Origin of the sequence: Bifidobacterium parmae (assembly GCF_002860365.1) — a bacterium.
Lineage (GTDB): Bacteria > Actinomycetota > Actinomycetes > Actinomycetales > Bifidobacteriaceae > Bifidobacterium > Bifidobacterium parmae.
Window position 1 is genome coordinate 1 of record NZ_NMWT01000013.1, and the last position, 115343, is coordinate 115343.

Genomic DNA, 115343 nt, shown 5'->3' on the forward strand with positions numbered 1-115343 from the left:
CCCCGGTGGCCCCAGCGGCACCCCCGGCGGTCCCGCCGCCATCGCCGCCGACGCCACTCGTGTCGATGGTCACGCCCGCGACGGCGCCACCCACGGCGGTGCCCATGCCGGCGCGGTTCGGCGGAATCGCGGGGTTCATCGGATCCGCGACGCCGTTCGCCGGCACGCCGCCGTTCGCGGGAGGCGCCATGCCGCCGGCGCCGGGCACGCCGGCACCGCCCGCGACATTCACGCCACCGGCGCCACCGCCGTTCGCCGGCGCATCCGCCCCGGGCTGGCCGCGGTTGAGTTTGCTGATCCGCGCGATGCCCTGGCTCAGGTCCGGGCCGACGGCCGACGCGTCGATGACGGGCGAACTGCGGTCGGCGCCGTCCTTCTGCCAACGTTCGACGCGCAGCGTACCGGAGACGATCGCCGGATCGCCTTTGCTGAGCGACCCGAGGATGTTCTTCGCGAGCGACCGGTAGGCGCACACGCCCACCCACGAGGTGCCTCGGTCGCGCCATTGCCCGGCGTTCTGGTCGTAGAACCGCGGCGTGACGCCGAGTCGGAACGAGCATGCGGGGACTCCCGCGCCCGTGGTGAAGGGGACGGGGTCCGCCCCGAGATTGCCGGTGACGGTCACCAGCGCTTGTTGGATGCCCATGTGAGGTCCTTTCCGGCCGGCTTCCTCGCCGGCGCCGTTGCTGTCCGCGGGCGTGCGCCCGCAATGGTCGTGTGATGGCTGTTCGGTTATGGACCGGGGAAACGATCCGACCGGGATTCGCCGTCCCGATCACGCCGATTCCCTCGGCTCCTCCAGCGTGCGTCATCGCGCGCCTGCGCCGCCATCGCGAACGGGTGATGTGGAAAGAGCCCCCGTCTCCGGGCGTGTTGTGGATGACGTGTGGATGGAAGCGGGTTATCCACCGTCATGCCAAGGACGTTGACGATCCCATGCGCCGCCGTTCACGCCACGCGCGGCCCCCAGCACACCCCACGCGCCGCCCCTCACGCGCTCTGCCGCTCGTACATCCTTCCGCTGCCCTCCAGCGGCGTGCGCCGTCCCAGCTCGGTGGATTCGCGCACGACCATCGGGCATTCGACGCTGAACACGCCGTGATGCGGGTGCCCGTTGATCGCGTCGAGCAGGTATTTCGCGGCCATCTTGCCGATCATCGCGATGTTGTTGTCGAACGTGGTGAGCGTCGGATGCACGTTCGCGGCGAACACGAACCAGTTGTCGTGTCCGATGACGGCCACGTCGCGCGGCACGTCCTTGCCGATGGCGGTGAGCCCGCGCACCGCGCCGCGCGCTATCTCGTCGCTCAGGCAGTAGACCGCGTCCAGGTACGGGTGTCGTTCGACGAGCAGCCGCGCCGCGCGTTCGCCCCATTCCTCGCCCCACGTGTCGAACAGCACGTCGACGGGTTGGAAGTCGTAGAGCGTGAACGTGCGTTGCGCGCCTTTCGCGCGGTCGCGCGCCGCTTGGAAATCCTCGGATCCGGCGATGATCGCGATGTAGCGCCGTCCGATGCTCAGCAGGTATTCGATGGCCTGCGCGCCGGCGCCCACGTTGTCGCAGATGATGCTGCAGTCATGCGGGTCGGTCGACGGATCGTATGTGTAGACGACGGGCAGTCCCATCGTGGTGCGCGCGTCGAGCGGGCGGCGCGGGTTGGTCGTGTCGCCGACGACGATCAGCCCGTCGACGCCGTAGGCGGCGAGCCTGTCGATGTGGCTGCGTTCCAGCGACGGCTGTCCGTGCGAGCTCATGAGCAGGGCCGCGTGGTTGGAGGCGCCGAGCGTGGTCTCCGCGCCGGTGAGCAGCGGCAGCGAGAATCGTCCGTTGTAGTCGGAGGTGATGAGGCCGACGAGTCCGGATCGGTCGCGTCTGCCGCGGCGCGTCCCGGCTTTCGCCCGGTCGGTGGGGCTCATGTAGCCGAGCCGCGCGGCCGCCGCGGCCACGGCGCGTTGCGTCGACGCGGAGATGCGGTCGGTGTGCCGCAGCGCCTTCGACGCGGCGGACACCGACACGTTCGCCTCCCGCGCCACGTCGGCGAGCGTCACCTTGCGCCGGTCGTTCCCTCTCATTCGATGACGGCGTCCTCGAGCAGGCGCGTGGAGCCGCGGCGCACGAGGCGGCACGGCACGTAGTCGACGCCGTGGCGCTCCTTGCCGTCGACGGCGTCGAGTAGGTAGCGCGCCGCGCACCTGCCGACCGCCTCGCCGCTGTTGTCGATGCTGGTGATCGTCGGCACGGTGGATTGGGTGACGATCGGACGGTTGTCGTGCCCGATGACGGCCACGTCGTCGGGCACGCGGATGCCGCGACGTTCGAGCTCCTCGATGGCGCCGCGGGCGAGCGGATCGTTCTGGCAGATGACCGCGTCGAACGTCACGTGTTCGTCGTCGATGAGACGGCGCACGGATTCGCGTCCCCACGGCTCCTCCCACGTGCCGTACCGGACTTCGCCGGCCGGTTCCATGCCGAATTCGGCGAGCGCCTCCAACGTGCCTTTGAGACGGTCGCCGGAGGCGATGAAGCGTTTGTCGCCGGCGATCACGGCGATGTGGCGGCGGCCGCAGTCGATGAGATGGTTGACGGCGATGCGTCCCGCTTCGAGGTTGTCGCAGGTGACGGAGCAGTCGGTCACGTCGGTGGACGGTCCGTACGCGTAGACGATGGGGATGCCCCAGTCGCGTCCGAGCGTGGGATGCGGGTTGGTTTCGTTGTGGATGACGATGAGTCCGTCGACGTTCATCGAGATGAGCTGTTCGACGTGTCCGGGTTCCTGCGCGGCGTCGGATTGCGCGTTGGCGAGCAGCACGCTGATGCCGCGTGAGCTCATCTCCTGTTCGATGCCGACGAGCACCGGGCCGGTGCAGTGCGAGGTGAGGTCGTAGGTGAGCACGCCGACGCTGCTGGTGCGGCCGCCGGCGAGCGACTGCGCCTGCTTGTTCGGCGAGTATTCGAGCCGTTGCGCCGCTTCGAACACGCGTTTGCGGGTGGCTTCGCTGATGCGCGGCTTGTTGTGCAACGCCTTGGAGGCGGTGGAGATCGATACGCCTGCCGCTGCGGCCACGTCCTCCAGACGTGCCGCGGTGCGTGCGTCCTTGCCCATGGGTGGCGTCCTTTCTGCGGTGGTCGACGGCGGCGGCCCGGTGATGGTCGCGCGGCTCGTCGTGCATCCATCGTAGCCGATGGATAACGGGCCGTGCCCCGGTGCGTGGATCCGCGGGAATCCGCACGCCGGGGCACGGCCGGAAGGAAGGAGATGGGAAGTAGGGGGCGGACCGGATCAGGCGTTGGCCTGCTCGGCCTTCAGCTGGGCCTCGTGGCGCTCGGCCAGCTCGGCCTTGATCTGCGGCTCCATCTTCTCGAACTTGCGGTAGAAGAGCATGATCACGGCGACGATGATGTAGACGATCACCGGCAGCCAGATGAAGCAGAAGCTGATCGCGTCGAGCGCGGACTGCGGCTGGGTCTTCAGGCTGGCGTCGAAGCCGGCGGCGCCCATGATCTCGAGCGGGAGGAAGGCGCCGAAGCCGGAGCCGACCTGGATGCAGAAGGCGGAGCCGACGGCGGTCAGGAAGCCGGCCGCGTGGATGCCGGTCTTCCACTCGCCGTAGTCGACGGTGTCGGCGAGCATGCCGAACGGCATGCCGCAGGCGATGGCGGCGCCGAAGACGCCGATGGTCCAGAAGATGACGGCGAGGGCGACGGAGTCGCCGGCGAGCGGCATCAGGGCCTGGCCGATCATGCCGGTGACGAGGCCGATGATCATGGTCAGGGTCTTGCTCTTGGTCTTGTTCGCGATGATCGGCATGGCGATGGTCGCGAGGATGCCGAGCACCTGGACGCCGTTGAACAGGGAGGTCAGGTTGCGGTTGTCGAGGATGTACTGCGCGTAATAGGTGGACACGCCGTTACGGGTGGACTGGGCGACCCAGTAGATGACGAAGGCGACGACGAGGATGATCCACGGCCAGTTGCCCTTGGCGGCCTTGAGGGAGTCCTTCATCGGGATCGGCTTGTTGAGTTCCGGATGGTAGTTGCGCTCGTTGAGGTTCTTGAAGGAGAACAGGAGCAGCGCGATGGCGATGAGACCCCAGATCGCGGTGACGATCATGAAGCCGGTCTTGTCGCCGCCGCCCACGAGGGTGCCGAAGAAGCCGACCAGCGGGATGGTGAAGGAGGAGGTGATGAAGGAGCCGATGGAGCCGCCGCACATGCGGAAGCTGTTGGCGTTCATGCGCTCCTCGGGATCGGAGGTGAGGTTCGGCAGGATGGCGGTGATCGGGGTCTGGATGCCGGTGTACACGGCGCCGGCGGCCAGAATGTAGGTGATCAGCGCGTACCAGAACTTCGGGGCGCCGTCCGGCACGGACGGGGCGGTGAAGGCGATCCACACGGTGACGGCGAACGGGATGCACAGCCACAGGAACCACGGGCGGGACTGGCCCCACTTGGTGTTGGTGTGGTCGACGATGGAGCCCCACACGACGGCGGAGATGGCGTCGGCGAAGCGGGCGACCAGGAGGATCGTGCCCGCGCCGAGCGCGCCGGCGGCCGGGATGTGGAACACGTTGGTGTAGAAGTACATGATGTACGAGGAAATCGTCACGTACAGCAGGTTGCCTGCCATATCGGTGAAGGAGTAGGCGATCTTCTCCTTGACCGACAGCTTCACTGCGGAAGCGTCCTGAGTTGCAGCACTCATTGCTTTTCCTTCTTCGTTGATTGTTTGGAAAAATCTCATTGCCGGGCTCCCCCGTGGGGAGCCCGCGTTTTCTCTCGGCCCCCTCGTCAGGGGGCTGGGGCGGGATCAGAAGTCCGAGTCGAACCAGACCTGCATCTGGCCGACCTGGCGGTTCGCCCACGCGTAGTACGGGATGAGCTTCAGGTCGTAGGACTTCTCCCCGACCGGATGCTCCTCGACGTCCGCGTAGAGCGGGAACTCCATGTCGTCGTGCGTGCGCTTGGTGGCGGGCACGGTGATGACCTCCACGCCGTCCAGCTCGCCGAAGTGGTATTCGGCCTTCGCCTTGGCGGCGTCGTGGCTGCCGATGTGGTAGTTCCACAGCGGTGCCGAGTTGTCGGCCTCCTCCGCGCAGTAGACGATCGGACCGCGCATGACGGCGATCTTGCCGATGTCGTGGCGCACGACGGTCTTGGAGCGCATGAACTTGACGGCCATGTCGAGGTCGAGCGTGATCGTCGTGGTGCCCGGGGTCACCTCGACGGTCACGAAGCCGTCTTCGACGGGCAGACGGCGGGCATCCTCGCCGTTGACGGTCATCTCGTGCTTGTACGCGGACCAGGACGGGATGCGCACGAGGAACCTGACCGGGTCGACGCCTTCCGGCACGTCCACGGTGAACTCGATGTGGCCGTCCCACGGGAAGTTGGACTTCTGGGAGACCTTCACGCCGTCGAAGAACTCGGCGTCGTTCGCGATGAACTGGTGGGCGACGATCTCGCGCTTGTCCTCGTGCACCGTGTACAGGTAGCGGTCCACGGAGGCGATGAGGCGGGCGATGTTGGCCGGGCAGCAGGCGCAGCCGAACCATTCGGCGCGGTGCATGAGCACGTGGTAGCGGTCCGGGTTGTGGTCGGTGGCGGTCGGGTCGGCCTCGAGCGCGTTCACGTAGTAGAAATGCTTGCCGTCGAGCGCGATGCCGGCGATGGAGCCGTTGAACAGCTCCTTTTCGAGCACGTCGGCGTATTCGCCCTTCGTCTCGATCTCGAGCATCTGCCTGGCGAGGAAGCTCATGGCCACGGAGGCGCAGGTCTCGCCGTACATGGTGTCGTTCGGCAGGTCGTAGTCGTAGGTGTAGGCCTCGCCGACGTGGGTGGAGCCGACGCCGCCGGTGATGTACATGCGGCGGGTGACGATGTTCTTCCACAGGCGCTTGGCGGTCTCCTCCAGCTCCTTGTCGCCGGTCAGGCGCGCCACGTGGGCGACGCCGGTGAGCATGTAGCCGACGCGCACGGCGTGGCCTTCGGCTGTCTTCTGCTGGCGGATCGGGCGGGCGGTCTGCGTGTACTCGTGCGTCCAGCCGCGCATCTGCGGGAAGATGTCGGTGGAGCCGTCGCCGATCTTCTCGTTCTGCTTGTCGTAGAAGCTCGGATCCTTGCCGCGCACGTCGATGAAGAACTGCGCGAGCTTGAGGTACTTCTCCTCCTTGGTGACCTCGTAGAGGCGGGCGAGCGCGAGCTCGATCTCCGGGTGGCCGTCGGCGCCGGGGATCTTGCCGTCCTCCTCGCCGAAGTTGGCGTCGAGGCAGGCGGCCATCTTCTCGGCGACTTCCAGCGCCTGCCGGTTGCCGGTGACTTCGTAGTACGCGACGGCGGCCTCGATGTAGTGGCCCATCACGTACATCTCGTGGGACTGCTGGATCTGGGTGAAGCGCTCGCGGTTCGCGAAGGCGCCGGACTTGATGATGTACGGGGTGTCGAGGTAGCCGTCCTCGCGCTGGGCGCGGGCGATGAGGTCGACGAGCTTGTCGCACAGCTCCTTGAGCTGCTCGTCCGGCTCGTAGGAGAGCGAGTAGGCGGCCTCCTCAAGCCACTTGTAGACGTCGGAGTCCTGGAAGACGAAGCCCTTGAACTCGCCTTCCTCCTCGCCGGCGGCGATGCGCAGGTTGCGCACGGCGCGGCTGTAGTGGTAGTCGATGTCCTGCTGGGCGCCCGACGGGTCGCGCGGGATGTCGATCTTCTGCTCGTCGTTGATGACCGCCCACTGGTAGGGGATCACCTCCTTGGCGACGTTCTCGCGGTATCGCTTCCAGAATGGCGACGTCACCGTGACTTTCTGGCTCATGCCTCGTCCTTTCCGCATGTGATGGACCCGGTCGCCCGTGCCCGTCGAATGTCGATGTCGTGAAGTTCTTGGCCGTCGTGCTCGCTCCGTCGTCATTGCGCCGGCGGCGTCGCTCGCGGGAGGGACATGCCGCTGCGCAATCGATTTCGTGTTCCTCCGAACGGCTTCGCTATGCAGTGTACGGAGTAGCGAAAAACTTTTTCTCCGGTTTTCGCGGTTGCGAAATTTTTCGCTGCGATGCGCGGCGCGACACCGGTGTAAGCGGTCACCGATTGCGCGGAATCATGCGCGACACGCCCCGTCGCGGGTCGACGTCGTACGAAAAGAAGAACCTACGCGCGTGGCGCGGCGGCGGAGTCGCGGACGACGAGTTCGCCGGGCAGTTCGACGAAACGCGGCGGCAGGTCGGGCGCCCCGACGCGTTCGATGAGCAGCGCGGCGGCGCGGCGGCCGGCGGCGGCGAAGTCCTGACGGCAGGTGGTGATCGCCGGCGACCATACGTCGGCGAGCGGATGGTCGTCGAAGCCGACGACGCTCACATCCTCCGGCACGCGCACGCCTTCGTCCTCAAGTCCGCGGATGACGCCCATCGCGATCTCGTCGTTGCCGGCGAACACGGCGGTCGTGCGGCGCGCGTCACCGCCGTGTTCGCCGCCGCGCGCGGCGTCGTCGTGCGCGAGTTTCCGCCCGATGGCGCGGGCGTCCTTCGGATCCCACGTGCAATGCAGCACGTCGGGGATCGGCCGTCCGGCGGCGCGCAGCGCGTCCTCCCAGCCGGCGGTGCGGCTGTAGCCGCCTCCGCCGCCGGGGATCGTCACGTGCGCGACGGTCGTATGCCCGAGTCCCAGCAGGTATGCGGTGAGCTCGCGGCCGGCGCGGTTCTCGCACAGGTCGATCTGGTCGAGCCGCGCGACGCCCTCCACGCGGTCGCCGGCGATCGCGACCTTCGCGACCGCGTCCGGCAGCATGCCGAGCGCCTCGTGCGCGGCCGCGTCGTAGTTGAGCACGACCACGCCGCCCGGATTGAAGTCCATGACCATGTCGACCGACGCGCGCAGCGCCTCCGTCGAACCGCCGTTCAGTTTGGCGATGGTGACCGGATAGCCGTGGGCGCGGGCCTCGTCCTCGACGCCCTGGATCGTCATCGCGGAACCGTACAGCGTGGTGTTGCTCGACAGCACGGCGATCGACTTCATCGCCGAGGTGACGAGTCCGCGCGCGACGCGGCTGGGACGGTAGCCGAGCAAGGCGATGGCGTGGGCGATGCGCGCGCGGGCGTCGTCGCTGATCTTCGGCGAATCGTTGAGATAGCGCGACACGGTCGACACCGACACTTCGGCGAGCGCGGCGACGTCCTTGATGACGGGCGCGCGTTTTCCCTGCTTACGTTCCATCATCCGCCAGTATACGACCGTCCTTCGCTCACATCACATATGGTACCGATACCATCCCTACAAAATCGCCATATCAAAACACCTGTTTCGATTTTGTGGTATCGATTCCACGCGCTATGATGAGTGCCGTCACACGTCATCGACGATCCATCCCTGACAACGATCCACGACAACGAGGTACCACCATGCAGATGACCACCATCACCATCAGCCAGCCGCCGTCGGCAGGCGACGACCATACGGGGGCGCACGCGGCTCCGGCCACGACGCCGGTGCGCATGACGATCGGATTGGAGGAACGTCGGCTCCCCCACATCGTCGCGATCACGCGCGCCGCGGCGCCGACGGTCTCCGTCTCGGCCGCGGCGACAGGCACCGCGGCCGAGACGCCGCTCGCCGCCGACCCGCAGTTCCCGCAGACGCTCGACGCGGGACTCGCCCTCGGCGAGGCGCCGACCATCCTGCCCACGCAGTCGGAGGGTTGGACCGGCACGCCCGCCATCCAGCTGTCACGCGGCGGCGTGGAGCTGTTCCCCGCGTTCGCCGTCACGCGCACCGCGCATACGGCGGACTCGTTCACGTTCACCGCCGAGGACGCCGAGGCGCGGCTCACGCTGACCGGCACGCTGGCGATCGGCCCGGAGGGTCTCGTCCACGTCGACACCGCGATCACCAACGACGCCGACGCGACCGACGACCGCACCGGCCACACCGCCGACGCGACGCTCGTCGTCAACCGTCTCGCCCCGGTCGTCCCGCTGCCGCCGCAGGTGAGCGAGGTCGAATCCTGCACCGGGCATCATCTGCGCGAACGCGCGCTGCAGCGCCAGAAGCTCACCGAAGGCGTGTTCGCGAAGGAGTCGCGCATGGGCCGCCCGAACTTCAACGCGACGACGCTGCTCACCGCCGGCGAGCGCGGCTTCGGGTTCGAACATGGTCTGGTCGTGTCGGCGCATGTCGCGTTCAGCGGCAACAGCGTGACGTTCGTGGAGCGCACGCCGTACACGCATGGCGTGATCGGCGGCGGCGAACTCACATATGCGGGCGAGATCGCGCTCAAGCCGGGCGAGACGTATCATGCGCCGCGGCTGCTGGTCGCGCTCGGCGACGGTCTCAACGACGTCGCCTCGCGCTTCCACGCGTATCTGCGCGCGCGGCATCCGGAACTCGCGAAGCCGCGTCCGGTGATGCTCAACACGTGGGAGGCGATGTACTTCGCGCAGAGCGAGGGCAAGGTGATCGCGCTGGCCGACCATGCGGCCGAGGTGGGTGTGGAGCGCTTCGTGATCGACGACGGCTGGTTCAAGGGGCGCCGCGACGACACGAAGGCGCTCGGCGACTGGCAGGTGGATGCGACGCTGTGGCCGGAGGGTCTGGGCACGGTGGCGCATCACGTGCATGATCTGGGCATGGAGTTCGGCCTGTGGTTCGAGCCGGAGATGGTCAGCCCGGATTCGGATGTGGCGCGCGCCCACCCGGATTGGATGCTCAGGCCCACGGCGACGCGTCTGCCGATGGCGTCGCGCGCGCAGCAGGTCATCGATCTGACGAATCCGGCGGCCGCACGCTACGTGGAGGCGGCGATCGACACGCTCGTCTCCGAATACCATATCGACTACATCAAGTGGGACCACAACCGGTTCCTCACCGAGCCGCTCTCCCCCACGTCGGGCCGTCCGGCCGTGCATGCGCAGACGGAGGCGTTCTACGGCATCGTGGACCGGCTGCGCGCCCGTCATCCGGGATTGGAGATCGAATCCTGCTCGTCGGGCGGCGGCCGCATCGACGCGGGCGTGCTGGAACGCTGCTCGCGCGTGTGGGCGTCGGATTGCACGGATCCGGTGGAGCGCGCGGACATCCAGCGCGGCACGTCGCTCATCGTGCCGCCGGAGATGATCGGCGAGCACATCTCGGAATCCCCGAACCATGCGACCCGTCGCGCCACGTCGCTCACCACGCGCGCGGCGATGGCGTTCTTCGGCCATCTCGGCATCGAATGGAACATCATGAAGCTCGATGACGCGGGTCTCGCACGACTCAAGCGTTGGGTGGAACTGTACAAGGAGCGTCGCGCGGCCCTGCCGCAGGCGACGCTCGTCCACGCGGACGCGCCGGATCCGGCGGTGCGCGTCGACGGCCTGGTCGCGCCGGACCGTTCGCGCGCGGTGTTCCGGTTCGCCGCGGTCGCCTCCTCCGAGGAGTATCCGTATGGTCTGATCCGTCTTCCCGGACTCGATCCGGCGGCCCGCTACCGGATCCGTCCGCTCGGCGGCGTCGACCTGTATGCGGACGAGTTCAGCCCGAACTGCCGCACCACGCTCGGCTGGTGGACCGACGAGGGCGTGGTCGTGGACGGCGCGACGCTCGTGCAGTGGGGCGTGCGTCCGCCGCAGCTCGCGCCGGAGCATGCGGTGCTCATCGACGTGACGCGCGCCTAGCGCCCCACGTCCGGAACCCCGCTTAGCGCCCCGCGTCCAGCGCCGTCTACCGCCGCGCGGGTCCGGTGGATTCACGTTCGACGAGCTCACCGGCGAGCTCGTCGAACGTGGTCCACGCCTCGCCGCGCGGTCGTTCGTTCACCACGTCGTCGATCTGCTGTTTGAGCAGTTCCACCGCCCGTGCGCCCGCGTCGCCGAACCGTTGGCGCACGGTGGTGAGCGGCGGGTTCCATACTTTCGCGAGCGTGTGGTCGTCGAATCCGGCGACGCTCACGTCGTCCGGCACGCGGCGGCCGGCGAGCGCGAGGCCGCGCATGAGTCCCATCGCCACCTCGTCGTTGCCGGCGAAGATCGCGGTGACATCGTCGTCATCGCCGAGTTCGCGGCCGATCGCGATCGCGTCCTCCGGATTCCATGTGGTGGCGACGGGTGCGGGCGCAGGCACCTGGGCGTCGCTCAACGCCATGCGCCAGCCGTCGGCGCGCGCGTCCACGTCCGCGGGGACGGACACATAGTGGACGGTCTTGTGGCCGAGTTCCAGCAATCGTTGCGTCATCGCGTAGGCGCTGTCGTATTCGCACAGGTGGATCTGCGCGCGGTCCTCGTGGCGCGGGCCGCCGACGATCGTCATCGGCGTGGAGGCGGGGATGTGCGAGACGACGCTGTCGGTCAGCCGGTCGTAGTCGATGAGGACGACGCCGGCGGGACTGCGGTCGAGGCAGTCGCGCACGCTGGACAGCAGTTTTTCGCCGCCGCGCGCGTCGAGCACGCAGATGGAGATCGAATAGCCGATCTCCTGCGCCATGCGTTCGACGCCGGCGATGGTCTGTGTGCGGCCGTACAGCGTGGTGTCGGCGGTCATCACGGCGATGGATTCGCTCATGTCGAGCGCGAGGGCGCGTGCGATCGGGTTGGGCCGGTAGTTGAGCTTCTCGATGGCGGCGGCGATGGCCGTGCGCTTCTTCTCGCTCACACGGTCCGGATCCTTCAGGTACCGTGACATCGTCGGCACGGAGACGCCCGCCACGGCGGCGACGTCGCGGATGGATGGGGCGTTGCCGCGTTTGCCTCTGGGCATGGGGTGTGTGTTCCTTCCTGATCTTCGGTACGGGCGACCATTCTACGCGACCCGCGCTACCGATTTATACCGGTGTAAATCCGCGTGCGGGAGCTGGCGAGGGTGACGTGGGGGCCGACGTGCGGGCGGCTCGTACCGGATTCTGCGAATGGGAAAGGGCGCTCCCCCGCGATTGGGGGAACGCCCTGGATGAAGGGGTGGATGCGGCCGTCACATGGATGCCGCACGGTCGGACGTCACGCTGCCGGACGTCACGCGGTGGCGACGGCGGCCTTGGCGGCGGGCTTCTTGTGGGTCAGCTGCCAGACGGCGACCGCGGCGATCATGATCGCAAAGCCGACGGTGAACCACGGGAACGGGGCGGCCGGGTCGGTGGAGCCGGTGATCGTGGCGATGGCCTTCATGGCGAGCGGCGAGGCGAACACGCCCACGTGGAACGACAGGATGATCATCGTGGACCAGAACGCCTGGGAGCTCTTGGTCGCGTACTTCGGGATGCGGTTGCACAGGAACGGTCCGAGGATCGGGCCGGGGAAGTTGAACAGGAAGAACCCGGCGACGAGCACGGCGTAGTTGTTGCCGGCCACGGAGACGAGCAGGCAGCCGAGGAAGTAGATGCCCATGCCCACGTAGTAGGTGTTGTCGCCGAACTTCTTCTCCAGGAAGCCGTAGACGAAGCCGGCCACGACGGCGAACAGGATGCCGATGGAGATGATCACGGAGGAGTCGTGGTGCGGGTCGTTGAGGATCTTCTGGGCGATCTCGGCGAAGCGCACGTTGATGGAGTTGAAGAACACCATGTACAGGGCGGCGCACACGCAGAACGCGCCGAGCATCGGGCTGGTCTTGTCCGGGTAGGTGTTGACGTTGCCCTCGTCCTCCATGTCGGAGGAGCCGGTCTTGTCGAGGTGCACGTCCGGGACCTGGATCCAGAACCAGATGAGCACCGGGAAGGCGAACAGGTAGACGATGAAGGCGCCCTGCCAGCCGGCGATGAGCACGAACACGGAGACGAGCGCGGTCATGATGGCCTGGCCGAGGTTCTCGGTGGCGCCGCGGATGCCGAGCAGCGTGGCGCGGCGGTTGCCGGAGTACATCATCTGGATGAGCGTGATGACCAGCGAGTTGTAGAGGCCGAGACCCATGCCGAACAGCACGCGGGCGGCCATGACGACGGCGAAGTTGGTGGCGAACATCGGCACGAACGCGGTGATGCCGACGAGGAACAGGCCGGCGCCGATGACCTTCTTCAGTCCGAAGAAGCGGGCGAGCGCCGGGGAGATGAGGAGCGTGGCGAGCGCGGTGAGCGACGGCGTGGTCGAGAGCAGCTCGGCGGACGTGTTGTCGACGTTGAGCGCGCGGCCCAGCTGCGGGATGACGCCGTTGACGACGCTGTAGCTGGTGAGGAACAGGGAGGCGGACAGCATCGGCAGGATGACCGCCAGGCTGTTCACGTCCTTCTTTTTCGTTGACATGGTTGTGGTGTCCTTGTTGTTGGTTGGGTTGGTTGTACTACAGTCTTCGCCCCCGCCGGCGGGGGCTGTCGGCGAAGCCGACTGGGGGTGGTCCGGCGGCCCAGTGCGGGCCGGATCAGTCCGGCAGTCCGGTCGCGGTCGGCGAACACATCGCCGCCCCCGCCGGCGGGGGCTCCCGCGAAGCGGGTGGGGGTGGTCCGGCGGTCCGGTGCGGGCCGGGTCAGTCCGTCGGCCGGATCAGGAACGTGCGTGAGGCGTACCCGTCGCCGGGCACCTGCACGCCCGCCGTGCCGTGGGCCGCGTCCCAGTGGACGGGCCACGTCTCGACGCCGCGGTCGGGGAAGATCGGCGTGATCGTCGCCTCGCGGCCCGCGTAGCGTGCGAGGTCGAGCGCGACGGTGCCGCCGTCGGAGTCGCGGTCCCACACGGTGACGAGCGCGTAGTCGGGCGCGGCGAGGCCGTAGGCGAGCACCGGGTCGTTCCAGCCGGGCAGGCCGAGCGGCCAGAACGGCGTGGCGTGCGCGATGACCGGCTGCACGTACGTCTTGTACCGCGCGATCGATTCCTCGACGAGCGTGCGCTGTTCGTCGCTCATGCGGTTGATGTATCCGGACAGGAAGTAGCGGCCGAGGAACGTCGTGTTGATGTTGACGGCGCTTTCCTCGACGCCCATCGTGGACTGCGGGTAGGCCCAGCTGCCGGCCTGTTCGGGCAGGACCATCATCGGCGCGGTCGCGGCGATCGTCGGGTAGAGGCGGAAGTCCTGCTGGTCGGAGGTGGACTGCACCTGGAAGCGGGAGGTCTGCGCGAAGTCCTCGCGCATGCCGCCGGACGAGCAGTTCTCGAGGATCAGGTCGGGGTGGCGGCGGTGTACGCCGTCCACCCAGTCGAGGTAGGCGCGGTTGTGGCCGAGCAGTCCGTCGCCGAGCGAATCGGAGTCGACGTCGGTGCCCATGCCGGGCTGCACGTTGTAGTCGAATTTGAAGTAGCCGACGCCGTAGTCGTCGACGAGCCGGTCGACGACCGTGTCGAGGTGACGGCGCGCTTCGGGGCTGCGCAGGTCGAGCACGTAGCGTTCCTGCTCGACGACGCGGTGGCCGTTGCGCTGGAAGAACGCGGAGTCGGGGAGTTTCGCCGCCATCGGGCTCTTCACGCCGATGACCTCGGGTTCGAGCCACAGGCCGGGCACCATGCCGGCCTTGCGGATCGCGTCGATGACCTCCTTCATGCCGCCTTTGCCGGGGAAGCGGGTCGTGCTCGGCAGCCATTCGCCGACGGACGGCCACCAGTTGCCGGTGTCGTCGTACCAGCCGCAGTCGATGCAGAAGATCTCGATGCCGACCTTCGCGGCGGCTTCGATGAGCGGCAGCTCCTTGGCGGTGGTCGGGTCGCCGTAGATCGTGTTCATGTAGTCGTTGAAGATGACGCGCGGCTTGTCGTTGTCGATGTGGTTCGGCTGCGTGCGCATCGCGCGGCGGTAGGCGGTCACGGCGCGTACGACGCCGTCGAAGTCGGCGGCGAGCGCGACGGACGCGGGCACGGTGGTGAAGCTTTCGCCGGGACCGAGGTTCTTCGCCCAGCCGTGGTCGACGTTGGTGGGGCCGGTCAGTGCCATGTAGGCGTCTTCGGTGTCTTCGCCGATGTCCCAGCGCCAGGCGCCGTTGTGTTCGATCTGGAACAGCCAGGCGAGGCCGAAGCGCTTGGATTCCATGACGGCGAGGGGTGCGAAGCGGCCTGTGGACCAGGTGCTGGTGGAGACGACGCGGTGTTCGCCGCGCGGGTCGACGTTGGTGAGCTCCTGCGCCATGACGGGGAAGTAGTCGCGCAGCGGCGTGGCGTGCCAGCGGCCTTCGGCGAGCCAGTCGTACTTGCCTTCGATGGACTCCCATGCGGCGAGGTCGGCCTTCTGGCCTTCGGGCGCGCCGAACGCGCTGGCCCAGCTGGTGACCTGTTCGACGCTCAACGGCGCGTCGGCGCGGGTGGTGGTCGGGTCGGCCTGCACGGTGCCGGTCGCGTCGCCGGTGCCGGTCGCGTCGCCGGCGGTGTTGGTGACGGTCGCGTAGGTGCGGAACATCGGCACGCCTTCGGGCAGCTCGTAGGTGACGGTCACGTCGATGCGGGCGGCGGCGTCGGCCACGTCGATGTCGAGGCGCTTGACGCCGCGCTCCTCGCTTTCGTGATGGCCGACGTAGCGCAGGTCGCGGCCGAGCGTGGTGTGGATGAGCTTGTCGCAGGCGATCCAGTGACCGGTGCCGGCGACCTCCAGCTCCACGATCGGGATGCGATGGTCGAGCACGGAGGTCACCGTGCCGGCGCCGTCCTTCGCCGTGACCGACGCGATGGTCACGGGCGCGTCGTCGCCCCATTCGAACCGTAGGGTCAGCGCGTCGTCGCCCCACGAGAAACCGTTCGCCATTGTGTTCCTCCCTGCGCGTGTGCGCCGGCGTCGCCGTCCGCGCGCACGCGCACCTGGTCGGGTTTCGTTCCGCAGCCCCGTCTTCTGACGTGTCGTCGTCAGAGGTGTGGCGCGCGTTGCGGTTCTTCGCCCGATGCCGTGTTCACGTTTGTTGAGGAACACTATATTTTTATACCGGTATAAAGTCAAATTGACAGGGATGTTTTGGCTTATTTTCCGGCGTTTCTTGATATTCGAGCTACATATTCTTTTTACCGTTTTCATCATTGCAAACGAGTGCATGCGCGGCGCTGCCGCACGCGGCGATAAGGTGGTATCATCAGCGATATGAGTGAAAACAGGAAGACCGAATCACGGAAGACCGCCGCACGCGCGGACGGCGCGGCCGCCATCGCGGCGCGCACGGCAACGGCAACGGATGCCGGCAGCGGCACCAGCGTCCCGGACGTCAACCATTACGCATACCGCATCCGCTGGGACGGCAAGTCCGAGCGTTTCGTCGCCTCGTGCGCCGAACTGCCGGACGTGACGTTCGAAAGCGCCTCGCAGCTGGAGGCGTTCGTCGGCATCCGCAACGCCGCCGAGGCGGAGGTCAAACGGCTGGTGAAGGCGGGCGAGGAAGCGCCGGAACCATTGTCGGAGCGTCACTTCTCCGGCCGCATCCTCGTGCGCATCCCCCCGGAGCTGCACCGTGCGCTGACCATCGAGGCCGCCGAACAGCACATCAGCCTCAACCGTCTCATCTCCAACCGTCTCGCCGGCTGACCGCGTTTCTCCCCCCGCCGGCCGCCCCGCCGGCGGTTTTGCGCATGTCGCGGCATGGTGTGAATCGTCTCGCCCCCGCCAGCAGGCCCCCGCGAAGCGAGTGGGGGTGGTCCGGGGCTGGTCCGGAGAACGGTACGATTCCACACGACCGACCGAAACCGCTCACCGCCGTTTCTGCTTGCGCCCCTTCAGGTAGATGTCGATGACGATCCACACGCCGAGCACAAACGCCACCACGTACCCTAGGAATCCGACGATCGGGATGCCGAAGATGATCGGTTTCATGCCCGCGTAGTACACGATCGACGATCCGATGAACAGGCCGACCACGATCAGCGCCATCGTGAGCCTGTTCACCATGTCGCTCAGCAGCTGGAACGGCTCCTGTGAGCCGACGAGCTCGATGTTGGTGCGCAGCTGGCCGCGGGTGAGCATGCGGGCGGCCACGTTGAGCTCGCTCATCGCGCCGAGCGCGCTGTGCAGCGCCTCGTGCCCTTCCACGCCGAGGGATTTCAGCTCGTCCTTGACCATCTGCTTGGGGCTTTTCGACGTGGCGATGTGCTTGGAGATGATCTCGATCATGTTCACGTTGGGGATGAACTCGTCGAGCAGTCCCTCCAACGTGACGAGCGCGCGCCCCACGGTGGTGACGGTGCTCGGCACTTCGATGCCGTGCCGGGCGGCGAGGTTGGTGAGCGCCGTGATGAACGCGGCGATGTCCAGGTCGGCGAGGTCGACGGTGCCGTACTCCTTGACGATCGTGTCGAGGTCGGCGAGCAGCGACGGATAGTCGGCCGGGTCGGCTTCGGCGCCGGCGAAGCGCAGGAGGCCGTCGGCGAGCTGCGGCGAATCCTGTTTGGCGACGGCGAAGATCATCTCCTTCATCACGGTGCGCGTCTTCGCGTCGAGCCTGCCGGTCATGCCGAGGTCGATGAGCACGATCTGCCCGCCGCGGATGATGATGTTGCCCGGGTGCGGGTCGGCGTGGAAGAAGCCGTCGTCGAGGATCTGCGTGGCGTAGTTGTCGACGAGCTTGGTGCCGATGTCGTTGAGGTCGTAGCCGGCGGCGATGAGCCTGCCCGGATGGGAGACGGAGATGCCTTCCACGTATTCCATGACGACCACGTGTTCGGTGCACAGGTCCGGATAGGGCGTCGGGCAGTCCATGTATTTGAAGGGCGCGGCGAACCGTTTGAATTCGGCGAGGTTGCGCGCCTCCACGAGGAAGTCGGTTTCGGACTGGAACGTGTCCCACAGCTCCTCGACCACGCCTTTCAGGTCGACGATCTGCGTGTTGCGGAACACCTTGGTGGCGCCTTTGGCGATGGAGCGCATGATGGACACGTCCTGCGCCATGGTCTCGCGCACGCCGGGGCGTTGCACCTTGACGGCCACGTCCTCGCCGGTGACGAGCGTGGCGCGATGCACCTGGGCGAGCGAGGCGGAGCCGAGGGGCTTGGAGTCGATGTGGCTGAAGATCTCGTCCACGGGCCTGCCGTATTCGGCGGCCAACGTGTCGAGCACGGTCCCGTAGGGCATGGGGTCGGCGTCGGCGCGCAGTTTGGCGAGTTCGTCGCAGAAGCTCTGCGGCAGCATTTCGGAGCGCATCGAGAGGATCTGGCCGACTTTGACGAACGTAGGGCCGAGCGCCTCGAACATGAGACGCATCTTGACGGGCGTGAGGCCTTTGAGCGCGTCGAAATGGTTGACGATGCGCACGATCTGCGCGAGTCGCTTGGCCTTGCCGCGCCGCGTGAGATGGTAGCGTGCGGCGAAGTCGTCGCGACGCGGTCCGAACAGTCCGATGGTCTCGTCCTGTCCGGTCTCCCACACCGGCACGGGCACGGGAATGTCCGGGGAGATGCGCGACTCGGTGGACCGCTCCTGCCGCGGCGGCTGTTCCGCCGGTTCGTCGTCCGTTGTTCGTTTCGACGATGCGTTCGTGTTCGTCACGGTGCGTCTCCTTGACCGGGCTTGAATCGCGGCGACCGCCGGCGGATTCCCCCCACATGGGTGGGGAATCATCCGCCGGCGGTCGTCAGCGCAACTGGATGGGAAGCTGTCGGCGCTCAGGCCTCGTCGCTCGGCTTGTCCGCCGGCTCCTCCGGCTCTTCGGCCGGAGCGGCGGCTTCCGCGGCCTTGGCGGCGCGCTTCTCGTCGTCCTTGGCGGCGTCGTTGACGAGCGACTCGCCCACCTTGCGCTTGAGCTCGGTGTTGAGGCTCTTGCCCTGTTCGACGGTCAGCTCGCCTTTCTTGACGAGGTCGTCGACGAGTTCGCTGCCCTTCTCGTATCCGGTGGCGAGGGCGCCGATGCCCGCCAGCACGACCTTGCGCAGGCCGTCACCCAAATCGAAGTCTGCCATGGTGTTCCCTCCTTCGTGAAGGTCGCGCACGGCTCGCTGCCATGCGCACGTACGCTTCTAGCCTACTACCGCGGCCGCGCCGCGGCCACCGCGCGTGCCTGCTCGGCGATCGTGTCGATGCGTTCGAGCTCCTCGCGCTGCTCGCGGGTCTGGTCGGCGGTGCCGAATTCGCCGTACCGGCGTTCGGCGGCCACGCGGATGAGATAGTCGGCGATGGCGGGGTTCTTCGGCAGGAGCGACCCGTGCATGTACGTGCCGATCACGTTGTTCATGCGCGCGCCTTCCGTATGGTCCTCACCGTTGTTGCCGCGGCCTTCCTCGTCCACGCGGCCGAGCGGGTCGACGCCGGCGCGCAGGAACGTCTGGCCGGAATGGTTCTCGTAGCCGATGATGTCGCCGAATTCGTCGGAGTGTTCGACGAGGTTGCCGATCATGCGCACGTCGCGGCCGACGGTGTGCGCCTGGATCACGCCGATGCCGTCGAGACGCGTGCCGTCCACGGTTTCGAAGTATTCACCGAACAGCTGGTACATGCCGCAGATCATCAGCATGGGCACGCCGTCGGTGGCGAGCGTGCGCAGCAGGTCGGCGCGGCGGAAGAAGTCGTCGATGATCTTCTTCTGGCCGGTGTCCTGGCCGCCGCCGCCGAGGATCATGTCCACGTGTTCGGGCCATTCGTCGCCCTGGTTGTAGGCGGTGACGCGCGGCTCGTAGCCGTAGAGCGCGAGCCGGCGCGTGATGGTGAGCACGTTGCCGGAGTCGCCGTAGATGTTCATGTCCTTCGGGTAGAGGGACATCACGTCGATTACCTTGCCCATGTCTTCATTCCTTCCATCCAAGTCGTCCTCCCGCTGGCGGGAGATGTCCCCGGTCATCGTCTCCCGCCGAGGACCGTTCGGCTTTGTCTGTTCCTCCCGCTGACGGGAGGCATCCCCCGGCTGCCACCTTCCGACCGGAGACCGGGCCGGTTTGCCTGCTCCTCCCGCTGACGGGAGGTGGCGCGAAGCGCCGGAGGGTGGTCACGGTGCCGATCGCGGCCCCGGTCGTTCACTCCCCCACGCCGGCGTCCGCCACGTCGGCGATGCGGCCGAGCGCGGCGCGCACCTTGAGCATCGCCGTGTACGTGCAGTAGATGTGTTTCGGCGTGCCCGGGTTCGCGTGTACGAACAGGTTCAGCGCGGATTCGATGTCGGTGTCGGTCGCCGCGACCGGCACCTGGTCGTAGGCGAGGCGCAGCGCCATGTCCCATGCGCGCACGCCGGACACCTGCGCGACGCCGGTCCCGCGCAGCGAGGTGAAGTCCACGTCCCACAGCCAGCTCATGTCGCGGCCGTCCGCGTATTCGTCGTTGATGACGATCATCGTGTCCGCGCCTTCGGGCGGGAAGCTCGCCAGGGAGAGGCGGAATCCCATCGGATTCTTGACGAGCAGCAGTTCGACCGGGCTGCCGGCGGCTTCGATGACCTCGCCGCGCCCGAATGCGGGCGTGACCCGGGCGACGGCGCGGATGAGCGACGCCGTGTCCGAGGCGGCGACATGCCTGAGCCTCTCGCGGAACGCCTCGCCGCCGGCGGGCGCGGCCGCGGTGCGCGCCCGCGGCGCGTCGGCGACGACCGCGCGCACGACGGCGAGCGCGGCGGCGGCGTTGTACAGGTTGTACACGCCTTCGAGCTTCACGTCGGTCGTGTGTTCGCCGCCGTCCAGGCGGAACGTGGCCCGATGATCGCCGAACGCCGTGAACGTCACGTCCGCCGGCAGCTCCACCGCCTCGGTCACATCCTCCTGCCCCCGCTCAACCGACGGCGATGCCGATTCACGTCCCTGGGAGACGACCTTCTCTTCCCGCCCCCGCCGGCGGGGGCTGTCGGTCGCAGACCGACTGGGGGTGGTCTCGGCGGAGATCTCGCCACCGGTCTCACCGGAGTTCCCTCCGGCGGTCGCGTCCTCCTCCACGCTCACGGTGGTGGCCATGTCGTCGTCGGAGGGGAAGAGCTTCTTCAGTTCGTCGGACAGGCCGAAGTAGCGCACCTGCGTTCCGGCGGGCGTCAACGCGGCGAGCGCGGCGATGCGCGGGTCCTCGCGGTTGAGCACGACGGTGCCGGTGGTGGTCTTGGCGACTTCGCCGAGCAGTCGCGCCGTATTGTCGATTTCGCCGAAGCGGTCGAGCTGGTCGCGCATCACGTTGAGCAGGAGCGCGTAACGGGGTTTGACCTGCTTGACGAAGTGCACGGCGTACGCCTCGTCGAGTTCGAGCACGGCGATGTCGGCGTCGAGGCGGCCGCCCAGCGTGACCTGCTGGAGCAGTGCGGAGACGACGCCGCGCGTGAAGTTCGATCCGGTCGGGTTGGTGAACACCTTCAGGCCGAGGTCGGAGAGCATCGAGGCGACCATGCGCGTGGTCGTGGTCTTGCCGTTCGTGCCGGAGACGAGCACGACGCCGAGCGGGAGCCGTCCGAGCGTACGCGCGAGGAAGCCCGGGTCGATGGTTTCGATGACCTTGCCGGGGAACGCGGATCCGCCGTGGTGCAGCAGGCGGGACGCCCAGCGGACGCCTTTGCCGATGGCGGGTGTGGCGAACGAATTCCATGCCATGTGTCTCATACCCCCTGTCCGCCGGAGTTGTAGTCCTGCGGCATGTCCTTGAATTTCGATGTGGCGCCGAGGAACGCCAGGTGGAAGGTCTCGGTCGGTCCGTTACGGTGCTTCGCCATGATGATGTCGGCCTCGCCCGGACGGTCCTCCTTGTCGTAGAAGTCTGGTCGGTGCACGAGGAACACCACGTCGGCGTCCTGTTCGATCGAGCCGGATTCACGCAGGTCGGAGAGCTGCGGTTTCTTGTCGTTGCGCATCTCGGGGCCTCGGTTCAGCTGGGAGAGCGCCACGACCGGCACCTCCAGCTCCTTGGCGAGGAGCTTCAGCGCACGGGAGAACTCGGAGACCTCCTGCTGGCGGCTTTCGACCTGTTTGCCGGAGGTCATGAGCTGCAGGTAGTCGATGACGACGAGTTTCAGGTCGTTGGTCTGTTTGAGCCGGCGGCATTTCGCGCGGATCTCCATGAGGCTCATGTTCGGCGAATCGTCGATGAACAGCGGGGCGTCGTCGAGTTTCGACCAGAAGCCGTTCAGCGTGTTCCAGCGTTCCGGCGTGATCTCGTCGGCGCGGCGCAGGGCGCCGAGCGGGATGTTCGTCTCGGCGGAGATGATGCGCTGGGCGAGTTCCACCTTGCTCATCTCCAAGCTGAACACGATGGTGGTCATGTGGTGGTGGAGGGCGGCGGCGCGGGCGAAGTCGATGCCGAGCGTCGACTTGCCCATGGCGGGACGGCCGGCGACGACGACCATCTGGCCGGGTTGGAGGCCCTGCGTGAGGTCGTCGATGTCGCGGAAGCCGGTGGGCACGCCCTTGTTGACGAGTCCCTGTTGGAGTTTGTCGAGCTGGTCGAGCGCGTCGTGTACGACCGGGCCGATCGCGGCGTAGTCCTGACGCACCTTGCCGACGCTCATCTCGTACACTTCGGCCTGCGCGAGGTTGACGACGTCCTCCGCCTGCGAGCCTTCGGCGGAGTAGCCGAGCTGCGCGATCTTCGTGCCGGCGGCGATCACGTTCCTGAGGATCGCGCGCTGGTGCACGATTTCGGCGTAGTAGGTGGCGTTCGCCGCGGTGGGCACGGAGGCGACGAGCGAATGGAGGTAGTCGGTGCCGCCGACCTTCTCCAGTTCGCCGCTTTTGAGCAGTTCGTTCGCCACGAGCACCGCGTCGACGGGCTGCGAGGCGGAGAACAGGTTGATGATCGCCTCGTAGATGGTCTGGTGCTTCGGCTGGTAGAAGTCGGTGACCTCGATCATCTGCGAGACCTCGCCGATGGCGTCCTTGCTCATGAGCATGCCGCCGAGCACGGCCATCTCCGCATCGTCGTCGTGCGGGGGCACGCGGTCGAACAACGCGTCCCTCACCGGCGTGCCGGTCGCACCGGGCACATAGCCGCGACCGTTCCCGCGGCCGCCGCGCGCGCGACCGCCACGGTCGCCGCCGCGGTAGGGGCGGTCCGCTGGCGCGTCGGCGCCGTCGTACGCGCGGCCAGCGCCCGCGCCGTCAGCGGGCTCGTCGAAGCCGCCGTCCACACCGCCGAAATCCTCTTCGGGGGGTGCGAAACCGGCGTCGCCGTCGTCATGCGGTTCGTCGTTCCAAGGTTCCTCAGCCATAGGGCACAGTATAGGTATGTTGACATATATGTCGTAACCGATTGAACGGATGCCATATCTTCACTGGCATTCGATAAAGATACAGCATAATCTTCATCGAACATCAGTGAAGAATGAGGTCCGTCATGTCATTGTCATCATTGATCGCCGAATATCTGGACTTCGCCGTCCCCGATTACGTCGAAAGGCCAGGCGCGACGCTCGACGTTCCTGCCCCCCGCGCGCAACAATGTGATACATACCATCACCGGCGTGCGCCGGTGCGGCAAGACCTACGCCATGTACCAGCTGATGAATCGTCTCATCGCAGCCGGGGTGCCACGAAACCGAATACTCCACTTCTCATTCGACGACGACCGCATCATGCCGTTCTCCGACCATACGCTCGCCGACCTGTTGGACGAATACTATCGCATGGTGCCCGAGGCACTCAGCGGATGCTATCTGCTGTTCGATGAGATTCAGGAAGCACCGTATTGGACGAACTTCGTGCGTAGGGTCGCCGGTCAGCATGACGTCACCATCGTGCTGACCGGATCGTCGTCGAAGCTCCTTTCCTCCGACATCCCCACCAATTTCCGCGGCCGTTCGCTATCCCGCGAGATGTGGCCTCTGAGTTTCCGGGAGTACTGTCTCTTCCAGAACATCGACACGACCGACATCGGCGGAGCATATCCATCTTCGGTGCGTCGACCGCTGCAGACGGCGTTCGCCGAATACCTGAACGTCGGAGGATTCCCCGCGGTGCAGCATATGGGCGCATTGGATCGCATGCGCCTGCTGCAGGGATACGCGGATGAAATCGTCACCAAGGACGTGCTGGAACGATTCGAGACCACGTCGCTGCGCGTAGCGATGCGGTTCTCGCGTAGCGCACTGCGTTCCACGGGGTTGAAATTCTCGGTGAACGCCCAGGTCAAAGCGCTGCGCGGCATGCGGGTGCCGATTTCGGGGAACAAGCTCTACGATCTTCTCGATGACTTCGAGGATGCCCTTCTGCTGTTCAAGGTCGGCGATTTCACGCTCTCCATCAAAGAGAATCCGCGATCCTCCAGCAAGGTCTACGCAGTGGATCCGGGATTGTCGTTGGCCGTCGCCCCGGCGAACCACATGGATATAGGACAGCGACTGGAGACGGCCGTGTTCGTGGAACTGAAACGACGATACGGCGGCAACCGCGGCAACACCATCGCCACGTATTCGGCTGCGAATTGTCCCGAAGTGGATTTCGTCGTCGGCGACGAGGCGGCCGGCGAACCGTATCAACTGATTCAGGTGGCCGCACGGACCGGCTTGGACGCCACGACGGTCACCGATTTCGCCGCACAGAATCTGAGCGCCAAATTCCGCAGCGAAATCGGCAACCTCGACGCCGCCATGCGCAACGCCGGACTCGCCAGGGGAACCCTGATCTCATTGGAAGAGGAAGGTCTGGTGACTGTGCCGGCCGGCACCATCGAAGTGGTTCCGGCATGGAAGTGGTGCCTGCGACGATAGAATCGCCAAACGTCTCCCTAGCGCGGACCGACAGTGGCTTGCAGCGATTTCTCGGGGAATCGCATCGGCTTTCCCATGGGTTTCAATCATCGCTTGGAGATTCGCGAGGTTATATGTAGTCACCGGCGAACGACAGGCCGCCACGACGGAACAGACCATCGGACGGACAAGAGCGAACCGGCGAGGCCGAACCCCTTCCGGCCCCATAACCATAACTGAACAACCTTTCTTCTTCCTCTCTCTCCTTCGCGAAGGGCCCGACGGCATTACGCCGTCGGGCCCTTCCGTTTATCCGCGCCCTAGCCGCGTCGCTACCGGCATGGAGTTACATGCCGAACGCACCGTCACGCGCGCAGTGCGCGCTCGGTGGCGCGGGACTTCGCGAACACGGTGCCGGCCGCGCCCGCGAACAGCAGGCCGACCACGGCGAACAGGACGATGCCCGCCGCACCGGTCTTCGGCAGCTCGGTCACGTTGCGCACGTTGATCACCGAGTAATCGGTGATCTCATTGCCGCTCAAATCCGCGTCGCCGGAGTCCTGGGAAAGACCCATGCCCGGTCGATGGAGATTCGCCCTAGCTGCCTTAGTACCCCCTCCCTTTAGGGGCATCAAACCGTGGAATCATGCCCGAATCGCAATGAGGTAAACCGGCATATCGCTGGAAACTAGCGGAAACCATCCCGATATGAGCGAAAACGTTTACACCGATTGTTATCAAATTGTTATCTTTCGCTGCTCACTATGTCGATTCGACACGCCGAACCGGTTTGATTGTTGACACCATGTCAGCGATTGCAAGCGGCATGACATCACGTCATCACCCCGCTGTGAACCGCTCACATCCGCACAAAACCGGACTTTCCACACGCAAGCACATGCCTGACCCCGGGAGTACCATGACCACAGACCAAGGAACGGAACAGAACACACAAGGCGTATCAGGCATGGGTAATCACGCAGACAATCGGACGGCATCGCATCGCGGTCATCGTGAGGCGCCCCGCACGCATACTCGGAAGTCCACAGTGCCGACCGCACGACCCACCATCGCCACGACGACGTCCACGGGCACCACGACCCATACGAAACCCACGTCCTCCATGGAACCCACGGACCCTGCCGAACCATTCACGCCGCAGCCGTTCGCCGCCGCCATCGACGTCACCGACCTCACCGCCGAACGCCGCCGTCTCGCACGCAACCTGCTCGTGATGCGCGTCGTCACCATCCTGCTGCTCGTCGCCGCCGTCTCCGTCGCCGCGTTCCCCTTCGTCCTCCAATTCAAATCCGGCACCGAGCTCGCCGCCGCCACCGCCACCACCGCACGCAACGTAGCGAACTGGCCATACCCGAAAGCGAAGGACGCGCTCGCCGCGGCACGCGCCTACAATGCGAAGCTCGCGCAATCCGGTCAGCCGGTGCTCGGCGAGGCGGTCGACCCGTTCACCGCGGCCACCGGCGGCTCGCGTGCAAGCGGCGACGACTCCGCATCCAGCAAAGACAAGGAATACCAGTCGCTGCTCGACTCCGGCGACGGCGTGATGGGATCCATCAAAGTACCGAAACAGTCCATCGACCTGCCGATCTACCATGGCACGTCCGAGAAGGCCTTGGCCTCCGGGGCCGGACACCTGTACGGCTCGTCGCTGCCCGTCGGCGGCGAATCCACGCATTCGGTGATCACCGGCCACCGCGGACTCGTCAACGCGATGATGTTCACCCGTCTCGACGAAGTCAGGAAAGGCGATTTCTTCTACATCGAAGTGATGGGCGAGACGCTCGGCTACAAGGTGGACCGCATCTCCGTGATCCTGCCGAACGACACATCGAAACTGAAGATCGTGCCCGGCGAGGACCGCGTCACCCTGATGACCTGCACGCCCTACGGCGTGAACACGCACCGACTGCTCATCTCCGGGCATCGCGTCGCCATCCCCCTGCCCGCGCCCGAACCGGGCGACGTACACGACGGGCGCATGATCGGCGTCGGCGTGGGAGTCGCCGTGCTGTTCGCGGGATGGCTGGCGACGATTCCGCTGCGCAGGCGCGACGGGATGCGCATCATGCGGCATGCCGCGTTCTGGCCGTATGACCGGCCGGGCGAACGCGGGAGCGCGAATGATCCGCTGAGTGGTGAGATTGATGGCGGGGGTACCGGCGTGGGCTCTAGCGAGACCACCGCTGGGACCACCCCCACCCGCTCCGCGGGAGCCCCCGCCAGCGGGGGCGAGTAGGTTAACGCCGGTATTCCTCGGCGTCGTCGTTCAAGTGAATCTCCCCGCCGGAGGGGCGAGTAGGTTAACGTTCCGAGGGGACTCTGCCGGCGGGGCGAGTGGTCAGGCTTCGCGGCGGCCGGCCAGGGCGCGGCCGAGCGTGATCTCGTCGGCGTATTCGAGATCGGAACCGACGGGCAGACCGCTGGCGAGACGCGTCACCTTGATGCCGAGCGGCGAGAGCAGACGGCTCAGATACGTGGTGGTCGCCTCGCCCTCGATGTTCGGATCGAGCGCGAGGATGATCTCCTTGACCGTGTCGTCCTTCAACCGTTCCAGCAGTTTCGCGATGTTGAGGTCGCTGGGTCCCACGTTCGCCATCGGGTTGATGGCGCCGCCGAGCACGTGGTAGAGGCCGCGGTATTCACGCGTGCGCTCGATGCTCATCACGTCCTTCGGCTCCTCGACCACGCAGATGACGGTATGGTCGCGCCGCGGGTCCGCGCATACGGGGCACGGGCTCGACTCGCACACGTTGCCGCATACGTCGCAGAACCGCACCTTCGCCTTCACTTCGGTGATCGCGTCCGTCAGGTCGGCCGCCTCCTGCTCGTCGGCGCTGAGCAGATAGAACGCGATGCGCTGCGCGCCTTTCGGCCCGATGCCGGGCAGCTTGTTGAACGCGTCGATGAGACGCTGGATCGCGCCGTCATACGCCAATGCCATGTTGTCGTCTTCCTTCCGTCATCTACTCGTCGTGCTTGGGCGCGACATGCATGTTGCGCGGGTTGCGCGGATCGTCGGCCGCGAACGTCTCGACCTTCTTCACCTCGAACAGCCTGCGTAGTTCGTCGCGGTTCATCGCCACGGCGCTGCCGAGCGACTCGTCGTCCATCGAATACTCGTCATCGTCCGCGTCGACCTGCGGTTGTGCGGGTCGCGCGGATTGCGCCGGCGGCATGTTCCACGGGTCGTTCGCCCGTCCGGCCGGCCCTGTCTGCACACCGGACGGGCCGGATTGCGCCGATGCCGCGAGGCCGTTCCCCGTGCCGCCCGCGTTCCGCGCCCCCATGGGCGCGTTCCACGGATCATCGGGCTCGGCGGGCGGCGGCACGTCCTTCCACGGGTCGTCCGGTTCGACCGGTTCCGCCGGTCCGTTCGACGCGCCAGGATTGCGTACCGCGGACCGCATGTCGCCGTGCGATGCTCCACCGACCGCCGGCCGGTTCCCGTTCGCGGAGCCGCCGCCGTTCGCCGGAAGCGGCGTGTTCCATGGGTCGGCGGCCGTGTTCCACGGATCGGCCGCGTTCGACGTGTTCGGGTCGTTCGACGCGACGGCGGAAGCCGCTCCGTTCGCACCGGCCGTATTCGCCGGAACCGCCGAGGACGCCGGATTCCACGGATCGGCGGAATCCGACACAGCCGCGGACCGCGCTCCCCGGTCGTTCGTCGCGGCGGGCGCGGGTTGCGCCCACGGGTCCGTGTCGTCGCTCAAGTCGGGCACCGCCACCTGCTTGCGGTGATGCTCCGGTTCCCGGACCGACGACGATCCACCCTGATTCGGCAGAGGATGCGCCCATGGGTCGTCATCCTGCGATGTCGTCGCCGGCTGCACCCACGGGTCGTCGTTCACGGATGCGGTTCGCGCCGGGAGGCCGGTCGATGCCGGACCGGATGCCGCGCCTCGGTGACTGTCGTCGTCCTCCGCCTGGTCGGATGCCGCCGAGGGAGCCGCGGACTGCTCACGCGCCCCCTCCTTGGCGCCGCCGGCGTTCGTCTCGCCGGACTGCGCCTTCGCGGCGGCCGCCTGCAGGTTCTCCTGCAGCAGTTGCGCCTTGATCTTCTGCTGCTCGCCCTGCGGCAGTTTGCTGAACGGCGGCGTCTTCTGCCCATCGTCCGTGGTGGGCGTGGGCGCGAGATCGGTCTGCGGGCCGAACAGCTTGCGGACTTCGGCGCGCACAATCGACACCACCTTGTTCGTGCCGTCCACCGGTTCGGAGGCCACGGCGAGTGCGAACGCGTACTTGTTCAACGCGGTGTCGAAGCGCAGCCACACGCGCGGGCGGCCGGTCTTCGCATAGGTGGGGACGAACTTGATGCGTGCCTTGTCGCGAGCCACGTAGCGGCGCACATCCTCGGGCAGTGCGGCGAGCATCGCATCCCACTTCTGATCGGGCGTGCGATTATCGGGCTGCGCGGACGCGGAAGGCTGTACGGCGGGCTGCGCGGTCGTCGCGTCCGCCCCGGCCACGCCGGACGACGACCGGCCGGGCGTTCCCGCGGTCGCGCCTTGCGCGGCGGCACCACCGGTTTCGGGATGCTGGCTGCGGGTCGACCCCGCGAAACCGCCGCCGGCCGCCTGACTCACGGAGACGGCGGCACGGCCCGAATCCTGCGATTGGCCGTCTGCCGCATCGTGATGCTGGTTGCGGGCGGCACCGGCGAAACCACCGCCATGCGAGCCCGTCGTCGCACCGGCGAAACCACCACGCGCACCGGTCGTCCCGGCCGCGGCACCGGAACCGGGAGTCCCCGCACCGGAACCGGACGTGACGCCGGCGCCCGGTGCGCCGGCGATCGCCGTTCCGGCCGCCGGCGCCGCGAAACCGTTCTCACGGCCGGCGAGCAGGCGCGCGGCCAACAGTTCCAAGCGCATGCGCGGCGAAATCGCGCCGGTCATCTGGCCGAGCGTCGCGTTGATGATGTCCGCCATCGCGGTGAGCTGCGACAGTCCAAGCGCCGCCGCCTGACGGTGCAGGTCGTCCATGTCCTCCGCTTCGGCGGTGTCGGAGAGCACGGTCTCCGCACGGTCTCCCGCCAAGGTAAGCACGAGCAGGTCGCGTACGCGGGCGAGCAGGTCCTCGACGAACCGTCGCGGGTCGAATCCGCCGACCACGACCTTCTGGATCACGCCGTACAGGTTCCCGCCGCTCGCGTCAATCACCGCGTCGATGGCCTCGCCGATCAGCGCCTCCGGCGTGAAGCCGAGCAGCGCCACGGACGCGTCGTGCGTGATGACGCCGTCCACCGCGCCGACCATGAGCTGGTCCAACACGGAGAGCGTGTCTCGCACGGAGCCGCCGCCGGCGCGCATCGCCAGTTTGAGCACGCCCGGCTCCGCCGTGATGTGCTCCTTCTCGCAGATCTGTTCCAGATACGGCCCCATGACTTCGGCGGGCACGAGTCGGAACGGGTAGTGGTGGGTGCGCGAGCGAATCGTGCCGATCACCTTGTCCGGCTCGGTCGTCGCGAAGATGAACATGACATGCTCCGGCGGCTCCTCCACGATCTTGAGGAGCGCGTTGAAGCCCTGCGGCGTGACCATGTGGGCCTCGTCGAGGATGAAGATCTTGTAGCGGTCGCGCGCGGGGGCGAATCCGGCGCGTTCGCGCAGTTCGCGGGCGTCGTCCACGCCGTTGTGCGAGGCGGCATCGATCTCCACCACGTCGATGGAGCCGGGGCCGCCGGTGGCGAGATCCTTGCAGGATTCACATTCGCCGCACGGATGCGAGGTGGGGCCCTTCGCGCAGTTCACACATCGGGCGAGGATGCGCGCCGAACTGGTCTTGCCGCAGCCTCGCGGTCCGGAGAACAGGTAGGCGTGCGTGAGCTTGCCCTCGTCGAGGGCGCGCATGAGCGGGACCGTGACCTGGTCCTGGCCGATCACCCCCGCGAAGGTGTCGGGTCGATAACGGCGGTATAGCGCCAAAGCCATCGCTGGTTCCTACTTTCTTCCGATCGGATCGTCCGGACCGCGCCCGCATCGCATGCAGCGGGCCGGCGCACCGACGGACGTCCATTGCACTGTCCTCTAATCTATCCCAACCGGCGCACGCCGCGCACGCCGGACGGTCGCACGCGCGGTCATCGGGCGGCCACGCGCACGGCCAGTACACGGTCAGCGCACGCCCGGCAATCAACGAACCGGTTCGCTACCGCGCGTGTCCGCCGTGACGCCGCGCATACACTGGGATGTATGAGCATTGACACAACGTCAACAACGACGGTCAAAGGAGACGCGAGACGGCTCGCGATCGTGCGCGCCGCAAGGGAGATCTGTCTGGAGAAGGGCTTCTCCAAAATCACCGTGAGCGACATCGCCGGACGGGTCCACATGACCAGATCGCTGTTCTACCATTACTTCCCCGATAAGGACGCGGTGGCGGACGCCGTCCTCGACGACGTGGTCGAAGACATCCTGTCCAAGCTGTCCGCGTGGGACGCGGCCCGCGAGACCGGCAACATCGACAAGGCGCTCGACGACGTCGTGCGTCTCACCCGCGCGCTGATCGCCGACGAGAGCCCGTTCTCCGCGCGCATGATCCACGAGGGCAACGCCGAACTGTACATCCGGTTCATCGACCGCATCGCCGACCGCATCGCCGACATGTTCGAACGGACCACGGTGCGCGACTTCGAGATGCGTCACGGCCTGCCCATCACGAACGTGCACGAGACGTTCTTCACGCTGATCGTGGGTCTCATCTCACTGCTGCGCTCCCACCCGGAGACGCCGGACACGACGGTGAAGAGCGTGATCGCGCAGACCCTGCACCTCACCGGCTACATCGCGGCATGCCCATCCGTCGCCCCGGACGCGCCGACCGCGCCAAGTGCGGCGCCGGCGCCGGACGCGACATCGGCACCGGGCACATCGGCGCCGACGGTCGCACGTTAGACGAACTCCCCGGTGACCGGGTCGCGTCCGTCCCGCCTCAGCATGGCGAGCACGCGGTTCTCGCCATGCTCGCGCTCCTGGAGCCGTGCGACGGCGGGCGGCACGAGCACGCGCAACGCGCGGTCGCACGCCTTCACCGTGACCGGCAGCCGGCCGATGTATTCGCCGTCCGCCATGAGCACGGGCGGTTCGTCGCCTTCCGCGGCGCGCGTGATCTCGATGTCGCGCACGCGCTTCCAGCCGAACACCTTCGAACCGAGCAGTTTGCCGTTGTAGCCTTTCGAGATCGCGTCGGCGATCTCCACCGCGTTCGGCATGTGGTCGATCCAGATCAGGTCGAGCAGACCGTCGTCGAACCGCGAATACGGGGAGACCTCCAATCCGCCGCCGATATGCCGCGAATTCGCCACGGTGAGCATCGGCGAGATGATGTCCAGCTCCTCCACCGTACCGTCCGCCAGCGTGGCCTTCACGTGGTAGCCGTACCGTTTGAGATGCCTGACCTCCACGAGCACGGCCGCGAAGTAACGCAGCGAACCACCCGGCAGTCGCGAATGGTTGGCCCGGTCGTTGATGCTCGCATCCAATCCGCACGACAGCATGCCCGCATAGTAGCGGTCGAATGCGGGAGCCGTCCCGGCACGCACCTCGTGCGATGGTTCCGTCTTCTCGCCGGTGGTCGGGTCGGTGGCGACGGCGCCGGGCAGCGCCGTCACATGACCCATGTCCACGTCAAGGTGCGAACCGCGCACGATCGCGCCGACGATGCCTTCCACCGCCGTGTCGATGCGGTTCACCGGCAGCTTCAGTCCACGCGCGAAATCGTTTCCCGAACCGGTGGCGACGATGCCGAGCGGCTTGCCGCTGGAGCCGACCGCGTTCGCGCCGAGGGCGATCATGCCATCGCCTCCGACCACGACGAGATGATCGTAGTCGTCGATGTGCTCGCGCGCGTTGGCGAGGGAGTCGTCGAAACTGTCGCCGGTCAGATCGATCACGTCGAACCCGTACCGTTCGCCGGCCTCGGTCAGCAGCCCGCGCACGCGCTCGTCGACCGCCGCTCCCCTGCCCTTGTCGGACGTGGGGTTGCCGACCATCGCGACCACGCCGTAATCCATGCTCTCCGTCATACCTTTCACGATAACCGGAAAGAGAGCGGAACCGCCAGTGCGGGCGACGCCGCGACGGGACGCGCACGGTGAACCGCGTCACATGGCACGTGCGAGGCGTCAGCCGTCGCACGGCACCGGTCCGGCTCGCGCCTCGACGGCGATCTCCGGCATGAACGGCACGTCGGTGGCGAGCGCGACGCGCACGGTCACGTCGTCGCCGGCATCGCCGCCGACCTCGCAGGAGGCGAGACGGCCGGCGTGCGCCGTCGCGACGGTCGCGGCGACGACGCACGGTTCACCGCCGCCATGCCGCGCGACCGCAGCGGACAGCGCGGCCAGGTCGGCGGCGGATCGCGCGACGGTTCGACGCACCAGCAGATGACCGGCGGTCGCGGCGGCGGACAACAGCACGGCGACGAGCATGACGAGCGCGACGCCGGCCATCGTGCCGGAACCCTCGTCCGCATGGGCGAGCGCGCTGCCGGACCGCTGTCGCACGGCGCGTCCGTCCGCGTCCCGGCGAGCCGTTCCGCGATTCCGCGCGATGATGCGGCTCATGCGATCACCCCCACGGCACGGCCTTCGACCCTCGTGGGCAGGACGCCCAACGGGTCGGGTACCACCGGGCAACGTGTCGTCACCGTCACGTGGTCGCCGTCGCGGTTCACCTGCACCGCGACGTCTCCACCGCCTACGGCGTGGGCGGCCGCCGCGGGATCGGCGGCGTCGCCGGCCGTGACCGCGGCCCGTGCGGCCGCCGAAGCGGCATCCTGGCATCCGATGGACACCATCACCGTGCGGGAGAGCGCGAGCAACAGCAGGGCGAGTACCACGACGGCGGGCAGCACCGTGGCGAATTCCGCGGTGACCGCGCCGGGATCGGCGGCCTTGTCCGGAGGCGGGCGTCTGGAGCGACGGCGTGAATATCGTGCAGTCATGGCGATCAGCCTCCCATCATCAGCGCCTTCTTGACGATGTCGAGCAGCAGCTTGCGCACGGCATCGGATTTGAGGATGGCGACGAGCAGGGCGGCGAATCCGGTGGCGGCGACCAGCACGACCGCGTATTCGGCGGTGGCGGCGCCTTCCTCGGGTTCCGCGGCGAGCGTGCGCATGCGCGCGTCCATCACGCACAGGCGGGCGCGGCACGTCTCGCGCAGGCGTTCGGCGCGGGCGCGGGCGTACGCGAAGATGCCGGCCTGCCCCTCGCCGTTGACGGGGATGTCAGTGTTCATGGGAGTTCCTTTCTTGGGATGTCGGATGAGATCGGATGAGTGAGTGACGGGTGGAACGGATGGGGAATGGGGATATGGCGGTTGGGGTGGGCCTAGGCCGGGGTGAATCGGGTGAGGTGACTGGAGGTCACGGTGGCAGCTGCCATAGGGGTTGACGTGAAGGTCGGCGCGAACGCCGGAGGAGGCACGATATTGAGTTGTGGACCGATCGGTCGTTCCACTGTGCGTGATGGGCCCCGAAGCATGCAACGTGTTCCGGGCAATGTGGTCAGTACCCCCTGGTTATCCACATCCCGGGCGTGTCGTCCACATCGTTGTGGACGACACGGCAGGTGATATCACCGCATGGATGTACAGCGTTACCGCTGTACTGCGTTACAGCGTCAGCGTGCCGACGCCCGTCTCCTCGTCGAACTCCAGCTTCGTGCCGTACGGTTCGCTCATCGCATTGAGTCGGTCCACGATCGCACGCGCCTCCTCGACATCCGCACGCCGCGGGATGCCGCGCAGGGCGTGACGTTCCTCGTTCATGCGCAGCTGCGTCGGCACCACGGTGACGGACTTCACGCCCGTATCCGGGTCCACGTCGATGGCCGCGAAGCAGCTCGTGTCGAACCGTTCATCGCCGTAGAAGCCCTGCGGTTCGCCGTTCGCGTCGCGGCGGCGCATCTGATGCAGGTCGGACGGGTAGGAGTCGTCCGCCAGCGCGTACTTCTGGAACATCTCCACCGGCACGCGCGCCGACGTCTCGAAATCGGAGACCAGACTGCCCAGCGAGTAGAAGATCACGCCGTCCCGGTACCGGTCGATGCCACGCAGCATGTGCGGACCGTGGCACAGCACCAGATCGGCGCCCGCCTCCACGAACGCGTGGCACGCGTCCACGATGAACGGCGCCGGCTGCGCGTGATACCAGCCGTCCTGTTCGCCCTCATGCGCGTGGATGCTTACGATCACCACGTCCGCCGTGCCCTTCGCGTCACGGATGGCACGACAGTTCGCCTCCACATCACGCGGGTCGGCCTGCCATACGAGCCGCGCCTGCGACCCCTTGCGCACCTTCACCGCATTCGGCACGCCGAAATTGAACCAGTTCGGATCCGTGTTCTCGCGGATCTCCACGCGATCGGTCTCTCGGTGCGTGCGCGCCGTGCCCAACGCCTCGTCGATCGCGCGCAATTGTTCATACTGCGATTCGGGCAGTTCCACGGACACGCTCCAGCGCAGCGGGTTCAGGCCCGGCCGCGCCGCGCCCCACGGCGAGGCGTCAGAGGCGAGGAAGTCGGCGGCGGCCGTGGTGGCCGTGCCCACCAGGCCGATGCGCGCGTCGGCCACGTCGGTGAACACCGGGCGGCGCGCCTCGGCCAGCGTGCGCCCCAGACCGGCCGGCGTGAGCCCGCGCTCCTCGAACGCGCGCAACGTGTCCAGCACGCCCACATGGCCATAGTCGCCCGTGTGGTTGTTCGCGCCGGAGACGAGGTTCACGCCCAGCGACTTGAGCTCGTCCACGGCCCACGGATGTGAGCCGAGCGTGTACCCCTCCGGGTAGGCGGGGGTGTCGTGCGCCGGCGTGGTGAACTCGGCGTTCGTGAACACGGCGTCCGCCTCATCGAGCAACGACACGAGTTCGGGGTCGATGCGGCCACGGAGGTTGCGGCTCGCGAACAGCGCGTCACCGGTGGCGATGATTCTCATATGGTCCTTCACCTGCTTCGTCGTAGGAGGGGATGCGCCTGCTTCAGCGAATCTCCTGAATGAACTGTTTCGTGCGCTCCTCGCGCGGGTGCCCCATCACCTCGTCCGGCGTTCCGGATTCGACGATGTTGCCGTCGGCCATGAAGACCACCGTGTCGGCGACCTCGCGGGCGAAGCCCATCTCATGCGTCACGATGACCATCGTCATGCCGTCGTCGGCCAGGTCGCGGATCACGGACAGCACCTCGCTGACCATCTCCGGATCCAGCGCTGACGTCGGCTCGTCGAACAGGATCAGATCGGGTTGCATGGCGAGCGTGCGCGCGATGGCGACGCGCTGCTGCTGGCCGCCGGACAGCTGCACCGGATACGCGTCCGCACGGTCCCTGAGCCCCACGCGTTCGAGCAGCGTGAGCGCGGTCTCGCGCGCCTGCGACTTCGGCGTGCCCTTCACCTCGACCGGTCCGATCATCACGTTCTCCAGCACCGTCAGGTGCGGAAACAGATTGAACTGCTGGAACACCATGCCGATGCGTTCGCGTTTGACGGCGGTCTCGCGTTCGCTCTCCTCGTAGAGCCGGTCGCCTTTGCGTTTGTAGCCGACGAGGTCGCCGAACACGGTGAGCGAACCGCCGTCGATGTCCTCAAGATGGTTGATGCAGCGCAGGAACGTGCTTTTGCCGGAGCCGGACGGGCCGATGATGCACATCACCTCGCCGGCGTGCACGTCGAGGGAGACGCCCTTGAGCACCTGCGCGTGTCCGAAGTCCTTGGTCACGTCGCGTGCGGACAGGACGATGTCGCCGGTCGTACCGCTCATCGTTCGGTCCCCTTCCTCGTGTAGTGGCGTTCGACGACCCGCTGGACCGCCATGAGCACCGTGGTGACGATGAGATACCAGATGGACGCCACGATGAGCAGCGGGATGGTCTGGAAGTTGCGTGCGTAGATCGCCTGCACCGAGTACAGCAGGTCGGGGAACGCGATGACGCTGACCAGCGAGCTCGCCTTCATCATCGAGATGACCTGGTTGCCGGTCGCGGGGATGATGGAACGGATCGCCTGCGGGAACACGATCTTGAAGAACACCTGCATCGGCTTCATGCCGATGGACTTCGCCGCGTCGATCTGGCCGGCGGGAACGGCGAGGATGCCGCCGCGGATCACCTCCGCCATGTAGGCGCCCTCGTTGATGCCGAGCGCCAGCACGCCCACGGCGAACGGGGTGATCACCGAATTCACGTCGATCGGTCCCGTGCCGATGTCCGTGAACGGGATGCCGAATCCGATCTTCGGGTACAGTGCCGAGATGTTGAACAGGATGATGACCTGCACGAGCAGCGGCGTGCCACGGAACACCCACAGGTAGATGCTACTGATGAACTTCAATACCGGCGCGCCGGACTCGTTCATCAGCTCGACGACCACGCCGAGCACGAAGGCGAGCAGCATCGACAGGACGGTCACCAGAATCGTGTTCCACAATCCGACCAGCACAAGCGGCGACAGGAAGTAGTGGGCCACGACCGGCCATCCGAACCGTTCGTTGGTGGCCGCCGACCAGACGACCGCCGCAAGCAGCAGCACGCACACGACGCTGACCACGTCGCGCGTCACATGGCGGCGTGGCACGACGCGCAACGCGTCGCCGTGACCGCCGTCATTCTTGGAGATCCTGTTGGAAACCATGGGAGCCGTACCGTCCACGGATCAGGAGCGTTGCTTCTTGGCCGCGTCGAGCAGCGACTGGTAGTCGGCCTGCGTGTTCTCGACCACGTCGTCGCTCGGAGCGAGATCGGCCAGGCCGTACTTGTCGAGCAGCTTCTTCCACGTGCCGTCCTGGTTGAGGTGGAGCATCGCCTTGCGCACCACCGGCCCCAGCTCGGAGCCCTTGTTCACCATGAAGCCGTTGAGTTCCACGATGTCGCTGTTCGGCTTGGACAGTTGGATCTGCGGATCCTGCTTCGCGTAATAGCGGGAGGCGCCCATCGACAGGTAGACGGCGTCCACGCGGTTGGACTTGAGGGCGAGCAGCATGTTGGAGATGCCCTTGAAGGAGCTGACCTTCAGTTCCTTCTTGCCTTCCTCCTTGCACTTGGCGGCCTGCGCCTTGGCCTTCTCCTCGTGGGTGGAGCCGGAGTCCACGCCGATGGTGATGCCGCACACGTCGTCCAGCGTCTTGCCGGCCTGGTCGGAACCCTTGTTCACCACCAGGGAGGACGGCTCGCCGTACAGCACGTCGATGAAGTCGACCACCTCGCGGCGTTCCGCGGTGTCCGTGGTGATGTTGGTGACCAGATCGTAGCGGTTCGCCTGCAGACCGGGGATGAGCTGGGAGAAGTCAGCTCCCTGCCCCTTCACCTTGACGCCCAGCACCTCGCCGATCAGGTTCGCCGCGTCCACGTTGAGGCCCTGGTCCTTGCCGTCCTCGCCCACGACGCCGTACGGCAGTCCCGCGGTGTTCTGGTATCCGATGGAGATCTCGCCCTTGTCCTTGATTTCCTGCGGCAGCGCGTCGTGCAGCTCCTTGACCTCGCTGGCGCTGATGGTCTCCTGCTTGATGCCGGAATCAGACGAGGCGGAAGAGCCGTCGCCGGAGGAGGCGGAACCGCAGGCGGCCAGGGAGACGGCCATGACGGCCGCGATCAGACCGGAGCAGACGCTCTTCACCGAATTCGATACCATGATGTGTTCCTCACTGCGTGGGACGCGCGCACGCGCGTCAAACGGTTTTCGCAACAATTGACGGCACACAACCTAGCATCGGAACGACGCGGGGACAACGGGATTTCTCCAAAAGGAGTCGGCACCACCGGGCCGTGCGATGAACGGTCCACGCCATCGGAAGGCATGGCCGCGGAAGGAAACCGCGTCATTGCACCGTTGCACCGGGACAACGGGCTATGCGGCAGCGTCAGATTCTCACTTCAATTGAGAACGCCCTATAAGACCAATCGAATCGAGATATTCCACATGGCAAGACGCATGATCCGCGAATACGGCACGAATGTGCTCCGAGCAAACCAGGTTTGGTCACCGTTCCCGTCCAGACAAACGAAAAGGCCCGCCGGAGCGGGCCTTTCGACAAGTCCAACCTAAGAGCAGAATCTCAACACAACATCATCGTTGCAACGGTAAGTCTTTCCAATGCCCGTCCAACGTATCAGTCCTCGTGACCATTACTCTTTGTGGGCTCTGCTCTGTTCGGTTTTCCTTGTAGCTCATAATTTAGGCGCATCGGCCGGCACGTGCAACTCGGGAGCAGGCCTTGTTCGTTTCTTTGCGCAATTGGTCGTTCGCACACCGGAACCGCACCGGATTGGCACGTCCTGTGCGCTTAGGAACGTTTGCATGTGCCGTCGTGTGCGATTCGGACAGCGTGGCGGCGTGTCGCCTGATTGTGGATAACCATCACCCGCGATTGTGGACAACCTCGCCGTTTTCGCCGGAAATTGTGGACGAGCTTCCCCGACACGCCGCACTCCGGTAGGCTCTGTCCACATTGCCCGTACAGGTTGTGCCCCGATGCCGCGTCCCGGTTCAATCGAACCATGAGCACGCGAACCATGACCATGCACCCGTCGCCGGAGGCGCCTCCTCCTCCGGCGATCGCGCGTGTCGCCACCTCGGCCCACCGCCCGAAGCCGCGACACCACCTGTCCCCCGCGCCGGCCGGCGCGCCACCGGTGCCGGCGCCGGTCCCGTCACGTCGCATGCCGCCGGCATCGCCCCCGTTGCCGGCGCGACTCCCGGCACCCGCACCGTCGCGTTCCCGAACGCAGGTCGTCACCGTGCCCGCACGACCCGTGAACGGCACCGCCGAGCCGCATGACCCACCGCTTGAGCCATCGCATGCGGCCCGGCGGGCGGTTCCATGTGCGGCACGGTCACGGACGATGCCGCGACGGTACGCTCCCACACGTTCGGATCCCCGCGCGGAGGCGCCGTCGCGACCTCAGCCCGGCGGCAGCGCCCCCGCCAATCTCGTCGTGTTCTCCGCACCCAGCGGCGGCATCGGCACGAGCACGCTCATGGCGCTCACCGGGTTGGCGTTGTCCTCCCGGGACGTCGGCTGCGCGTTGCTCGACGCGGATCTGGACGGCGGCGGGCTCGATGTGCTCCTCGGCATCGAGCACGAGCCGGGCCTCACCCTGCAGGACCTCGATGCGCCGCTCGGCCATATCGAGGGCGAGGCCTTGAACCGCGAGACCCCCGGGTGGGAGGGCATGCGCGTGCTCGCCCACACGCCGTGGCGCGGCGCGAATCCGGAATGGTGGGAGTTGGAGGCGGCGGCGGACGCGTTGGCCGAGGCGAACGACATCGTGCTGGTGGATGCGGGGCGAGGCGCGGTCATCGCCCGCATGCCCCGGTTCGCCGTCGCCCGGCAGGTCATGGTCGTGGACTTGTCCGTGCTCGGCATGGCGCGCGCGAAATCGCATGCCATGCTGCTCGATCGGCTGCGCGACGCCGCGGAAACCGGCGCGAGCATCCGATCCAAGCGGGTGGAACGGCCCGATGCGACGGATGCTTCCACGGAGTCTCCGATCGTCGTCGGCGTCGAACCGCGTGGCGTGTCACGACGGCAATCCGCCTCATCGGTCGCGGTGGAGGAGGCCGTCGCCTATCTCGGCGAAGACGTGCTCGGTCCGGTCCGATGCGCCCCGTCGCTGTGCGCGGACATGCTCGCCGGATTGGGCATCCGCGCCGTACCGAAACGCAACCGCCGCGTGGTCGACGCGTTGGCCGACGGGATTCTCGCCGCGGCGGGAATCCGCGCGCCGGGCGGGAAACGGAGGCCGTCATGAACGGAAACGGCATGACGGACGGTACGGCGATCGCGTTCGGTCCGCTCGACGCCATCGTGCGCGACCCGCAGGTCACCGACGTGGCGGTGACCTGCGACGGACGCGTCTGGGCGGACGACGGGAACGGCATGCGCGAGCGCCGTCCGCGCATACCGTTCCGGGATCCGCGGACCGTGCGCGACTATGCGGTCCGCTTGTGCGCGCAGCTCGGCCGTCGCCTCGACGACGCGCGCCCCATCGCCGACGCCTCCAGCGGCGACGGCATCCGCGTGCATGCGGTGATCGCCCCGATCGTGCCATATGGCGCCTCCCTGTCGATCCGTCTGCCGGACCGTACCACCGCCACGTTGCCGGACCTGTGCCGACGCGGGCTGTTCCCGGCATCGTGGCTGCCCGTGCTGCGCGGTCTGGTCGCGCGACGCGCCACGCTGCTCGTCACCGGCGGCACGGGCGCCGGCAAGACGACGCTGCTCAAGGCGCTGCTTGCCGAATGCGCGTCTACGGAGCGCGTCGTCACCGTGGAGGAGGTGCGCGAGCTGGGCGTGCTGCCGATCGACGACCACGTGTCGATGATCACGCGCGAGGCGAACGTGGAGGGCGCCGGCGCGGTCGGATTGCCGGAACTGGTGAAAGCGACGCTGCGCATGCGCCCCGACCGCGTGGTGTTGGGCGAATGTCGCGGCGAGGAGGTCGCCGACCTGCTGCGCGCCTACAATTCCGGCCATCATGGCGGCATGACGACGTTGCATGCGGACGGCGTCGCGCGCGTGCCGTCACGGCTGGTCGCGCTCGGCCTGCTCGCCGGTCTCGCCCCCGCGGCGACGGCCATGCTCGTCCGGGACGCGTTCGACGCGGTCCTCCACCTGGAACGTGCCGGCGGGCGGCGGCACATCGCGCAGATCGGGCTGATGGGAGTCTCGCCTGACGCCATTGCAGGCGGGGCGGCGGATGGGACACCCGGCGTTCTCTCGGATGGGATGGCGGCCGGCATGGCGCGTGGCGACGGCGTGCTGGCCGGACTGCCGTTGGCCGTATGGACGGGTTCGGGGCAACCGTCGTATGCGCCGCATTGGCCCCGCTTCGCAGACCGATGGAGGCTGACATGAGCATCACATGGAACACCATCGGCCCGCTCATCGCGACGATCGCGGCATGCGCGGTCATCGCGGTCATCATGCCGGTCGTCAGGCCCGCCGCGATACGACTCGTCATGCGCGTCTTCAGGGCGGAAGGCGCGCATGGCACGAGACATGACGGCGCACGCGGCGGCGTCCGTGACAGAGCATCCGCCGGCACGTCCGCCGACCGCCGGGGCCACGGTGCACCGGTCTCCCCCGTCGCGCGTCTGCCGCCGCGCATCGGCATCGACGCGACAATCGCCGCGGTCATCGCACGCGTGAAAGGCGGGGGCGACGCCGCCGAGGCGTTCGAGGAGCAGGGCGGCGTACGGTTCGCGACGCCGCGCGTGACCGCCGCGCGCGCCGCGAACGTGCTGCGCATGCGCGCCAAAGCCGACGAGACCGAGGCGGATGTCGCGACGGCCGCGCGACATCTCGCCGCCGCATGCCGATTGAGCGAGCACACGGGATGCGAGCTGTCGCACTGTCTGGAGGCAGTGGCCGACGACCAGCGTCGGGCGCGTCGGGCCGCCGAGCTGAAACGGCAGACGTTCGCGATGCCGAAGGCGACGATACGGCTGCTTTCCGCGCTGCCGGCCGTGACTGTGGCGCTCGGCGAGCTGCTGGGGGCGAGGCCGGTCGCGTTCCTGTTCGAGGAGCCACAGGGGCTGCTGTGCCTGGGATTGGGCGGATTGTGGTATGCGGCGGGTCTGGTGTGGACGCGCAGGCTGTTGGCGACGTTCGACGGCGCGGGCGGCGGGGACGCGGGCGGATCACGGGACGCCGACCTGCCGATCACGCTCGCCATGCTCCACGCCTCGCTCAGGCAGGGCGCGTCCATTCCCGGGGCGTTGATCGCCGTGGGAGAGGCGCTCGACGGGGAGAACCGTGACGGGCGGATACGGTGGGACCCGCATGCCGGAGTGGGTTCCCCGATCCGGCATGTACCGTCCGCCGGATTCCGGAGATCCCCGTCCACCGGATTCCGGGAAGAACGACCTACGCAGGAACTGCCCGCACACCTGCAATCAGCCGGTCATGCGCTTACGCGCGGCGCGACCTGGCATGAGGCGTGGGGCGGCGCCGACGCGGGTGACGCAGCGCTCGAATCGATCCGCGACTGTCTCGGCGCGGCGTGGGCGCACGGCGTCTCGCCGACGGCGCGGCTGGAGCTCGCCATCGAGCGGTACGGACGCGACGAGACGGCGGCCATCGAGCAGGCGGCCGCCGGTCTTTCGGTGCGTCTGCTCGCGCCCACCGGATTGTGCTTCCTGCCCGCGTTCGTGCTCATCGGCGTGCTGCCGGCGATCGTCTCGTTCGCGATGTGAACGCGCGCCCGCCGGCCGCGCGGCCGCGCGTTACCGCTCACAGCACCGCCGCCCGCCCACCGGGCCACGCCCAAAATGTGAACTCGCGTTGAACTTTGGCGCGTATACCCGCAAGCCAACCGTTTCAAGGCATAGGATGACAAACATGGCACAGATTTTTGACGCACCATCGAAAGCGATCCTGCGAAGCCAAATCGCAGAGCACATCGCCGAAACCGACAAGAACGATCGGCGCGAGACCCTTGAAGGCGAGGCCCCGCTGCCGACCGACCGCTTCTTCGACCGCGAGCTGAGCTGGCTCAAGTTCAACAAGCGCGTCCTCGAACTCGCCGAAGACAAGGACCAGCCGCTGCTGGAGCGCACCAGCTTCGCGGCGATCTTCGCCAACAACCTCGACGAGTTCTTCATGGTCCGTGTGGCCGGCCTCAAGCGCCGCATCGACTCCGGCATCGCCGTGCCCTCCGCCGCCGGTCTGAGCCCGCGCCAGCTGCTGCGCTCGATCAGCGAGCAGGCGCACGCGCTGCAGAACGAGCACGCCCACTACGTGATCGACGAGCTGTTCCCGGCCCTCGCCGAACAGCACATCGTGCTGCTCAGCTGGGACAAGCTCACCACCGCCGAGCAGGAGCGCCTGTCGCGCTACTACCGCCAGCAGGTGTTCCCCGTGCTCACCCCGCTCGCCGTGGACCCGGCCCACCCGTTCCCGTACATCTCCGGCGGCTCCATCAACCTCGCCGTGATCGTCGAGAACCCGGCCTCCGGCAAGTCCCACTTCGCGCGCGTGAAGATCCCGGGCAACCTCAACCGTCTCGTGCCGGTCGACGACATGACCGACGAGGAGTCCAAGGAGGAGCGCTACGGGTTCATCACGATGGAGAACCTCATCATCGCCCACCTGGAATCCCTGTTCCCGGGCATGATTATCAAGGAGGCCCGCTCCTTCCGCGTCACCCGCAACGAGGACATCGACGTCGAAGAGGACGACGCCGAGAACCTGCTCAACGCGATGGAGAAGGAGCTGCTCCGCCGTCGCTTCGGACCGCCGATCCGCCTCGAGATTTCCGACCAGACCAGCCCGTTCCTCTCCCAGCTGCTCGCCGACCAGCTCGGCGTCACGCCGGAGGAGGTGTACCGTCTGCCGGCCCCGCTCGACATGACCGTGCTGTTCGAGCTCGGCGGCATCGACCGTCCGGATCTCAAGAACCGCCCGTTCATCCCGACCACGAACCGTCAGATCGCCGAGGTCGAGTCGAGCCGCGCGCAGGACATCTTCGCCGCGATCCGCGAGCGCGACATCCTGCTGCACCACCCCTACGACTCGTTCTCCACGTCCGTCCAGGCGTTTCTGGCGCAGGCTGCTGCGGATCCTAAGGTTCTGGCCATCAAGCAGACGCTCTACCGCACCAGCTCCAACTCGCCGATCATCGACGCGCTGATCGACGCGGCGCACGCCGGCAAGCAGGTGCTGGCGCTGGTCGAGATCAAGGCCCGCTTCGACGAGGACGCGAACATCGCGTGGGCGCGCAAGCTGGAGCGCGCCGGCGTGCATGTCGTGTACGGCATCGTGGGGCTCAAGACCCACTGCAAGCTCATCGAGGTGGTGCGTCAGGAGGCCGACGGCCTGCGTCGCTACTGCCATGTGGGCACCGGCAACTACAACCCGAAGACGGCCCGCATCTACACCGATCTGGGTCTGCTCACCTGCGACCCGGTGGTCGGCCAGGATCTCACCCGCCTGTTCAACCAGCTGTCCGGTTACGCGCCGAAGTCGAGCTTCCATCGTCTGCTCGTCGCGCCTCGCACCATCCGCACCGGCCTGATCCAGCGCATCCGCCGCGAGGAGGACGCCGCCCGCGCCGGCAAGGAGGCGTGGATCAAGATCAAGGTCAACTCCGTGGTGGATGAGAAGACGATCGACGCCCTGTACCGCGCCTCGCAGGCGGGCGTGAAGATCGACATCGTCGAGCGCGGCATCTGCTCGCTCAAGCCCGGCGTGCCCGGCCTGTCCGAGAACATCCGCGTGCGTTCGATCCTCGGCCGCTTCCTCGAACACAGCCGCATCTACGCGTTCTGCAACGCGGACGGCCCGCAGATCGGCGAAGGCCCGCTGTCCGGCCCGGAGGTGTGGATCGGTTCCGCCGATCTGATGCACCGCAACCTCGACCGTCGTGTCGAGGCGCTGGTGCGCATCACCGCGCCCGAGCAGATTCAGGAGCTGCTGGACTACATCGACCTGCAGATGGCCGATTCCACCTCCAGCTGGCATATGCTGCCGGATGGCTCCTACGAGCGTCACGCGAAGGACGAGGAGGGGCGCCCGCTGGTGGACTGCCAGGAGTACCTGATCCGCAAGCACACGCGTCGCCGCGGCAACCACAGCTGACGATGCACCGAGGTGGCGGGCCCCTACGCGGGGCTTGCCGCCCGGCGTTCGCATGCCGGTCGCGTCGGTGGAACCTTTGGCCACCGGCGCGGTGGATCGCCTTGAAACGGCGTATGATGGAACCCGGAATTTGTGAACGTTAACGCAAGCGAAGGCCGACCCGCAACGGGTCGGCCTTCGTCGTTGCAGCGGAAAAACTACGTAGAGACCTACGCGAGCCCCCGCACGCAACCCTGCGTACAATCGAAGGGTGAACAAGAAAATGAGCAAGATCGTGGAAGCGGCAGGAGGCATCCTCTACCGACGTCGCCGGCTCCCTGACGACGTTGCGCGACGACGCGCCGACGAAGGCTCCTCCGTGATCACGACCGCGGCCGCAACCGACGCCGCGGCATCCGCACCAACCGCAACGACCGCGGCCGCCGCAGGCATCGCCACGGGCACCGCAGCGTCACCCGCAACCGCCGTCTTCGGCACCCCGCGGTTCGACGACATCGAAGTCTGTCTCGTGCACCGCCCGAAATACGACGACTGGAGCTGGCCGAAAGGCAAGGTCGACCCGAACGAATCGCATATGCACGCCGCCGTGCGCGAGATCGGCGAAGAGACCGGCCTGCCCGTCGCGCTCGGCCCGTACCTCGGCGACATCGAATACCCGCAGTCCGAAGAGGGCAGCAAACAGCGCCACACGAAGAACTACGCGCCCAACGTGAACACGAAGCACATCCGCTTCTGGATGGCCACCGCCATCTCCCCCGTCGACAAGCTCAAGCGCACCGCCGCGCTCGGCCCCGTGCACCGCGCCGACGTGGGCGAGATCGACGACGTGATCTGGCTCACCCCGGACAAGGCGCGCAAGAAGCTCACCCATTCCACGGACAAGGAGATTCTCGCCCTGTTCATCGACCGCCTCCAGGAGGGCGCGGCCGACGCGGTGCCGGTCATCCTCGTGCGCCACGGCAAGGCCGAGGCCCGCAAATCCTGGAAGGGCACGGACGCGAATCGTCCGATCACGCCGCGCGGAGCCGCCGCCGCGTTCGCCCTGAGCCACGAGCTCGCCTGCTTCAACCCGGTGCGCCTCGCCACCTCCCCGTGGATCCGCTGCATGGAGACGCTGGAGACGTTCTCCTGGCAGACCGGACGCGACATGGTCAAGCTCGACCCGCTCACCGAGGACGCGTTCGCCGCGGACCCGCAGGCCGCATGGGAGTGCTTCGCATCGGAGATCGAATACGCGCTCAAGCATCGCAGCCCGGCCGCGATCTGCATGCACCGGCCGGTGATCGGTGGTATATTCGACCATCTGCGCGCCCTGTGCGTCTCCGATTCGCTCGCGAAGCGTCTGATCGCCAAGTCGCCCTACATGCCCACCGGCAGCGCGCTCGCGCTGTTCGCCGTCGCCACGCCGAAGGGCCCCCGCATCATCGATATCCAGAAGGTCAATCCGCTTGTCTACTAGATCCGTCAACCACGCCGCCGCAGGAACCGGCAACACGGGCAACGGCTCCGTGCTCGCCTCCCGCTCCGGCTTCGTGCCCACGCCCGGCTCCGCGCCGCGCCCGTCGCGTCCCGGCCAGCTCGCCCCCGCCCTGCTCGAGCAGATGGCGGGCGGCAACGATCCGGGCGTCGTCAACGAGATCGCCCACTCCTCCGCCTCCGCCCTGCTCGACCGCGTGCGCCACAGCGAGGATCCGGCGGTCGTCGCGCGCGTGCTCACCGTCGTCGAACGCGAAGGCGTGGACGACATCGCCGAACTGTGGAGCTCCTCGCCGGCGGACACGCTGCCCGGCGTGCTGTGGCGCCTCTACATGCTGCGCACGTGGATGCGCACGCACCGCGACGCGATCGCGCGGCTGTGGCGCGTCGGCGAGCCGGTCGCAACGTCCGCCTCCGCGATCGCCGGTGTCGATCAGGCGCCCACCGAGGACGACATCGCGCGTCTCGCCGATTCGATCCTGTCCGGCGCGTTCACCGGCGATTTCGCCGTGGCGATGGAACGCGCGGCCGCGTTCACCGACGTGGTGGCGTTGGGATTGCGCATCGAGGCGAAGCATCTCGCCGAACAGGCCGCCACGCTGGGCGCCAAATCGAACGCCGACAAGGCGGCGCGGCTCATGCACACGGCCGCGAACCTGTTCGTCACCGCCAAGGACTTCCACCACGCCGCGAACCTCTGGCGTCGCGGCAAACTGGAATAACGCAACCGCGAACGGTCGGAAGACGTCGGAGACTCCGGCGCGGAACAGCGGCGACATCGAAAAGAACCCGGACAGACCCGGATAAGAGCAAAGAAAAAGCGCCGAACCGTGAAAGCGCCTGTCGGCGCAAGGGCCGCTCGCGGCGGCAAAAAATGGAGCCCGGGGCTTAAGCACGGCCCGACGCGGATAACAGTATAACCGTCTCCGTCCCCGTGCCACGCCGCGAACGCGAAATCGGCCATCGCACGACGCCCACGCACATGAGGCCTCGCGGCCATATTCGGGCGATTGCAAGCCCGCAACCAGGCCGGTAAAAGCTACACTGGGGTTATGTCCGAGACTGTGAACGAATTCGAGTTCGAGCGGAGGTTCTTCTGCAGGGAGTTGCCACCCGAATACGATGACGGCGATACGCCCGCCCTCATCGTGCAAAGCTATTTCGTCTACGAGGACAATTACGCGTTGCGCGTGCGGTTGAAGACACGGCGCGTGGCGCTCGACATGACGCCCGATCTCGACCCGCGCGAGGTGCTCGAAGAGCATTGCGACGATTTCACGCGCGCCTACGTCACCGTTAAGGGCCCGTCCGTGGGCGGCACGCGCTACGAGGCGGAACGGGAGATCGATACGCGCATCGCCGTCGAACTGGTGCGCCGCGGAGGCAAGCCGATCATCAAGAACCGCTACTCCGTTTGGATCGCGGAGGACGGCTGGAGCGTGGACGTGTTCGGCGGGGCGAACGCGCCGCTCATCGTCGCCGAAGCGGAACGCGCCACCCCGGTCACGAACCTCACGATCCCGAAATTCTGCGTCACCGAGATCACCGACCAGCCGCGGTTCAACAACGATGGTCTGGCGGGCCGGCCGTTCGGCGAGTGGAAGGACGATTTCGAACGCGAACTCGCCGCCACCGGCCCCCAATTCCAACAGTTCTTCGGCAAGAACAAGATGGAGTGAATCAGTACATGAGCGTGGCGAGGCGACGGCGGGCGGCCTTGAGGCGCGCGTCGGTCGGCTCGGGAATCGCGAAGTATTCGAGCAGACGCTTGCGCACCGGCTCGATGTCGGCCTTGTGACCGGCGGCCACGAAGTCGAGCAGACGGTCGAACGCATCCTGGATCTGTCCGCCGATCATGTCGATGTCGGCGACGGCGAGCTGCGCCTCCACGTCATCCGGCGCGGCCGCCGCGGCTGCGCGCACCTCGCGCACGTCGGCGTCGGCCGAACGGGCGAGCAGCAGCGCCTTGGCGCGTTCGCGCGCGGCGAGCGCATCGTTCGGATCGGATTCAAGCACCCTGCCGTATGCGGCGGCGGCGCCCGCATAGTCGCCGGCCTGCGCCAGCTGATGCGCCTCCTGATGCTCCGGCGGCACGACGGCGGCCGCCGCGGCGCCGGCACCGTCCGTGCCGGCGGCTCCCGCGCCGTCCGAGGACGGATCGCCCGAGTACGGCGCGGTGCCGGTCACACCGGCCTGCTGCGCCATCGCGACGATCTTCGGCAGCACCTGCTCCTTAATCTGGGTGAGCTCGTCGTCGGAGGGCAGGCCCTGCAGCAGCGGCATCGGACGGCCGCCGATCAGGGCGAACAGGGCGGGCGCGCCCTGCACCTGCAGCGCCTGGGCGATCGACGGGTTCTCGTTGATGTCGATGCGGGAGAGCTGGATCTGGCCGTTCATCGCGTTCACCGCGTCGGCGAGCGCACGCGCCATCGGGAAGAGACGGTCGTCGGTGGGAATCCACAGGAGCAGCAGGATCGGGAACGTGGCGGAGGTCTGCACCATCGCCTGGAACGTACCTTCGGTCGTGTCGATCACGTAGCCGCCGGCCGCGGGCGCGCCGCCCGCCTGTCCGGGCTCGGCCTTCACCTGATGCGCGAGCGCCTCGAGATCGACGGCCCCCGCCAGCGAGACCCCGGGATTGAACTTCGGCTGATCGGCCATGCCACGCCTCCAATGTGATTGTGCAACGTCATTCCAACATACAAAAGATGCCGTCACTCATCTTAGTGACGGCATCCCCGATTCGCCTACAGCGTTCCCTACAGCGCTTCGACCTTGACCGGCTGGCGTTCGGCGCCGACGGCGGTGATCTTCGCGGCGGCGCCGGTGGATCCGGCCGGCGGGATGTACATGGCGATCACGTTCACGTAGGTGACCTTCATCGTGCTCGTGGCCTTGCCGTCGCCGAACAGCGCCTTCTCGGCGTCGGAGGCGGGAAGCGATTCGCGTCCCTCGCCCGCCTGCCGCGTCCATGTGGAGTCGATGCGCGCGACGACCAGGTCGCCGCCATCCGTGGACCGCATGATCTTCAGCTGGTCCTTGGCGACGGTGAACTCCTGCTCCTGCGTGCCCTTGTTCGCCTCCATGCCCTGCTGCACGGTCGCGTCCAGCTTCTGGAGGTCGGAGCGGAACAGGTCGTCGGCGAACTTGTCCTTGTACTTGCTGGAGTCACCATTGTTGAGCAGGTCGGCGTACCAGGCCACCGCGTCCGCCGGCGTGGCGACGAGCTTCGCATCCTTCGCGGTGCCCATCTCGGTGCCGAGCTTCGGCACTTCGAACTTCGGCAGCTTCGCACCCTGGAACAGTCGGGCCACGCCCCACAGCTTGTAGTTCTGGCGGGCGGAATCCTGCGTCATGACGAGCAGTCGCTTCGACTGCTGGTCCTCGGTGGTCGTGGTGATCGTGAACACGGTACGCGGCCAACCGTCGTCGACGGGGATGACGGTCTGCGTGATGTCGCGCGGAATCGCCGCCTTCGCGTCGAGCGTGCCGGTGGCCTGCGCGATGGCGAGCTCGCTGGCCCGCACTTCGAGCTGCGGTCCGGTCAACCGCGCGTCGAGGCCGTCGGTGCTTTTCGACTGGTTCGCCGCGTCGATCAGGTCGAGGATCTGTCCGCGGATCTTCTTCTCCTGCGCGACGGTCAGGTCGGGCGTGCGGTCCGCGGATTCCGCGGTCGAGGTCTTCGGCACCTGGCCTTCGCACGCGGCGAGGGAGACGAGCATGCCGGCGGACAGGACGAGCGCCGTAAGTTTCGCGGCGATGGTTCCCCTACGTGTCATCGGTCCTCCTCGTTCGTATCGTTCGTGGTTCCGTCGACGGCGGTCGTGTCGCCGTCGCCGACCTCCTGCGCGAGACGCGCGAAATACGCCTGCAGTTCGTCCGGTGAGATCACGGACGTCGCCTCGTCGTTGACGTTCGTCTGCGGTGTCGCGGCCGGTTCCGGCGCGACGGCCGCGCCGGCGGCGCCAGTCGCGCCCGCGGCGTCGGCGACGAGATTGCGCGACGACGGGTCGACGACGACCGGCGACTCCACCTTGATCGGCTCCATCGTGCCCGTATCCGTGCCGACGGCGTGGCGACGGCGACGACCGCGCCCACCGCGCTTCGACTTCGGCTCGTAGCTCGGGCTGATGCCGAAGCTGCCGGCGACGGCGGCGCCGAACGACACCTCCTCCTCGGGTTCGACCGGAGCGCTTTCGACGTGGCGCTTGCGACGCTTGTGCGGCGGCATCGCGAAGACGGTGGCGGTGAACACGGCGAGCACGACGAGCAGTCCGCCGACGAAGTACAACGGCGTCGCATAGTCGGGCAGCGTCTGGCGCGTCCACGTGAACGACACGTCGGCGGCGCCGCTCTTCTCGCCGAGGTCGACGATCGCGACGTCGGTCGACGTGCGCGACGTCGCCTTCATCGCGACCTCGCCCTTGCCGCATTTGACGGAACGCCACATGTCGGAGTCCTTGAACGCGACATCCGCGGACGCTCCGGCGGCGTCGGACGAATCACCGGAGGCGGCGCCAGAAGCGCCCTCGTCCTGGCCGCCGGACGCCTTCTGCGTCGACAGCGTCGACCAGTCGGACAGTCCGGTCAGCCGCGTGTACGACGAACCGGACAGCCAGCCGGACGCATCCTTCGACGACGTGACGGCGATGCACACGTCACCACTGCCGCCCGCGTCCACGTTCATCTCCACGGTGCTGTCGACCAGCCCCAACACGTTCGGGTCGGTGACGAGGTAGCGCGAGCCGTTCACCTTCGCATCGGCGGTGATGATGCGGCTCGGCTGCCAGATCGTGGCGTTCAGCACGCCGACGACGATCGCCGCGACGGCCAGCAGGCCGACGAGCGGCGTGACGACACCGCGCATGATTGTGGCGCGGCGACGGTCGCGCGGGCTACGGCCGCCGTTGCCGCCGGCACCGTCCGCGCGCTCGCTTTCGTTCTTGGATTCCTCAACACTCATAATGACCACCATTCTACAATCCGGGCCTGAAAGCCCGGTGGGAGCGGCGGCAAAATCGCGGTTGGCGGCTAGGGTGGTGCCCATGCGCAACACTTCCCATTCCGTTATCCGCACCGCACTGGCCGCCGTCTGCTCGCTGGCCATGTGCGCGACGCTCGCCGCATGCGGCGGCTCGAACTCCGACGCGAAGGACTCCTCGAAGTCCTCCGATTCCTCCAGCTCCTCGTCGACGAAGATGGACCAGATCGCGGGCGTGACCGCGACCGGCGACCTCGGCTCGAAGCCGACCCTCAAGTTCAAGACGCCGATGACCGTGCAGAACAACACGTATGCGGTCGTGCAGCAGGGCAACGGCGAAACCATCGAGAAGGGCGACCGCGTGTGCGCCCAGGGCATCGCGGTCAACGCGAAGGACGGCTCCGAGCTGATGAGCTCGTGGGAGAAGAACACGCCCGACTGCTCGATCCAGCTGTCCGACTCGAACCTCAAGCAGATTCCGCCGTACACGAAGATGGTGGGTCTGAAGCTCAACTCGACGATCGTGTTCGGCGTCAACGACTCGAACAGCTCCGGCACGTCCTACCTGCTCGCCTACACGCTCGTCTCCCGCTCCAAGGACCTGACCAAGGCCACCGGCGACGTCGTGACCGACGTGCCCGCGAACCTGCCGAAGGTGACGCGTGCGAAGAACGGCAAGCCGTCCATCGACATGAACGGTCAGGGGTCGACGGACCAGCTCATCGTGCAGACGCTCGTCAAGGGCAAGGGCAAGGAGCTTACTGAGAACAACACCGCCGTGGTCAAGTACACGGGCTGGCTGACCGACGGCACGCAGTTCGACTCCTCGTGGACGAAGAACACGACGCTCGACGCGGACCTGTACAGCGATTCGACGAACGGCCAGCATCAGGTGATCACCGGCTGGCAGGAGGGCCTGCGCGGCCAGACCGTCGGCTCGCAGGTGCTGCTCATCATCCCGCCGGACAAGGCGTACGGTTCGACCGCCCAGGGTTCGATCCCGGCGAATTCGACCCTCGTCTTCGTCATCGACATCCTCGGCGCCTACTGATCGGCGGATAACAAGTCACGAAGCCCCCTCACAGAGGGGGCTTCGCATTGTGGCCGCTTCGTGACGCGCGCGGCCATAATGCGCACCGAAGGAAGGCGTGCGAAGGCACGTCGACCGGGGAGCAACGCCGCCGACACGCCATCACGGCATGGTCAGAACAGTCGTAGCGAGTCGTCCTCGGTTCCCTTCATCTCCTCGTAGTCGAGGATCAGGCAGCGGAAGCCGCGGTCCTCGGCGAGGACGCGTGCCTGCGGGGTGATGGTCTGCGCGGCGAAGATGCCGTGCACGGGGGCGAGCAGCGGGTCGCGGTTCAGCAGTTCGCAGTAGCGGGTGAGCTGTTCGACGCCGTCGATGCCGCCGTGGCGTTTGATTTCGATGGCGACGTGCTCGCCGTCCGCGTTCAACGCCATGATGTCGACCGGACCGATGGCGGTCGGGTATTCGCGGCGCACGAGTTTCGCGCCTTCGCCGATGCGGTGGATCTGTTCGGCGAGATACTGCTGCAGGTGGTCTTCGACGCCGTCCTTGACGAGACCGGGGTCGACGCCCAGATCGTAGCTTTCGTCCGAATACACGTGGTACAGCGTGACTTCCAGAATGTCCGACGACTTGTCGGCCGTGACGCGCAGCACCTTCTGCGGCACGGGTCCGTCGTGCTCTTCGCCCGCGGTATCGTCGGCTCTCCCCGCAGTATCGCCGTCATCCCCCGCGATGTCACCGCCCGTCATCTCGGATGCCGTGACCCCGCCCGTTCCCGTAACGAATTCGTCAACGTCGCTTTCCTTCGCATCCGTCTCCCCTGTCTTCGGGACGATCTCACGGATCGTGCAGGGGGCGCTCATCCAGTTCAACGGCTTGTACGAGCCGAGTTCGGAGAAGATCAGCAGGCTGTTGTCCGCCTTGATGAGCAGGACGCGCCTGGCGAACGGCAGAGATGCGTTGAGTCGTCCGGAGTATTCCGCCGAGCAATCGGCCACAAGAATGCGCATAACGGCTCACTGTACCGCATCCTCCCCACTCCGTCACTCCCGTCACATCGCATCCCCGTCGCATCCGTCGTATCCCGATTCCTAGCCGGTGCTCCCCATCGGCGCAAGAAAACCCGGAACTGTGGGGCTTCACCCGGGAATCCTTGCACTCACCGATTCTCAGCGCAATCATTCCCGGAAAACAACCGCATCGTCCGGGATACGTTGCGCTGAGAGACCGTCAGCGCAAGGAATCCCGGACGACAAGGATTATTCCCGGGATTTCTCGCGCCGAGTCGGAACACGAAAAGGCCGACAAACGAAAAGCCCCCTCACGTGGGTGAGGGGGCTTGGCGCCGCCACCGCCGAATCAGCGGAGGCGAATGATCTCCGAAATCACTGCTCGGGACCGGAGTACTGCACGTCGTGGCCGCGTTCGACCGCGACGGTCAGCTTGTTCGAGTCGAAGGAGATGAATCCGTCGGTCACCTCGAACGTGTGACGGGCATCGTCGGGCTCGACCACAGTGAGCGTACCCTGCTTGATGACCGTGAGCACCGGCTCATGGTTCGGCAGGATGCCCATGCCGCCTTCGGAGGCGGGGATGGTCACGCTTTTCGCCTCGCCGTGCCACACGGGGTGGTCGGCCGCGACGATGTTCACCTTCATCGTGGTCTTTTCCGATCCTGCCATCACGCACCCAGTTCCTTCTGCATGTTGTGCCACTTCTCCTCGAGGTCGTCGATGCCGCCGATGCCGGAGAACGCCTGCTCCGGGACGTCGTCGTACACGCCGTCGCAGATGCGGGTGAAGGCCTCGATGGTCTCGTCGGCCGGCACGTAGGAGCCCGGGCGACCGGTGAACTTCTCGGCCACGTAGAAGTTCTGGCCGAGGAACTGCTCGATGCGGCGGGCGCGGTTGACGGTGGTCTTGTCCTCTTCGGAGAGCTCGTCGATACCGATCAGGGCGATGATGTCCTGCAGCTCCTTGTTACGCTGCAGGATCGCCTTGACGCGGTTGGCGCACTCGTAGTGCTTCTGGCCGACGTAGCGCGGATCGAGGATTCGCGACGTGGAGCTCAGCGGGTCCACGGCCGGGTAGATGCCCTTCGAGGCGATGTCGCGGGAAAGCTCGGTCGTCGCGTCGAGGTGGGCGAAGGTCGTGGCCGGAGCCGGGTCGGTGTAATCATCGGCCGGCACGTAGATGGCCTGCAGCGAGGTGATGGAGTGGCCTCGCGTCGAGGTGATGCGCTCCTGGAGCGCGCCCATCTCGTCGGCCAGGTTCGGCTGGTAGCCCACGGCGGAAGGCATACGGCCCAGCAGCGTGGACACCTCGGAACCGGCCTGCGTGAAGCGGAAGATGTTGTCGATGAACAGCAGCACGTCCTGGTTCTGCACGTCGCGGAAGTACTCGGCCATGGTCAGTGCGGTCAGCGGCACGCGCAGACGGGTGCCCGGCTGCTCGTCCATCTGGCCGAAGACCAGGGCGGTCTTCTCGAGAACGCCGGCCTCGTCCATCTCGCCGATCAGATCGTTGCCCTCACGGGTGCGCTCGCCGACGCCGGCGAACACGGAGACGCCGCCGTGGTTCTGCGCCACGCGCTGGATCATCTCCTGGATGAGGACGGTCTTGCCGACGCCTGCGCCGCCGAACAGACCGATCTTGCCGCCCTGCACGTACGGGGTCAGGAGGTCGATGACCTTGATGCCGGTCTCGAACATCTGGGTCTTGGACTCCAGCTGGTCGAACGCCGGCGGGTTGCGGTGGATCGGCCAACGCTCGGTCACGGTGATGGTCTCGTCCGGCTTCTTGTTGAGCACGTTGCCCGCGACGTCGAAGACGTGGCCCTTGGTCACGTCGCCGACCGGCACGGAGATCGGCGCGCCCGTGTCGAACACGGAGGCGCCGCGCACCAGGCCGTCGGTCGGCTTCAACGCGACGCAGCGCACGGTGGAGTCGCCGAGGTGCTGTTCGACCTCGAGGGTGATCGTGGTCGACTTGGCCTCGCCTTCCTCCTTGGCGCCCGTGTTGACGATCGTCACCTTGAGGGCGTTGTAGATGTCGGGCAGATGGCCCACCGGGAACTCAACGTCGATGACCGAACCCTGGACTCGGGTGACGCGTCCGTGAATCGGCTCGCCGTTGCTCTCGGAAGCCACAGTGGTCTGATTCTCAGCCATAGTGCGTTCCTACTCTTCCTTTGTATTCAGCGCGTCGGCGCTGCCGATGATCTCGGTAAGTTCCTGCGTGATCGAGGCCTGGCGCGAGGCGTTGAGCTTGCGCGTGAGGTCGTCGATCAGATTGCGTGCGTTGTCCGTGGCCGTGTGCATGGCGTTCTGGCGGCTCGCCGTCTCGGAGGCGGCGGCGGTCAGCAGGCACTCGTGGATGCGGGACTGGATGTACTTCGGCAGAATCGCATCCAGCACCTCGTCCAGGCTCGGCTCGAAGGCGTACAGCGGCGAGACGTCGTCCGAATCGGAGGACTCCTCCTCGGACGCGCGCGCCGTCGGCGCGCCCACGATCTCGACGGGCAGCACGCGCAGCACGCGCACCTTCTGGACCACCATGTTGATGAACTCGGTGTAGACGATGTAGAGTTCGGAGACTCCGCCCTGGTCCGCCGGCTTCATATAGGCGTCCATCAGGGCGTTGGAGATCGTCTCAGCGATTTCCACGCCGGGCTGGTCGGTGTCGCCCTCCCATGTGGCCGCGACGTCGCGGTTGCGGTACTTGTAGTACGTCGAACCGCGACGCCCGTACACGAACAGCTCCGGCTTCTTGCCGGCATCCTCGAGACGAGCCAGCAGCGACTCGGTCTCGCGGATGATCGAAGAGGTGTACGGGCCGGCCATGCCACGATCCGAGGTGAGGGCGAGAACGGCCACGCGCGGGTTGTTCTCGTCCTTCACCGCGATCGGATGCGTGATATGGGTGTGTGCCACCAACGCTTGCACGGCATCGAAAATCGCATCGGTGTACGGCTTCGCGTTCAAGGCGACGTCACGGGCCTTGGCGATGTGCGAAGACGCGATCATCTCCTGGGCGTTGAAGATCTTCTCCAACGACTCGGTGGAGTGGATGCGTGATTTCAATGCGAGTTGCGAGCCCATGGCTTACTTCTCTCCCGCCACGATCTTTTCCTGCTCGACCGGGGCGGCCTGGGACACGTCCGGCTTCTTGTCGACCAGCGGCTTGCCGGTGGACGACACGAAGGTCGCACGGAACGCATCGACGGCCTTGGCCAGCTCCGCCTCGGTGTCGGCGGTGAAGTCCTCGGTCTCGCGGATGGTCTTGAGGATGTCGGTGTTGTGATCGAGGTAGTCCAGCAGACCCTGCTCGAAGGGCAGCACGTCCTTGAGCTCGAGGTCGTCGAGCTTGCCGTGGGTGCCGGTCCAGACGGACACGACCTCCTGCTCCATCGAGTACGGATGGAACTGCGGCTGCTTCAACAGCTCGGTCAGGTGGGCGCCACGGGTCAGCTGGGCCTTGGACGCCGCATCCAGATCGGACGCGAACATGGCGAAGGATTCCAGCGAACGGTACTGCGCCAGGGAGATCTTCAGCGTGCCGGAGACCTTCTTGAGAGCCTTGGTCTGCGCGGCGCCGCCGACTCGGGAGACCGAGATGCCGACGTCCACGGCGGGACGCTGGTTGGCGTTGAACAGATCGGACTGGAGGAAGATCTGACCGTCGGTGATGGAGATCACGTTGGTCGGGATGTAGGCGGACACGTCGTTCGCCTTCGTCTCGACGATCGGCAGACCCGTCATCGAGCCGCCGCCGAGGTCGTCGGAGACCTTCGCGCAGCGTTCGAGCAGACGGGAGTGCAGGTAGAAGACATCACCCGGGTAGGCCTCGCGCCCCGGCGGGCGACGGAGCAGCAGGGAGATCGATCGGTACGCCTCGGCCTGCTTCGACAGGTCGTCGAAGACGATGAGGACGTGCTTGCCGTTGTACATCCAGTGCTGGCCGATGGCCGAGCCGGTGTACGGGGCGATGTACTTGAAGCCTGCGGAATCGGAGGCCGGGGAGGCCACGATGGTGGTGTACTCCATGGCGCCCGCGTCTTCGAGGCTCTGCTTCACGGAGGCGATGGTGGAGCCCTTCTGGCCGACCGCGACGTAGATGCAGCGCACCTGCTTCTTCGGATCGCCGGATTCCCAGTTCGCCTTCTGGTTGATGATGGTATCGATCGCGATGGCGGTCTTGCCGGTCTGGCGGTCGCCGATGATGAGCTGGCGCTGGCCGCGGCCGATCGGCGTCATCGCGTCGATGGCCTTGAGGCCGGTGGACAGCGGCTCGTCGACCGGGTGGCGGTGCATCACGTCCGGAGCCTGGGCTTCGAGGATGCGGCGGCCTTCGCTCTTGATCTCGCCGAGGCCGTCGATCGGCTTGCCCAGCGGGTCCACGACGCGGCCGAGGTAGCCGTCGCCGACGGGCACGGAGAGCACTTCGCCGGTGCGGCGCACTTCCTGGCCTTCCTCGATTCCAGCGAAATCGCCGAGGATAACCACGCCGATCTCACGGGCGTCAAGGTTGAACGCCAGGCCGAGCGTGCCGTCTTCGAACGTCAGCAGCTCATTGGCCATGCAACCAGGCAACCCCGTCACGTGCGCGATGCCGTCACCGGCCGTGGCGACATAGCCCACTTCCTGGGTGGGGGTGTCGCTCGGCTGGTAGGACGACACGAAGTCGTCCAAGGCCTTGCGTACCGAGGCGGGATCGATGGTCAGTTCTGCCATGATCACTCCTTCATTTGGTTCATTGTTCAGTGCAAGTCTTTGCTTGTGTGTTCAGCCGCGCGGCGCTTGCGGAGGGGATTCCCTCCCCGGCGCGCACGGGCCTGTCAGTTCGTGCCGGCCTTCACCGTGCGGTGGAGATGCTCGAGCTGCGCGACCACGGTGTTGTCCGTGACCTCGTCGCCGACCTGGATGCGCATGCCGCCCAGCACGGACGGGTCGACCACGGCGTTGATGTGCACCGGGCGTCCGACCTTCGCCGTGTAGATCTTCGTCAGTCGCTGGATCTGCTCCTTCGTCAGCGGGGTGGCGGTGGTCACCGTGACCATCGACTCGCCCATGTGGCGGGAGAACTTGTTGATCAGCCACTGGATGGTCTCCAGGTAGCGGCGGCGGCGCAGGTTGCACGTGGCGTGCTCGGCGAGGCGCATCGTGACCTTGTTGAGGCCCTTGCCGCCGAACAGCTGGCGGAACAGCGCGACGCGCGCCTGGCTCGTGGCCTGGTCGTCGTACAGCTTGGCGCGCACGACCGGGAGGGTCAGCAGCGCCGAGTTCAGCTGCGACAGCTCGATGGACACCTTGAGCGTCGCTCCGGTGGCGTCCGCGTAGTACATCATCGCGTCGACGCCGAAGTCCTCGACGGCATTCGCGATGTGGCGGGCCTTGCTCCACGTGCGGCCGACCAGATCGGTCAGGATCTCCATCGTCATCGGATGCACGCGGTCGCCGACGATCTCCCTGAGCACGGCCACCTTGTCGGCGACCGGGCGGGACGGGTCGGTCAGCGCGCGTTCGAGCGCGATGTTGTCATCCAGCACACGGGTGATCGTGAACAGTTCGTTGCCGATCCGCCACGCGTCCTCACGGGTGTCGCGCAGCTTCGGGGCCAGCGAATCACGCGACTCGCGGTCTGCAATACGAGATGCCTCTCCTCGCATGGTCACCTCCCTTTCTCGTTGCGGATGTTCACTTCTTGGCGTCCAGATCGTCGAGCATCGAATCGATCATCGACGACTGCACGTCCCTGTCCTCGAGCTTGGCGCCGAGGATCTTGCCGGCCAGCGCGGTGGCGAGCGTGCCGACCTCCCCCTTGAGGGAGACGAGGGCCTGCTGCTGCTGCGATTCGAGGGAACGCTGGGCGTTGGCGGTGATCTGCGCCGCATCGGCCTCGGCGCGGGTGCGCGCGTCGGCGACGATGTGGGAGGCTTCCGCACGCGCGTCGTCGCGGATCTTCGCGGCCTCGACGCGGGCCTCGCTCATCTGGGCCTCGTACTTGGCCTTGGCGGCGTTGGCGTCCTTCTGGGCCTGCTCGGCCTTGGCGATGCCGCCTTCGATCTTGGCGGCGCGCTCATCGAACACGGCCTGGAACTTCGGCAGGAAGAACTTGTAGAAGAATACGGCGACGATGACGAGGATGATCAGCGACCACACCACGTCGTAGGTTTCCGGCAGGAACAGCGAGACACCGCTTGCTGCTTCAGTCACCATAACGTCTTCCTCCTTTCATGTCCTTGGGATTCGTTTCGGATGGGCTTTCGATCACTGGAAGATGAAGGCGGCGACGAAGCCGAGCAGCGCCAGCACCTCGACGAACGCCAGACCAAGGAACATCAGCGTCTGCAGGCGGCCGCCGAGCTCGGGCTGGCGGGCCGTGCTCTCGATGGTCTTGCCGATCAGGATGCCCAGACCGATGCCGGGGCCGATGGCCGCGAGGCCGTAGCCGACGACGTTCAGGTTGCCCGCAACCGCAGCGAGGGTAACGATATCCATGGTTGTTTCCTTTCTGGTTATTGCCGTGATAGCAACAGTTTCTAACCCTAGGTCAGTCGGCCTCGGGGAAGCTCATATTGATGTACGCGGTCGTCAGGATCGCGAAGATGTACGCCTGCAGGCAGGCGACCAGCGCCTCGAACAGGAACATGAACATGCCGGCGGCGAACGTGATCACGCCGAACGGCGCCATCGCCTTGTTGGCGATGTCGATGAGGAAGAACTGGGTGGCCGACAGGCACAGGCCGAGGATGAGGTGGCCGGAGACCATGTTGGCGAAGAGTCGGATCGTCAGCGAGAACGGACGGATGACGAGCAGCTCGAGCAGCTGGATCGGCGACAGCAGGATGTAGATCGGCGCGGGCACGCCCTTCGGGAAGAGCTCGTCGCGCAGGAAGTGGCCGAGGCCCTTCTCGCGGATGCCGGCGATCCAGTACTGGCAGAAGCACCACATGGCGAACACCAGCGGCAGCGTGATCGTCGCGGATGCGGCGATGTTGAAGCCGGGGATGATGCCGCACAGGTTGAACACGAGCAGCGTGCAGAACACGGTGGTGATCATTGGCACGTAGCGCTTGCCGCGCAGTTCGCCCATCACCTGATAGACGATCTGGTCGCGCACGAACTCGATGAGCCATTCGACCGCGCCCTGCCAGCGTCCCGGGATCAGCTTCACGCGGTGCGCGGTGACGCCGAGCACGATCAGCATGATGATGGTCGCGAGAATGCGGACAAGGATGATTCGGTTGATGGCGAACGGGGTTCCCTGGAACAGCAGTTCCGGAGGGAGAAAATCGTCGATGCTCGGATACTCCGGTTGCGTGGCGCTCGCCAACGTCAGCGAGCTGAGTGCAGCACCAATCATTCGCGCCTCCTGCTTCTTCTAGTCAGGTGTCAGTTTAAACCAACTGGGTCGGCGAATGTGACGTGTCGGTAACTTTCGTCTTCCGTCTTCCCTCATTGCGGGGAGGCGGCGATTCGATGACGACTCGGACCGGCACGTGACCCCGAATGACTGAAAGGTGATTATTGGCCGGTCTTGGGACAAATCCAAATGGCCGATTCCCCGGCGTGTTGTCGCATTACATCGTTGGAACGAAACGGTTTTCCGGCTTTTCCCGGCGATTCGCGGAACGCAATCTGTGACCATATTGTGACCATTGCCACGGTCCACATAGTGGTCACATCCCAGTCCGCAACACGGACGGTCCCGGCGCCCCGCGCGGGGCGCGTCAGCCCCGGATCACGCCGTAGCCGTCGTGCGCGAACGGCGCGAACCCGTCCTTGCGCGGCCCTCCCGGCTCATGCCGGATCGACCGGTCCGTGCCGAGACGCTTCTCGGCGCGTAGCTCCGGCACCTCCGTCAGGTCGTACGGCGTGGTCTGGTACACCCAGTTGAGCCAGTTGCGCCACAGCAGGTTCGCGTGCGCGCGCCACGCGAACAACGGTTCGATCGACGGGTCGTCGTGCGGGAAGTAGTTCTTCGGGAACGGCACGTTGCTCATGCCCTTCGCCATGTCACGCTCGTACTCCTCGGCGAGCGTGTACTTGCCGTACTCCCAATGCCCGAGCGCGAACACCTCGGAGAAGTCGCGCGTGGCGATGAGTCCCGGCCCCGACTCCGGCCCCCACGTGAGGATCTGCAGATCCAGGTTGGCGCGCACGTCGCGCTCGTCCACGCCGGCGAGGCGCGAGTGCGGCTGCAGCGCGATCTCGTCGAAGCCGTTCGTCAGGAAGCAGTATTCGTCCTGCAGATACTGCGGGAACACGCCGAACACCTTCTCGGCGTAGTCGACCTTGCGCACGCCGTAGCGCCGGTACAGCGCGCCCATCGCGCCCCAGCACAGGTACATCGTGGAGAACACGTGCGTGGACGCCCAGTCGAGGATCGTCTTGAACTCCTCCCAGTAGTCCACCTCCTCGAACGGCATGTGCTCGACCGGCGCGCCGGTGACGACGAAGCCGTCGTAGTAGTTGTCGGCGAACGCGTCGAGGTTCTCGTAGAACTTGAGCAGATGGTCGGCGGAGACGTGCGTGGACTCGTGCGTCGAGGTCTTCATGAAGTCGACCTCGACCTGCAGCGGCGACTTCGAGATAAGGCGCAGCAGCTGGGTCTCCGTCTCGATCTTCTTGGGCATGAGATTCAGGATCACCAGCTTGAGCGGGCGGACGCGCTGACGCTCCGCCTCGGGCTTCTCGAGCGCGAAGATGCGCTCCGAGTCGAGGATGGCTCTGGCCGGAAGGCCGCTGGGAATCTTGATAGGCATGTCTTCATTATGGCCGCAATGCGGATTTGCCGCACGCCGCCGCCTCCCCCGCGCCATACTTCTTTCTTATCGCGGATTATCAGACCGCGCGGCGTCCCCACACTTGCGAGGAAACGGAATACGCCTTGCGGCGCATGCGTTTTCCTACTGCGACGCTCGCGACGCTATCGCTGCTCACTGCTTCGGAAAGCCCGCCGGGCTTTCCGACACGCCGAGGGCGATTCGATTTGACGTATTCCGATTCGCCGGTATCTTAGATAGAGCTGTCGCACAGACAAGCCGACGCGGGGTGGAGCAGCTCGGTAGCTCGCTGGGCTCATAACCCAGAGGTCCATGGTTCAAATCCATGCCCCGCTACCACGATAAAACGCTAGGAATCACAACGATTCCTAGCGTTTTTCATTATATCGGGTTAGACCACCCTCAGTCATGCTCCGCATGACAGCTCCCGCCAGCGGGAGCCGGGTTATAGGCCAAAATATGTGTCTGGTGGTCTAGTCGTCATGCTCCGCATGACAGCTCCCGCCAGCGGGAGCCAACGGAACGTCAGCAACCATCCGCCCGGCCGGCGGGGGCTGTCGGCGCAACCGACTGGGGGTGGTCGCAGGCACGCCCTACAGGCTCCGCCGCCGAATCACGGCGAGCATGAACGCACCCACCGCAAGCGCGCAGATGCTCACGCCGAACACGAGCCCCACGTCCACGCCGGTCTCGGGCATCGGCTCCTCGGGCTCTTCCGGCTCGCACGGCTCCTCCGGCTCGCACGGCTCCTCTTCCTCGGGCTCCTCGGGCTTCTCGATGGTCACGCGCGTGTGCTCCCACTTGTCGTCGTAGCGGCTGGCGGCGGGCATGACGCGGTCGTCGCCGGCGAATTTCCATACGAACACGTACCAGCCGTGGGTCTCCGCCGTGATCTCGACCGGATTCCCGTGCGCGTCGGGCGTGCCGGCGCCCACGCGGATCCGCCCGTTGACGGCCGGATACTCCCATGTGCCGATGAGCCGGTGGTTGGCGTCCTCGGCGGGCTCCTCGGCGCCTTTCGGCTCGTATGCGTCGTCGTTCGCGGGGTCGTCCGGATCGCCGGACCACCAGACGCTCACCTGCGCGAGCGGCCGGTCGGCGCCGATGCCGTAGGTCTCGTCGCCGGCGAACGTGCCGTGCCCGTCGGGGAATCCGCTCACGGTGATCGTGTCGCTCAGGTGCGAGCCGACCTGCGCCGCGTGTTCGGTGACGGTCGATTCGACCTCCACCTTGGCGCGGTTCGCGTTGCTTTCGGCGGCGTCGAGGAACGGCGTGACCACGTCGGCGAGCACGTACTCCTTCGCCGTGTCGCTCTGCTTCGACGCGTCGATCGCCCACACCCAGGTGCCGATGCCGCCGCGTGCGGGCGTGCGGTACGGTTCGCCGTCGTCGCCGACCGCCGTGACGGTCGCCTGCCGTCCGGGGCCGTCGAACGTCGCGCTCCCCCGCGCGGCCGGCTCGTAGCCGCGTCGTTTCACGCGCGCGAGGAAGTCCTCGATGGTCTCGCCGTCCTTCGGTTCCATGCGGTCGACGAGCCGGTCGGCGGGGATGTCGTCGAAGTAGTATCCGCGCGCGACGAGCTCCAATCCGGCCGGCCAGTGGCTGTCGTCGCCGCTTACGCCGGACGTCACCTGGTCGGCGACCTCCTGCCCGGCGTCGACGATCTTCGCCGCGGCGACGGTGGCGATCGACGGCGTGAAGTCCTTGCGCACGCGGAAGGCGACGCCGACGTTGGAGACGCTTTCCTGCCGTCCGAACCCGATGTAGTCCTGATTGCTGACGAACTGTTCGACGCGCGGGGCGTCGTAGCCGGAATGCACCTTCACGTCGCCGGCGCCGGTGGCGTTCCACGTGTGCCGGATGGGTTTCGAATCGGTCGTGCCGCTGACGACCGCGGACGCCGCGCCGCCGCCGGCCGCGTCGAACAGCGCGGGTCCTTCGATGCGCAGTTCGTAGCGGATGCCGGCGATGTGCTCGCCGCGCGCGTTGGTCACGCCCACGTCGACCCATCCGCTGCGGATGCCGTCGACCATGTCGGATGCGACGCGGATGCCCGCCGGCACGCGCGACTCCGCCTCCTGCCAGAGTTCGGCGGCGCGCGCGTCCAGTCCGGGATGCTGTTGGAGGATGGCGGCGTAGTGGCGCCGCCATGCGCCCGGATCGGCGTCGAAATGCTCGTGGACGAGCACGCCGATGGCGGCGTGGGTGCGCGCGTCGCGATGCTCCCGGTAGTGGTCGGCGAGCCAGCCGACGCGTCGCGCCGCCTCGCCGTCCTCACGGATGCGCGACGACGAGTAGGAGGTTTCGGCGTCCTTGCCGGCCTCCATGCAGTAGACGAGGCGTCCGTCGCCGGTGCGCGTGAGCGCGCCGATGCGCAGTCCCTGCTTGCCGTCGGCGTCGTACGTCAGATACGTGTGCTCCGGAGCCCATTGCATCGTTCCGGCGGCAAGCGCGGCGGGCGCGGCCGCCAGCAGCGCCGCCAGCGCCACCGCCGCCGTCGCGACGGTCGCGGCGATGCGCGCGCGGATCGTGCGCGGCGGCGTATGAATCTCACCATGTGATTGCGCGGTCTGATCGTCGGTCATGTCCTGGTCCTTCCCTGTCTTCGGCCAGCGCGGCGACCGTCCGGCCGTCGCGCTGGCCCGTTGTCCTCACCGTCGGTGCCATCGGCGGACGGATGGTTCCAGATTGGCGGATTCACGCCGATGAGGACCGGTTTTCCGGGGCTTGTGGTCGGAGCCCCTCCCGCCGGGCGTGTTGTGGATAAGTTCAAACGTTTGCTTGTCCACATTCCGCCGATCCGGGACGTCTCGCGCACCGGTTGTCCACAAACGTTGTCGCCCGTCCACCGGGTTATCCACCGCGACGGGCCGAAAAGGCTGTATTTCCGGCACACCCGCCCCTACAATGGGTGCCGTGGCACATCCAAGTCGTGCGACCGCGCCACAACACGGCCGCGCGATACGCGTGAGAAGTAAGGAGGAGGTCGCCATGTCGAAGACGACCAGCAGCGAGATGAACAACGCCATGGCCGATACGAAGGCAGAGGAGAAGAACGAGGTCGAGGCGGAGAAGGGCGCCAAGACCAAGACCACGAGGAAGAGGGCCACCACGCGCCGTCGCAGGGCCGCGAAGCCGACGCAGGTCGCGGTGACCGTCGTGGGCGAGACCCCGGCGCAGTCGATCCCCGTCACCGAACCGGGCCAGTTCGGCCGCATCAACATCCTGGACGTCACGCCGAACGAGGAGCGCGGCGTGTACCCGGCTCGCGTCGAGCTGGGCGAGCCGTTCGAGGTCACCGCGCAGGTGTTCATCGAGGGCCGCACGAAGGTGGGCGCCACCGCGGTCGTGCGCAACCATCGCGGCAAGGAGATGCAGCGCATCCCGATGACCTGCGTCAACCCGGGCCTCGACCGTTGGGCCGTGACCCTCACCTGCGGCGAGCATTCCGACGTGAAGCCGTGGGAGCCGGAGTTCGCGCAGATCAAGCGTCAGCTGGGCGAATGGTCCGTCACCGTCGAAGGCTGGGAGGACACCTACCGTTCCTGGCTGCATGACGCCACCATCAAGGTGAAGGTGAACGACGACGTCGAGAACGCGCTGATCTCCGGCGCGCAGCTGCTCGACCGCTGGGCGCACACCCCGGACGCGAAGCTCAAGGCCGCCCAGCGCAAGGTGCTCGAGGCCGCCGCGAAGACGATGGCCGACGAGACCCTCGCCCCCGAGGATCGTCTCGCCGCCGCCACGACCGCCGAGGTCGCCGAGCTGCATGAGACGAACCCGCTGCGCGACGGCCTGTCGGAGAGCGCCCCGCAGCGCTTCCTCGTGCAGCGTCCGAAGTCCAGCTTCGCCGCCTGGTACCAGTTCTTCCCGCGTTCCGAGGGCGCGTACGTGGACGAGGAGACCGGCAAGATCGTGCAGGGCACGCTGAAGACCTCCGTCTCCGGTCTGGAGCGCGCGAAGGCCGAGGGCTTCGACATCGTGTACCTGCCGCCGATCTTCCCGATCGGCGTGACGAACCGCAAGGGCAAGGACAATTCGCTGAACGCGGGTCCGGACGATCCGGGTTCGCCGTTCGGCATCGGCAGCTCGCTCGGCGGCCACGACACCGTCGACCCGCTGCTCGGCACGATGGACGACTTCAAGGCGCTGTGCGCGAAGGCGCATGAGCTGGGTCTGGAGATCGCGCTCGACTTCGCCCTCCAGTGCTCGCCCGACCATCCGTGGGTGAAGGCGCATCCGAACTGGTTCCGCACCAAGCCGGACGGCACGATCGCGTTCGCCGAGAACCCGCCGAAGAAGTACCAGGACATCTACCCGATCGACTTCAACGCGGACATGCCGGGCATCGAACGCGAGGTCGAACGCATCATGGACCTGTGGATCGAGGCGGGCGTGACGATCTTCCGCGTCGACAACCCGCACACCAAGCCGGTGCGCTTCTGGCAGGACGTCATCGCCGCGGTCACGAAGAAGCACCCGGAGGTGCTGTTCCTCGCCGAGGCGTTCACCCGCCCGGGTATGATGCGCGCGCTGAGCTACGTGGGCTTCACCCAGTCGCACTGCTACTTCCCGTGGCGCAACACGAAGGAGGAGCTGGAGGAGTACCTCGGCACCACGAACGGCGACGACGGCTACTACCAGCACAACACGTTCTGGCCGACCACGCCGGACATCCTCACCGCCTACGTGCGCGACAACGGCATCGCCGGCCATGCGGTGCGCGCGGTGCTCGCCGCGATGGGCTCGCCGAGCTGGGGCATCTACAACGGCTTCGAGCTGATCGAGAACCAGCAGCGCGACGGCTTCGAGGAGCAGCGCAACAACGAGAAGTACGAGATCAAGGTGCGCGACTGGTCCGAGGCGGACAAGTTCGGCATCGCCGAGCTGCTCACCTCGCTGAACCGCATCCGCCGCGAACATGTGGAGGCGTTCAGCTACCACAACCTGCACGTGCTGGAGACCAGCGACCCGAACATCCTTGCGTTCGCCCGCCACACGCCGGCCAACCTGACGAAGTCCGGCAAGCCGGAGACGCTGATCGTGGTCGTCAACCTCGACTGCCACAACGCGCATCAGGCGATGGTCCACTTCGAGATGCCGGAATTCGACGTCGACCCGAAGTGGGGCGCGCATCTGCGCGACGAGCTGACCGGCCGCGACTTCGCCTGGAGCTGGGACAACTTCGTCTCGCTCGCCCCGTGGGCGGACGTCGCGCACGTGTTCACCGTCGTGCACGAGTACGGCGAGTGATCCCGTCCGCCGCGTGACCCGGTCCGGCCCGTCCGATGCGGGCCGGACCGGGTTACGTCCGCCGCGTGTTTCGCGGTAAGGTGATTAGCGAACAACAACCAATCAAGGAGAAACCGAAATGGCTGAAACCTTCAACGTCGTGGTGGAGATCCCGCGCGGTTCCAAGAACAAGTACGAAGTCGACCAGGAGACGGGCCGCGTCTTCCTGGATCGCGAGCTGTTCACCGCCATGGGCTACCCGGATGACTACGGCTACATCGAGGGCACGCTGGGCGAGGACGGCGATCCGCTGGACGCGCTCGTCATGGTGCGCAACTCCGTGTTCCCGGGCTGCGTCATCGAGTGCCGCGCCGTGGGCCTGTACCACATGGAGGACGAAGAGGGCGGCGACGACAAGGTGCTGTGCGTGCCGGCCGACGTCCGCTACGACGACATCCAGGACGTCAAGGACGTCAACGAGTACCACCTGAAGGAGATCAAGCACTTCTTCGAGCAGTACAAGGCCCTTGAGCCGAACAAGGAGGTCCTCCCGGGCGACTACTGGACCGGTGCGGACGTCGCCGAGAAGGAAATCAAGGAAGCGCGCGAGCGCCTCGCCAACTCCGCCAAGTGATGTCGCGTGATTAGGCTCCCCTTGCAGGGGAGCTGGCCCGCGAAGCGGGACTGAGGGGTAGTCGGATCCAAGCATCCGCTACCCCTCAGTCGTCTTCAAGGACCAGTGCCCGTATATAATCGAATACCGTAATTTCACCTAGGCGTAGGCGGCGTGTGGGAACGCTGGTCGAGGCCCATACCGTGGTGACGGCCGACCGGGGCCGCCGGGGGATGAACCATTCACGCACACACCATGATTTCGATGATCATCCAATCGTTGCTGATTTCCGTTTCCGTCGCGATGGACGCGTTCGCCGTGTCCATCGGCAAGGGACTGACCGTGAAACGCGCCCGGTTCGTGGACGCCCTGAAATGCGGCCTGTGGTTCGGCGGATTCCAGGCGCTGTTCCCGCTGCTCGGCATCTTCGCCGCCTCCGCGTTCGCCTCCTACGTGACGAGCGTGGACCATTGGATCATCTTCCTCCTGCTGGCCGTGATCGGCGGCAACATGATCCGCGAGGCGTTCGAGGAGGACGAGGAGAACGCGAAGGAGACGCCCGAATTCGACTGGAAGCACATGCTGCCGCTCGCCGTGGCGTGCAGCATCGACGCGTTCGCCGTGGGCGTGAGCCTGGGCCTGATGAAGATCAACATCGCGTTCACGGTCGCCGCGATGGGCGTGGTGACCGGCCTGTTCTCGATCGCCGGCATCTACATCGGCCGCGTGTTCGGCGCCCGCTGGCAGAAGCCCGCGCAGGTCGCCGGTGGCGTGGTCCTCATCGTCATCGGCATCAAGGTGCTGCTCGAGCACCTGGGAATCATCGCGTTCTGAGTTCCGTTCTCACCTCCCTCTGACGAGGGAGGTGAGAACGCGAAGCGATGACGGAGGGAGAGAAGAAGAGCGGTCGTAGCCGCTGTCTCTCCCCCACCCGGCTTCGCCGGGAGCCCCCTCGTCAGAGGGGGCCAGATGCGGATAAGGCTCAGCCGACGATCTGGAGGAACAGGGCGGCGGCGAAGACGACGAGCCCGTAGAACATGACGGGCAGCAGGGCGACGCCGACCCACGGGGCGCGCACGGCCGGATCCGGGTCGAGTTCCTTGAGCCACCACACGGAGGCGTAGGCGAGCATGAGCGCGAACAGCGCCATCACCGCGATGACGCCGGCAAACAGGCCGCCGGACACCGCGAGTCCGCCGGAGACCACGTACGGGATGAAGTACCAGCCGGCGAGCGCGATCGACGCGGCGCCGCCGGTCACGCAATGCGACAGGGCGCGGATGAGGTGCGAGCGTTCCTCGCGCAGCATCTGCCGTCCGAACGAGACGATGGTGAGCACGACGAGCAGTCCGGCGACGGCGGCGGCCCAACGGATCTCGCCGGAATCGGTATCGAACAGGGCGGCGCGCGTGTCGTCCTGCACCATGATCACGTCGCCGGCGGCGGGGAACGCGACGAACACGAGCGACAGCGCGCCGGCGACCAGTCCGATCACACGGTCGATGATGGTCGCGCGGAACGGCCAGAACACGTGGAACAGCACGAGCGCGACGGCCAGCAGCACGGTTCCGGCCAGTTGCATGACGATGCCGGCCCCCGCGCCGGCAAGCCCCCACACGGCGCCGACCACGATGAGCAGCACGTATGCGAGCGCCTGCGCGGCGAGCATCGTCCCGCGCTTGGCATTCCACTGGCTTACGGTTTCGCCGGTCATATCCACTCCCGAATCCACAATCAGACGTCGTTGACTGCACCAATCCTACCCGCCGTGCCGGATGCGCCCGATTCCCCGTGAACGCGTCGCGGCGATGGGCGGCGCATGCCCCCGCGCGGTCCATGTCCGCAATCGCCGTATGGACGCGGCCGCATAGTGGACATGACCACATGGTGGATGGGTTTCCACCCCGATTTCCATGGTTTTCGCAACGGTTTTCCCAGCCGCGGTACGCGCCACCGTCCCGTCGATGCCCGAAAACAGTGCTTTCCGCACACGTATTGCCGCTTGTTGTCACAGAAGTTAACATCATGTGTCCCGTATGTGCGCGTAGAATAAGCGCAGTATCCGTAAGGGTTTCCATCACGAATCTCCGATTCGGCGCGTCACACCCGTCTCGGTCATTCCCGCAATGGTCGCCTTCCATCTGATTCCAGGCCCGGCCATCACCGGAGCCCGATACAAGAGAGGGGCAAGACGTGACTGATCTGACGTTGATGACGTTCGCTAGCAACCCCGCCTCCGTGCTGCCGTCGCTCGCCCTGCTCTCCCACCGTGTGCGCGTCCTGCCGATGGACGCGGCCAGTCTGGTGAAGATGCCGGAGAACACGATCCTGTTCCTCGACGCGCGCGACGATCTGGCCACCGCGAAGACCCTGTGCAATCTCATCCACGCGTCCGGCCTGTCCACGCCGATCGTGCTGATCCTCACCGAGGGCGGCTTCACCGTCGTCAACTCGCAGTGGGGCATCGCCGACGTGGTCGTCTCGACCGCCTCGCCGGCGGAGGTCGAGGGGCGTCTGCGTCTCGTCTCCGAACGCGGCAACGCGCCCGCCGCGAACGCGAACGCCGCCGCGGGCGACAAGGGCGTGACCACCGAGGACGGCCAGATCCGTTCCGGCGATCTCATCGTGGACACGAACGGCTACACCGCCTCCCTGCACGGCCGCCCGATCGATCTGGCGTACAAGGAGTTCGAGCTGCTCAAGTACCTCGTGCAGCATCCGGGCCGCGTGTTCACGCGCGCGCAGCTGCTGCAGGAGGTGTGGGGCTACGACTACTACGGCGGCACGCGCACCGTCGACGTGCACATCCGTCGTCTGCGCGCCAAGCTCGGCGGCGAATACGAACATCTCATCGGCACCGTGCGCAACGTCGGCTACCGGTTCGACCCGCCGGACGAGGAGTCCGAGGAGTCGGCCGCCAAGTCCGCCGCGCGCAACGCGCCGAAGGACGAGTAACCGGCCCGGTCCGCCACCATCATCCCGAGCATCCCGATATGCCACGCGAATCGAAGCGGGCCCGCGTCGCCCGCATGCACGACGAGTACGCGATCCTCACCGGACTGTTCCCCGAGCCGAAGTGCGCGCTCGACTTCTCGACGCCGCTGCAGCTGCTCATCGCGACCGTTCTGAGCGCGCAGACCACCGACAAACGCGTCAACACGGTCACGCCGGAACTCTTCGCCCGCTATCCGGACGCCGCCGCGCTGGCCGTCGCGAATCCCGAGGACGTGGAGGACATCATCCATCCGCTCGGCTTCTACCGCTCCAAGACGAAGCATCTGCTGGGACTCGCCGCCGCGCTCGACGAGCGTTTCGGCGGCGAGGTGCCGCGCACGATGGCGGAGCTCACGAGCCTGCCGGGCGTGGGCCGCAAAACGGCGAACGTCGTGCTCGGCAACGCGTTCGGCGTGCCCGGCTTCCCCGTCGACACGCACGTGATGCGCGTGACCGGACGCTTGCGCTGGCGCAGCGACTGGCGCGAACGTCACCCCGATCCGGTGGCGGTCGAGAAGGAGATCACCGCGTGCTTCCCGCCCGGGGAGTGGACGGATCTGAGCCACCGTCTCATCCTGTTCGGGCGTGCAATCTGCCACGCGCGCAAACCCGACTGCGCCACCTGCCCGCTCGCCGCCACCTGCCCCTCCGCCGCGTAGCCACTCGCCCTCCGCATACCGCGTAGCCACCCGCCCGCCGCATAACCTCCCATCCGCCGCATAGCCGCCCGCCCGGCCGCGTAACCACCCACCCGCCGGCGTGACCATGCCTTCTCCTCCGCCCCCGCCGGCGGGGGCTGTCAGCCGTAGGCTGACTGGGGGTGGTCGACGGCGAAATGACTCACGGACGCGGATTCCCCATCACGCGTAGACTGAGCCACATGGCGAATCACGGCAACGGCACACGCACTCCCCGCACTCCCCGCAATCCACGCAATCCACGCAATCCACGCACCGCACACGGCACCACACGCGGCACCGGCACCGGCGAACTCGCGCGCTGGGGCGTCTTCCTCGGCGTCGCGATCGCGCTTTCCGCGCTCGTGTGGATCGGGTGGGCGCTGGTGCAGCATCGCAGCGTCGTCCCCGGTCTCGGCGGCGACACGTCGTCAAATGAATCCGTGACGATCGGACTGACCGGCGTGCCCGACTCGCTCGACATCCGCACCGCGTCCGGCGCACAGTCCGACCGTCTGAGCCGCGTGCTCATCGGCAACGTGTACGAGACGCTGCTCGACGTGGACGACGAGAACCGGATCACCGGCGGTCTCGCGTCGAAGTGGGAGACGTCGGCGGACGGCAGGACGTTGACGCTCACGATGCGTTCCGGTCTCACGTTCGCGAACGGCGACACGCTCGACTCGACCGACGCCGTGTGGTCGATCCAGCAGGCCGTGGAAGGCAAGTGGCCGGACGCGGACGCGAAGTTCAAGCGTCTCGCCTCCGTCACGAATCCGGATCCGACGACGGTGGTCATCACGCTCAGCGAGCCGGATCCGACGCTCACGCGCACGCTCACCGGCCGCCTCGGCATCGTCTACGATGCGGACGCGAACGTGAACTACGCGACGCAGACCGCCGGTTCCGGCCCGTTCGCCGTCGACTCGTTCAAGGACGGCGTGATGACGCTCAAGGCGCGTTCCGGCGGCGGCGCGAAGGTCGGCACCGTCACGTTCAGGTATTTCGCCGACGACGACACGTTGATGAAGCAGGCCGATTTCGGCGGCCTCGACATGATCCTGCCGGATTTCGCGAGTGCCGCGGACCATCTCGCCGGCGATTCCTCGTTCGTCACCGTGTACGGCGCCAGCACGCGCAAGGTGACGCTGCTCTACAACAACGACGCCGACTCGATCCTCTCCGACGTGCAGGCGCGGCAGGCGATGCGCCTCATGCTCGACAAGGCGGCGCTGGCGAACGGCCGCAAACAGGATGTGGAGCAGGTGCTCGGCGGCCCGATCGGCCCGCTCGAACCCGGCTACGAGAACCTCACCTCCATCCTGCCGTACGACAGCGCGAAGGGACGGTCGATGATGAGCTACTTCTCCTCCGGATACGTCGGCACGCTGAAGCTCGTCACCACGGCCGCGTACACGTCGCTGGCGCAGGCGATCGCCGCGCAGTACCAGACGGCGGGCGTCGCCGTCGACGTGGAGACGGTCGACGCCACGCAGCTCGACCAGCGCGCGCAGTCACGCGACTTCCAGCTCATGCTCACCGAACTCGACGGCGAGGACGGGTCGGCGATCTTCGCGACGCCCGACTCGACGCCGCACTACACGAACGCGGACGCGCAGTCGCAGTACGCGGCCGCGGCGGGCGCCGCGAACGAGACGGACTACGCGAACGGACTGAAGACGTACGCGCGCACGGTGAGCGAGGACGCGGCCAGCGACTGGCTGTACACGAAGCGCAACGCGGTCGTCGCACGCGAGACGCTGAACGGCTACCCCGCCCAGCTCACCGACACCCGACTGCCGCTGAAGGACCTCGCCCTCTCCTGACCTCTATTTCGGCCCCAATATTTCGCCCCCTCTGGAGGGCTGAGCCGTGAAGCAAACGCCAGAGGCGTTTGTAGGCGAAGGCGAACGACAGTGAGCAACATAATTCCAGCCGCAGGCTGTCCTTAATCGCGAAGCGGGTGGGGGAGGTCCGGGCACCGGAACGGAAAGAGGCCGAAAGCCCATGCCCTGATGTCACCTAAGCCGCATAAACTCGCGTGTATGACTGAAGCCAAATCCATCACGGCCAACCTCACCCCGCTCCCCGACCGCGTGGGCGTGGACGGCCTCGAAGACAAGTGGCGTGCCGTCTGGGACGAACAGGGCACCTACAAGTTCAACGACACCCGCGACCGCAAGGCCGTGTACTCCATCGACACCCCGCCGCCCACCGTGTCCGGCCACCTGCACGTGGGCCACGTGTTCTCCTACACGCACACGGACGTGATCGCCCGCTTCAAGCGCATGCAGGGCTTCGATGTGTTCTACCCGATGGGATGGGACGACAACGGCCTGCCGACCGAGCGCCGCGTGCAGAACTACTACGGCGTGCGCGTCGACACCTCCCTCAAGTACGATCCGGACTTCAAGCCGCCGTTCGAAGGCACCGACGGCAAGAAGATCGACGCCAAGGACCAGGTGCCGTGCTCCCGCCAGAACTTCATCGAACTGTGCGAGAAGCTCACCGCCGAGGACGAGAAGCTGTTCGAGGCGCTGTGGCGCAAGCTGGGCCTGTCGATCGACTGGTCGCAGACCTACCACACGATTGGCGAGCACCCGCGCCGCGTCGCCCAGAAGGCGTTCCTCAGGAACCTCGCCCGCGGCGAGGCCTACCAGAAGGACGCCCCGGGCCTGTGGGACGTGACCTTCCAGACCGCCGTGGCCCAGGCCGAGCTCGAATCCCGTGAGTACCCGGGCTTCTACCACAAGGTGGCGTTCCGCTTCGAGGACGGCACCCCGATCTACATCGAGACGACCCGCCCCGAACTGCTGGCCGCCTGCGGCGCGCTGATCGCGCACCCGGACGACGAGCGCTACAAGCAGTACTTCGGCCAGTACGTCTACTCCCCGCTGTTCAAGGTGAAGGTGCCGATTCTCGCGCACCCGGCCGCTGAGATGGACAAGGGCGCCGGCATCGCCATGTGCTGCACCTTCGGCGACGTGACCGACGTCGAATGGTGGCGCGACCTCAACCTGCCGACCCGTCCGATCATCCAGCGCAACGGCCGCATCGTGATGTCCGTGCCGGATTGGATCACCGACGAGGGCGGCAAGGCCATCTTCGCGGAGACCGAAGGCAAGACCACGTTCTCCGCCCGCAAGATCATCGTCGACCATCTGCGCGAGTCCGGCGACCTGGACGGCGAGCCGACGCCGACGAAGCGTATGACGAACTTCTACGAGAAGGGCGACAAGCCGCTCGAGATCGTCACCTCCCGCCAGTGGTACCTGAAGAACGGCGGCACCGACCAGAAGCTGAACGCCGAGCTCATCGAGCGCGGCCGCGAGCTCGAGTTCCACCCGGACTTCATGCGCGTGCGCTACGAGAACTGGGTGCATGGCCTCAACGGCGACTGGCTGATCTCCCGCCAGCGCTTCTTCGGCGTGCCGTTCCCGCTGTGGTACCCGGTCAAGGAGGACGGTTCGGCCGACTACGACCACCCGATCGTCCCGTCCGAGGACATCCTGCCGATCGACCCGACCACCGACGTGCCGGCCGGCTACACCGAGGACCAGCGTGACGTGCCCGGCGGCTTCACCGCCGAGAAGGACATCATGGACACGTGGGCGACCTCCTCGCTCACCCCGCAGATCGTGACCCGCTGGGAGGAGCCCGGCGAGGAGAACCAGGCGCTGTTCAAGGCCACGTTCCCGATGGATCTGCGCCCGCAGGGCCAGGACATCATCCGCACCTGGCTGTTCAGCTCCGTGGACCGCGCGCACCTCGAGAACAAGTGCCTGCCGTGGAAGCACACGACGCTCTCCGGCTGGATCCTCGATCCGGACCACAAGAAGATGTCGAAGTCCAAGGGCAACGTCGTCGTGCCGAACAAGCCGATCGAGCAGTTCGGCGCCGATGCGGTGCGCTACTGGGCCGCCGCCGCGCGCCTCGGCCTGGACGCCACCTACGACGAGGGCCAGATGAAGATCGGCCGCCGTCTCGCGATCAAGCTGCTGAATGCGACGAAGTTCGCGCTGGCCATCGGCCGCGAGGACGAGAACCATCACGTGTCCTCCGGCGCCGAGGCGGTCTGGGATCCGGCCGACGTGACCGAGCCGCTGGATCGTGCCGCCATGGCCCGCATGGCGCTCGTGGTGCGCGAGGCGACCGCCGCGTTGGACAACTACGAGCACTCCAAGGCGCTTGAGGCCATCGAGAACTACTTCTGGCAGTTCTGCGACGACTACATCGAGCTGGTGAAGAACCGCGCCTACGGCACCGCCGACGCGACCGGCCATGTGCCGTCCGAGGCGGCCGTCAAGTCCGCGCGCACCGCGCTGGGCCTCGGCCTCGACGCGTTCACCCGTCTGCTCGCGCCGTTCCTGCCGTACGCCACCGAAGAGGTGTGGAGCTGGATGCACGCCGGTTCCGGCTCGGTGCACCGCGCCGCATGGCCGACCCCGGACGTGTACGAGGCCGCCGCGTTCAAGGTGGCCCCGGAGCTGCTGAACCATGCCGGCGAGGCGCTGGCCGCGCTGCGCGGCATCAAGTCCAAGGCGAAGGTCTCGATGAAGACGCCGATCCTGTCCGTCACGCTGGGCGTGGCCGACGACGTGCGCGAATCGCTGGCCGGCGCGCTGGACGACATCGCCGAGGCCGGCCGCGTGGTGGGCAAAATCCAGTTCGCCGGTCTCGCCGCCGCGGCCAAGGCCGTCAAGGAGACCGTCGACGCCGCCCGTGCGGCCGCGAAGGACGTCGCCAAGGAGGCCAAGGCCGAGACCGAGGCCGCCGCCGAGATCATCGTCGAGCAGTCCGAGCTCGGCGAGCCCCCGGCCAAGAAGCCGCGCAAGTAGCCGCGCACGCTTCCCTGCTCCCCCTTTCAGGGGGAGCTGTCCGGCCGCCGGACTGAGGGGCTGACCAGTACACCGAGAGGGGCTCCGACCGCATACCGCACCGGTCGAAGCCCCTCTCACATATCATTCCCATCTGCGCCCATCGGATTGCCTTCCTCCATCATCTTCTGGAGGGTCATCTTCATCTGATGATGCGCGGCGTGCTCCTTGAGATAGTCACGCAGATAGGGAATCTTGAAATCGACGTATCCGTATCCGGTGGATTCGATGATGTCCTCTTCAATGAGCTGCGCACGATAGACGCTCGCATACTGGGGACTGCGTTCAATGCGCGCCGCGATCTCCGAGGTGCTGGATGGCCCGTCATCCTGCGACATGGCGAGCAGGTAGTCCTTCGCCATTGCCGACAACCCGTCGAATGCCGGCGCGTGAACCATGTCGCCGAGCTTGAGCTTCGCCCGTCGGATGCCCTGTTCCGCATCCTCGGCGGTGATGACGTCGTCGTGCCCGTTCACATCCGAATACCGCCACGCCCAGTATCCGACGAGCTGGATCATGAACGGATATCCGTTGGTCGCCAACGCCAACTCGTTCAGCACCTGATAATCGGCGTTCTTGCCGTATTGAGCGATCGTGCGTTCGAACGACATCCAGATCTCCTGCAGATCCACACTTCCCAGATGGTCCTTTTCGGCACGGCGAAGGAAGGTGATGACCTTGTCGTTGATGACTTCCTCGACCATGGACGGCAGCCCTGCGAACACGAATGCGACGTTCCTGTCTTCACGGATGAGATGCTGAATGCCGATGGCCAGCGAACGGATCTCTTCGATGGACGTTTTCTGCACCTCATCCAGTGTGACGAGAACACCCTGGTTGCTCTCATCCATCGTGTCAAGCTTCCCCCCTATCGCCTGACGCAGGTTGTAGGCCTTCTCACGACGACGGAGTTCCACGGCGCCAAGCTGCACCGAAGCTTCAACACCCGGAATGGGCGTGGTAACCGAGGCGGACGGCAAGGTGATGGCTTCCATCGTCTTATTGCCGCCGCCATCACGCAGCGCCTGGATGATGCCTGCCGTGAATCCCGGCTCGGCGGTCTGGTCCACAACGACCCATCCAAGACTTTTCGCATAGTCTCCCAATGCGTTGAGCATGACCGTCTTGCCGACGCCACGCGGACCGGTGACGTAACGGAGACGGCCAGGCGCGCCGACGCCATCCATGAGCGCGAACTTGAAATCGTCGAGCACGCTCTGACGTCCTACCAACACGGGAGGCGTCTTCCCCGCAGTCGGTTTGAACGGATTCGTCTTCATGGACCGCCGCCTTTTCATCGTCACTTTGGGTTTCCCGATATCCAAAGACTCTAAAAAAGTCTAAAGAATCTAAAAACTCTAAAAAAGTCTAAAACACATTTTCTTCACATTTACGTTATCCGCCCGCCCAAGACGGGCGTCTGGCTCAGACGCCCGGCTCGACGATGAGGAAGCGGGTGGCGGCGGATGCGGACGCCGTGCCCGACGCCGACGCGTCGCCTACGCCCAGTTTCGTCTGCACGGTCGTATCGGCGAGCAGCGCGCGCAGCAACGCGCCGGCGTCGCCGAACGCGGTGGCGTCGTCGATGAGCTGCGTGGTGTCGTTGACGAGACGCGTGCCGGAACCGCCGGCACCGCCCGTCGCACCGGCGGCGCCGTCCATGCCGACATACGGCGACAGCTGCGTCAGCGCGGACGACGTCGCCGCGGACGATCCCGCCCCGGAACCGGACCCCGCGGACGTGCCGCCCGCCGAGCCGCCCGAACCAGCCGAACCGGAACCCGCGGACGCCGACGCTCCCGATGACGCTCCCGACTTCCCGCCGGCCCCCGGCACGCCGCCGGCGAACTTCATCACGTCGCCGGCATCGGTCTTGCCCGCGTTCTCGTCGATCACCGTGGTCGTCACGTCGCCGCTCGACGCCTTCGCGGCGCGGCGCTCGGCCGCGGCCTGCCGCCGCGACCGCGACGCTTCGGCGTGTGCGGCGAGCGAATCGTCGCCGGCCATGCCGCGGCCGACGAACCGGCCCGCGGCCGCGGCACCGGACGCGCCGGCGGCCCCCGAACCGGAACCACCGACACCACCGACACCGTCGCCACCACCGGAATCCGCTCCACTCAACTCGCCCGCGAACCGCAGCAGCACCTGCCGGTACGCGCTGCCGGCGCCGGTGCGTTCGCGCGCGGCGGCGAGCGCGTCCATCGCCGCGTCCACCTTCGCGACGTCGTCCGCATGCGCGCCGCCGGATCCCGACGCGAACTCCTTCGCGGTCGCCGCGTTCGCCTCGTCCGCATGCGCGGCGGCGCCCGCGGACGTGCCGCCGGTCAGTTCGCTCAGGTGCTTCGTGTACGCGTCCGTGTACGCCATCGAATACGGGATCATCGCCTGCGACAGTTGCGACTGTCCGGCCGCATACGCCTTCGCGCCTTCGGTGGTCTCCTCTCCGGCGCGGCGACGCAACGTGTCCGTAAGACCGTCGGTGCCCTGCGCGCGCACCATGCGGATCACCTGGTCGATCGCGTCGGCGGCGCCCGTGTGCTGGTGCGCGGAGGCGAGCGCGTCGGTCGCGTTCGCCTCGTCGAGCACGGCGGCGGCGAGCGGGGTGTCGCCGCTGAGCTCGCCGGCCGTGCCCATGAGCGCGGTCAGCTGCGTGCTCGATCCGATCGACCCGGACAGGTGGTTCGTGTACGACCCGACGTAGGCGGCCATGTATGCGGCGAACGCCTTGTCGTAGTCGGCTTGTTTCGCGGCGATCTCGCCGGCGGCGAGCGAACGTTCGAGGTCGCGCAGCTTCGTGAGCTTGTCGATGAGATCCTGATGCGCGCCGGCGGCACCCGTGCCGGCGCCCGCCGATCCCGCTCCGGCGCCGGTCGAACCGTCCATCGCGATCGAACCGTCGCCCATCGCGGCGGCGGTGTCGGCGAGCGCGGCCACGTCGTCGGCGGAGACGACGGTCACGTCGCCCATCGCGAATTTCTTCGCGGTCATGTAGCAGTCGAGTCGTTCGCCGACGCGCATCACGGCGGCGACGACCGTGTTCGAGCCGTTCGTGGTGACGACGGCGCCGTCGCCCACGTTCACGTCGTCGGCGACGCGCGTCGGCACGGTGAACGTGACGAGCATGCGTTGCGAGCGTGCGGCGCGCGGCAGGTCGTCGCCGAGCGTTTCGGCTTCGAGCGTGACATGCACGCCGACGAGCCCGCTCGCGCCGGCGATGTCGGTGCGGCCCACGTTCGGCCCGTCGAGCGAGTAGGTGACGTGCGCGGCGATCGGCAGTCCGCGCACGCCCGCCGGCACGCGCGTCACCGTGCGCGATGCGGACGACGCGGATGCCGAGGACGCGGAGGCGCCAGACGATGCGGACCGCGACGACGAGCCGGCGTCCGCCGGATCGTCCATCAGGTACAGTGCGCCGGCATCACCGTCCGTCTCGGTCACGGTGAACACGTCGCGTCCGGCGAGCGCGGGCGTCGCAATGCGCGTGCCTGCAATCGACGCGCCGGCGGCGCATCCCAAGGCGAGCGATGATGCGACGGCGAGCGCGACCGCGCAGGCCAGCGCCTTCCGTCGATGCCCCATATCAGGCGAACACGTCCAGCACGCCCGGGTCTCCCCCGGCTTCGGCGATGCGCTGGTGGCGCTTCTTCGCCTCGGTGACGACGAACTCGCGGTACATCTCGGCGATGTCCGGGTCGAGGCCGGCGGCCACGGCGATGCGGTGGAGGCGTTCGATCTGGTAGTCCTCGCGCTTGTAGTCGGCGGGGGCGAATCCGGCGCGCGCCTTGAGCACGCCGACCTGCGACGTATATTTGAAGCGTTCGGCGAGCAGGGAGACGATGGCCGTGTCCACGTTGTCGATGGATTGGCGCAGCGCTTTGATCTTCGCCACGGTTTCGGCGGTCTCGGGATCCTCCGCGGCCTTCGCGGAGTCGATGACGGTGGCGTGTTCGCCGGGATTGCGGGTGACGGTGGCGCTCAGCCAGTCGCCGCCGTCTTCGGATGCGGTCGTGCTCGTCGTTTCAGTCATAGGAGCTACCTTACTCCAACCGGCCCGGCGGAGCACCCCTCGGTCCGGCGTGCGCCGGATGGCTCCCCCTACAGGAGAGCAGCGGGGGCGCAGAGACCCCCGAACGGCCGGGGATGACCGGTGTCGGCCGGCACCGGTCATCGCCGGCCGACACCGGCGCCCGTCAGTACCGGTAGTCCGGGCCGATGGAGAGGGCGTCGTCGTGGGTGCGGCCGGAATGGATCGCCTCGTTGGCCTGGGCGATCTCGTCGGCCGAGTAGTCGAGCGTGCGGCCGTCGATCTCGTTGACGGGGATGACCCAGCCGCCGTGCGTCATGTACAGGCGGTCGGCCTCGCGCAGTTCGGCGATCGGCAGCTTGCGGTATTCGATGGACTTGCCCTCCTGGCGCGCCCATGCGAACAGTTCGCGCTGGGACGTGCCGTTGAGGATGCCGATCGACGGGTCGGGGGTCACGAACGTGTCGCCGTAGCGGGCCACGATCGACGAGTTCGGGCATTCGAGCGTGTAGCCGTCCTCGGTGTAGAGCACGGCGTCGCCGACGCCGCGGCGCGCGCACTCGCGGTGCACGGCGCAGTTGAACGCGTAGCTGAGCGTCTTCGCGCCGTTGAGCAGCCATGGCGCGCGCTCGGTGATGTCGGACGGGTAGCCGCGCGTCATCGAGGCCATCGTGATCGGGTCGGTCTCATGCAGCGTGCCCTTCGCGTCGAGGAAGATGAAGACGGTGGGCGTGCGGTCGGACGCCTTGCCCACGCCGGTGTCCGGATCGAGGCCGCGCGAGACGATGATGCGCAGCAGCGGGCCGGGTTCGGGGTCGTCGTACGCGTCGATGACCTGTTCGACGCCGCGCGTGATCGCGTCGAAGTTCGGCTTGGGCAGGTCGACCATCGCGGCGGACTGGGCGAGACGGCGCAGATGGTTCTCCAGCGAGACCGGGTACCCCTTCCACACGGTCGTCGCCTCGAAGATGCCGTCGCCGCGCAGCACGCTCAGATCGAACGCGTTGATGTTGAGCCCGTTCGGGTCGACCAACGTGATGAGGTCGGCGTCGCTCACCTTCTCATCGCCGAACATCGCCTTGCCGTTGCCCATGCCCAACACGATCGAACTCATCGCATTCCCCTTTCTCCGTGACCGTTCACGATCACCGTGACGCCCCGGCGTCTCCGGGGCCCGCAAGACCGCCGCGATCGCACGCGACCGCCACGGCCTTCGTCTCCCGTCCAACCTAACCGCGCATTGTTTCACGTGGAACATCGACCGTAGCACGGACGAAATGCAACCGTCACAAACGGACATGAACCGTAACGCGGCACGACCGTATCGTGGCGGACAGCATACGAATGGGGGATGTCATGACCGAACACACAAACAAGACGGGCATCACGGAAACCGCGGTAACCGCGACAACCACGCCGACCGCCGACTCCACGCCCGAGGCCGCGCGCCTCGCCTTCCGCGACGGGCTCGTGCGCCCGACCTGCGGCATCGCGAAAGGCTACGCGCAGGCGAACCTGATGATCCTGCCGAAGGACCTCGCTTTCGACTTCCTGCTGTTCGCGCAGCGCAATCCGAAGCCATGCCCGCTGCTCGAGGTGATGGAGGCGGGCGAGACCGAACCGGCCACCTGCCCCGGCGCGGACATCCGCACCGACGTGCCGCTCTACCGTGTGTGGGAGCACGGCGAGCTCGTCGCCGAGGTGCCGGACATCACCGAGTATTGGCGCGACGACCTCGTCACGTTCGTGATCGGATGCAGCTTCACGTTCGAATTCCCGCTGATGGAGGCGGGCGTGCCGGTGCGGCACATCACCGCCGGCCGCAACGTGCCGATGTACGACACGTCGATCGCCTGCCGCCCGGCAGGCGCGTTCCACTCGAACATGGTCGTCTCGATGCGCGGCATCCCGTCCACGCAGGTCTCCGACGCGGTGCGCATCTCCGGCTACTACCCGTCCGTGCACGGCGCGCCCGTATGCGTCGGCGATCCGGCGGCGATCGGCGTCACCGACCTCATGCACCCCGACTACGGCGACGCCCCGATCCTCGAGGACGGCGACGTGCCGGTCTTCTGGGCGTGCGGCGTGACCCCGCAGGCCGCCGCGATGGCCTCGAAACCGCCGTTCGCGATCACGCACGCCCCCGGCCACATGCTCATCACCTCGAAGCGCGACCTCGACTACATGGTGTGACCCGCGGCAACCGCGGCAAGACCAGCACCAACGAAAGGAACGGAATCGGATATGACCACCATCGATCTGAACAGCGACATGGGCGAAAGCTTCGGACGCTGGAAGCTCGGCGACGACGAATCCCTGCTCACCGTCGTCTCCAGCGCGAACATCGCCTGCGGCTTCCACGCCGGCGACCCGAGCGTGATGCGCCGCACGCTGGCGAACGCGGCGGCGAACGGCGTCGCGGTGGGCGCGCACGTCGCCTACCGCGATCTCGCCGGATTCGGCCGCCGGTACATCGACGTCGCGGCGGCCGAACTCACCGCGGACGTGATGTACCAGCTGGCCGCGCTGGAAGGCATGGCGCGGGCGGCGGGCACGCGCGTGCGGTACGTGAAACCGCACGGCGCGCTCTACAACCGGATCGTCACCGATGAGGTGCAGGCGAAGGCGGTGGTCGAGGCGATTCGCGCCGTCGACCCCGCGCTCGCCCTGCTCACGCTGCCGGGTTCCGTGGTGGGTCGCGTGGCCGAGGCCGCCGGACTGCGCGTGTTCCGCGAGGCGTTCGCCGACCGCGCGTATACGCCCGACGGCACGCTCGTCTCGCGCCGCCTGCCGGGCGCGGTCATCGCCGATCCGGACGCGGTCGCCGCGCGCGTCTCGCGCATGGTGACCGACGGCACGGTCGAGGCGATCGACGGCACGATCGTGCCGATCCACGCGGATTCGGTGTGCGTGCACGGCGACTCGCCGGCCGCCGTCGCGCTCGCGAAGGCGGTCCGCGAGCGCCTCACCGCCGACGGCGTCACGATCCGCCCGTTCGCGGCGTGAGGGGACGGTGACGCGATGACCGACGCGGGGAACGATGTTGCGGCCGGCACGATGGCCAGCACTGAGACCGGCGCCACGACCGGTGCCACGGCCGGCGCGCTGCGGTTCCTGCCGTGCGGCGAATCGGCGATGATCGTCGAATGTGCCGATCTGGATGCCGCGCTGGAACTGTATGCGGCGATCGACGCGGCGGTGGATGCGGCACGGTCGGCTTTTCGCGGAAGTCGTCGGGGTTCCGATGGGACCACCCCCACCCGGCTCACGCCGGGAGCCCCCGCCAGCGGGGGCGGGATGACGACGTTCGCGGCGGTGACGACGGTGCTGCCGGCGGCGCGCACGGTGTATGTGGCGTTCGATCCGCTGGCTGCGGCGATGAATGTGCATGGTTCGTCGATGAACGTGCATGGTTCCCGTGCAGACGTGCAGGGTTCGGAGACGAATGTGCGGGATTTCCGAAGCGTCCTGCAGTCGCGGATCGCGGACCTGCACGGTGGGGTGCTGAAGGCCCATGATTCGCGGGTCGTGGAGATCCCGGTCGTGTATGACGGCGAGGACCTTGGGAACGTTGCCACATTGCTCGGGATCAGTCCCGAACAGGTGGTCGCACGGCACTCCGGGCACCCGTGGAAGGTCGCGTTCGGCGGGTTCGCACCCGGCTTCGACTACCTCGTGGGCGGCGACCCGATCTTCGACGTACCGCGCCGGAAAGCGCCGCGTTTGGCCGTTCCCGCGGGGTCGGTGGGTCTCGCCGGCACGTTCTCCGGCGTCTACCCGCGAGCCAGTTCGGGCGGCTGGCAGCTCATCGGCAGGACCTCCGTGCCGATGTGGAACGATGCCATGGATTCGCCCGCGCTCCTCCGCCCCGGCGACACCGTCCGCTTCACGCCGACGCGCGCCGAAGCAACGGCACAGCGCGCTCTTCAGGACGCCACTCCACACGTCGCACCAAAACACCTACACGATGCATCGGAAAACCTACACGACGTATCAGAAACCCCACACGATACGGCCTCAACCCCACACGTTGACGGCCCGACCACGCACATCGCCTCTTCCTCCGCCCCCGCGCCGACCTCCGCCCCCGCTGGCGGGACATCGCCGTATAGCGAACGCCGGGGGCGTTTGCAGGCGATGTGCGAGCCGACAGGCGAGCCGATGCGCAATCGGCTGAAGGCCGTCCGTAATTGCGGATGCTCCCGCGAAGCGGGTGGGGGTGGTCAGTTGGACAGTCCCACCGGTACCGCATCCGTCACCTCCTCCGTCCCCACCCTTGAAGTCGTCAATCCCGGCGTTCTCGCCACGTTCCAGGATGCGGGCCGCAACGCGCCCGAAATGGGCGTCACCGGTTCGGGCGCGGCCGACCCGCGGGCCTTCCGCCTGGCGAACGAATTGGTCGGCAACCCCGCGCACACCCCGGTCATCGAACTGACCGCCGGCAACGCCTCGTTCACCGCCCACGGCGACCTCACCATCGCCGTCACCGGCGCCCCCGTCCCCATCACCATCACGGCCGCCGATTCCACCCCCGCTGGCGGGGGCTCCCGCGAAGCGGGTGGGGGTGGCCATCGGGCCGGCATCCGCCGCAATCCGGAACCCGCCTTCCCCATCACCCGCCAGGAGGCGTTCCTGTTGCGCGACGGCGAAACCGTGACGATCGGCGCGCCCGTCGCGGGCCTGCGCGACTACATCGCCGTGCGCGGCGGCTTCCAAGTCCCCACAATCCTCGATTCCGCCTCCACCGACACGATGAGCGGCATCGGCCCCGCCCCGCTCAAGCACGGCGACCTCCTCCCCATCCGTCCCATCTCCCGGCTCCCTCATCCCATCGCCACCATCGGACTTCCCCAGCCGTGGCCGGATGATCTGCCGCGCACCGCCACCAGCACCGATGCCAGCGCGTCTACCCCCACCGAGCTCGCCGTCACGCTCGGCCCGCGCGACGACTGGTTCACCGACGCGGGCATCGCCACGTTCCTCGGCACCACGTGGACCGTCACCGCCCAATCGAACCGCGTCGGCCTCCGCCTCGCCGCCACCACGCCCGCCGCCGCACCGACCACAGACCCCTCCCCCGCCATCGAACGCCGCGACCCGCATGCCGAGCTGAAGAGCGAGGCGACGATTCCCGGCAGCATCGAGGTGCCGGGCAACGGATTGCCGCTCATCTTCCTGCGCGACCAGCCGGTGACCGGCGGCTACCCGGTGATCGCCGTGCTCACCCGTACGGCCCTCGCCACCGCCGGCCAGCTTCCGCCCGGCGCCCAAGTCCGTTTCACCATCAACGCCTCCATCCACGACCCGGCTCCCCTTGACAGGGGAGCTGTCCGGCGAACGCCGGACTGAGGGGTAGAGCACCGCACCAGCACGTGTCAAGCCGTCGGTCTCTCCCCCGGTCCGCTTCGCGGACGGCCCCCTCGTCAGAGGGGGGCCGATTCCGCCCACAGCACCAGCCCATGTCACTCCCCGCGAAAGAAGCACCTTTCCAATGCCCACCACATCAACACCAGCCACCACACCAGCCACCAACCACCGCCGCATCTCCCGCGTCCTCGTCGCGAACCGCGGCGAGATCGCGGTTCGCATCATCCACGCGTGCCATGACACGGGCCGCACGGCCATCGCCGTCTACGCCGACCCGGACGCGGACGCCCTGTTCGTCCATCTCGCCGACGAGGCCTACGCGCTCGACGGCGCGACCTCGAAGACCACCTATCTCGACATCGCGAAGATCGTCGACATCGCGAAGAACAAGGCCCACGCGGACGCCGTACACCCCGGCTACGGCTTCCTTTCCGAGAACGCGGATTTCGCGCAGGCGGTCATCGATGCCGGTCTCACGTGGATCGGCCCGAGTCCGGAGACGATTCGTATGCTCGGCTCGAAGGTGGAGGCCCGCCGCATCGCCGCCGACGTGGGCGCGCCGATGGCTCCGGGCACGACGGAACCGGTGCGCGACCCGGCGCAGGTGGTCGCGTTCGCCCGCGAGCATGGTCTGCCGCTCGCCATCAAGGCCGTGTATGGCGGCGGCGGGCGCGGTCTCAAGGTCGTCCACGAGCTCAAGGACGTCGAGGAGGCGTTCGTCTCCGCCACGCATGAGGCGGAGGTCGCGTTCGGCAACGGCGACTGCTTCATCGAGCGTTTCCTCGCCCGTCCGCGCCACGTGGAGGTGCAGGTGCTCGGCGACGCGCACGGTCGCGTGGTCGCGGTCGGCACGCGCGACTGCTCGCTGCAACGCCGCAATCAGAAGCTCATCGAGGAGGCGCCCGCCCCGTTCCTCGCGCCGGAGACGGAGGAACGGCTCAAGCGCGCGGCGGTCGCGATCTGCGAGCGCGCGCGGTACACGAGCGCCGGCACGGTCGAGTTCCTGGTCGACCCGGACGGCACGATGTCGTTCATGGAGGTGAACACGCGCATCCAGGTCGAACATCCGGTCACCGAGGTGACGAGCGGCGTCGACCTGGTGGCCGCGCAGTTCGCGATCGCCGAGGGTGCGGGCGTCGGCGACGTCGTGGACGCCGACGCCGCTCCCCACGGCCACGCGATCGAGTTCCGCATCAACGCGGAGGATCCGTCGCGCGGGTTCGTCCCGTTCCCCGGCACGATCGACGGCCTGCGCGTGCCGAGCGGTCCCGGCATCCGTTTCGACACGGGCGTCGCGGCCGGTTCGATCGTGCCCGACCAGTTCGATTCGATGCTGGCGAAGCTCGTCGTGTGGGCGCCGACGCGCGCCGCGTGCCTGGCACGCGCGCGTCGCGCCCTCGCCGAGCTGAAGATCGACGGCGTTCCGACGGTCAAGGCGTTCGACGAGACGGTCATCAACGATCCCGATTTCACCGCGATGCCCTCCCCCGACCGTTTCCGCGTCTACACGCGTTGGATCGAGGAGGACCTGCTGCCGCGCACGGACGCCGCGACGCTCGCGTCCGGCGTTCCCGGCGCGCGCGGCGTCGCGCCGCGACCGGTCAACGCGTGGATCGAACTGGACGGCCGGCGCATGCGGCTCGGCCTGCCCGCCACGCTCGCCGCGACGCTCGCAGGCGTCGGCGGCCTCGCCGACGCGGGCGGTCTCGCAGGTTCCGGCGCACCCGCGTCCGGCGCCGCCGGTACCGCGGGCGCGACCAATGCCGACGCGCGTCCAGCCGGCGCGATTTGTTCGACGATCACCGGCACGGTGGTCCGTTGGCTCGTCGATGACGGCACGACGGTCGCCGCCGGCGACCCGGTGGTCGTAGTCGAGGCGATGAAGATGGAGACCGAGATCAGCGCCCCCGCAGACGGAACCGTCCACCAGCAAGCCAAACCCGGCGACACGGTCGCCTTCGACGACCAATTGGGCGAGGTCCGCTGATCGTGACCCTCCGACGAGGGGCAAACCACACCACAAGAGAAGGGAATCATCATGGACAGCAATACTTCTTCGATCGCGAACCTCGCGAGCTGGCGCTTCTACCCGCGGATCGCGAAGATCGCGAATCTGGCGGGCCGCGACGTGGGCCGCGGTTCGGAGACGCTGATGACGTTCTCGCGCGGCGACCTGTTCCGCGCGGCGCGTCAGCTCGTCACCGGCAAACCGGCCAAGGCGCTGGTCGTCACCGGCTTCTACATCCCGAAGGCCGAGGTCCCGGCCGCCGAGACGGACGGCCCGTTGGGCGCGCTGGAGGTGTGCATGGCGTTGCGCGCGATCGGCGGCGACGCGTGGCTCGTCACGGACGACTGCTGCGAGTCGGTGATCCGTCCGAGCGCGGCGACGATGCTGCCGGACGACCATATCCTCATCGCGCCGGTGCGCGACCGGTTCGACGGCTGGATGAACGGCGTCATCGACCTGGCGAAGGCGAACGACATCGACACGATCATCTACATCGAACGCGTCGGACCGGCGGCGGACGGCCATCCGCGCAACATGCGCGGCATCGACATCACCGAGTGGACGGCGCCGCTGAGCCGGCTCACGCAGCTGCAGCTGCACACGATCGGCGTGGGCGACGGCGGCAACGAGATCGGCATGGGCCGCGTCGCCGAATACGCGATCGAGGGCGTCGTCGACCATGGCGAGAAGATCGCGTGCCGTGTGGCGACGGACGAACTCATCGTGTCCGGCACGTCGAACTGGGGCGCGCACGCGCTCGTCTGCGCGATGCGCGCGATGGGCAAACCGCAGATCGACCCGTATCTCAAGTCCGCGTGGCATCGCGAGACGTTGGAGACGATCGTCGCGCACGGCGGCCTCGACGGCGTCCACATGACGAACGTCGCCACCGTCGACGGCCTGGAACCGGACCGCTACTACGCCGAGATCGACGCCCTGAGCGCCCTCGCGGCGTGAGCCACAAAGAAGAGAGGGGTTGGGTTCCGGAACATCATCCGGAACCCAACCCCTCTGTCGGTTATCGGCTATCGACGAAACCTCACGCCTTCGGCACGGAGCCTTCCTGCGCGTGGTCGAAGACGGGCTTGTTGTCGGCGCCGAACTTGTAGATGCCGATCGACGCGGTGGACGGGTCGTGCGCGTCGTTGAACGGTCCGATGCTGGCCTGTCCCTTGTACTGGATGTCCTTGCCGTCCTTCAGCAGCGCGAGGCACGCCTTGTACGAGTCGCACTTCTCGCCGCCGCCCACGCCGGACACGGCGGGCAGGTTCTTGGCCACGGTCTTGCCGTCGGTCGCGCCGCCCTTCTGCGCGGCGAGCGCGGCGAGGATCACCGCGTCGTACGTTTCGGCCGCGTAGGTGAAGTCCTTGACCTTCGGGTCGATCTTCTTCACGCGCGCCTGGAATTCGTCGGTCGGATGCGCGCCGGGGATGGTGCCGGTGGTGCCTTCGATCAGTCCGGATTCGAAGTCCTCGGAATGGTCGACGGTGTTGCCGTCGGTCATGTACAGCTTGTGCGTGTCGACGCCGGCGGTCTTGAGCGCCTTGACGAGCGAGACGGTCTGGTCGAACGCGATGACGAGCACCGCATCCGGGTTGGAGGCCTTCACGGCGGTGGCGATCGACGAGAAGTTCGTTTCGGTCGGGTCGAAGGTGTCCTTCGCGCCGTAGACGACGTTCACACCCGCGTCCTCGACGGTCTTGACGACGACATCACGCAGCGACGTGCCGTACTCGTCGTTGAACACCGTGATGGCGAGGTTCTTCACGCCCGCCTGGGCGATGACCTGGCCGAGCACGGCGCCCTGCACGGTGTCCGGCGGAATCGTGCGGAAGAACATCTTGTCGAGTCCGCTGAACGCGGTGGAGGTGGCGCCGTTGGAGATCATCGGCACGCCGGCCGCGGTCACCTGCTTGTAGCTGTTCTTGACGACGGAGCTGGACGGCGGGCCGATCACAACGGACGGGTTCTTGCTGAGCACGGATTGCGCGGCGGACGTGTTCTGGTCGGCATGGTCCGCGTCGGACGTGTCGGCGGTGGTGCTGGACGCGTCCTTGCCGAGCACGCCGCCGGCCGCGTTGATGTCGTCCACGGCGAGCTTCAACGTCGCCACGTTGGACGGTCCGATGTACGCCATCGAACCGGTGGTCGGGAACAGGCCGGCCGCCAGGAACGCGCCGGAGCCGCCGCTCGCCCCCGAATCGCTTGCGCCGTTCGAGCCGGCCGAGCCGCAGCCGGCCAGCGCCATCGATGCGGCGGCGACCAGCGCCGTCAACGCCATGATCCTCGTGTGTGTCGTCTTCTTCGTTCGTGCTTGCTTCATGACCTCATCACGTTCCTCTCTATACGCCGTGACGCCGCCGTTCCGTTCCCGTCGCGATGGGTTCGGGGACTGGTTTCCGGCGTGACGCCGACGACCGGTGATGTCGGGATTCTCGCTGTGATTCGTGTGAACCGTTTCGCTTGAATCTTGGTTCCCGACGGTACGAGGCGCGTGATTCGGCCGCGTTGTTCCCGTGTAACCGCCCGGTGACGCCCGAAAACCCGCGGAAACGCGGTGCGTCCGCCGGTAATCGGCCCGAAACGAACGAGCCCCGTCCGTAACAATCGTTACGGACGGGGCTGCGCGATGACAGGCACCGCCCCCGCCGGCGGGGGCTGTCGGCAAAGCCGACTGGGGGTGGTCGGTCAACCGGCCGGTCAGGCATCCGCCCCCCCCGCCGGCGGGGGCTGTCGGCAAAGCCCACTGGGGGTGGTCGGTCAACCGGCCGGTCAGATATCCGCCCCCGCCGGCGGGGGCTGTCGGCAAAGCCGACTGGGGGTGGTCACCGGCCGATCATCCGACCGGCCGCCCCCCCCCACTCAGTTGCCGTTGACCGAGCCGCCGCCGGTCTGCTGCACGATCGCGGCGAGGAAGTCGCGGTTCGTGGCGGTCTTCTTGAGGCGCGGCACGAGCGTCTGGTACGCCTGCTCGGGTTCCATGCCGCCGAGCAGTCGGCGCAGTCGGTAGACGACCGGCAGTTCCTGCGGCGCGGTGATGAGCTCCTCGCGGCGCGTGCCGGACGCGTTGATGTCGATGGCCGGGAAGAGTCGCTTGTCGGCGAGTTCGCGCGACAGGCGCAGCTCCATGTTGCCGGTGCCCTTGAACTCCTCGAAGATCACCTCGTCCATCTTGGAGCCGGTCTCGACCAGCGCGGACGCGATGATGGTCAGGGAGCCGCCGTTCTCGATGTTGCGGGCCGCGCCGAAGAACTTCTTCGGCGGGTACAGGGCCTGCGCGTCGACGCCGCCGGAGAGGATGCGGCCGGAGGCGGGCGCGGCGATGTTGTAGGCGCGCGCGAGTCGGGTCATCGAGTCGAGCAGCACGACCACGTCCTGACCGAGCTCCACGAGTCGCTTCGCGCGTTCGATGGCGAGTTCGGCGACGGTGGTGTGGTCGGAGGCGGGGCGGTCGAAGGTCGAGGAGATGACCTCGCCCTGCACGGTGCGCTCCATGTCGGTGACTTCCTCGGGGCGTTCGTCCACGAGCACGACCATCAGGTGGACTTCCGGGTTGTTCGCGGTGATCGAGTTGGCGATGTTCTGCAGCGTGATCGTCTTGCCGGCCTTCGGCGGGGAGACGATCAGGCCGCGCTGGCCCTTGCCGATCGGCGAGACGATGTCCATGATGCGGCCGGTCAGCTTGTTCGGCGTGGTCTCCTGCTTGAGACGTTCCTGCGGGTACAGCGGCGTCAGCTTGTTGAACTGCGGGCGGTTCAGCGCCTGCTCGACGGTCATCCCGTTGATCGAATCGATGGACTGCAGCGGCACGAACTTCTGACGCTGGTTGCGGCGGTCGCCTTCGCGCGGCGCGCGGATGGCGCCGTGCACGGCGTCGCCCTTGCGCAGGCCGTACTTCTTGACCTGCCCCATCGAGACGTACACGTCGTTCGGTCCCGGCAGGTAGCCGGACGTGCGCACGAACGCGTAGGAGTCGAGCACGTCGACGATGCCGGCGACCGGCACGAGGTCGTTCTGCTCGCCGCGATCGTTGCGCGCGTTGCGGTCGCCGCGGTCGTCGAAGCGCAGGTCGCGCACGTCGCGGTCGTTGCGGTCCGCGTCGCGGCGGTCGTCACGGTTGTTGCGGCGGTCGTCGCGCTCGTCGAAGTCGCGGCCGCGACCGCGCAGGCGACGTCCGCGACGATCCGCGTGATCGTCGCGCGCGTCGCCGCGGTCTCGACGGTCGCCGCGCGCGTTGCGGTCGTTCCGACCGCGGCGCGGCTCCTCGTCGTCGTCCTTGCGCGGCGCGTTGTCCTGCGTGGGGAGCGTGGCGAGGATGTCGTCGAGGTCGCGCACGACCTCCTCCTGCGGCTCCTTCTCCTCGGACGGGCGACGGCGGCGGCGCACGTTCGCGACGATGATCTCGTCGCCGTTCTCGTCGATGGTGTGACGACGGCCGCGCGGATGCTCCGGCTCCTCGGTCGCCTTGCCGAGGTCGAGCGTGTCGAGCAGGTGCGTGGTGTCGATGAGCGGGGTGTCGGCCGCGGCGTTGGTGCGGCGGTCGCGGCGGGCGGGACGCTCCTCGGCGTCGTCCTTGCGCGCGTTGCGACGGGACTTCGGCGCGGGGAAGTCGATGGCGTCGATCGCGGATTCCGCGGTCTTGTCGGCGGGCGCGGTGGTCTCGGCGGGCGCGGCTGCGTTCTGCTCGACGGCCGGCTGTTCGGTGACCGGGGCGGCGGCCTGCTCGGTCGCGGCGGCATTCGGCTCGGCGGCGGCCTGCTCGCCGGTCTTCGCCGCGGTCTTCGCGCTCTTGGCGGTCGACTTCGCGGCCTTCGTGGTCTTCTTCGGCGCGCGCACGGTGACGCCTTCGGGGGCCGCACCGCCGGATCGGGCCGCCTGCAGCGTGGCGAGCAACTCCGGCTTGCGCATGGTGGACGTACCGCGCAAACCCATCTGCTTGGCGAGCTCCTTGAGCTCCGGCAGCTTCATATCCTCAAGATTCTGGCTATTGGCCACGGTGTTCTTACCTTTCCACAGCGCCCACCGTTACGGCATACCGCACCGGCACGCGCCTGAAATGTGATTGCGGCCTCGGCCGCTTCGAAACGTTCGCCGCAATGCAATGCCCGCGAACTGCACTTACTCTACAACGTCGAGCCGACCAACGCAAAAGCCCCCTCGGTTCTCCGAGGGGGCTTGGTCAGGACGCGCCTTACCGACTACTTCTGTTCATGATAACTTTTGTCGGTGTTGACGGACCACACGTTCTTCTTCGAGGTCTTGCCGGACTTGATGTTGCCGACGGCCTCGATGGCGGTGGCCATGGAGTGGTCCATGTTGTTGTAGCGGTGCTGGCCGTTGCGGCCGACGCAGTACAGGTTGCCGAAGCCGTCGAGGTATTCGACGAGCTCGTCCATGCGCGAGTAGGTGTCGAAGTAGGCGGGGTACGCCTTCTTGACGCGTTCGCGGTGGGAGTCGAGCACGTCGGCGGGACCGGCGATGACGTGCATGCGGGTGAGCTCGGCGATGGCGAACTTGGTGGCCTCCTCCTCGCTCATGTTCCAGAAGGCGTCGCCTTCCTCGCAGAAGTATTCGAGGCCGATCCACACGGTGTCGTCGACGTCCTTGACGAGGTAGGGGCTCCAGTTGTTGAAGATCTGGAGGCGGCCGACCTTGTAGCCCGGGTCCTGCACGTAGATCCAGCAGTCCGGCACGATCGGCGGGTTGCCGAGGGTGGGGATGTCGGTGGTGTTCTTGAGGCGCAGGTGCTTGACGAGCAGGCCGACGGTGACGAAGTCGCGGTACGGCAGGCCGTTGGCGACCTCGACCATGTCGGCGGGGGCGTGCGTGCCGTCGACGGACTCGCGGCCGGCGTCGATCGCGTTGACGAGGTCCTTGACCGGCATCGAGGAGATGAACTGGTCGGCGGTGAGCTCGTTGCGGTTGCCTTCGGAGTCCTCGGTCACGACGGACGTGATGTGGCCGCCGTCCTGACGGACCTCGACGACCTTCGCGTCGGTGACGACCTTGACGCCGGCGGCCTCGCAGTTGTGCTCGACGGTCTCCCACAGCTGGCCGGGGCCGTACTTCGGGTACCAGAACTCCTCGATGAGGGAGGTCTCCACTTCGGCGTTGGAGCGCTTCTTGGGCAGCAGCTTCTGGAACGCGTTCTTGAGCACGCCCAGGATGGACAGGCCCTTGACGCGCTGCGCGCCCCAGTCGGCGGAGATCTGGGAAGGGTGGCGTCCCCACAGCTTCTCCGTGTAGCCCTCGAAGAACATCGAGTACAGCTTGCGGCCGAAGCGGTTGATGTAGAAGTTCTCCAGGTTGTCTTCGGGCAGCTTGTGGACCATCGACTTGAGGTAGGAGAAGCCGGCGACCATGGTGAGCTTGAAGCCCATCGCCTTGAGCGTGTTGGGGCTCAGGGAGATCGGGTAGTCGAAGAAGTGGCGGTTCCAGTAGATGCGGGAGACGCGGTGGCGCTTGAGCATCACCTTGTCTTCCTTCTCCGGATCGGGGCCGCCCGGCTCCATGTCGTGCTCGCGGCCGAGCTTCTTGTCGTCGTAGGAGGGCGCGCCCTGCAGCGGCAGGACGTCCTTCCACCAGTCCATGATGCGGTCGTCCTTCGAGAAGAAACGGTGGCCGCCGATGTCCATGCGGTTGCCGTTATGCTTCACGGTGCGCGAGATACCGCCGAATTCGCGGGTCTCCTCCAGCACGGTGACGTCATACTTGTCGGCGCCGCCGTCCTTGATGAGCTCCCATGCCGCGGTCAGGCCCGCCGGGCCGCCGCCGATGATCACCACGGATTGCTTGTCGGTCACGTTCATCTCCTTAAAACAAAAATCACGCATATCCTACCGGAGCGCCCGGAACCGCACGCCGCTCCTGTGCATTTCCTCACATATGCCCCAACTTGTGCGCGTTCTCAATGCACTCCGGCATCCAAGGAAAGATCGCCGCACGGTCGGCACGCGCGCCCCGCGTCGCGCCCCTCCGCGCCCGCGCCTCCATCGTCAGTGGATGTCGTCGGGAATGTCGATGTCGGTCTTCTGCACTTCCTCCACGTTGACGTCCTTGAACGTCACGATGCGCACGTTCTTCACGAACCTGCTCGGACGGTACACATCCCACACCCACGCGTCGGTGAGCTGCACGTCGAAGTACACGTCCTGCCCGGCCGAACGCACGTTGAAGTCCACCTTGTTCGCCAGATAGAAGCGGCGTTCGGTCTCCACCACGTAGGTGAACAGCTTGATGACGTCGCGGTATTCCTTGTACAGCGCCAGTTCGGCGTCGGTTTCGTAGTTGTCGAGATCCTCGGCACTCATGTCTATCGCTTGTCCTTCGATGCTTGGGTCGTCCGGTCCGGCGCGGCTCCATGCCGCACCGTCCCTCGCAAACCAACGGACCGCATCGCGGCAATCCCGTCGCCGATGCGGCCCGTCTCGTTCTGTCGTACTCTACCGGCTACCACTGTAGCGGTAGCCCGTTATTTCTCCGATTCGCGTTTGCGCCCGCGGCCGAGCGTGCGCCACCACGCGTCCTTGGACGTCTTGCGTTCGCTCTGCCCGTACGGCCAGTTGCTTTCCTCGTCCGGTTCGACGGCGTGCGCAGCCGTCGCCGGTTCCGTGTGCTTCGGCGGCAGTCCGAGCCGTGCGCGCGCCTCGTCGGGCGTCATGTGGTGCGCGTCGTCGCGACTCGGCGCGTCCGCGGCGGCGGTGCGCCGCGCGTCCCGCCGATCCGCGGCGGCGTCCTGCGCCGCGCCGCCGGTGCGCTGCTGGATGGCGATCGAGTGTTCGCGCGCGCTCAGCGCCTCCTTCACACCGGGATTCTCCTCGATGACGTGCATGCCGAACGCGTCGAGCGAGCGGATCGGATCGTATTCGTCGACGAGCGTGTCCATGACGATGAGGTCCTGGTATTTGCCGCTGACCGGATCCCACAGCGCGTCGCGCGACGTGCCGGACGGCTCGAATCCGAGCGACTGGTAGACGGACACGGACCGCGAGTTCTGTTCGGGCACGGCCACCCAGATGCGGTGCATGCCGAGGCCGGCGGGTTCGGGGGCGAAACCGTAGGTCATGACGCGCGGCATCGCGTCGCGCGAGTAGCCGCGGCCGCGGTAGTCCTTGCCGAGGATGACCTGGATGCGCGCGGACTTGGACCATCCGTCGATGTCGATGAGGAAGATCATGCCGATGACGTTGCCGGTGGATGCGGCGTCGACCACGTGATCATCGTCATGATCGGCGTCGGTGAGCAGCGCCCATGCCATCGTGCGACGGGATTCCGGATCCCCCACGCCGGATTCGCTGGGCGCGCGGCCTTCCGTCCAGGCGACGGAACGACGGACCCACGCGTGGACGACGGCGCGTTCGGCGGCCGCGTCCTTGCCGGTGATCTTGGTGGCGCCGCTGAAGGCCTCCAGCTCGTCGAGCTTGGGCAGATCCTCCACGGTGGCGGGACGCAGATGCACCATTTCGCCGCGGATGGGCGGAATCACGATGCGCTCCGGCAGGTCTCGCCGCGGCTCGGCCACCGTTGCTTCCGTGTGCTCAGTCATTTCCTTGTCCATTCCCTCGCATTCGTTCGCCTGATCGGTATCGCCTCGTTGAAACCAATCATTGACGAAACTATCCTACTCGTCTGCATAAACCCTGAAAACCCCCTGACCGCTTTCCCGCTCCCGCCACCCGCTCCCGCCACTCGCTCCCGCCACCCGCTCCCCTCGTCAAACCCGGCAACCCCCATCCCGCTCCCGCCGGCGGGAGCTGTCGGCACAGCCGACTGAGGGTGGTCGGCCACCGCATCGGGGCCCGCAAACGCGGCTATCCACGCGATGCCCTTCTCCTCGCATGACAAAGGGGCCGAGCGCCCCCGCTCCCCTCGCCTTTCCTCCTCTCCCTCCCCGCTCCCCTCAACTTCCCCGCGAAACAATATGGTCACCACACCGCCACACCATTCCACCACCGCGAAACAAAACGGACACCACACCACCCGCTCATCTCGCCTGCCGTTCCCCGCGAAACAATATGGTCACCACACCACCTCACCATTCCACCACCGCGAAACACCGAAGGAACAACACATCCTCCCTGTTTCGCCAACCCGTTCCCGCGAAACAAAACGGACACCACACCACCCGCTCATCTCGCACCCGCGAAACACTGCGGATATCAGGTGCCGCTGTCGTTTCGCTGGGGCTGTACGGAACCGTATCGAACCATCCGGAACCGTTCAAGACCGTACGGGGCTGCCTCGGACCATCCGGCACCCATCCAAGACCGTCCGGGACTCCGGCACCCATCCAAGACGGTTCGGGACTCCGGAACCCATCCAAGACGGTTCGGAACCATATCGGACAGTCTCAGCGAAACAAACCAGCCATCACACAGCTCGGACGCCTCCCCCGCAGCGACTGCGCACCAGCTTTGCATCGCCGGAGGGCTGCCACATGAGGTGTGCGATCGTCCGGACCCGGCAATGCAGTCGCGGACCACGCGGCCCGTACGTCAACCCATGCGGGCACCCCGCGTCGGCAGGCCCAAGGACGCGTTCACCTCCGTCGTACGTCAACCCATGCAGGGCACTCCGGCACCCAGCAGTTTGTTGCAAAGCGGATTGCATTGGACCACGTCATCGAATGTGAACCGGACAATCGCCGTCACCCCTGCTCGACGCAATGCGGCCTCACGTTCACGTTCCGCCAGTACCACGCCTTGGATGCTCCTCCGATTCGCCATGCCGGGATCCACATACTTCTGCGTACCGTCGAATTCTCCGACGACGATCCGTCCATCGGCCAGCCGCCACACGAAATCCACGCGATACGATTTCCCCGTATCGGGATCGGTGAACGCGACCTGGATCTGTGGAATCATGAACCGCTGTTCGATCATCGTGGCCCGCGCCAATGATTCTCCGCCGTTCTCGCTCAACGGGTTCGCATACCGCAACAATTGGAATATGGGAGTGTAATCACGGCGCGTTCCACTGCATGCGGCCAGCACGTCGTCGACGGTCACGCCTTTCGCCAACGCCGAATCCATAATCGGCAAGACATCCCGGAAGCCAAGCAGCAGACCGCAATCGACCACGGTTCGCGCGCCGTCTGTCACGGGGATGCCATTGGCCGTCACGCATCGACGAGACGGCGAACGCAGCAGCTTCACCTGTCGCTTCTCGCCCATGACGGTGCCTTTCGTCGCAGTGAGGACGGTGACCGTACCGTCGTGAAGACTCCACTGATGCTCGAACCCGTGCGCCGCGGCCGCGGTGATGCCACCGAACCGCCACGAGTCATGCCGGACATGCATCGCACGCGCGAGATGCAGCGTCCGCTCGGGGGGATCCAACGATTGCCAGTACAACACATCGGCATACATGTTGGGGGCGGCGCGATGCAGTTCCTTCGCGTGGACACGGCGCGCCAGAGCCTGCCGTTGCGCGGATGTGCTGCCGAATACGCATCGGCGCTCGGCTTGCGCGGTCTTGATCAGTGCCGCGACTTCCTTGTGTCGTCTCATGTTCCAACGGTAAATGCGGCTTGCCGAGCGGCGCCAACGATTCCGGGGCATGTGGTCAGAGCCCCGAACCTCGGCGTGTCACGGTTCGGCGGCATCGCGTTTTCGTTGGAACGATGCGGATTCGCATACAAGACATACGGTCCGGTCAGGTATATCGTGCCATGTGGATAACCGGGTTCACGATGATTCCCGGGGACCATCCGGTCATCCACGGCACCGATCGCCGCGTCGCAGCAGTCCCCCGAAGTCCGAGCGAAGCGAAGCAGTTCCCGGAGGGGTGGGATACGAGACGAACCAGTTCCCTGAGAGGGTGGGACGCGAAACGAACCAGTTCCCGGAAAGGGCGGGACGCGAAGCGAAACGGCAATGCGATAACCGGACCGTTTCGCGGAGCGACATCTCAGCGAAACAGCGTGTAGTCCCGGCTCCCGTTTCGTTTCGCTGGAGTGGCGCAGCGAAACAATCCGGGCGGACGATGACTGGCATGCTTCGCGGAGCGGCATCTCCGCGAAGCGATATGGACATAAGGCTCCCTCATCGAATCGCGGATGACAGATCGACACAACCTCGACCCGTCTCTCCTCGCTCCCACCGGAGGGAGCGATGGTGGACCAGGAAAACGCGCCCAGCACCACACATCCCGAGCCCTCCGGCGGAATCCGTCGGGGACCGCCTACCACGTGATGACGTTCGACGGGTGCCCCGCTCCACGCCGACGGGGAATTTCCGGCGAAGCAGACCGAGAGGGACCACATGGCATGCTCCTGCCGGCAAAACCTGACAAAGCCACACACCTCCGCCGGCGGGAGCTGTCGGCGCGGCCGACTGAGGGTGGTCCTCCCGCCGCCAACCCCCGCAAGCCACACCCCTCGCTCCCGCCGGCGGGAGCTGTCGGCACAGCCGACTGAGGGTGGTCGGCCACCGCATCGGGGCCGCAGACGCGGCTATCCATGCGATGCCCTTCTCTTCGCATGACAAAGGGGCCTAGCGGTTTCCCGCTCGACCCCTTCAGCCCGGCCTACGGCGGGGAGCCCCCGCCTGATAAGCGGAGAAACTCCCCTACCTAGTGCATCGCATTGTGCCCGGCCGGCCCCGTAGGGGACTCCCCGAGCCCAGCGATCCAGCCAGCCAATCGAATCAACCGATCCGACCGGCCGATCAACTGACCAAACGGTCAACCGACCGACCAACCAATCAAATCAGCCCTTGATCTTGCCCATGACGATCTTGGTGACGGCCTTCGCGTCGGCCTGGCCGCGCGTCGCCCTCATCACGGCGCCGATGATCACGCCCATCGGCTTCATGTTGCCGCTCTTGAGCTTCTCGACGACGTCCGGGTTGGCTTCGAACGCCGCGTCGACCGCCGCCTCGATGGCACCGGAGTCCTCGACGATCTTGTAGCCGTGCTTCTTGACGACCTCGTCCGGGGTGCCTTCACCGGCGAGCACGCCGGCGATGGTCTGCTTGGCGAGCTTGTCGTTGAGCTTGCCGTCGGCGATGAGCTTCTCGACCTCGGCCACGTCGGCCGGGGTGACGGGCAGCTCCTCAAGCGAGACGCCCTTCGCGTTGGCTTCGCGGGACAGCTCGCCCAGCCACCACTTGCGCGCGCCGCCGGCGGTCGCGCCGGCCTTGACGGTCTCCTCGATCAGGTCGAGGGCGTCGGCGTTGAGGATGTCGCGCAGCTGCAGGTCGGTCAGGCCCCATTCGGCCTTGAGACGGTTGCGGCGCTCGCGCGGCATCTCCGGCATCTGCGCCTCCATCTCGGCGATGTGCTCCTTGGTGATGTGGAGCATGACCAGATCCGGATCCGGGAAGTAGCGGTAGTCGTCCGCGTCGGACTTGAGACGGCCGCCGGCGGTGGTCTGCGTGGCCTCGTCCCAGTGGCGGGTCTCCTGCAGGATCTCCTTGCCTTCGTCGAGGCGCGCGGCCTGACGGCGGATCTCGTACTGGATGGTCTTCTCGATGCCGCGGAACGAGTTCACGTTCTTGGTCTCGGAACGGGTGCCGTACGGGGCGTCGGCGGACGGGCGCAGCGACACGTTCACGTCGGCGCGCATGTTGCCCTGCTCCATGCGGGCGTGGGAGATGCCCAGCGCGCGCACGATGTCGCGGATGGCGCGCATGTACGCGCCGGCGATCTCCGGAGCGCGGTCGCCCGCGCCCTCGATCGGCTTGGTCACGATCTCGATGAGCGGCACGCCGGCGCGGTTGTAGTCGACCAGCGAGTGGTCGGCGCCTTCGATGCGGCCGTCGGCGCCGCCCACGTGGGTGTTCTTGCCGGCGTCGTCCTCGATGTGGGCGCGCTCGATCGGCACGCGGAAGACGGTGCCGTCCTCCAGTTCGACGTCCAGGTAGCCGTTGCCGTTGGTCGGCTTGTCGTACTGGGAGATCTGGTAGTCGCGCGGCATGTCCGGGTAGAAGTAGTTCTTGCGGGCGAACTGGCTCCACTCGGCGATCTCGCAGTGCAGGGCGAGACCCAGCTTGATCGCGTAGTCGACGGCCGTCTTGTTGACGACCGGCAGCGAGCCGGGCAGGCCGAGGCTCACCGGGGTGAGCTGCGTGTTCGGCTCGCCGCCGAAGCTCACTTCGGCCGGGCAGAACAGCTTGGTCGTCGTGCACAGCTCGACGTGCGTCTCAAGGCCGAACACCACATCGTACTTCTTGGTGGCATCGGCGTACTTCATCAGTTTTTCAGCCATGATGTTGTCCTTGTAATCCTTCCGATGTCACTCACTTGGCGGAACCGGCGAGACCGTCGAGCCACGGGGCCTTGAGGTCCTTCCAGATCGGGCCGTTCCAGTCCTCTTCGAGCGCGGCTTCGAGCGCGGCGGCGGGCTTGTACATGACCTCGTCGCGCTGCTGCGGCGCGATGAACTGGAAGCCGACCGGCAGGCCGTCGTCGGACAGGCCGGCCGGGATCGACATGGCGGGCACGCCGGCGAGGTTCGCCGGGATGGTCGCGATGTCGTTCATGTACATGGCCAGCGGGTCGGACGTCTTCTCGCCGAGCTTGAACGCGGTGGTCGGGCTGGTCGGGCAGACGAGCACGTCGACCTGCTCGAACGCCTTCTTGAAGTCCTCGATGATGAGCGTGCGCACCTTCTGCGCGGAGCCGTACCAGGCGTCGTAGTAGCCGGCGGACAGCGCGTAGGTGCCGAGGATGATGCGGCGCTTGACCTCGTCGCCGAATCCGGCCTCACGCGTGTAGGCCATCATGTTGGCGGCGGTCTGCGGCACGCCGGCCGGCGGCATGACGCGCAGGCCGTAGCGCATGCCGTCGTAGCGGGCCAGGTTGGAGCTGACCTCGGACGGCATGATGATGTAGTACGCGCCGAGCGCGTATTCGAGGCGCGGGCAGGAGACCTCGACGACCTCGGCGCCCATCTCCTTGAGCTTGTCGACGGCCTCGTTGAAGCGGGCCGAGACGCCGGCCTGGAAGCCGTCGCCGCTGAGCTCCTTGATGAGGCCGACCTTCACGCCCTTCAGGTCGCGCTTCGCGCCTTCGCGCGCGGCGGCGACCATCGGACGCGGGCCCTCCGGGATGGAGGTGGAGTCGCGGCGGTCATTGCCGCCGATGATCTCCTGCAGCAGCGCGGAGTCGAGCACGGTACGGGAGACCGGGCCGATCTGGTCGAGCGAGGAGGCCATGGCGATCGCGCCGAAGCGGGAGACGCCGCCGTAGGTCGGCTTCACGCCGACGGTGCCGGTCAGGGCACCCGGCTGGCGGATGGAGCCGCCGGTGTCGGTGCCGAGGGCGAGCGGGGCCTCGAACGCGGCCACCGCGGAGGCGGAGCCGCCGCCGGAGCCGCCGGGCACGCGGTCGGTGTCCCACGGGTTGTGGGTGGTCTGGTAGGCGGAGTGCTCGGTGGAGGAGCCCTGCGCGAACTCGTCCAGGTTGGTCTTGCCGAGGATCGGCATGCCGGCGGCCTTGAGCTTCTCGATCACGGTCGCGTCGTACGGCGGAATCCAGCCTTCGAGGATCTTCGAGGCGGCGGTCGTCTCGATGCCCTTGGTGACGATCATGTCCTTGATGGCGATCGGCACGCCGGCCAGCTGCGGCAGGGCGGCCTTCTCGTCCGCGGACTTCGCGTCGAAGGCGTCGGCCTGCTCGCGGGCCACGTCGCCGGAGACCTTGAGGAACGCCTTGATGCTCGGCTCGGCGGCCTCGATCACGGCGAGGTGCGCGTCGACCAGTTCACGGCTGGAGACGTCGCCCTTCTTGATGGCCGCGCCCATCTCGGCGGCGGACAGCTTGACGAGTTCGTTGGTTGCTTCGGTCATATCGGCTCACTCCTCGCTTCCCAGGATGCGCGGCGCGACGAACATGCCGGCCTCGGTCTTCGGGCCGCCGGCGAGCGCCTCGGCCTGCGTCAGCGGCGTGACCGGCACGTCCGGGCGCAGGTACGCCTCGAGCGGGACCGGGTTGGCGGTCGGTTCGACGTCGTCGGAGGCGACCTCCTGGACCTTGTTGATGGAATCGGCGATGACGTTCAGCTCGCCCTGCAGACGGGTGATCTCCTCATCGGTGAGCGCGATTCGGGCCAGATCGCCCAAATGCACGATTTCTTCGCGTGTGAATGTAGGCATGCGCCTAACTATACGAGCAATTTATGACACGCGGGGGCCCGGTGCCATGCGTTCGATGGCACCGGGCCCCCACTGTCGCCGGACGATCGCCGGACGATCGCTTGACCGTCGCCGGACGATCGCCGGACCGTCGGACGGCTATCGTCCGGTCATGTTCCGGCGCACCGTCGCGCTATCCGCGTTCCGGCGCGCCGTCGCGTTCAGCGACGCCTGCGCGAAACGGCGACCATGCCGCCGGCGACGGCGATCAGCGCGATCGCCGCGGCGGCGACCTGCAGGACGCTGGAGCCGGTGGCGGACAGCTTGTTCGCCGGCTTGGTGGCGGGCTTGGTCGCCTCCGGCTTGCTTTCCGGCTTGCCCGGCTGCTCCGGGGTGGTCTTCTTCACGCCGAACGTGCCGTCGGCGTTCTCGATCACCTCGTAGCCGTCGGCGAGGTAGCCGGCGTTCGGCTTGATGGTGAACGTGCCGCCGCTGATGGAGAATCCGGCGTCGGCCGCGTCCGCCTTGGCGTCGGATTGGGCGATCGGGCCCTGCACGGTGCCGCCGTTGATGGCGATCGCGCCGGTGCCCCGGCTCTGGTCCTGGTAGATCGCGGTCTGCTCGCCGGTCGCGGTGATGGTGCCGCCGCTGACGGTGAGCGTGCCGGGCGCGCTGGTGGCCGACTTGTCGACGCGGATGTTCCATACGATGCGCGCGTCGTCGTTCGTCGCGGTGAGCGTGCCGCCGGCGATCTCGGCGGTGCCGTAGTTGAGCACGGCCGCCGACGTGCCGGTGATGGTGCCGCCGTTGACGGTCAGCTTGCCGTATTCGTCGTTCTTGATGTACAGGCCGCCGGTGATGGTGCCGCCGTTGATGGTGAGTTCGGCGGTCTTCTCGTCCGGGTTGTCCTTGATGCCGTTGCGGAAGCCGTTGGCGATGACGCTGGAGAACTTGGACGGGGTGCCGTCGGCGAGCTTGGATTCGACGGTGACGCCGTCGTTGATGGTCATCGCGCCCATGTTCTGCAGCGTGTAGAACGAGTTGCCGCCGTTGTTCTTCGGGTCGGAGCCGGCCTCCTGGGAGCGGCGGAACGTGCCGCCGTCGAGCGTGGCGGTCGCGCCGATCGTGTTCTTGACCGCGGCCTTGCCGTGCGTCACGTTGTCGACGACGCCGGTCTTCTTGGCGCTGGAGTCGGTGACGGTGAGCGTGCCGTTGTTGACGATCGTGTCGGCGGTCTTGTTGGTGAGCGTGTAGCCGTTGAGGTCGATGGTGACGGTCTTGCCGGCGGGGATCGTCACGTCCTCGGCGACGTTCTGCAGCAGCGTGACCTTGGTGGCGCCCGCGGCGAGCGCGGCGGCGACGGACGCGTAGTTCTTGCCGTCCTGGTCGGCGACGAGGACGCTGCCGCCGTTGTACGGGTACTGCGTGTTCTCGCCGAACGTGTTGTCCTTGATGGTCGCGCCGCCCTGCGTCACGTAGTTGCCGAGCAGCACGCCGGCGAAGGAGTCGAGCGTGTTGCCGCTGACGGTCAGGCCGACGTTCGGGCCCTGGCTCGGCCACACGCTGTAGGAGACGGCCGCATAGCCTTCGATCGTGTTGCCGCTGACGGTGGTGTTCTTCGTGGCGGTGACGGCGATGCCGTACGTCCTCGACTTGTCGGCGGCGAGGCCGGTGGCGTTCGTCACCGTGTTGCCGCTGATGGTGGTGTCGGTGATGCCGTAGGAGCCGGCCGCGGTGTTGCCGTTGCCGACGACGAACATCATCGATCCGGACGTGCCGGCGCCGGAGATCGGGCCGGCGGTGACGGTGTTGTTCTCGATCTTCGTTCCGCTGATCGGGTTCGTGCCGTTGCCGATGATGTTCACGCCGACGGCCGAGTTGTTGACGACCTGCCCGAGCTTGAACGTGTTGCCGCTGATGACGGTGCCGTTCGCGCCGCCCTCAAGCCACACGGAGCTGGGCTGCCAGTCCTTGTTCTGCGAGGCGCCGGTCGCCGGGTCGCCCGCGGCGATGACGAACGTGTTGCCGGTGATGGTCACGCCGGTCGCCTTGTTGCTGACGATCACGTTCTGCGCGTTCGTGCTGGTGGCCGGGTCGAGCGTGAACGTCACGCCCTTCACGGTCACGCCGGAGGCGTTGATGCGCAGGCTGCCGGTGAACACGGTGCCTTCCGCGGCCGTGATGGTGATCTTCTTCCTGACGACCAGGCTGTCGGCGATGGTGCCGCTCAGCGTGACCGTGTCGCCATCGTTGGCGGCGTCGAGCTTCGCCTGCCAGCCGTCCACCTGGTCGGCCAGCGGCACGGGCGTGTCCGCGAGCGTCGTGGACGCCGCCGGCGCCGGTGTGAGGGCCGCGTCGCCGTCGGCCGCCCATGCGGCGGGCGCGCCGATGCCCAGTGTCGCCGCGGCGGCGAGCACCGCGATGCCGATACGCCATGATCGCTTCGATTGCTTCATCATGATTCTCGTTCTTCCTGCAGGAACTCCTGCGTTCATCTCCTGACGGGAATCGTTGCAACCGTCAAAATCAACAACGTCGACTTCGCCGTCTCACGTTCCCCCACCACGCACTTTACCCGTCATGCGCGCGGGGCACAAACCGCGTGCTGCGCGATCCAGCTGTGCATGGCGACGGCCGCCGCCGCGCCCGCGTTGATCGACCGCACCGAACCGAACTGCGAGATGTACACGACGTCGTCGGCGAGGTCGAGCGCGGTCTCGGTCAGTCCCGGACCTTCCGCGCCGAACAGCAGCAGGCAGCGTTTCGGGAACGCGTACCGCTCCATCGGCACGGCGCCGGGCACGATGTCCATCGCGACGACGCGCGCCGCCTCCAGCTCGCGTATGCGCGTCTCGGCGGCGTCGAGTTCCGCGAGGAACGGCGCCTGCGCGGCGCGCACGGCGGCCTGACGCGCCACGGCGCCGTCCGCCGCGACCGACGTTCCGCGCACGGCGGCCGTCGCGCGGGCGGCGGCCTCGTGCGCGTGGAACGCGGCCGCACCGGCGCGCGCCCGCTCGGCCGCGATCTCGCCGGCGATGCGCATGCGCCAGCAGCGCACCATCGCCGCGATCGACGCGTGATGCTCCATGTGCTGGTACAGTTCGGTCATCAGCGCGCCGTTGCGGTTCCACTTGTGCGGGCCGACGATGTGCACGCGCCGCGCCTGGAACGCGTTGGCGGTGCGCACCATCGAGCCGATGTTGAAGTCGTGCGTCCAGTTCTCGATGGCGACCTCGAAATCGTGGCGTCCGCGCGCGTCCAGATCCGCCTTGATCGCGGCGACCGTCCAGTACCGGTAGCGGTCGAGCACGTTGCGCCGATCGCCCCGGTCGAGCAGTTCCGGGTCGTAGCGGAGGCGGTCGGCGTACAACGGCGACGACGGATCGTCCGGCCGCGGCTCGCCGGGATGCGCCTCGGTCCACGGCCCGACGCCCACCTCGCGGAACACCGGCTCCCCGGACCGCTCGCCTTCCACATCAATAGGATTACGAGGATGCATATCTGGTTTCGTCTACTCCGCCAAATCGGACTCGTGGAACACCTGGATGAACGGCACCTCGTGCCGAGCGCCGTCGACCGGGCTGATGACGGTGATCTCATGCTCGTCCGCGCCCTTGCCGACGCCGCCGACCAGCGAGGCGACGGCCACGACGCTCGCGCCCTCGTGCTCGACGATCGAGAAGTCGAGGCTCAGCTCGTTGCCGTTGCGCAGCGTGACGAGTGAACTGGTCTGCACGTAGGATTTCTCGGACAGCCACGCGTCGAGCAGCAGCACGCGCTTGCCCTTGATCGACGGTCCCTTAATCGACGGGAACACGAAGTCCATGACGAATCCGTCGAGGTTCTCGCCGCGGGAGGCGGCGGCCTGGATCATCGAGCCGACGAGCGGCACGGAGGCGGCGGTCAGCGCGCCGACAGCGTCGTAATCGTCGACGGAATAGCCGGCGTCCTCCAACGTGTCGAGCAGGACGTGGCCCATCACGGCCGCACCGTGATGGTCGAGCGTCACCGCGTACAGTTCGGAGAACGGCTTGCCGGCGACGCGCTCGCGCAGCAGGGCGCGGAGCTGCTCGCGCGGGTCGAGTGCGGCGAAGTCGATGGGCTCGTTGTGCAGGTCGGCGGGGCCGGTGGCGCGGAATCCTGAATCACTCATATTCCATAGGGTACGGCGCGCCCTCGTCACGGGACGCGGGCGTGCGCACCGCCGCAGGCCGGGCGCACGCACCGTCACGACCGCACACACGCACCGTCACGAGCGCACGAGGCGCGCGATGGCGGCGGACGCCTCGGCGAGCTTCTCGTCGGCCACGTCGCCGCCTTCGGCCGACGCCTGCCGCACGCAATGGTTGAGATGGTCGTCGAGCAGCAACAGCGCCACGGATTTGAGCGCCGAATTCGCGGCGGAGATCTGCGTGAGCACGTCGATGCAGTACTTGTCGTCGTCCACCATCTGCTCGATGGCGCGCACCTGCCCCTCGATGCGCCGCAACCGCGCCAGCACCTTCGTCTTGTCGTAGCCGTAGCCGTGCATCGCGAGTCTCCTTTCGTCGCCGCATCATCATTCCGCAGTTCCGTCGTTCCACCGTTTCCGCCGTTTCCGCAACGGGCCGGCCGTTGGCCCCGTGCCGTTCGCCGTGCGGAAAACACCATCCAGTATATACCCCATAGGGGTATTGGGTATACACTGTGAGGCGGTATACGATGGACTGAGACGAGAACGAGGAGCGGACATGGAACTGAACATCTTCACGTGCGTCGCCGCACTGGTCGTCGCGGCGCTCGCGACGTGGCTCATCCTGCGGTTCTTCTTCGGCGAGCGCAAGGGCGTGGCCGGCGAACTGCACGAAGGCGTCCAGCGCGCCACCATCACCGTGAAGGGCGGCTACTCCCCCGATGTGGTGACGATGCGCGCCGGCGTGCCGATCACGCTGAACTTCGACCGGCAGGAGACCGGAGAATGCACGTCGCACGTGGTGTTCGGCGACTTGGGGCTCGACGCGATGCTGCCCGGCAACACGGCCACCGAGGTGCGGTTGCCCGCACTGCCGGCCGGCGACTACCCGTTCGCCTGCGGCATGAACATGGTGCACGGCCTGCTGCGCGTCGAGGGCGACGGGACGGGCGCCGGCGAAGCGGCAAGTGCCGTCGAAACGGATGGAGCGGGAGCCGGGTCCACGGGTGCGCCCGCCGCCGACGTGGCCGGGCGCACGGCGCATCATGGTATGGCAGGCACACCGTCCCTCGGCAGCGCCGATACGCCGTCGGACGCCTCCGCGACGGATTACGCGGCGAACGAGGCACGCGAAGCCGAGGAACGGCGGAGCGAGATCCGCAACCTCACCAAGCTGGTCGCGATCGGCACGGTGCTGACGCTCCCGGTGTTCGCGGTGATGATGATCCACATGGCGAACCACATGCTGCTGCCGGACTGGCTCACGAACCCGTGGTGGCAGGCGATCCTCATCACGCCGGTCATGTTCTACTGCGGCGCGCCGATCCATCAGGTCGGGTTCCCCGCGCTGCGCCATCGCGCGCCGGATATGAACTCGCTCGTCTCGCTGGGCACGGGCGCCGCCTACCTGTACAGCCTGCTCGTGTGCATCGCGCCATGGCTGCTGCCCGAGGGCTCGCGCGAACCGTATTTCGAGTCGGTGGGCGTGGTCATCACGCTCGTGCTCGTCGGCCGCCTGCTGGAGACGAAGGCGCGCGAGGGCACCGGCAAGGCGGTGCAGAGTCTTATCAAGCTGCGCCCGCGCGTCGCACACAAGCTTGAAAAGGTTGAGAAGGCCGCTGCGCAGGTTTCAGGAGCCGGGGAACCCGTGGCCGGGGCGAACGTGCATGATTCCGAAGGTGTTGTGCATGGTTCGGACGGCAATGTGCATGGTTCCGGGGCGAACGTGCACGATTCCGAGGGCAACGTGCAGCATTCCGATACGAACCTGCACGCCCCTGTCGTGAAGACCGCTTCGCGGACGGGCGAACGCTGGCTCAATCCAAGCGCCTTCCACGACGTCGATATCGATGAGGTGAAGCCCGGAGACCTGCTCGTAATCAAGGCGGGAGAACGCATTCCGGCCGATGGCGTGGTCGTCGCGGGCGAGGCCGAGGTGGACGAGTCGATGATCACCGGCGAGTCCCGTCCGGTGCGCAAGACCCCGGTCTTCACGACCGCACCCCACACGTTCGCCGAAAACGACTACACGTCTGGTCCGGATTCCTACACGTTGGGTGCCGAACCATACACATTCGACTCCGAACCCCGCACAACACCCTCCGAACCGTACACATTCGCCGACGGCGATGGCGATACCACGGCTTCCGAGGGGCCCACTCCCGCCCGCCCGTCCACGCTCACCGGCGCGACCGTGGTGCTGCGCGGCAACCTGCTCATGCGCGTCACGCAGACCGGCGGCGACACCGTGCTCTCGCAGATCGTCGCGATGGTGGCACGCGCCCAGGCGACGAAGGCGCCGGTGCAGCGTCTCGCCGACCGCATCGCCCGCGTGTTCGTGCCGGCCGTGTTCATCATCGCCGTGTGGACGTTCGCGATCTGGCTGGCGCTCGGTCCGGATCCGAAGCTCGCGCACGCGCTGGTCACGGCGGTGAGCGTGCTCATCATCGCATGCCCGTGCGCGCTGGGACTCGCGACGCCGCTGTCGGTCACGGCGGCGACCGGCGTGGGCGCGACGAACGGCGTGCTCGTGACCAGCGCGAAGGCGCTGGAACGGGCACGCGAGATCGGCACGGTCGTGTTCGACAAGACCGGCACGATCACGCGCGGCGTGGCCGACGCGGATTCCGCGGATTGGAGCCGCCCCAGCTATGAGCGTGATACGGTCAAGCCCGGTTCGAAGGAGGCGGTGGCCGCGTTGCGCGCGGCCGGCATCCGCACGGTCATGCTGTCCGGCGACAAGGCCGAGGTGGCGGCCGGCATCGCGCGCGAGGTCGGCATCGACACGGTGATCGCGCAGGTCAGGCCCGACGGGAAGGCGTACTGGATCGAACGATTGCAGCATGAGCCGCATGAGGGTCTGATCGCGATGGTCGGCGATGGCATCAACGACGCGCCCGCGCTCACGCAGGCGGATCTGGGATTCGCGATCGGCACCGGCACAGACGTGGCGATGCAGTCCGCGGACGTGACGCTGATGAGCGGCGACCTGCGCGGCGTGATCCGTACAATCAACCTGTCGCAGGCGACGATGCGCAACATCCGGCAGAACCTCGGATGGGCGTTCGGCTACAACGTGATCGGCATCCCGATCGCGGCAGGCGTACTCTACCCGCTCACCGGATGGCTGCTGAGCCCGATGATCGCCGGTCTCGCGATGGCCCTGAGCTCCGTCTGTCTGGTCCTCAACGCCAACCGCCTCAACCGCATCACCCTCAGCGACAATGTCGTGACGGCGACGGCCTCCGGCGCCCGCTCCCCCCGCCCCACAGCCGACCGAACGAAGGCATCGGCGGCGAAGTCAGTCAAGGAGACACGCATCGCCCCCGAAGCCAGCACCTCCCGAACAGGAGAGCCGTCAGGCTCCTCCATCCAGCCGTCGGCGGTTTCTTCCTGCTCCCCCTCCGAGGGGGAGCTGTCGGCGAAGCCGACTGAGAGGGTGTCCGGTGCTGGTGCCAGTACCGGCACCAGCACCGGCAGCGTCGACCACAGCACCGCCGACCTCATCCCCCGCGTCATCATCGACGAACGCATCTCCCTCACCACCAGCACTTCCCCATCAACCACAACGAAGGAGAACACCATGGAAATGAACCACATGCACCACGACCACATGGCCATGCACCACGCCGCCCCCGCCGAGGGCGAGACCGCCACCGATCCGGTGTGCGGCATGACGGTCGCGGTGAACGCGGACGCGATCACCCGCGAGTACGAGGGCAAGACCTACTACTTCTGCGGCGAGCACTGCGCCAACAACTTCGCCAAGGCCCCCCAGATCTTCCTGGAGCACTGATTCCGCCCCCTTGGCCCCCTCTGACGGGACATCGCCGTCAAGCAAACGCCAGAGGCGTTTGCAGGCGATGTGCGAGCCGACAGGCGAGCCGATATGAGGTCGGCCGAAGGCCGTCCGTAACTGCAGGACGGGCTGTCAGCCGCAGGCTGACTGGGGGAGAGATAGCTGGAACGTAACTTCAGCAGCGTCCCCAATCCCCTTCAAAAGGAGTCGCCCGCCGAAGGCGGACCGAAGCAAAAACCATATAACGAAACCGGCCCGTCGCCCCGCAATACACAGGGCCGACGGGCCGGTTTCTCATTATGCGCGACTACATATCACGCCCTGTCCATGCAGTGTTCGCGACGTTTCGCCGCCCACTGCCACGAACAGCCCACCGGGCTGTTCGTCACGCGAAGAACGCCTTGAACAGCCAGGCGCCGACGATCGCGCCCACGATCGGGGCGACGACCGGAATCCACGCCTCGTTCCAGCGGGACGTGCCCTTGGACGGGATCGGCAGGATGGCGTGCAGGACGCGCGGCATGAGGTCGCGGGCCGGGTTCAGGCCGGGGCCGGTCGGGCCGCCCATGGAGGTGACAAGGCCCCACACGATGAAGCCGACGACGATCGCGGCGGCGGCCGGATCCTTCTCGCCCCACGGGTCCATCAGGCAGCACAGCGCGCCGAAGACGAGCACGAGCGTGCCGAACATCTCGTTGAGGAAGTAGTTGAGCTTCTTGTTGTCCGCGTCGGTGGTGCAGAACGTGGCGAGGATGGCCTCGGCGTCATCGGTGTCCTTGTAGTGCGGGTAGTACGTGAGGTACACGATGAACTGGCCGAGCGCGGCGCCGAGCAGCTGCGCGATGATGTACGGCAGCACCTCGTCCCACGGGAACATGCCGTTGATGGCCTGCGCGAGGGTCATGGCCGGGTTGATGTGGGCGCCGGAGACCGCGCCGAACATGAGCACCGGGAACATGACGCCGAAGCCGTAGCCCATGGCGATGTTGAGCCAGCCGGCGTGGTGGCCCTTCGTGTTCTTGAGCTCGACGTTGGCGACGGAGCCGTTGCCGAAGATCATCAGGATGGCGGTGCCGAAGAACTCGGCGGCCAGCTTGGTAAAGAGGGAGTATTCCACTGCTTCTTCTTTTCTTCTTGTTCTTGTCTGGATTGATGATGCGGCCGCCCGAAAGGCGGGAGACAAACAAACGAGCCAAGCATACGCCGAGGGCTGAACTGGTTGGCTCCACCGTCGCCCCACGCCGCCCACGGACGCGATATATTTCCGCTCCCGCCGGCGGGAGCTGTCGGACAGACCCGACTGAGGGCGGGCAAGACAAGCACGCATGCCAACCCCATGTTTCGCTCCCGCTGGCGGGAGCTGTCGGACGAAGTCCGACTGAGGGTGGTCGGAAAAACAAAAAGACCGGAATCTTTCGATTCCGGTCTTGCTTGTGCCCCCGCAGGGATTCGAACCCTGGACACGCTGATTAAGAGTCAGCTGCTCTAACCAACTGAGCTACAGGGGCGTTGGTTAGTTGTTGAAGTGTTCCTTGCAACGAGTGATAAATATACTCGTGTTTGCTTCTGACGCAACCCTCGGCGTGTCGCCCGAAATTCCAACGTTCTTGAAATCACGGATTCGGCGCCCGCACACCTTGACCACCCCTCCTAAGCCGCCCCGCAAACCGCTCTTCACATAATCGTCACATAAATGGCTGATGCCATACCCGAGCGGTCGCACCAGCGCCTCCCAAACCGTCGCATCCGCACCAACCTTGGCACGCCGCAGTCGCAATCGGCCCTTCCAGCGTCGCATCCACGCCACCACTGGCACGGGACCGACGCAACAGCCACCCCACACGTGTCCACCGCGCCAACCTTGGCACAACGCCGACGCAAAACCCCGCCGGAGAATCATTTCCGTGCCATCCGTGGCACGGAACCGACGCCAAGGCCGCCCCACTCATCGTCATCGCGCCATCCTTGGCACGGAACCGACGCAAACCCGCGCAAGCGCAGCATCGCAACCCCACAGCATCGCAACCCCACAGCATCGCAACCCCACAATGGCCCCGCCCGGCAACCCCGCAACACCCGCACATACGAAACGAAAACCCCGCGCCGCCGCGTGAACAACAGTCACGCACGGCACGGGGTTCTCAGTGCTTAAGCTCAGACTTCAATGACTTCACTGACTTCAATCAGATCAAGTCAGTCTGATGGGGCCCGGTGGCGGCCATCGGTACTCACTCGATGGTCACCGCCGGAATCGTCACTCGGCGACGACCTTCACGAAGAAGTTCGCGGAGATCTCCGGGTGGAGCTGGACCGTGGCCGGGAATTCGCCGGTGGTCTTGATGGTCTCGACGGTGATGGCCTTCGGGTCGACCGGGGCCTTGTCGAGCAGCGCCATGGCGATGGCTTCCTTGGAGATGCCACCGAACAGCTTGCCGGACTCGGACACCTTGGCGGCGATCTCGACGGCGGAACCCTCGATGGCCTCCTTGGCGGCGACGGCGTCTTCACGGGTGGCGACGGCCTGGGCCAGACGGGCGCGCTTCATGGCGACGATCTGGGCTTCGGCGCCCTTGTTCCACGCGAAGGCGAGCTTCTGCGGGAGCAGGTAGTTGCGGGCGTAGCCGGCCTTGACGGTGACGACGTCACCGGAGTGGCCGAGGTTCGCGACGGTCTGGGTGAGAATAACCTTGGTTTCAGCCATTTCAGATGCCTCCTAGAACTCAGCGGCCGGAAGTGGCGTACGGCAGCAGGGCCATCTCGCGGGCGTTCTTGATCGCCTTGGAGATCTTGCGCTGCTCCTGCACGGTCACGCCGGTGATGCGACGGGAACGGATCTTGCCGCGATCGGAGATGAACTTGCGCAGCAGCGCGACGTCCTTGTAATCGATCTCGGTGACCTTCGCCGCCTTCAGCGGGTTCGGCTTCTTCTTGAACGGCTTGACCGGCGGTTGCGGCCTCTTGCGGGACATGATGTTCTCCTTGTTTACGATGTGATGTGTTTCGCTTGGCGCGATGCCGGCGACGTTCGCTGACGTCGTCCCGCATCGCGCGGATCATGCGGTCGTGCAGACCGTGTGCGTCGTTACGTTATGTGTCGATTGATGCGTCGATGAGCGGGAATGCGCCCGGACGGGACTCAGAACTCCGGATCGTCGTCGGAGCCGCCGCCGAAATCGGAGGAGCCGCCGAACGTGGAGAAGCTGTTGCCCGAGTCGGAGCCGCTGCTCCACGGATCCGCGGCAGGCTGCTGTCCGCCCGCCGGCGCGCCGGACTGGCCGCCGCCGAAGCTGGAGCCGCCGCCCTGGTAGCCGTTGCCGCCAGAGTAGCCGCCGCCATTGCCGCCGTTGCCATAACCGCCGTTACCGCCGTTCTGGCCGTAACCGCCGCCGTTCTGGCCGTAGCCGTTACCGCCGCCGTTGCCGCCGTAGCCGCCCTGATTGCGGCCGGCGAAGCCGCCGTTGCCGGACGACTGGCGGGTCACTTCGGCGGTGGCGTAGCGCAGCGACGGGCCGATCTCGTCGACCGTCATCTCGACGACGGTGCGGTTGGATCCGTCGTTCGCCTGGTAGGAACGCTGCTGGAGGCGACCCTGCGCGATCACGCGCATGCCCTTGTGCAGGGACTGCGCGCAGTGCTGCGCGAGGTCACGCCATGCGGAGCAACGCATGAACAGCGCCTGTCCGTCCTCGAACTGGCCGGACTGGCGGTTGTACGTGCGCGGCGTCGACGCGATGGTGAAGCTCGCCACGGTGGCGCCGGAACCGATGGTGCGCAGTTCCGGGTCCGCGGTGAGGTTGCCGACGATGGTGATCGTGGTTTCGCCTGCCATGATGGCCGCCTTCCTACGTCAGCGCCTGTACGGCGCTTCGGCGTTTCGACACTTTCGACACTTGCTTGCGTCCGCCCCACGCGACGAGGTTCCGCCGCGGGAGCCGATCGACTTCAAACGCTTACTTGACGTCCTTACGAAGGATCTTCGTACGGATCACGGATTCGTTGAGGTTGAGGACACGGTCGAGCTCATCGCTGGTAGCGGGCTCGGCGGTGTAGGTCACCACGACGTAGTTGCCTTCGGTCTTGCCGTTGATCTCGTAGGCGAGCTTGCGACGGCCCCAGAAATCGGGCTCATCGACGGAACCGCCTTCCTTGGTGACCAGCTCGAGGTACTGCTCGGTCAGCTTCTTGAGATCACGCTCGTTCAGCTCAGGATCGGCGATGAACATCAGTTCGTA

The 115343-nt window shown here is 66.8% G+C and carries 86 protein-coding genes, 2 tRNA genes and 3 pseudogenes (1 of these 91 running past the window's edge); 28 read left to right on the forward strand and 63 right to left on the reverse strand.

All coding sequences use genetic code 11. The features are described 5' to 3' along the window. From Uis4E_RS11680 to Uis4E_RS05520, 6 genes are all read right to left on the reverse strand, one after another. Positions 1-646: single-stranded DNA-binding protein (locus Uis4E_RS11680; RefSeq protein WP_133125405.1), on the reverse strand; the 646-nt coding region annotated here is incomplete at its 3' end. Positions 647-990: 344 nt separating this feature from the next. Next, entirely contained in the window at positions 991-2073 is a 1083-nt protein-coding gene (locus Uis4E_RS05500) for a LacI family DNA-binding transcriptional regulator (protein ID WP_101622213.1), read from the reverse strand. Further along, the gene (locus tag Uis4E_RS05505; RefSeq protein WP_101622214.1) at positions 2070-3104 is read right to left on the reverse strand and encodes a LacI family DNA-binding transcriptional regulator; all 1035 of its coding nucleotides are present in this window, start codon (positions 3102-3104) and stop codon (positions 2070-2072) included. The genes Uis4E_RS05500 and Uis4E_RS05505 overlap by 4 nt, the downstream gene beginning before the upstream one ends. 177 nt (positions 3105-3281) lie before the next feature. Further along, positions 3282-4703, reverse strand: coding sequence for an MFS transporter (locus Uis4E_RS05510; RefSeq protein WP_101622215.1), 1422 nt, complete (start codon positions 4701-4703; stop codon positions 3282-3284). 105 nt (positions 4704-4808) lie between these two features. Then, positions 4809-6806: a glycoside hydrolase family 127 protein gene (locus Uis4E_RS05515; RefSeq protein WP_101622216.1), complete on the reverse strand. Its 1998-nt coding sequence runs from the start codon at positions 6804-6806 to the stop codon at positions 4809-4811. Between the two features lie 332 nt (positions 6807-7138). Continuing rightward, entirely contained in the window at positions 7139-8203 is a 1065-nt protein-coding gene (locus Uis4E_RS05520) for a LacI family DNA-binding transcriptional regulator (protein WP_101622217.1), read from the reverse strand. Between the two features lie 182 nt (positions 8204-8385). Here Uis4E_RS05520 and Uis4E_RS05525 point away from each other — a divergent pair, with 182 nt between their 5' ends. Continuing rightward, complete coding sequence (locus Uis4E_RS05525) at positions 8386-10638, forward strand: alpha-galactosidase (RefSeq protein ID WP_165784863.1); 2253 nt, start codon at positions 8386-8388, stop codon at positions 10636-10638. 46 nt (positions 10639-10684) lie between these two features. Here Uis4E_RS05525 and Uis4E_RS05530 read toward each other — a convergent pair whose 3' ends face one another. The 3 genes from Uis4E_RS05530 to Uis4E_RS05540 form a co-directional block, all read right to left on the reverse strand. Further along, on the reverse strand, positions 10685-11716 hold the full coding sequence (locus Uis4E_RS05530; RefSeq protein ID WP_101622219.1) for a LacI family DNA-binding transcriptional regulator: 1032 nt from the start codon (positions 11714-11716) through the stop codon (positions 10685-10687). A gap of 251 nt (positions 11717-11967) precedes the next feature. Next, complete coding sequence (locus Uis4E_RS05535; RefSeq protein ID WP_101622220.1) at positions 11968-13191, reverse strand: MFS transporter; 1224 nt, start codon at positions 13189-13191, stop codon at positions 11968-11970. A gap of 220 nt (positions 13192-13411) precedes the next feature. After that, positions 13412-15607: a glycoside hydrolase family 36 protein gene (locus tag Uis4E_RS05540; protein ID WP_101622221.1), complete on the reverse strand. Its 2196-nt coding sequence runs from the start codon at positions 15605-15607 to the stop codon at positions 13412-13414. A 327-nt stretch (positions 15608-15934) separates the two neighbouring features. Between Uis4E_RS05540 and Uis4E_RS05545 the strand changes: the two genes are divergently transcribed. Beyond that, positions 15935-16372 carry a type II toxin-antitoxin system HicB family antitoxin gene (locus Uis4E_RS05545; protein ID WP_101622222.1) on the forward strand — a complete coding sequence of 146 codons (438 nt, stop codon included), beginning with the start codon at positions 15935-15937 and terminating at the stop codon, positions 16370-16372. A gap of 162 nt (positions 16373-16534) precedes the next feature. On the opposite strand, the gene Uis4E_RS05550 is transcribed toward Uis4E_RS05545, so the two are convergent. The 5 genes from Uis4E_RS05550 to dnaB form a co-directional block, all read right to left on the reverse strand. Beyond that, on the reverse strand, positions 16535-18325 hold the full coding sequence (locus Uis4E_RS05550) for an ABC1 kinase family protein (RefSeq protein ID WP_423734916.1): 1791 nt from the start codon (positions 18323-18325) through the stop codon (positions 16535-16537). Positions 18326-18441: 116 nt separating this feature from the next. Then, positions 18442-18735 carry a phasin family protein gene (locus Uis4E_RS05555; protein WP_101622223.1) on the reverse strand — a complete coding sequence of 98 codons (294 nt, stop codon included), beginning with the start codon at positions 18733-18735 and terminating at the stop codon, positions 18442-18444. A gap of 65 nt (positions 18736-18800) precedes the next feature. Continuing rightward, the gene (locus tag Uis4E_RS05560; protein WP_101622224.1) at positions 18801-19553 is read right to left on the reverse strand and encodes a type 1 glutamine amidotransferase; all 753 of its coding nucleotides are present in this window, start codon (positions 19551-19553) and stop codon (positions 18801-18803) included. Positions 19554-19782: 229 nt separating this feature from the next. Continuing rightward, positions 19783-21327: a Mur ligase family protein gene (locus Uis4E_RS05565; RefSeq protein ID WP_101622225.1), complete on the reverse strand. Its 1545-nt coding sequence runs from the start codon at positions 21325-21327 to the stop codon at positions 19783-19785. A gap of 5 nt (positions 21328-21332) precedes the next feature. Next, entirely contained in the window at positions 21333-22937 is a 1605-nt protein-coding gene (dnaB, locus tag Uis4E_RS05570) for a replicative DNA helicase (RefSeq protein WP_243394362.1), read from the reverse strand. Positions 22938-23168: 231 nt separating this feature from the next. Here dnaB and Uis4E_RS05575 point away from each other — a divergent pair, with 231 nt between their 5' ends. Then, positions 23169-24434, forward strand: a complete 1266-nt coding sequence (locus Uis4E_RS05575) for an ATP-binding protein (protein WP_133125406.1) — start codon at positions 23169-23171, stop codon at positions 24432-24434. A 344-nt stretch (positions 24435-24778) separates the two neighbouring features. On the opposite strand, the pseudogene Uis4E_RS12205 reads toward Uis4E_RS05575, so the two are convergent. Beyond that, positions 24779-24925, reverse strand: a pseudogene (locus Uis4E_RS12205) (LPXTG cell wall anchor domain-containing protein); the annotation flags it as partial. A 611-nt stretch (positions 24926-25536) separates the two neighbouring features. Here Uis4E_RS12205 and Uis4E_RS05585 point away from each other — a divergent pair. Continuing rightward, positions 25537-26670 carry a class C sortase gene (locus Uis4E_RS05585; protein ID WP_101622312.1) on the forward strand — a complete coding sequence of 378 codons (1134 nt, stop codon included), beginning with the start codon at positions 25537-25539 and terminating at the stop codon, positions 26668-26670. A gap of 102 nt (positions 26671-26772) precedes the next feature. Here Uis4E_RS05585 and recR read toward each other — a convergent pair whose 3' ends face one another. Next, positions 26773-27375 (reverse strand): recombination mediator RecR, encoded by a 603-nt coding sequence (gene recR / locus Uis4E_RS05590; protein ID WP_101622228.1) that lies wholly within the window; start codon positions 27373-27375, stop codon positions 26773-26775. 22 nt (positions 27376-27397) lie between these two features. Further along, positions 27398-30364 (reverse strand): DNA polymerase III subunit gamma/tau, encoded by a 2967-nt coding sequence (gene dnaX, locus Uis4E_RS05595; protein WP_101622229.1) that lies wholly within the window; start codon positions 30362-30364, stop codon positions 27398-27400. 261 nt (positions 30365-30625) lie between these two features. Between dnaX and Uis4E_RS05600 the strand changes: the two are divergent. Further along, positions 30626-31222 (forward strand): annotated as a pseudogene (locus Uis4E_RS05600) (TetR/AcrR family transcriptional regulator); the annotation flags it as partial. 101 nt (positions 31223-31323) lie between these two features. Here Uis4E_RS05600 and Uis4E_RS05605 read toward each other — a convergent pair. From Uis4E_RS05605 to Uis4E_RS05640, 8 genes are all read right to left on the reverse strand, one after another. Next, positions 31324-32457: a diacylglycerol/lipid kinase family protein gene (locus Uis4E_RS05605; RefSeq protein ID WP_101622231.1), complete on the reverse strand. Its 1134-nt coding sequence runs from the start codon at positions 32455-32457 to the stop codon at positions 31324-31326. Positions 32458-32556: 99 nt separating this feature from the next. Beyond that, positions 32557-32937: an Rv3654c family TadE-like protein gene (locus tag Uis4E_RS05610; RefSeq protein ID WP_165784864.1), complete on the reverse strand. Its 381-nt coding sequence runs from the start codon at positions 32935-32937 to the stop codon at positions 32557-32559. 56 nt (positions 32938-32993) lie between these two features. Then, positions 32994-33377 carry a TadE family type IV pilus minor pilin gene (locus Uis4E_RS05615; RefSeq protein WP_101622233.1) on the reverse strand — a complete coding sequence of 128 codons (384 nt, stop codon included), beginning with the start codon at positions 33375-33377 and terminating at the stop codon, positions 32994-32996. Positions 33378-33382: 5 nt separating this feature from the next. Next, a complete protein-coding gene (locus Uis4E_RS05620) occupies positions 33383-33673 on the reverse strand; it encodes a DUF4244 domain-containing protein (RefSeq protein WP_034528927.1) in 291 nt (96 codons plus the stop codon). 375 nt (positions 33674-34048) lie between these two features. Next, a complete protein-coding gene (locus Uis4E_RS05625) occupies positions 34049-35368 on the reverse strand; it encodes a CapA family protein (RefSeq protein ID WP_101622234.1) in 1320 nt (439 codons plus the stop codon). Positions 35369-35411: 43 nt separating this feature from the next. Further along, on the reverse strand, positions 35412-36188 hold the full coding sequence (locus Uis4E_RS05630) for an amino acid ABC transporter ATP-binding protein (RefSeq protein ID WP_101622235.1): 777 nt from the start codon (positions 36186-36188) through the stop codon (positions 35412-35414). After that, positions 36185-37057, reverse strand: a complete 873-nt coding sequence (locus Uis4E_RS05635; RefSeq protein WP_101622236.1) for an amino acid ABC transporter permease — start codon at positions 37055-37057, stop codon at positions 36185-36187. The genes Uis4E_RS05630 and Uis4E_RS05635 overlap by 4 nt, the downstream gene beginning before the upstream one ends. A 21-nt stretch (positions 37058-37078) precedes the next feature. Continuing rightward, complete coding sequence (locus Uis4E_RS05640) at positions 37079-38053, reverse strand: transporter substrate-binding domain-containing protein (RefSeq protein WP_101622237.1); 975 nt, start codon at positions 38051-38053, stop codon at positions 37079-37081. A 1211-nt stretch (positions 38054-39264) separates the two neighbouring features. On the opposite strand from Uis4E_RS05640, the gene Uis4E_RS05645 reads away from it, so the two are divergent. The 7 genes from Uis4E_RS05645 to Uis4E_RS05675 all read left to right on the forward strand — a co-directional run bounded on the left by Uis4E_RS05645 (position 39265) and on the right by Uis4E_RS05675 (position 48157). Continuing rightward, positions 39265-40173 (forward strand): CpaE-like family protein, encoded by a 909-nt coding sequence (locus Uis4E_RS05645; RefSeq protein ID WP_243394364.1) that lies wholly within the window; start codon positions 39265-39267, stop codon positions 40171-40173. An 11-nt stretch (positions 40174-40184) separates the two neighbouring features. After that, complete coding sequence (locus Uis4E_RS05650; RefSeq protein WP_165784865.1) at positions 40185-41279, forward strand: TadA family conjugal transfer-associated ATPase; 1095 nt, start codon at positions 40185-40187, stop codon at positions 41277-41279. Continuing rightward, a complete protein-coding gene (locus Uis4E_RS05655) occupies positions 41276-42619 on the forward strand; it encodes a hypothetical protein (RefSeq protein ID WP_101622240.1) in 1344 nt (447 codons plus the stop codon). The genes Uis4E_RS05650 and Uis4E_RS05655 overlap by 4 nt, the downstream gene beginning before the upstream one ends. A 145-nt stretch (positions 42620-42764) precedes the next feature. Then, positions 42765-45002, forward strand: a complete 2238-nt coding sequence (locus Uis4E_RS05660) for an RNA degradosome polyphosphate kinase (RefSeq protein WP_101622241.1) — start codon at positions 42765-42767, stop codon at positions 45000-45002. Positions 45003-45276: 274 nt separating this feature from the next. Further along, on the forward strand, positions 45277-46461 hold the full coding sequence (locus Uis4E_RS05665) for an NUDIX hydrolase (RefSeq protein ID WP_423734918.1): 1185 nt from the start codon (positions 45277-45279) through the stop codon (positions 46459-46461). A 142-nt stretch (positions 46462-46603) separates the two neighbouring features. Next, positions 46604-47200 (forward strand): hypothetical protein, encoded by a 597-nt coding sequence (locus Uis4E_RS05670; protein ID WP_243394372.1) that lies wholly within the window; start codon positions 46604-46606, stop codon positions 47198-47200. A 330-nt stretch (positions 47201-47530) separates the two neighbouring features. After that, positions 47531-48157 carry a CYTH domain-containing protein gene (locus Uis4E_RS05675; RefSeq protein ID WP_101622244.1) on the forward strand — a complete coding sequence of 209 codons (627 nt, stop codon included), beginning with the start codon at positions 47531-47533 and terminating at the stop codon, positions 48155-48157. Position 48158: 1 nt separating this feature from the next. Here Uis4E_RS05675 and Uis4E_RS05680 read toward each other — a convergent pair whose 3' ends face one another. The 3 genes from Uis4E_RS05680 to Uis4E_RS05690 all read right to left on the reverse strand — a co-directional run bounded on the left by Uis4E_RS05680 (position 48159) and on the right by Uis4E_RS05690 (position 51441). Next, a complete protein-coding gene (locus tag Uis4E_RS05680) occupies positions 48159-49139 on the reverse strand; it encodes a co-chaperone YbbN (protein WP_101622245.1) in 981 nt (326 codons plus the stop codon). Between the two features lie 98 nt (positions 49140-49237). Then, positions 49238-50257, reverse strand: coding sequence for a DUF8094 domain-containing protein (locus tag Uis4E_RS05685; RefSeq protein ID WP_101622246.1), 1020 nt, complete (start codon positions 50255-50257; stop codon positions 49238-49240). Next, positions 50254-51441: a hypothetical protein gene (locus tag Uis4E_RS05690; protein WP_243394366.1), complete on the reverse strand. Its 1188-nt coding sequence runs from the start codon at positions 51439-51441 to the stop codon at positions 50254-50256. The genes Uis4E_RS05685 and Uis4E_RS05690 overlap by 4 nt, the downstream gene beginning before the upstream one ends. A gap of 82 nt (positions 51442-51523) precedes the next feature. On the opposite strand from Uis4E_RS05690, the gene Uis4E_RS05695 reads away from it, so the two are divergent. Further along, a complete protein-coding gene (locus Uis4E_RS05695) occupies positions 51524-52510 on the forward strand; it encodes an FKBP-type peptidyl-prolyl cis-trans isomerase (RefSeq protein WP_101622247.1) in 987 nt (328 codons plus the stop codon). Between the two features lie 152 nt (positions 52511-52662). Here Uis4E_RS05695 and nucS read toward each other — a convergent pair whose 3' ends face one another. The 10 genes from nucS to Uis4E_RS05745 all read right to left on the reverse strand — a co-directional run bounded on the left by nucS (position 52663) and on the right by Uis4E_RS05745 (position 62254). Next, complete coding sequence (gene nucS / locus Uis4E_RS05700) at positions 52663-53499, reverse strand: endonuclease NucS (protein ID WP_101622248.1); 837 nt, start codon at positions 53497-53499, stop codon at positions 52663-52665. 375 nt (positions 53500-53874) lie between these two features. After that, the gene (locus Uis4E_RS05705) at positions 53875-54171 is read right to left on the reverse strand and encodes a F0F1 ATP synthase subunit epsilon (protein WP_034528884.1); all 297 of its coding nucleotides are present in this window, start codon (positions 54169-54171) and stop codon (positions 53875-53877) included. Next, positions 54171-55658, reverse strand: a complete 1488-nt coding sequence (atpD, locus tag Uis4E_RS05710; protein ID WP_101622249.1) for a F0F1 ATP synthase subunit beta — start codon at positions 55656-55658, stop codon at positions 54171-54173. The genes Uis4E_RS05705 and atpD overlap by 1 nt, the downstream gene beginning before the upstream one ends. Before the next feature lie 9 nt (positions 55659-55667). Continuing rightward, positions 55668-56588 carry a F0F1 ATP synthase subunit gamma gene (locus Uis4E_RS05715; protein ID WP_101622250.1) on the reverse strand — a complete coding sequence of 307 codons (921 nt, stop codon included), beginning with the start codon at positions 56586-56588 and terminating at the stop codon, positions 55668-55670. Positions 56589-56591: 3 nt separating this feature from the next. Further along, positions 56592-58220, reverse strand: a complete 1629-nt coding sequence (gene atpA / locus Uis4E_RS05720; RefSeq protein ID WP_101622251.1) for a F0F1 ATP synthase subunit alpha — start codon at positions 58218-58220, stop codon at positions 56592-56594. Positions 58221-58324: 104 nt separating this feature from the next. Beyond that, positions 58325-59155, reverse strand: a complete 831-nt coding sequence (locus Uis4E_RS05725) for a F0F1 ATP synthase subunit delta (protein WP_101622252.1) — start codon at positions 59153-59155, stop codon at positions 58325-58327. Positions 59156-59183: 28 nt separating this feature from the next. After that, complete coding sequence (locus Uis4E_RS05730; RefSeq protein ID WP_207764552.1) at positions 59184-59702, reverse strand: F0F1 ATP synthase subunit B; 519 nt, start codon at positions 59700-59702, stop codon at positions 59184-59186. 54 nt (positions 59703-59756) lie between these two features. Then, positions 59757-59987 carry an ATP synthase F0 subunit C gene (gene atpE / locus Uis4E_RS05735; protein ID WP_034528870.1) on the reverse strand — a complete coding sequence of 77 codons (231 nt, stop codon included), beginning with the start codon at positions 59985-59987 and terminating at the stop codon, positions 59757-59759. A 52-nt stretch (positions 59988-60039) separates the two neighbouring features. Further along, a complete protein-coding gene (gene atpB / locus Uis4E_RS05740) occupies positions 60040-60852 on the reverse strand; it encodes a F0F1 ATP synthase subunit A (RefSeq protein WP_101622254.1) in 813 nt (270 codons plus the stop codon). Between the two features lie 367 nt (positions 60853-61219). Next, the gene (locus Uis4E_RS05745; protein ID WP_101622255.1) at positions 61220-62254 is read right to left on the reverse strand and encodes a homoserine O-succinyltransferase; all 1035 of its coding nucleotides are present in this window, start codon (positions 62252-62254) and stop codon (positions 61220-61222) included. Between the two features lie 283 nt (positions 62255-62537). Here Uis4E_RS05745 and Uis4E_RS05750 point away from each other — a divergent pair. Continuing rightward, positions 62538-62614 (forward strand) — tRNA-Met (locus Uis4E_RS05750). 254 nt (positions 62615-62868) lie between these two features. Here Uis4E_RS05750 and Uis4E_RS05755 read toward each other — a convergent pair. Next, positions 62869-64860, reverse strand: a complete 1992-nt coding sequence (locus tag Uis4E_RS05755) for a cell surface protein (protein WP_101622256.1) — start codon at positions 64858-64860, stop codon at positions 62869-62871. Between the two features lie 406 nt (positions 64861-65266). Between Uis4E_RS05755 and Uis4E_RS05760 the strand changes: the two genes are divergently transcribed. The 3 genes from Uis4E_RS05760 to Uis4E_RS05770 all read left to right on the forward strand — a co-directional run bounded on the left by Uis4E_RS05760 (position 65267) and on the right by Uis4E_RS05770 (position 68954). Next, positions 65267-67528: an alpha-1,4-glucan--maltose-1-phosphate maltosyltransferase gene (locus tag Uis4E_RS05760; protein WP_423734917.1), complete on the forward strand. Its 2262-nt coding sequence runs from the start codon at positions 65267-65269 to the stop codon at positions 67526-67528. A 118-nt stretch (positions 67529-67646) separates the two neighbouring features. Next, entirely contained in the window at positions 67647-68141 is a 495-nt protein-coding gene (locus Uis4E_RS05765; RefSeq protein ID WP_034528863.1) for an inorganic diphosphatase, read from the forward strand. Between the two features lie 243 nt (positions 68142-68384). Continuing rightward, on the forward strand, positions 68385-68954 hold the full coding sequence (locus Uis4E_RS05770; protein WP_165784879.1) for a manganese efflux pump MntP: 570 nt from the start codon (positions 68385-68387) through the stop codon (positions 68952-68954). A gap of 148 nt (positions 68955-69102) precedes the next feature. Here Uis4E_RS05770 and Uis4E_RS05775 read toward each other — a convergent pair whose 3' ends face one another. After that, complete coding sequence (locus Uis4E_RS05775) at positions 69103-69834, reverse strand: hypothetical protein (RefSeq protein ID WP_101622258.1); 732 nt, start codon at positions 69832-69834, stop codon at positions 69103-69105. Positions 69835-70331: 497 nt separating this feature from the next. Here Uis4E_RS05775 and Uis4E_RS05780 point away from each other — a divergent pair, with 497 nt between their 5' ends. The 4 genes from Uis4E_RS05780 to valS all read left to right on the forward strand — a co-directional run bounded on the left by Uis4E_RS05780 (position 70332) and on the right by valS (position 76629). Next, positions 70332-71075 carry a winged helix-turn-helix transcriptional regulator gene (locus tag Uis4E_RS05780; protein ID WP_165784880.1) on the forward strand — a complete coding sequence of 248 codons (744 nt, stop codon included), beginning with the start codon at positions 70332-70334 and terminating at the stop codon, positions 71073-71075. A gap of 38 nt (positions 71076-71113) precedes the next feature. After that, positions 71114-71773, forward strand: a complete 660-nt coding sequence (gene nth, locus Uis4E_RS05785; protein WP_165784866.1) for an endonuclease III — start codon at positions 71114-71116, stop codon at positions 71771-71773. A 221-nt stretch (positions 71774-71994) separates the two neighbouring features. After that, positions 71995-73617 carry an ABC transporter substrate-binding protein gene (locus Uis4E_RS05790; RefSeq protein WP_101622261.1) on the forward strand — a complete coding sequence of 541 codons (1623 nt, stop codon included), beginning with the start codon at positions 71995-71997 and terminating at the stop codon, positions 73615-73617. A 219-nt stretch (positions 73618-73836) separates the two neighbouring features. Next, positions 73837-76629, forward strand: a complete 2793-nt coding sequence (gene valS, locus Uis4E_RS05795) for a valine--tRNA ligase (RefSeq protein WP_101622262.1) — start codon at positions 73837-73839, stop codon at positions 76627-76629. 116 nt (positions 76630-76745) lie between these two features. Here valS and Uis4E_RS05800 read toward each other — a convergent pair whose 3' ends face one another. The 4 genes from Uis4E_RS05800 to Uis4E_RS05815 all read right to left on the reverse strand — a co-directional run bounded on the left by Uis4E_RS05800 (position 76746) and on the right by Uis4E_RS05815 (position 81806). Beyond that, positions 76746-77948 carry an ATP-binding protein gene (locus Uis4E_RS05800; RefSeq protein WP_101622263.1) on the reverse strand — a complete coding sequence of 401 codons (1203 nt, stop codon included), beginning with the start codon at positions 77946-77948 and terminating at the stop codon, positions 76746-76748. Between the two features lie 145 nt (positions 77949-78093). Further along, complete coding sequence (locus tag Uis4E_RS05805; RefSeq protein WP_101622264.1) at positions 78094-80247, reverse strand: hypothetical protein; 2154 nt, start codon at positions 80245-80247, stop codon at positions 78094-78096. Between the two features lies 1 nt (position 80248). Then, entirely contained in the window at positions 80249-80695 is a 447-nt protein-coding gene (locus tag Uis4E_RS05810; protein WP_165784867.1) for a chorismate mutase, read from the reverse strand. 163 nt (positions 80696-80858) lie between these two features. Beyond that, positions 80859-81806: an aminodeoxychorismate lyase gene (locus tag Uis4E_RS05815; protein WP_101622265.1), complete on the reverse strand. Its 948-nt coding sequence runs from the start codon at positions 81804-81806 to the stop codon at positions 80859-80861. A 242-nt stretch (positions 81807-82048) separates the two neighbouring features. Here Uis4E_RS05815 and Uis4E_RS05820 point away from each other — a divergent pair, with 242 nt between their 5' ends. The 5 genes from Uis4E_RS05820 (at position 82049) to Uis4E_RS05840 (ending at position 89024) form a co-directional block, all read left to right on the forward strand. Next, positions 82049-82885 carry a putative hydro-lyase gene (locus tag Uis4E_RS05820; RefSeq protein WP_101622266.1) on the forward strand — a complete coding sequence of 279 codons (837 nt, stop codon included), beginning with the start codon at positions 82049-82051 and terminating at the stop codon, positions 82883-82885. Between the two features lie 51 nt (positions 82886-82936). After that, complete coding sequence (locus Uis4E_RS05825) at positions 82937-83698, forward strand: LamB/YcsF family protein (RefSeq protein ID WP_101622267.1); 762 nt, start codon at positions 82937-82939, stop codon at positions 83696-83698. Positions 83699-83713: 15 nt separating this feature from the next. Next, a complete protein-coding gene (locus tag Uis4E_RS05830; protein WP_243394368.1) occupies positions 83714-86041 on the forward strand; it encodes a 5-oxoprolinase subunit B/C family protein in 2328 nt (775 codons plus the stop codon). Between the two features lie 142 nt (positions 86042-86183). Next, entirely contained in the window at positions 86184-88046 is a 1863-nt protein-coding gene (locus Uis4E_RS05835; protein ID WP_101622268.1) for an acetyl/propionyl/methylcrotonyl-CoA carboxylase subunit alpha, read from the forward strand. 51 nt (positions 88047-88097) lie between these two features. Further along, positions 88098-89024 (forward strand): DUF4392 domain-containing protein, encoded by a 927-nt coding sequence (locus tag Uis4E_RS05840; RefSeq protein ID WP_101622269.1) that lies wholly within the window; start codon positions 88098-88100, stop codon positions 89022-89024. An 82-nt stretch (positions 89025-89106) separates the two neighbouring features. Here Uis4E_RS05840 and Uis4E_RS05845 read toward each other — a convergent pair whose 3' ends face one another. From Uis4E_RS05845 to Uis4E_RS05910, 13 genes are all read right to left on the reverse strand, one after another. Further along, positions 89107-90390, reverse strand: a complete 1284-nt coding sequence (locus Uis4E_RS05845) for an ABC transporter substrate-binding protein (protein ID WP_101622270.1) — start codon at positions 90388-90390, stop codon at positions 89107-89109. A 539-nt stretch (positions 90391-90929) separates the two neighbouring features. Further along, a complete protein-coding gene (rho, locus tag Uis4E_RS05850; RefSeq protein ID WP_101622271.1) occupies positions 90930-93062 on the reverse strand; it encodes a transcription termination factor Rho in 2133 nt (710 codons plus the stop codon). 203 nt (positions 93063-93265) lie between these two features. Then, positions 93266-94870 (reverse strand): NAD(P)/FAD-dependent oxidoreductase, encoded by a 1605-nt coding sequence (locus Uis4E_RS05855; protein WP_101622317.1) that lies wholly within the window; start codon positions 94868-94870, stop codon positions 93266-93268. A gap of 192 nt (positions 94871-95062) precedes the next feature. Continuing rightward, the gene (locus tag Uis4E_RS05860) at positions 95063-95377 is read right to left on the reverse strand and encodes a DUF2469 domain-containing protein (RefSeq protein ID WP_033494454.1); all 315 of its coding nucleotides are present in this window, start codon (positions 95375-95377) and stop codon (positions 95063-95065) included. A 161-nt stretch (positions 95378-95538) separates the two neighbouring features. Next, positions 95539-96612 carry a GNAT family N-acetyltransferase gene (locus tag Uis4E_RS05865; protein WP_101622318.1) on the reverse strand — a complete coding sequence of 358 codons (1074 nt, stop codon included), beginning with the start codon at positions 96610-96612 and terminating at the stop codon, positions 95539-95541. 1009 nt (positions 96613-97621) lie between these two features. Next, entirely contained in the window at positions 97622-98575 is a 954-nt protein-coding gene (locus Uis4E_RS05875) for a hypothetical protein (protein WP_101622273.1), read from the reverse strand. Between the two features lie 1199 nt (positions 98576-99774). Next, on the reverse strand, positions 99775-101274 hold the full coding sequence (gene gatB, locus Uis4E_RS05880; protein ID WP_101622274.1) for an Asp-tRNA(Asn)/Glu-tRNA(Gln) amidotransferase subunit GatB: 1500 nt from the start codon (positions 101272-101274) through the stop codon (positions 99775-99777). Positions 101275-101305: 31 nt separating this feature from the next. Continuing rightward, positions 101306-102856: an Asp-tRNA(Asn)/Glu-tRNA(Gln) amidotransferase subunit GatA gene (gatA, locus tag Uis4E_RS05885; protein WP_101622275.1), complete on the reverse strand. Its 1551-nt coding sequence runs from the start codon at positions 102854-102856 to the stop codon at positions 101306-101308. 6 nt (positions 102857-102862) lie between these two features. Then, positions 102863-103162, reverse strand: a complete 300-nt coding sequence (gene gatC / locus Uis4E_RS05890) for an Asp-tRNA(Asn)/Glu-tRNA(Gln) amidotransferase subunit GatC (RefSeq protein ID WP_101622276.1) — start codon at positions 103160-103162, stop codon at positions 102863-102865. Positions 103163-103362: 200 nt separating this feature from the next. Continuing rightward, complete coding sequence (locus Uis4E_RS05895; protein WP_101622277.1) at positions 103363-105600, reverse strand: hypothetical protein; 2238 nt, start codon at positions 105598-105600, stop codon at positions 103363-103365. Between the two features lie 119 nt (positions 105601-105719). After that, positions 105720-106640 carry a TrmH family RNA methyltransferase gene (locus Uis4E_RS05900; RefSeq protein ID WP_101622278.1) on the reverse strand — a complete coding sequence of 307 codons (921 nt, stop codon included), beginning with the start codon at positions 106638-106640 and terminating at the stop codon, positions 105720-105722. Positions 106641-106652: 12 nt separating this feature from the next. Further along, positions 106653-107294, reverse strand: coding sequence for an orotate phosphoribosyltransferase (locus Uis4E_RS05905; protein WP_101622279.1), 642 nt, complete (start codon positions 107292-107294; stop codon positions 106653-106655). Positions 107295-107390: 96 nt separating this feature from the next. After that, entirely contained in the window at positions 107391-107672 is a 282-nt protein-coding gene (locus Uis4E_RS05910; RefSeq protein ID WP_101622280.1) for a metal-sensitive transcriptional regulator, read from the reverse strand. 199 nt (positions 107673-107871) lie between these two features. Between Uis4E_RS05910 and Uis4E_RS12355 the strand changes: the two are divergent. Next, a pseudogene (locus Uis4E_RS12355) lies at positions 107872-108228 on the forward strand (cupredoxin domain-containing protein); the annotation flags it as partial. Positions 108229-108363: 135 nt separating this feature from the next. Further along, complete coding sequence (locus Uis4E_RS05915; protein WP_479855852.1) at positions 108364-111108, forward strand: HAD-IC family P-type ATPase; 2745 nt, start codon at positions 108364-108366, stop codon at positions 111106-111108. 388 nt (positions 111109-111496) lie between these two features. Here the strand turns inward: Uis4E_RS05915 and Uis4E_RS05920 are convergent, their stop codons facing one another. The 6 genes from Uis4E_RS05920 to rpsF all read right to left on the reverse strand — a co-directional run. Next, positions 111497-112228, reverse strand: a complete 732-nt coding sequence (locus tag Uis4E_RS05920) for an MIP/aquaporin family protein (RefSeq protein WP_165784868.1) — start codon at positions 112226-112228, stop codon at positions 111497-111499. Positions 112229-112545: 317 nt separating this feature from the next. After that, a tRNA-Lys gene (locus tag Uis4E_RS05925) sits at positions 112546-112619 on the reverse strand. 746 nt (positions 112620-113365) lie between these two features. Further along, positions 113366-113812 carry a 50S ribosomal protein L9 gene (rplI, locus tag Uis4E_RS05930; protein ID WP_101622283.1) on the reverse strand — a complete coding sequence of 149 codons (447 nt, stop codon included), beginning with the start codon at positions 113810-113812 and terminating at the stop codon, positions 113366-113368. 19 nt (positions 113813-113831) lie between these two features. Then, positions 113832-114080: a 30S ribosomal protein S18 gene (rpsR, locus tag Uis4E_RS05935; RefSeq protein ID WP_034528805.1), complete on the reverse strand. Its 249-nt coding sequence runs from the start codon at positions 114078-114080 to the stop codon at positions 113832-113834. A gap of 167 nt (positions 114081-114247) precedes the next feature. Continuing rightward, positions 114248-114940 (reverse strand): single-stranded DNA-binding protein, encoded by a 693-nt coding sequence (locus Uis4E_RS05940; RefSeq protein ID WP_101622284.1) that lies wholly within the window; start codon positions 114938-114940, stop codon positions 114248-114250. A 121-nt stretch (positions 114941-115061) separates the two neighbouring features. Beyond that, on the reverse strand, positions 115062-115343 hold the 3' portion of the coding sequence (rpsF, locus tag Uis4E_RS05945; protein WP_101622285.1) for a 30S ribosomal protein S6. Its footprint extends 15 nt past the window's final position; only the last 282 of its 297 coding nucleotides appear in the window; its start codon lies off the right edge, out of view — the gene reads right to left on this strand; its stop codon occupies positions 115062-115064.

Coding starts and splice junctions, on each gene's coding strand:
- Uis4E_RS05500 (WP_101622213.1), bottom strand. CDS start 2,073: ATGAGAGGGAACGACCGGCGCAAGGTGACGCTCGCCGACGTGGCGCGG.
- Uis4E_RS05505 (WP_101622214.1), bottom strand. CDS start 3,104: ATGGGCAAGGACGCACGCACCGCGGCACGTCTGGAGGACGTGGCCGCA.
- Uis4E_RS05510 (WP_101622215.1), bottom strand. CDS start 4,703: ATGAGTGCTGCAACTCAGGACGCTTCCGCAGTGAAGCTGTCGGTCAAG.
- Uis4E_RS05515 (WP_101622216.1), bottom strand. CDS start 6,806: ATGAGCCAGAAAGTCACGGTGACGTCGCCATTCTGGAAGCGATACCGC.
- Uis4E_RS05520 (WP_101622217.1), bottom strand. CDS start 8,203: ATGATGGAACGTAAGCAGGGAAAACGCGCGCCCGTCATCAAGGACGTC.
- Uis4E_RS05525 (WP_165784863.1), top strand. CDS start 8,386: ATGCAGATGACCACCATCACCATCAGCCAGCCGCCGTCGGCAGGCGAC.
- Uis4E_RS05530 (WP_101622219.1), bottom strand. CDS start 11,716: ATGCCCAGAGGCAAACGCGGCAACGCCCCATCCATCCGCGACGTCGCC.
- Uis4E_RS05535 (WP_101622220.1), bottom strand. CDS start 13,191: ATGTCAACGAAAAAGAAGGACGTGAACAGCCTGGCGGTCATCCTGCCG.
- Uis4E_RS05540 (WP_101622221.1), bottom strand. CDS start 15,607: ATGGCGAACGGTTTCTCGTGGGGCGACGACGCGCTGACCCTACGGTTC.
- Uis4E_RS05545 (WP_101622222.1), top strand. CDS start 15,935: ATGAGTGAAAACAGGAAGACCGAATCACGGAAGACCGCCGCACGCGCG.
- Uis4E_RS05555 (WP_101622223.1), bottom strand. CDS start 18,735: ATGGCAGACTTCGATTTGGGTGACGGCCTGCGCAAGGTCGTGCTGGCG.
- Uis4E_RS05560 (WP_101622224.1), bottom strand. CDS start 19,553: ATGGGCAAGGTAATCGACGTGATGTCCCTCTACCCGAAGGACATGAAC.
- Uis4E_RS05565 (WP_101622225.1), bottom strand. CDS start 21,327: ATGGCATGGAATTCGTTCGCCACACCCGCCATCGGCAAAGGCGTCCGC.
- dnaB (WP_243394362.1), bottom strand. CDS start 22,937: ATGGCTGAGGAACCTTGGAACGACGAACCGCATGACGACGGCGACGCC.
- Uis4E_RS05585 (WP_101622312.1), top strand. CDS start 25,537: ATGGAACCCACGGACCCTGCCGAACCATTCACGCCGCAGCCGTTCGCC.
- recR (WP_101622228.1), bottom strand. CDS start 27,375: ATGGCATTGGCGTATGACGGCGCGATCCAGCGTCTCATCGACGCGTTC.
- dnaX (WP_101622229.1), bottom strand. CDS start 30,364: ATGGCTTTGGCGCTATACCGCCGTTATCGACCCGACACCTTCGCGGGG.
- Uis4E_RS05605 (WP_101622231.1), bottom strand. CDS start 32,457: ATGACGGAGAGCATGGATTACGGCGTGGTCGCGATGGTCGGCAACCCC.
- Uis4E_RS05615 (WP_101622233.1), bottom strand. CDS start 33,377: ATGACTGCACGATATTCACGCCGTCGCTCCAGACGCCCGCCTCCGGAC.
- Uis4E_RS05620 (WP_034528927.1), bottom strand. CDS start 33,673: ATGAACACTGACATCCCCGTCAACGGCGAGGGGCAGGCCGGCATCTTC.
- Uis4E_RS05625 (WP_101622234.1), bottom strand. CDS start 35,368: ATGAGAATCATCGCCACCGGTGACGCGCTGTTCGCGAGCCGCAACCTC.
- Uis4E_RS05630 (WP_101622235.1), bottom strand. CDS start 36,188: ATGAGCGGTACGACCGGCGACATCGTCCTGTCCGCACGCGACGTGACC.
- Uis4E_RS05635 (WP_101622236.1), bottom strand. CDS start 37,057: ATGGTTTCCAACAGGATCTCCAAGAATGACGGCGGTCACGGCGACGCG.
- Uis4E_RS05640 (WP_101622237.1), bottom strand. CDS start 38,053: ATGGTATCGAATTCGGTGAAGAGCGTCTGCTCCGGTCTGATCGCGGCC.
- Uis4E_RS05645 (WP_243394364.1), top strand. CDS start 39,265: ATGCCGCGACGGTACGCTCCCACACGTTCGGATCCCCGCGCGGAGGCG.
- Uis4E_RS05650 (WP_165784865.1), top strand. CDS start 40,185: ATGACGGACGGTACGGCGATCGCGTTCGGTCCGCTCGACGCCATCGTG.
- Uis4E_RS05655 (WP_101622240.1), top strand. CDS start 41,276: ATGAGCATCACATGGAACACCATCGGCCCGCTCATCGCGACGATCGCG.
- Uis4E_RS05660 (WP_101622241.1), top strand. CDS start 42,765: ATGGCACAGATTTTTGACGCACCATCGAAAGCGATCCTGCGAAGCCAA.
- Uis4E_RS05670 (WP_243394372.1), top strand. CDS start 46,604: ATGGCGGGCGGCAACGATCCGGGCGTCGTCAACGAGATCGCCCACTCC.
- Uis4E_RS05675 (WP_101622244.1), top strand. CDS start 47,531: ATGTCCGAGACTGTGAACGAATTCGAGTTCGAGCGGAGGTTCTTCTGC.
- Uis4E_RS05680 (WP_101622245.1), bottom strand. CDS start 49,139: ATGGCCGATCAGCCGAAGTTCAATCCCGGGGTCTCGCTGGCGGGGGCC.
- Uis4E_RS05685 (WP_101622246.1), bottom strand. CDS start 50,257: ATGACACGTAGGGGAACCATCGCCGCGAAACTTACGGCGCTCGTCCTG.
- Uis4E_RS05690 (WP_243394366.1), bottom strand. CDS start 51,441: ATGAGTGTTGAGGAATCCAAGAACGAAAGCGAGCGCGCGGACGGTGCC.
- Uis4E_RS05695 (WP_101622247.1), top strand. CDS start 51,524: ATGCGCAACACTTCCCATTCCGTTATCCGCACCGCACTGGCCGCCGTC.
- nucS (WP_101622248.1), bottom strand. CDS start 53,499: ATGCGCATTCTTGTGGCCGATTGCTCGGCGGAATACTCCGGACGACTC.
- Uis4E_RS05705 (WP_034528884.1), bottom strand. CDS start 54,171: ATGGCAGGATCGGAAAAGACCACGATGAAGGTGAACATCGTCGCGGCC.
- atpD (WP_101622249.1), bottom strand. CDS start 55,658: ATGGCTGAGAATCAGACCACTGTGGCTTCCGAGAGCAACGGCGAGCCG.
- Uis4E_RS05715 (WP_101622250.1), bottom strand. CDS start 56,588: ATGGGCTCGCAACTCGCATTGAAATCACGCATCCACTCCACCGAGTCG.
- atpA (WP_101622251.1), bottom strand. CDS start 58,220: ATGGCAGAACTGACCATCGATCCCGCCTCGGTACGCAAGGCCTTGGAC.
- Uis4E_RS05725 (WP_101622252.1), bottom strand. CDS start 59,155: ATGCGAGGAGAGGCATCTCGTATTGCAGACCGCGAGTCGCGTGATTCG.
- atpE (WP_034528870.1), bottom strand. CDS start 59,987: ATGGATATCGTTACCCTCGCTGCGGTTGCGGGCAACCTGAACGTCGTC.
- atpB (WP_101622254.1), bottom strand. CDS start 60,852: ATGATTGGTGCTGCACTCAGCTCGCTGACGTTGGCGAGCGCCACGCAA.
- Uis4E_RS05745 (WP_101622255.1), bottom strand. CDS start 62,254: ATGCCTATCAAGATTCCCAGCGGCCTTCCGGCCAGAGCCATCCTCGAC.
- Uis4E_RS05755 (WP_101622256.1), bottom strand. CDS start 64,860: ATGACCGACGATCAGACCGCGCAATCACATGGTGAGATTCATACGCCG.
- Uis4E_RS05760 (WP_423734917.1), top strand. CDS start 65,267: ATGTCGAAGACGACCAGCAGCGAGATGAACAACGCCATGGCCGATACG.
- Uis4E_RS05765 (WP_034528863.1), top strand. CDS start 67,647: ATGGCTGAAACCTTCAACGTCGTGGTGGAGATCCCGCGCGGTTCCAAG.
- Uis4E_RS05770 (WP_165784879.1), top strand. CDS start 68,385: ATGATCATCCAATCGTTGCTGATTTCCGTTTCCGTCGCGATGGACGCG.
- Uis4E_RS05775 (WP_101622258.1), bottom strand. CDS start 69,834: ATGACCGGCGAAACCGTAAGCCAGTGGAATGCCAAGCGCGGGACGATG.
- Uis4E_RS05780 (WP_165784880.1), top strand. CDS start 70,332: ATGACGTTCGCTAGCAACCCCGCCTCCGTGCTGCCGTCGCTCGCCCTG.
- nth (WP_165784866.1), top strand. CDS start 71,114: ATGCCACGCGAATCGAAGCGGGCCCGCGTCGCCCGCATGCACGACGAG.
- Uis4E_RS05790 (WP_101622261.1), top strand. CDS start 71,995: ATGGCGAATCACGGCAACGGCACACGCACTCCCCGCACTCCCCGCAAT.
- valS (WP_101622262.1), top strand. CDS start 73,837: ATGACTGAAGCCAAATCCATCACGGCCAACCTCACCCCGCTCCCCGAC.
- Uis4E_RS05800 (WP_101622263.1), bottom strand. CDS start 77,948: ATGAAGACGAATCCGTTCAAACCGACTGCGGGGAAGACGCCTCCCGTG.
- Uis4E_RS05805 (WP_101622264.1), bottom strand. CDS start 80,247: ATGGGGCATCGACGGAAGGCGCTGGCCTGCGCGGTCGCGCTCGCCGTC.
- Uis4E_RS05810 (WP_165784867.1), bottom strand. CDS start 80,695: ATGACTGAAACGACGAGCACGACCGCATCCGAAGACGGCGGCGACTGG.
- Uis4E_RS05815 (WP_101622265.1), bottom strand. CDS start 81,806: ATGAGTTCGATCGTGTTGGGCATGGGCAACGGCAAGGCGATGTTCGGC.
- Uis4E_RS05820 (WP_101622266.1), top strand. CDS start 82,049: ATGACCGAACACACAAACAAGACGGGCATCACGGAAACCGCGGTAACC.
- Uis4E_RS05825 (WP_101622267.1), top strand. CDS start 82,937: ATGACCACCATCGATCTGAACAGCGACATGGGCGAAAGCTTCGGACGC.
- Uis4E_RS05830 (WP_243394368.1), top strand. CDS start 83,714: ATGACCGACGCGGGGAACGATGTTGCGGCCGGCACGATGGCCAGCACT.
- Uis4E_RS05835 (WP_101622268.1), top strand. CDS start 86,184: ATGCCCACCACATCAACACCAGCCACCACACCAGCCACCAACCACCGC.
- Uis4E_RS05840 (WP_101622269.1), top strand. CDS start 88,098: ATGGACAGCAATACTTCTTCGATCGCGAACCTCGCGAGCTGGCGCTTC.
- Uis4E_RS05845 (WP_101622270.1), bottom strand. CDS start 90,390: ATGAAGCAAGCACGAACGAAGAAGACGACACACACGAGGATCATGGCG.
- Uis4E_RS05860 (WP_033494454.1), bottom strand. CDS start 95,377: ATGAGTGCCGAGGATCTCGACAACTACGAAACCGACGCCGAACTGGCG.
- Uis4E_RS05865 (WP_101622318.1), bottom strand. CDS start 96,612: ATGACTGAGCACACGGAAGCAACGGTGGCCGAGCCGCGGCGAGACCTG.
- Uis4E_RS05875 (WP_101622273.1), bottom strand. CDS start 98,575: ATGAGACGACACAAGGAAGTCGCGGCACTGATCAAGACCGCGCAAGCC.
- gatB (WP_101622274.1), bottom strand. CDS start 101,274: ATGGCTGAAAAACTGATGAAGTACGCCGATGCCACCAAGAAGTACGAT.
- gatA (WP_101622275.1), bottom strand. CDS start 102,856: ATGACCGAAGCAACCAACGAACTCGTCAAGCTGTCCGCCGCCGAGATG.
- gatC (WP_101622276.1), bottom strand. CDS start 103,162: ATGCCTACATTCACACGCGAAGAAATCGTGCATTTGGGCGATCTGGCC.
- Uis4E_RS05895 (WP_101622277.1), bottom strand. CDS start 105,600: ATGATGAAGCAATCGAAGCGATCATGGCGTATCGGCATCGCGGTGCTC.
- Uis4E_RS05900 (WP_101622278.1), bottom strand. CDS start 106,640: ATGCATCCTCGTAATCCTATTGATGTGGAAGGCGAGCGGTCCGGGGAG.
- Uis4E_RS05905 (WP_101622279.1), bottom strand. CDS start 107,294: ATGAGTGATTCAGGATTCCGCGCCACCGGCCCCGCCGACCTGCACAAC.
- Uis4E_RS05910 (WP_101622280.1), bottom strand. CDS start 107,672: ATGCACGGCTACGGCTACGACAAGACGAAGGTGCTGGCGCGGTTGCGG.
- Uis4E_RS05915 (WP_479855852.1), top strand. CDS start 108,364: ATGGCAGGCACACCGTCCCTCGGCAGCGCCGATACGCCGTCGGACGCC.
- rplI (WP_101622283.1), bottom strand. CDS start 113,812: ATGGCTGAAACCAAGGTTATTCTCACCCAGACCGTCGCGAACCTCGGC.
- rpsR (WP_034528805.1), bottom strand. CDS start 114,080: ATGTCCCGCAAGAGGCCGCAACCGCCGGTCAAGCCGTTCAAGAAGAAG.
- Uis4E_RS05940 (WP_101622284.1), bottom strand. CDS start 114,940: ATGGCAGGCGAAACCACGATCACCATCGTCGGCAACCTCACCGCGGAC.